Raw genomic sequence first — 115,343 nt, forward strand, 5'->3', positions numbered from 1 at the left:
TTTTCTGACAAATATTTCTCAAATAAACTTCGAGTAATTTCTACCATCAATCAATGAAAATAATTTCGATCAATCAACCAGTAAAAATCCACACAAGTTGTTCTTCATAATCTCTTAATGATCTTCTTACTGCTTCGTCAGCAGCAAGCTAGGTCGGCTATATTACTCTCTATCTCTAGAAAGTCAACTAATAATGAAAATTATTTTTAACCCTTCCTTCTAAAACCCAACTCAATCAATTCAACCAAGTTATTGTTTTATCAGAAGTTTTAATCTTCATCACCGCCGATGGATGTGCATTCTACAGCATTTCACATACGACGCAACCCCTTTTTTTAAAGTTTTTTAATTTTATTTATCAAGTGATCTTTTTTTAGTCATTTTAAGTAAGTTTTTTACATTTTTTATCCAAATTTGATTTAATACATGTCAAGGAGCAACTGTTAGAATAAAATAAATGATGAAACTAGTTGTTGCCCCATAAACAATTTTGCTTTTATTGATTTCGTTAAGGACTTATATGCATCGTTTAAAATTTTTATGGCTAAGCATGCTAACCATAGGTTTGACCTCTCATGTATTTGCTGAACAAGATGTAGAGACTACGTCTACCAATACTCTTGATCAAAATACTGAAGTCAGTCAAGTAGCTGCAATAAATGCTGAAGTTGAAGCTACAGGTGCTGAAAGTAAACACCCTCGTCTTGATGCTTTAAAAGAATTAAAAAATATTAAAGTTGAAAATTTGAAGGTAAATGCTAATGCTGCTCAAGCAGATGATGTAAAAGATCCTCTACAACCTTTGAATCGTGAAATTTTTGCATTTAATGATATGTTAGATCGTAATGTTGCTCGTCCTTTAGCTGTACAGTATGTAGCAAAAGTACCTGAAGATGTTCGAGGTTCTTATAGTTCATTTCGTAAAAATTTAAGTGAACCTTGGAATGCTGTGAATCAACTTGCACAAGGTCGTTTTAGTCGTGCAGCTAAAACTTTAGGGCGCTTTACCATTAATACAGTAACTTCTTTAGGTTTAGCAGATCCAGCAAAACGTTTAGGTCTACCTAATGAAGATGAAAGCTTAGGAACAACTTTGGGTTATTATGGTGTTCCAAGTGGTCCTTATTTAATGTTGCCACTTTTTGGACCAAGCACTTTACGTAATTCTTTAGATTATGTTGCTGAAAGTTATGCAAACCCACTGACTTATACAGTAGATAATGCAGATCAGTCAGGTTATATCTGGGGAAATCGCTTCATGGGTGGTATTAATGCCCGTTCACGCTTGTTAGAGTTTGAAGATGCTTTACAAGGTGATAGATATGCTGCGATTCGTGATATTTATTTACAACGTCAAGGTTATAACATCGCTCAGAAAAAAGGTTTAGGTGCTGAAGCAATTTCATTTGTAGATGATGAAAGTACTGAAGAGCCTGATTCAACGCAATAATCGCAATATAATTGAAAATATTTTGTAAAACTTATTTTGTGTTGGCATTACTTTGTGGATGCCTACACTACTTGGCTATCTATTTTACATCGTCTAACATAGATTTAGCTTTATCATTTTAGTTTCAGGATCATTAATTAACTTTATGTATTTCATTCAGCCCACTCGCACAATACCGAATTTAGACCAAGTACTAAATAATCTTCCGAGTCTGCAAATGATCAACATTGAAGATATTAACCTGTATGATCCAACAATTATTGCAATTGCTGATGTACAAGATTATTTACAACATCAGTGGAATTTGCCTACTGTTGTGATAGCGTTTGAAAATGAAGGCACAGCATTATCACAAGCATGGGAGTTAGGTGCTTTAGCGGGCTGGATCTGGACACGCCTACCTGCACATCCTGAACATTCATTATTAAAAATAGATGCGCAATATAAACGTAATCAGGACAGTCGTGACTTACCTTCTGCTGCCGAATTACAAAAAAAATTACTTCCCAATCCTATTGAACTGCAAAATTATAAAGTTGAAACATTATTTAAACCTTCAGCTTATTTATCTGGCGATTGGTATGATTATTGGAAAATAAGCGATAAAGAAATTATTTTTTATTTAGCTGATGTTTCAGGACATGGTGTGACAAGCTCTTTACTCACTTCATGGATGGCAGCATTTCATGGTCGCTCAAAAACGCCAAGAGAATTAATTAAAAAATTGAATGGGATGTTGGTTCAGGAAAATATTGAAAAACATATTACCATGATTGCAGGCGTTCTAAATTTAGAAACACATGTGCTGAAGTGGTCAAGTGCTGGGCATTATCCTCCTCCTATTATTTTTGAGCCTAACCAAGCACCTCGCGTTTTAAATACCAGTAGTTTTCCTCTAGGTTTAACAGAAGACCTCGAAGTTGAAGAGTTTCAATTTATTCTCAATCGACATGCTCGGTTTATTATTTGTTCTGATGGTGCACTTGAACCTTATGATGGCGGATTAAACGAACAGTTCTCACAATTGGTCTATCATTTGCAAAATCAATCATTCCAAGCACCGAATCATGTTGCTGATGATATTGCTATTCTCAGTTTAAGAAGAATGAATTAATCTAATATTCATATACTTAGTTAAATATAGACTATTCTCTAACTCAAGAATACTTGAGTATAAAGTTGCGCTATGTGATAATTTTCCTATCCTTCTCTGCAAATGGCATTTATATGTCAACAGGTCATGTTGAATATGCAAGCTTGAATGGAACGCATATTTTCAAACTTATTGGTGAAGTACGCGCCCAGTCTTGCATAAGCTTAGACAAACTTTTGGCAAGGATCGAACAGCAAGAAAACGTCGTTGGCGCTATTGTTGATTTGACCCAAACCAGCTTTATAGACAGCACAGTTTTAGGTGTATTGGCGAAGTTGGGCTTAAAGCTCAAGCAAGTCCATCACATCCAAGCGGTCATGTTATCTACAAATCCTGATATCACCACTCTAGCCAATAGCATGGGCTTAGGGCAGGTTTTTGTCATCTTAAATTATTGTGGTGACCCAAATGTATGCACACAAGCTTTGTTAGATGACAATATCAATCACAATACAATGCTACATACTGTCTTAGATGCACATAAAACATTAATGAAACTCAATGAAAATAATCAAAATATGTTTGAGCCATTAGTGAAGCAACTTGAGAAACAAAAAGACGATATGCAATGTGTGCTAAATTCTGAGCCTCAACATAACATCTAAGTTTTAAAATAAGTCTAATTAAGGAAAAATCATGACTTTACTTTCTGTTGTTCAAATGAATTCTCAAAATGACATTGAAGCAAATTTCAGTGTGATTGAGTCATTGATCCAACAAAGTAAAGCCAATGGTGCTTCTTTAATTGTATTTCCTGAAAACTTTGTCTGTTTTGCTGCGGGTAAACAGCGTGAAACAGCCGAACGCTTTGAAGAATTTCAACAGCGTTTAGAGCATCTAGCTGCTCAGTATCAAATCTGGATCGTTGCAGGCACATTGCCTTGCCCTTTTCGCCCTGATGGTTCGACGATTTCAGATGGTCGGGTTCGTACAGTAAGCCTGTGTATCAGCCCTGAACGGACTGAAGCACGTTATGACAAAATTCATTTGTTTGATGTGCAAGTCGGTGATTCGGTGGGGGGCTATCAAGAGTCAAAATTCTTTGAACCTGGTACAGATGTAGTTGTGGCGAAAACCCCTTTTGGCAATATCGGCTTGATGGTCTGTTATGACTTGCGTTTTCCTGAACTTGCTTTAACCCTGAGATCGCAAGGTGCCAATATTTTGACTGCGCCTGCGGCTTTTACCTATACCACTGGCGAAATGCATTGGCAGTTGTTGCTTCAAGCACGTGCCATGGACAGTCAATGTCAGGTTTTAGGTGCAGCGCAACAAGGTTGGCATGGCGAAAAACGTCAGACTTGGGGGCATGCAGGTGCAAGCAATAGTCGTGGTCAGATTTTAGAGATCACCAATCAAGAAGGTGCACAGCTTTTGACTGTGCCTTTTGATTTAGCAGAACAAGAAGCCATTCGTGCGTCTATGCCTTTGATGCAACATCGTATTTTAGTGCAATACTGAACATCATTTTTGTATCGCATCTCACTTTCCAATCTCTGATAAATTTACAAAAATACTGCTTATTCTATCCTCACTTTCAGACAGGATAATGGTTCAAATAAAATACACAGGGATTTACCATGTCTTTAGAAAAAGTTGTTTATACCGCACATGCAAAAGCCACAGGCGGTCGTGATGGTCGTGCCACTTCCTCAGATAATATTTTAGATGTAAAACTTGCAGTACCTACAGAAATGGGCGGTGCAGGTGGTGGAACCAATCCTGAACAGCTTTTTGCTGCGGGTTATTCGGCATGTTTTTTAGGGGCGATGAAGTTTGTTGCCAACCGTGATCATTTAAAAATCACGCCTGATGCTTATATTGAGGGTGATGTTGGTATCGGTCCAATCCCAACAGGTTTTGGTATTCAGGTGACTTTAAATATTCATTTGGAAGGTTTGGAACAAGCAGAAGCACAAAAACTGGTGGATGCTGCGCATATTGTTTGCCCTTATTCAAATGCAACACGTAACAATATTGATGTGACGTTGAATGTGATTGTTTGATGGTTTAATCAGACATTAAAGTTGATAGATTTTAAAAAGCCAATTTTTGAAATTGGCTTTTTAATAAATATTTGAAATCTTTTTAAATACTTGATTTTAAATAAAAATATAAAACCATTTCGCATAACGACCATTATGTTAAATAAATATAAGTCTTAATATGACATAGCTGATTAAAGAGTATCCTCTAACTGCTTCATAATGATTGCCTCATATTCAGCTAGTTCAACCATTAGCTTTTTAAAATTCTGAGTAAGAACTCCTTTGATTTCGTCCGTATTACCAGTTTCGAGGAATTTTTCACATTCTTCTGTTGATAGAATTTCCTTAGTGAACGACTGGTGCCATTTCACTTTTAGCTTTTTATTCACAACTTTGAAAAATCTACCATTCTGTTTATATATATCATATAGACGTTGCCTTACATCAGAATCGCCATCACCAATCTTCAAGTCAAAATTCACGCCATTTTTTCTGATATTGAACTCAAAAAGATAGATCATGGATTCTTCTAGCTTTGAATCTTGCGGAAAAAGGTTAGCTGCTTTCAGTCTATCAAGCTCGTTATACAAGAAATTTGGTTGGAATCGCACATACGTTTTATTGCTGTTGAAAGGTCTAATACTTGGCTCATTTTCAACAAGCTCTTTTAATATATTGTTAATTTCAAAAAAATTATCTACGGCGCAGTATTTAAATACCAAATCAAAAGCTGGCTTGTACTTCGAATATAACTTTTTACTTAGGATTTCGATTTCATCATTCTGATTTAGCATAGATTTCAACGTCTTTAGATATTGCTCAAAAACAAACCGTGTCTGGTCTGCTAGGTGTACTTGATCGGGATTCAAAATTTGCGTGAGTAGCTTCACGATATGGTCATAAGTGATTTGAACGTAATTTTCCGTTCCAAAATCACTTAGGTTCTGGTCTTCTAGACTTAGGTAGATATACAACTTGTGCTTATAGTCAGCATATTCGTCTTCAACAATGCGTTTATATTTCTGAAGTTGCGTCCCTCCTTCTCCTGAATAGATCTTATTTTCAATGATCATGCAGAATTTGTTTTGCTTTGATAAGAAAACAAGGTCAATGTTCTTATATTCACGCTTAATTTCTAGATCATCAAAGTGGAGCTGCACAAAATCAAATACGGATAAGCCATTGCTACCGCCTAAGTTTTCATACTGGTTTTCCTTAAAATAGATCTTAAGGAACTCTTTAAATACATAGTCCCCTAAATTATGTGATTCATTAGGTGAAAACATCCAAGCAAGGAAGTTTGAATGTTGAAGCTCTTTATGAGATACCCTGAGTATGTCCATTAAGTTGACTTCTTTATTTGTTAAACTTTGGAGCTTAAAAAAATCATCGTCTAAAATTAGTTCTTTAAGTAAATTTTCAACGTTTTGCTGCATATCCACTTGCCATTCGATTGATTCAGGATAGTAAAATACTCAAATAAACCATAATGTTAAAGTGAGTTATTTTATTCGGTTCTGTGAGATTGATACATTAAGTTTTTCTAAAATTAACATAATACGCCTTATGCGAAATGCAATTTTTTATCTAATATAAATCATTGCTTTACCGTGTAATAAAAAGCCAAATTCAGCTGAGTTGGGCTTTTTATCCATTTTTCACGTTTCACGCCTAATCAATAATCATTGATCCACGACTTTGATTAACTCATGTGAACAATACAAATCCTTCTGATGAATAGAAATATCTACAATTTACAAGGATTAGAAAATTTTTGAATCAGTTTCTCATCCTCATTAGAACCATAAATCAAAATCAGACTCCCCTGATCATCAAAATAAGATTTCCGTTTAAAATCACGATACGGCGCTAGGCTGTAAAGATCAAAATTTTTAAAGATTTTTGAGTTGAGTTTCACAACATCAACACTTTTTTCTGACTTCAACTTCCGAGCAAGAATTTTAAACTTTTCAGTATCTGTGTAAATCAAACAATTGGTTTTAGGGTCAATTGCTACAAACTCATCTGTACCATCATCTTGTTTTTTGTTTTTTCCAATGAACTCTGTCACCTGACACGGATTACCACAGGACGTAGTGACCTTAAAATAGTCTCTGTTTACCTGCTCAATCCAAGGTTCTTTGACGTTCACACTTAACTGATTTTTGTGTCCATTTACTTCCCGAATCACATCGCAATGAAAGCCCGTATCATCATGACACGTTGAATAGACCTTAAACATTTCACTGTTAGCAGAAACATGTTGAATTGATAAAACATTCAAAATGAAAAGAATCAACGTCATTAAGTTATTTTTCATTGCGTTTTCTCATGATGATTTTAAGAACCATGCCCACCAAAACATGAACGTCCTTCTTGATATTTCGATGCTGTACGAAAACACTTTTTATAAGCACTTTCAGCAGTGCCTTTATAACTAACTAAACATTTTCGATAACACTGTTCACGTTCAGGCTCTTCAAACTTAGCTTTTGGCTGTGTGGGAGTACCATGACATCCTAAAAGGGCTAACGATAAAACACTTAAAATAAGGAGCTTTATCATCACTCCGCAGCTTCATTCGTTACACGTAAAACCTCTTCCATCGTAGTTTTACCTGCCAACACCTTACGCAAACCATCATCACGAATCGAACCTGCATCACGACGTGCATATTCCTCAAGCTCATACTCAGCCGCATTGCCATGAATCAAGCGACGCATCTGCTCATCAATCGGGACAATCTCATAAATCGCAGTACGACCTGTAAACCCAGTATGCGAACAATGATCACAGCCCTTTGGCACAGGCAGTTTTAAATCAACTGCATTAGAAACAGGCTTAAAAATGGCTTTCTCAAAATCATCCGCTTCACGCCATGTATGACATTGCGAACAGATTGTTCTCACTAAACGCTGCGCAATCACCCCAATCAAGGAACTCGATAATAAGAAAGGCTCAATCCCCATATCTTTTAAACGTGTCACTGCACCAATTGCTGTATTGGTATGCAACGTAGATAAAACCAAGTGACCTGTTAATGAGGCTTGCACGGCAATTTCTGCGGTTTCAAGATCACGAATCTCACCCACCATCACCACATCGGGGTCTTGACGAAGCATGGCTTTTAAAGCACGTGCAAAAGTCATATCCACTTTGGTATTGACCTGTGTCTGTCCGATCCCTTCAAGCTGATACTCAATCGGATCTTCGGCAGTCAAAATATTTTTAGAACCATCATTTAAGTCAGAAAGTGCAGCATACAGCGTGGTGGTTTTACCCGAACCCGTTGGACCTGTGACCAAAATAATGCCATGTGGGCGATGTACCAACGTTGTTAAGCGTTCATAATCACTTGGCATTAAACCCAAATGCGTCATGTTTAAACGCCCTGCTTGCTTATCCAGCAAACGCATCACCACACGTTCACCATGCGAGGAGGGTAAAGTTGAAACACGGACATCCACTTCACGTCCTGCCAAACGCAAAGAAATACGACCATCTTGCGGAATACGTTTTTCAGCAATATCCAGTTTTGCCATGACTTTGATACGAGAAACCAAAAGTGGTGCAAGTTCACGGCGTGGTTGGACAATTTCACGTAACTGACCATCAACCCGTAAACGTACAGAAAGTTTCTTTTCAAAAGCTTCAATATGAATATCAGATGCACCCACACGAATGGCTTCGGAGAGTAAGGCATTAATTAAACGAACAATCGGTGCATCATCTTCCTGATCCATTAAATCTTCTGTTTCAGGAACTTGATCTGCTAAACTAAGTAAGTCAGGGTGATCTTCCAAACCTGCTGCAACTTGTTGTGACTCACCTGTTTCACCTGCATAACTTGAACTGAGTAAATGATTAAATTCTGTTTCATTACACAGTTGATGATGTGCAGAACGACCAAGGTAACGGCGTGCCTCTTGAATGGCAATCTGTGTAGTATTTTCACGACGGACAATAAAAACTTGATCGCCTTCGTAACGTAATAGCACTCCATGCCGTTTCGCAAAACTATAAGGTATTTGTAATTGTTTAAGGACTTGCATTACAACTTATATTAATGATTAAAATTGTTTTGAGTGTACTCTAAGCGCATGACAGCGTGAAGACTGTTTTTTAAAGAAATGATCAGAGGAATGAAGCCTTTTGTCCATAAAAAATGAACATCTAGAACCCGAACTTCCTGATCTGAAATGGTGGGGAGAGCAAAATTTTGAGCTAAATCAATCCAAAGCATGGCAATTTGGCTCAACAATGATGCGTTTAACACGCGGTCTACAAGAATGGCGTTTGGAATATTATCGTCCTCAATTTCAATATGACTACGAGCAACAATGGAGTTGTATCCACGATGTTCATTTTGCTTTTCCACAGCCTGTGCATGTTGAACGCTATATGTTTAGAGAAACGCATAATCACTTTCAACTGATGCCACGCTTAGCAGATCGTTCCGTGGTGATTCGCCCTGTAGATCCAATTTATATTCCTGCGGGACAACGTGGAACATTGTATATTAGTACACCGCTTTGGGTGGCAGGTTTTGTACAAGCACAAAAAGAACCGTTGTTTGATATTCCTGTAATTTTACCTAAAGACACATGGTTTGGTCCTGATCATCGCAATGGTGAAATGTGTTATGCAACAGCTGTAGATGGACGAACAGAGCTTAATCTTTTACGACCTCGTGCTTTTCGTGCCGTAACCCCGATTGTTTTTCATAATATTAGTAGTCATCAATTACGTTTTGATCGTATGAATGTACCTGTTCCTGCACTACCTTTATTTTATAGTGAAAGTACAGGACGACTTTGGACATCACAAATTAAAGTCATTTATGAAGGCGATGACCGCCCTGCTCGTGTCAAAATTGAAAGTCGTACGCCACCTTTGGCAGGTGAAGTAAGTTATGTTCATCCACCACGTTCGCCAGGTGGTGCGCTATTTAATATGTTTGATTCATTCTTCTAAGAGGTCAGCATGGCAGAAACGAATATCCCTAAAGACATTGCTGATAATCTAAAAGGTATTTTCACCAATATTAATACTGACCGACTCAGTGAAATTGTGGTTGCAATTGTGCTGTGTTTTGTGGGTTTTTTATTAGCACGAATCATTTCAAATACCTTTATTCGAACCATTGGTACCAAGTTTAATGCGCATCAACGCTTGGTATGGCGACGAGGGATTTTTTATTTTATTTTCATGATTTTTGTGATGGCGAGTTTAAAAGAAGCGGGCTTTAAACTCAGTGTTTTTTTAGGCGCAGCAGGGATTTTGACCGTTGCTTTGGGTTTTGCCTCACAAACTTCAGCCTCAAATTTAATTAGTGGTTTATTCTTGATTGGTGAGGGTTCATTTGAAATTGGCGATACCATCCAGATTACATTAATTCGTGGGCATACCATTGAAGGTGAAGTGATTTCTATTGATTTACTTTCTGTCAAACTGCTGACTTGGGATAATGTTTATGTACGCTTACCCAATGAACAACTCATTCGTGCGCCTGTACATAATTTATCAAAGTTTCCGATACGACGAATTCTCATTACTTTAGCCATTAATTTTCATGAAGACATCAACAAAGTACGTGAAGTATTACTTGATCTTGCTGATGATTATCCTTTGATTTTAGCTGACCCTAAACCGCGTTTAAGCGTCACCTCTTTTGGTGAATCTTCAATTGAGTTGCATTATGCATTATGGTGTAAACAAAATAATTATATGCAAGTTAAAGATGAAATCCATGAACAAATTCGCAATCGTTTTGTTGAAAATCAGATTGAAATTCCTGTGCCTAAAATTGGTTTTGTAGATCGCCCATTTACCCAACATAGCGCATTAGTCAATGAAGATGATGTTGATGCCTATACAAATGCACAAGAATTAAAAATGCAAAAAAATCAAGATAAGTATTTATAAACACGCACAATTTTACTTAAAAAATGTAATCGGAAAAACCCTCTAAAATTTAGAGGGTTTTTATTTTTAATGATTTAATGCTTTTGTTTCAGGAATCGGTGCAATATAAGCAATGATAAGCATGACAAAACCTGCGCCCAAGAAAGAAATAACACGTGTTAATGTACCAATATGTGAGAGGTCAAGTAAGACTAATTTTAAAGTCACAAGCATTAAAATACTTCCGCCTAAAATCCATAAAGAGCGCATATTTTTCTTTGTTGCATAACTCATGGTAATAAAAGCCAAACCCACCCAAAGCAAAGTAAAACTCAATTGAATTGTCGAGTTTTGCCAAATCTCAAGCGTATTATATGGTGTAGACAAATAGACATGTAATGCCCGCAAAATCACATAACTACTCAACCAAAGTAAACTTAATACCGATAACACAGCAACAATTCCACGATCCATCCCCTGTTTAAGTTGTAAGCTCAACATCCAAATAAAACCAAATAAAATCGCAATACTGATCAAGTCAAAAGGATTTAACACAGGAAGTAGATAAAACTGAAAAGGTTGTTGTGAAAATAATTGTGAACATACAATCCAGATAAGGATCAAAGCTAAACTACTTCGTGTTTGCCAAAACATCGTCCAATTCAAATTTTCTTTTTGGCTAAAACACCATGCACAGAATGCTAAAGGTAGGATCACCACACTGATATAAGGCAGAGCAGGCAAAATACTCAAACTCATCAAGCTTAAGCTCAACAAAGTTCCCAAACTCACCCATTCTTTTTCAAGCTTTAAGCCTACAGAAGGACGCAGCCATAACCATGTCAACAGCGCACCACTAAAGAAAATGCCTGCTTGTTCAATCGTATTTAACCAAAGGATACTGCCGTTTTCACTACGATGAATGACGAAGAATAATGCAAAAATATAAAGTGGGATCACCCCAATCCATTTTGGAATCAGCCATGACCATGATGCTTTACGCCATAACATCACGCTATTTAAAATGACATATAAGCCACTCATCAATATTAAGGTGAAAATATACTGAGATGATCCTTCAAGATAATCCACCCATAAAAATAATTGCATAGCGGTTGCTGACAGCAACAACATACTCAAAAAAGTAATACTGCTATAGGTTAATTGTTGTTGAAACTTTTCATGTGCATTGGCAAGTAAAACTACAGCAAAATAGCTGATACTAAGCACCCAATACATCAAACTTGGAAAATGTGCAGATTCAAATAAATAATATAAGCTCGACAAGCCTGCAACCAGTAATAACGCACTTGCCAGATAACGACTCACTGTAGATTTTTGATATAAAGCAAATACAAAAATCAGTACACCTTCCACCGCCCACCCCATCACACTCCATTCATCTTGTAAAAGAAGTGGCGGAATTAATGTGATAAAAATCAACATTAAACTAAAATAACTTTGCGAAATAATTTTGACGGTTTGATTGCGCTTCGCCAATAGATACAGCACTGCAAATAACACCGCAAATGCTAGACTCAGACTGGCTTGCCATACTGTTTTTTCAAAATAAATCAAATATAAAAAAGTATAAGCAACCAATGGCGCACCAAAAATGAGGGCGATGTCTAAAGCAGGTTTTAACTGAAATTGTTGTACATCTTTTTGTGCGATCAGCTGACTAAAACGGAAACCTAACCAAATAAAAATGGCAGTATGTGCAAGCACCAAAAATGCCAAAGCATCATGTTGCTGCGTTTGCCCATGAATAAAGGCATAGCTTCCTGCAACAATGACAGTCATTAAAAATGCGATTTGATTGAGAATTTTCCACGGACGTAAAGTTGTTAAAATGGCAACACAGAAATTAATGACCTAATAATATGCAACAAATTCTACTGCTGTTGCCGCCCGCACAGGCAAAGTAAAAGGTGCTGCGGCGGCAATGACCATTGCCATTAAAGCCAATTCAATACTCTGCTGTTTTAAACTTAAAGTCAGCGTGAGTGCCATGACCACAGCAAAACAGATACTCGCAACATAAATATTCGGAATGACATGATTGTAATAAGCAAAAAATAGCGTTAAAAATAGTCCTGCTAAACCTAAGCCTTCGAGTGCTAAAGCAAAACTTCTATTTTTATTCTGTAGAAAAACACCAATCCCTGTAAGCACAAAGCTTAGTATTGCAACGATTGCCAATTTTAAAGATAAACTGACCTGCCAATGTTCCGTTGCAAAACGCAGTAATAAAATAATCCCAATGACCAATACAACAGTTGCGGCTTTTAAGACAGGATTGCCTTGAAAAATCCATTGTTTCATTTGCTGTATTAAACTCATGTCAGGATGAGTTTCAGATAACGGTTGGGTCGAATTTGAAATAACCGCAGTACTGTTTTCTGGTGTGATAGATTGTTGCTGCACATGGTTCAGTTTTTCTTGTAATTGCTGTACAGAGCGCTCTAAACGTCTTAGCCACCTTAGAAAAAAGAAAATCCAACAGGTTAAACCCAAGCCTATCAGCCAACCCCATTGCAGGCTCATACCCACAACCGCAAGCAATGACGAAATATAAAGCGGTACTTTTGAGGTAAACTGTAAAGTCAGATGTTGTTGCGCTGAAATATCAATCAAAGGCTTTTGCAAAGCATCGACATAATGCATCACGCTCATCACAAATGCCAAACCGCAGACATAGGTCAATACTTCAATCTTTAAAAACCATGCTGAAACCGCAACAATCGTTAAGACCATTAACCAAATAATACGAATCTCACTCTGCCCTTTGAGCATATTTCTCTGTCTCTATCCTGAGTATTTGGATGATACAACAGTCAAACGCTGAGTTCTGATGAATTCATCAGATATTCGGTAACTATCGTTCTACATCATGATGCTATGCTCCTTTCCAAAATCACGTACAATACTGCTATTAATTGAATTAGGAATTTTGCAATGCCACCATTTGTTTTGGTCGATGGGTCATACTTTTTATTTCGTGCCTTTCATGCACTACCACCATTAACCACCTCAACAGGTTTACAAACCAATGCAATTCGTGGTGCAATTTCTGCAATTCAAAAGTTAATGCGCCGTGTTCAACCTACGCATATGGCAGTGATTTTCGATACACCTGAACCTACTTTTCGTCATCAACTTTCACCGATTTATAAAGGTGATCGTCCAAGTATGCCTGACGAACTTGCTCAACAAATTCCTTATTTACATGCTTTAATTCGTGCACTAGGTATTCCACTTCACATGCTACCTGGTGCAGAAGCGGATGATATTATTGGTACTTTAGCCAAACGTGCTGAAGCTGCGGGTCATCAAGTCCTGATCTCAACAGGCGATAAAGACATGGCACAGTTGGTCACTGAAAAAGTGACGCTTGAAGATAGCTTTAAAGATAAACCCATGAATATTGAAGGGGTCATTGAAAAATTTGGTGTACGTCCAGATCAAATCATTGATTATTTAACCTTGATGGGCGATGCCTCAGACGGAATTAAAGGTGTCCCTGGTGTGGGTGCAAAAACAGCAGCCAAGCTTTTAAATGAATATGGCAATTTGCAAAACATTATTGCCAATGCTGACAATATTAAAGGTAAAGTTGGTTTAAATATTAAAGAAAACCAAGATGGTATTAAGCTTGATCACCAACTTGCAAGTATTATTATCGACCTTGATATGGGTTTGACCTATGATGACTTGAAACTGACCGACCCAAATGTTGAGGAATTACGCAACCTTTATACTGAGTTAGAATTCCGTAATCAATTACAATCTTTAGATCATCCAAATAATCCAAACAGTGCTGCGTATAAACAGACTTCAAAACAAATCGAAAAAACTGCACAAAATACTGAAAACAATAATGATCAAGCCATTTCAAGTAGTGTTGATGATCAACTCGGACAAGCAACTTACCACACTATTTTAACTCAAGCGGATTGGGAGCAGTTTTTCAAGCGCTTAAGCACAGAAAAACGTTTTGCCATTGATACTGAAACCACCAGTTTAGATTATCGTGTTGCAGAAATGGTTGGTTTTTCAGTCGCTTTTGATGCGAAAGATGCCTATTACATTCCACTTGCACATGATTATGAAGGTGCGCCTGAACAACTAAATCGTGATGTAATTCTTCAACACATTAAACCGATTTTAGAAGATGTAACTGTTGAAAAAATTGGACATCATTTAAAATATGATGCGCATATTTTTGAAAATCATGGTATCCATTTGCAAGGTTGGTATTTTGATACCATGTTGGCATCTTATGTCCTAAACTCAGTGGCGACTCGTCACGGTATGGATGATGTTGCACGTGTTTATTTAAGCCACTTGACCACAAGCTTCGAACAAATTGCAGGCAAAGGCGTAAAACAAAAAACCTTTAATCAAATTGAGCTTGAAACTGCGGCGCATTATGCTGCCGAAGATGCACATGTGACCTATCGTTTATACGAAGTACTCAATCGTAAGCTAAAAGAAATCCCTGAACTATCAGGTATTTTGCACAATATTGAAATGCCTGTTGCTCGCGTTCTGACATCAATGGAAGAAAATGGCATTGCGTTAAATCTGGCATTTTTAGACCAACTCAGTGTAGATTTTGCTGAAACCATTCAAAACCTTGAAAACCAAATTATTGAAATTGCAGGCGAATCTTTTAATGTCGGCTCACCAAAGCAAGTGGGTGAAGTCTTATTTGAAAAATTAGGCTTAAAAGGTGGTAAGAAAACAGCTACAGGTCAATACAGTACGTCTGAAGCAATTTTAGAAAAAATTGATCATCCTATTACCTCATTAATTATTGAATATCGTGGTTTAACCAAACTCAAAAGTACTTATACCGAAGGTTTATCTAAACAAGCCAATAATGAAACGCATCGTGTACACACCAGTTATCATCAAGCATTAACGGCTACAGGTCGCTTATCTTCGACCGATCCAAACTTACAAAATATTCCTGTTCGTGAAGAGATTGGACGTCAAATTCGTAAAGCATTTATTGCGCCTCAAGGTCGCGTATTACTTGCAGCCGATTATTCACAAATTGAACTGCGTTTAATGGCACATTTTTCCCAAGATGAAGCTTTAGTTCATGCTTTTAATCATGGGCAAGATGTACACCGTCGTACGGCATCAGAAGTTTTGGGTGTTGCGCTTGAAGATGTCACCAATGATCAACGTCGCCAAGCCAAAGCGGTTAACTTCGGTCTGCTCTATGGTATGTCTGAATTTGGTTTGATTCGTCAACTTGGCTTTACCCGTGAAGAATCACAAAACTATATCAAACAATATTTCCATCGCTATCCTGGCATTTATGAATATATGCAGCGAACTCGTCAAGTGGCTTCAGAACAAGGTTTTGTCGAAACCATTACAGGTCGTCGTCTTTACACACCTGATATTGATGCACGAAATATGATGGTGCGTAAAGCGGCTGAACGTGCAGCAATCAATGCGCCACTACAAGGTTCTGCCGCTGAAATCATTAAAATGGCAATGATTGAAGTTGATAAAATCTTACCGAAAGATCAAGCCAAACTTCTACTCCAAGTTCACGATGAATTGGTCTTTGAAGTCGATGAAGCGATTGCTGATGAATTAGCAAAACAGATTCAGGACGTCATGCAAAAAGTGTGTACCTTATCTGTGCCTTTGTTAGTTGAAGTCGGCAAAGGCAACAATTGGGATGAAGCGCATTAAACTTGAAATAAGTTCCCTCTCCTCTCAGGAGAGGGTTAGGGAGAGGTGAGCTGTAAAAATAAGAAGCTATGCCTAGTGAAGCCTCTTTTCCACTAGCCCCCAATGAAGTTCAATAGAACACCACATTTGAATACTTGAATAGTCATCATCCTCAATTCACTTCATAAATCTTCAGTAATAAAAAAGGACTCAATCGAGTCCTTTTTTATTTTTTATTTTTAATCAATAAATTACAAACCTGTTAATAAAACCTTTGCAACTTCATTCATTAAAATTTCAGCAATATACAACGCAAGGAATGCCAAAATCGGAGAAAGATCAATCATTCCCATATTTGGCATGATTTTACGAAATGGTGCTAATAATGGCTCAGCGAGTTCTTGGATCACTTCAATATAAGGTGAACGAGATTGGGTAAACATCACCACCCAACTTAAAATAATCGTTGCAAAAATTAAATAACGACAGAAGCGAATCAAATCCTGAATCATGGTGACAAAAGTCAAAATCAATAAATGTACTGGGCTATTTGGCATAGCACCTTGTAAATACATGATTCCAAAAATTTTCAATAAATACAGAACAATCAACAACGCTAAAGCTGCAGTATTGACTCGTCCTTTGGCAATTGTCGGGAAAATACGACTAAAAATATCAACAATTTTAGTCGCTTTTACTGTAGAAAGAACCACAGGATTATATGGACTCACCATTGCCAATTGCATTAAAAAACGAAAGAATACCAGCAAAATTGCGACGTTAATAATAATGCCAAAAATCTGCGCAGAATTTGCACCCATATTGGAATATTCCTAAATAAAATCAATAATTAAATCAATTATTTCGTACTATCACTTAATTCTTGTGCTAATTCTTGACTACGTTTTTGAGCAGCAGCAAGCGCAGTTTGAATATTTTGTGAAATTTGTGCACGATCAAAAACTTCTAATGCAGCCTGAGTTGTTCCATTCGGAGAAGTCACATTTTTGCGTAACTCCGAAGGACTATTTGCACTGGTAATTGCCATTTGTGCAGCACCCAAAGCTGTTTGTAATGTCAAAGCTGTTGCGACTTTTTCATCCAAGCCCATATTTTTGCCTGCACGAATCATACTTTCCATCATATAGAAAAAGTATGCAGGACCAGAACCAGAAACAGCAGTAACAGCATCAATTTGTGCTTCAGTATTGACCCAAATGGTTAAGCCTGTCGCTGCTAAAACTTGACTGGCTAATTCACGATCTGCACGAGCAACATTGTCATTCGCAAACAAACCATGTGCGCCTGTTTGTACCAATGCAGGTGTATTTGGCATCACACGAACAATACGATCTGTTCCTGTTAAAAGCGCAATCGTCTCAATTTCAGCACCAGCGACAATTGAAACCACCAACTTATTGTCAAATAAACCATGCAATGGCTTTAATAAAGCACCTAAGACTTGAGGTTTTACAGCAAGAACAACGACATCTGCTGTTTCAATTGCTGCAATATTATCATCAGTTACATGTACATCTTTCTCTTGTAATAACTCACGGATTTTTTCTACGGGGTCAGAAACTATAATCCGTGTTGCAGGCAGTCCACGGGTAATCAAGCCACCAATTAGGGCTTGAGCCATATTTCCACCACCAATGAAAGTAATATTACAATTTAAAGCTGCACTCATGAATTTCGCTCGACGTTTAACGCTTTCTCGCTAAGAAACTAAATTCGGTTGCCAACCATTGACTTCAACATAGTCAGATTGAGCCAACCAAAACCCATTCGGTGTAAAAACACCAAGCATAACATTATCTATGCTTAATATTTGAATTGTATGACGCATCCATGGAAAAATATGTGCATCTTGAATTGCTTTTTTTAATGCCCAAGTACCCACTCTGCCATAAAGATGGATTTTTTCTCCGCCTCTACGATGATTCAGTTCTAATTTTTTTCTGAGTAAAGAATAGGATAACCCGACTTTTTGTACTTGAATCTGAAAATCTCCAGAAGCTACAGAAATTTTTTGCTCTAAATCACATTCTAAATTTTGTGCAACAAAAGCTTGTTCTTTTTTACTCTCTAAATATATTTCGGCATCCAAACGATATAAAAACTGTCGAAAGCGTACATAATAATATTCATTCCAATGCAAAGCAGCTTGAGCATCTGATTTAGATAAAATGACTTCTTGTTGTAAACGTTGCACCATTTCAAAGCTAGGACGATATGTATCTTGACCTTTCATCCACGCCGATAAAAGCTGTCTTTGTCGCGCAAAGGTTAATCCATTTAATTTTGCTAAATCGAGTCGATTTTCATGCGTACATATAGCCAAATCTTGCTGCAAAATATCGCTTAAAATTTCTTGTGCATCCTGCATCAAATAGCTTGTACGCGCCAATGCTTGTTGCATTTTAGGATAGCGACTTTGCAAAATATTCCAAAGTTCATGTCTACACCATGCACGATCATAATGTGTATCCATATTCGTTGGGTCATCAACATAAGGTAAAGAGCTTTGCTCTACCCATTGGCAAATTTGCTCACGAGAAATATCTAATAATGGGCGCCAAAGTGTTAAATTTTCTCGCTCATCCATCACTTTCATTGCACTTAAACCAGACACGCCAGCGCCTGACAACAAACGCAACATGACTGTTTCTGCCTGATCTTGCTGATGATGAGCAAGTACTAAAATATCATTTGGATGAAGATGTTTTTGATAAGCTTGATAACGTGCAGCACGGGCTTGATTTTCTAAATTACCCTCAGCAACTTGTACATGTTCTACGATATAAGGAATATTTAACTGCTGACATTGTTCAGCAACAAAAATATCCCAATCATCATTTGCAGCTTGTAATTGATGATTAATATAAATTGCTCGAATTTGCTGAGGACACAACACCGCCATTAAATAAAGCAACAGCATGGAATCCATGCCGCCGCTACACCCAATAAGAAATTGAGTATTTTTTGGAAATTGAAGGAGTTGTGTTAAGAAACGAGTCCTAAATTGTCGCTGCCAAACTTCATTAAACGCTGGTAACGTGCTTCGCATCGCTCTTCTGCACTCATTGCTTGTAATTCATCAAGCGATTGTTTTAACACATCTTTAAGCTTTTCCATAACATCTAATGGTTGTAAATGTGCCCCTTCGCCTTCGTCAACAACATATTCGACTATACCCATTTTTTGTAGCTTATCAGCAGTTAAAGCTAAAGCATCACTCGCTTGTTCTGCTTTTTCTGCTGTTTTCCATAAAATAGAAGCACAACCTTCTGGAGAAATAACCGAATAAATACTATGAGAAAGCATAATCACACGATCAGCTACACCAATACCCAGTGCACCACCTGAACCACCTTCACCTAAAACAGTAGCAATAACAGGAACTTTCAAACTTGAAAGCTGGGCTAAACTACTTGCAATCGCTTCTGCTTGACCACGTTCTTCTGCACCGACCCCAGGATATGCACCCATCGTATCGATAAAAGTAAAAACAGGTAAATTAAAACGTTCAGCCATATCAAGTAAACGTTGTGATTTACGGTAGCCCTCAGGATTACTCATCCCAAAATTGTGCTGTAACTTTTCACGGGTACTACGACCACGATGTTGACCTACGATCATGACAGCTTGCCCGTTAAAACGCGCTAAGCCACCGACCATTGCACCATCATCACCATATAGACGATCACCATGCAAAGCATCAAATTCTGTAAAGATTTCGCCTACATAATCCAAAAATTGCGGACGCTCTGGATGACGTGCAATTTGAACCGTTTTCCAAGCTTTAGATTGAGCAGCTTTATTTTTCATAAGTCGAGTATTATCCCTAATTCGCCGATGACTCACACCGAGAAATTTGTGTTAATCGATAAACTGTTCCGACTGAATATTCAATTCAATGTCCCAATGCTTAAATTGCACTTGCTCATCATGCAAATCGGCAACGAGCAATGGCCATTGTTTGGCATCACCAGAAACGCAGAGTTGCCATTGTTGCTCATCTAGGACTGTTAATTCAATGGCAGGAAGCATCTCATCACTACGACTGTGATTCAGTAAAACTGCAAGACGAAGCAATAAACATAAGTAAATAAGTTTGTATCCACCTACTCTCATCACATCAATTTTACTGTCTGTACGCAATTTTCGACGATGATGAGCGACCAAATGTGACAAATGATTTTGATCGATTTGTGAAAAACCAGGAATATCTGAATGCTGTAACAAATAGGCACTATGCTTATGATAACCGCTATGACTAATTGCTAAACCAATTTCATGTAAATAAGCAGCTCGACGCAATAAATCACTATCATCATTATTTAAATTCAGTTTTGCAGCGACACTATCAAATAAATGCTGTGCAGTATCCACGACGCGTTGTGCTTGTTTTAAATCTGCATTATAACGACCAATCATCGCTTGTACGCTACGATCACGAATGTCTTCATGCTGAAAACGTCCGAGTAGGTCATACATTACACCTTCTCGTAATGCACCATCTGAATAGACTAATTTATCAATATTTAATATTTCAAAAATCGCATACAAAATAGCCAAACCTGCTGGTAATACCGCTCGGCGATCTTCTTTTAAGCCTTCAAACTCCATATCTGAAACATGTTTATATTTCAGCATTTTATCTTTTAATTTTTCTAAACCTTCGCGTGTCAGATTTTCCTGATCATCACTCCAGCCCATATTTACTGTAATTTGGCGACATGCTTTAATCGTTCCACTTGAGCCAACAACCGTATCCCAACCTTCTGCTTTATAAGTATTTGCAATAGAAGTCAGTTCTTTACGTGCAGCCACGACAGCTTTATCAAAATCTTTTGCACTAATTTGACCTTCTGGGAAATAAGCTTTGGTAAATGCAACACAACCCATTTGTAAAGATTCTGTATGGATGGGCTCAAACTCTTCACCAATAATAAGCTCTGTAGAACCACCACCAATATCAATGACTAGACGGCGTCCGCTATTTGCCATTGTGTGTGAAACACCTAGGTAAATTAAACGAGCCTCTTCACGACCTGCAATAATTTCAATCGGCTTAGGTAAAATTTCTGCCGCTTTTTGAATAAATTCTTGACCATTTTTTGCTTGACGCAAAGCATTGGTTGCGACAATACGCAAACGATTCGCCTGTACAGAGCTTAAACGCCCAACAAACCTTGCCAAACATGCCAAACCTCGTTGCTGTGCTGCCTCTGTTAAATTTTTATTTTCATCCAACCCTGCAGCAAGCTGAACTTTTTCTGACATTGATGCTACTTTTTTTACTTCACCATGATCAACACGGGCGATTGCCAAGTGAAAACTGTTCGACCCCATATCAATGGCAGCAAGTAATTCTTCATCAATTAAAAAATCAGACATTATTTATACAAACTCATTCAGAAGTGTGCCTAGATTAATTCACATACAAGCAATTTAAAAGCCATTTATGATGACAATTCACTGAGGCATTATTTTTTCTACATATGTGACAATTGTATGACAATTTAAAAACTCCGATTAGGCTTATCGTGAGCATCAATTAGACAAAATCACAATTAAGATCGAAAATTTAACCATTCCCCTACTTTGTTAAAGATGACTATGTAATACTTATAAATATAGGTTACATCTTTAAAATATTTCGGAGCATTATCCATGTCAGGCAATATCGTAAATACCACTGATGCCAACTTTGAGGCTGACGTTTTAAAATCTGAAACTCCTGTTCTTGTTGACTTCTGGGCAGGCTGGTGTGCGCCATGTAAAGCGATCGCACCTGTTTTAGAAGTACTTTCTGATGAATACGAAGGTAAAGTAAAAATCGTTAAAGTTGACGTAACTGCATGTGAAGCAACTGCGGTAAATTATAACATCCGTAATATTCCAGCATTATTGATGTTTAAAGATGGTGAAGTTGTAGCACAACAAATCGGTGCTGTGCCTAAATCTAAACTCACTGCCTTCATTGATGAAAATATCTAAACAGTATAGTTTATCGACAAAATACGCTATAAAAATATAGCGTATTTTTTCTCTTCTATTTGACAATTCTCACGTTCTCACTTATATTTCTACGACAAGAAACATTGGGGTTTTATTCCTGTTTCTTAAAACACAACACATAAGATCGCCGCTCGGCAAAAGAAATTGTTTTACACATTTCTCCTCGAAAGAACCAATTAGATTCTGAGTTTTGTTATTGTGCAAATACAATTACACTCACCTATTGTACCGCGGTCGACTTTTGCTTTCTTTTTTTTATCTCTGTGTACCACACATCCTTACATCAATCTGACCATCTATGAACTTAACTGAACTCAAGAAAAAACCGATTGGCGAACTCATTAAGATTGCTGAGTTTATGGGCCTTGAAGGAATGGCTCGTAACCGCAAACAAGACATTATTTTTGCCATCTTAAAACGCCATGCTATGAATGGCGAAGAAATTTTTGGTGATGGTGTTCTAGAAATTTTGTCTGATGGGTTTGGCTTCCTACGCTCGGCTGCTGGCTCTTATCTTGCAGGTCCTGACGATATTTATGTTAGCCCTTCTCAGATTCGTCGCTTTAACTTACGTACTGGTGATACCATCACAGGTACAATTCGCCCACCTAAAGAAGGTGAACGCTATTTTGCATTATTAAAAGTTAATCAAATTAACTACGACACACCAGAAAACTCACGTAACAAAATTCTTTTTGAAAACTTAACACCATTGTTCCCAACTGAACAACTTATAATGGAGTTAGGTAATGGTTCAACTGAAGATTTAACTGCTCGTGTTGTTGACCTCATTGCTCCAATTGGTAAAGGTCAACGTTCAATTATTGTGGCGCCACCTAAAGCAGGTAAAACCATGTTATTGCAAAACATCGCTCAGTCGATTGTTCGCAATAATCCTGAATGTTTCTTGATTGTACTTCTCATTGACGAACGTCCTGAGGAAGTAACTGAAATGGAACGAACTGTACGTGGTGAAGTCATTGCTTCTACTTTTGATGAATCACCAGCACGTCACGTACAAGTTGCTGAAATGGTCATTGAAAAAGCAAAACGTTTAGTTGAACACAAAAAAGATGTTGTCATCTTACTTGACTCAATTACACGTTTAGCACGTGCCTATAACACCGTAATTCCTTCATCAGGTAAAGTGTTAACAGGTGGTGTAGATGCACATGCTTTAGAACGCCCAAAACGTTTCTTTGGTGCTGCACGTAACATTGAAGAAGGTGGCTCACTCACGATTATTTCAACTGCCCTGATCGAAACAGGCAGTAAAATGGATGAAGTGATCTACGAAGAATTCAAAGGTACAGGTAACCAAGAAATTACACTTGATCGCCGTATTGCTGAAAAACGCGTCTTCCCTGCAATGAATATCAAGAAATCAGGTACTCGTCGTGAAGAACGTCTCATGAGTGAAGAAAATCTACGTAAAGTTTGGATTTTACGTAAATTGTTACATACTCAAGATGAGTTAGCTGCGATGGAATTCTTGCTAGATCGCATGAAAGAAACCAAAACCAATGATGACTTCTTTGACCAAATGAAACGTAAAGCAACGAATTAATTTTTAATTTTTCCTAAAAGGCTATCTATAACGATAGCCTTTTTATTTGGTTGACTTTGCTTACATAAATTTACAGATGTGCTTATGCAATGTTAAATTAGATTGCAAATCATTGAATATTAATATTTTTAACAAAAAATCCTTATGTTTTTTAGACAGTTACCTAGCAACAAACCAATATAAAACTCAATATTAATTGTAAATATCTGTTAAAAAAGTGTCATTTTTTAACCTTTTTTCGCTTTTTTTTAATTTAGAGCAGTAGCAATTCTAAATGCGCAGTGATAGCATATTCGCATACCAGTTAGACTGCTTTCTGCATTGTTTACCTACACAATGGTTAGGCACAATAAAAGCATACAACAGGCTAATCTGGGTTTTTTTGTCTCAATTATTTTTATGAGAGTGATGCCATGTTATTCAAAAAAATCGCTATTGCTGCTGCAGTTGCTACTACTTTAGCTTTTGTTGGTTGTGCTAAAAAAACTGAAGAAGCTGCTGCTGATGCAAACGCTGCTGCATCTCAAGCTGTAACTGCTGCTTCTGAAGCTACTGCTGCTGCTGACGCTGCTGCTGCTTCTGCTGCAACTGACGTTGCTGCTGCTTCTGCTGCAACTGATGCTGCTGCTAATGCTACTGCTGCTGCTTCATCTGCTACTGCTGCTGCTGCTGACGCTACTGCTGCTGCTTCTGCTGCAAAATAATAATCAACTTAGATTATTATCAGAAAAAAGAGAACCTTGGGTTCTCTTTTTTTACATCTTAAATTTATGTAAAATAAAAAATCCCTAAAATATAGATTTAGAAAAATATACTATTTAATCTATACAGATTAACTCAACTGACAATATGTCTTCAGCTATTAAGAGAAATACAAGTAAAAAAAGTGCATCCCAAATAATGAAGCCCGTTTAGAAAGCTAACATGTAAAACTGTGCACTTAGTTGAAAAAAATTCTGCTCTACGTTGGTTCATTCCTATTTTTGATTCTACAGCTCAGTTTCTTTTGAAAAATAACATGAAAAATTTTAAAGCATTAAAAAATAACTTTACTTATAACATTCTGCCTACAGTACACCCATTCATCATTTCATCTAACAACTATAAATTTATGCAATAAAAAGCCCTGTAAAAATACAGGGCTTTTGCCGAAAATAGAGAAAATTAATCCTCTTGTTCTGTGCCTACACGTTGTCTAAATTTTTGTCCTGCACGGAATGTTACAACACGACGTGCTGAAATTGGAATCTCTTCCCCAGTTTTAGGATTACGTCCAGGACGTTGACGTTTGTCACGTAATTCAAAATTACCAAATCCTGAAAGTTTGACTTGTTCGCCAGCAATTAATGCTTGGCTAATTTCATCAAAGAATAACTCAACCATTTGTTTTGCTTCACGACGATTTAAACTCGTAAGCTCACTTAAATGATCAGCCATTTCTGCTTTTGTTAATGCTGTCATGAGGCCCTCAATGTCGCTTCATAAGTGTCTTGCAACACTTGTATAATATTGTCCATACCAGATTTAATTTCAGCATCTTCTAGTGTACGTGTTGGATGTTGCCATAATAATGCAAAAGCTAAAGAACGTTTGCCATCTTCAACACCTTGACCAGTATACACATCGAATAACCAAGATGAGTCTAAAAGCTCTCCACCTGTTTTTTCGATAAGTTGCTGAATTTCACTAACATTAATCTTATCATTAATTAAAAGCGCAATATCACGTCTAACCGATGGAAATCGTGATAATTCTGTAAAATTAGATACATAAGTTTGCAAAACAGCCAATTGATCGAGTTCTGCCACCCAAGTTGTGCTCAAATCGAGTTCATTTTCCAATGAAGGATGTAAACGACCGAAATAACCGATTGATTTTCCATCGACTAAAATCTCAGCAGACTGACCAGGATGCAACCATTCACGCTCAGAACGTACATATTCAACCTGTACACGACTCGCAGCCAACAACTCTTCCACTTCACCTTTAAAGTCAAAGAAATCCATCGCCTGTGGTTTGGCATGCCATGATTCAACTTGTTTCGCACCTGTCGCAATCATCGCCAAGGTAGGAATCTGTTTAAGATCATCAATGCCTTGTGCATTTTGATAATCAAAACGTAAACCCAACTCAAAGAAACGTACACGACTTTGTTGACGATTGACATTGTATTGTACACATGGAATCAAACTCGACAACAAAGTTGAACGCATCACCGCAAGATCGCTTGAAATTGGGTTCGCCAATGCCAATGGATTCACGTGTGAATTGAGTTGTTTCTCAAGTTTTAAATCTGCGAAACTAAAGCTGATCGCTTCCTGATAACCCAAAGTCACCAAGGTTTGACGTAATTGCGGTAATTCAAATTGGTCTTGATGTTTCGCTAATTTCACATCAATCACAGGTAGACTGATTTGGATATTGTCATAGCCGTGGATACGCGCAACTTCTTCAATTAAGTCTTGGTAAATCGCCATATCATAACGATGTGATGGTGGCACAACAGTCCACTGTCCCTGAGCAACGACTGTCACTTCACAGCCTAAACGTTGTAGAGCATCGGTAATAAAGTCTGATTCAACTGCATAACCGAGCAATTGATCGACTTGTGCCTGATTCAACTCAATCGCATCGCGTTTTGGCAATAATTCAGCTTTTTCGGCAACAGTGATTGGACCAAATTCACCACCTGCAAGTTCTTGAATCAACTGTGATGCACGGTGCATGGCAATCATTGGCAATTCAAAGTCTACACCACGTTCATAACGTTGTGATGCATCGGTATGTAAACCGAAACTACGGGCACGACCTGCAATTGCAAGTGGTGCAAAGAATGCTGATTCCAGGAAGATTTCAGTAGTTTCATCCGTCACAGATGAAGATAAACCACCCATGATCCCTGCAATTGCCAATGCTTTGGCATCATCGGCAATGATCATTACATTTTCAGACAATTCAACTTCTTGCTCATTGAGTAATACTAACTTTTCTTGAGCAGTTGCCTGACGTACATGTACAGAACCTTGTACCTTACCACCATCAAAAGCATGTAAAGGCTGACCGAGTTCCATTAATACATAGTTGGTAATATCCACCAAAATACTATGCTGACGAATACCTGAACGAGCAAGTGCTTGTTCCATCCATGCAGGTGTAGGCGCTTTGGTATTGACGTTTTTGATCACACGACCTAAATAACGTGGGCAACCCTCAGTCGTCACTACAACTTGCTTTTGATCGGCAATGGTTGCTGCAACTTCTTTAATTTCAGGTGCAGTCACAGGCAATTGATTGATCACACCAACTTCACGTGCAATCCCACGGATACTGAAACAGTCACCACGGTTTGGCGTAATGCTGATATCAATGACATTGTCATCTAAATTTAAATATTCACGGATATTCACGCCAACAGGTGCATCAGCAGGAAGCTCTAAAAGACCATCAATTTTATCTTCCAGATCAATTTCCGAAGCACCACACAACATCCCTTGTGACTCAATACCACGCAGTTTGCCTTTCTTAATTTTGAAATCGCCTGGAAGTACTGCGCCAATTGTTGCAACAGGTGCTTTCATGCCCGCACGTACATTAGGCGCACCACATACGATTTGTAAAGGCTCACCTGGACCAATATTAACCGTGGTTACACGTAAACGGTCGGCATCAGGATGCTGCTCTACAGTTAAGACTTCGCCTACAACCACACCTGTAAATGCTTTTGCAGCAGGTGTTAAATCATCAATTTCAAGACCCAACATGGTCAGTTGGTCAGATAAAGTTTCGCTATCAATAGCAGGGTTTACCCACGTGCGTAGCCAATTTTCGCTAATTTTCATTTCAAAAAACCTATTATTTCTAAATTTCAAATCCCCCTCTAACTCCCCCTTTGAGAAAGGGGGAGAACCTCTCTGGCAATTGCTTCGAGAAGTCCCTCTCCTTTTTTAAAGGAGAGGTTAGGAGAGGATTAATAAAAAATTTGTTTAAGCAAATTGGCGTAAGAAACGCACATCATTCTGGTAGAACATACGCAAGTCATTGATGCCATAACGTAACATCGCAAAACGCTCTACACCTAAACCAAAGGCAAAGCCTTTATATTTCTCAGGGTCAATACCAGCAGCCTGTAATACATTTGGATGTACCATACCGCAGCCTAATACTTCCAGCCATTTACCACGTTCATCCATAATATCCACTTCCGCACTTGGCTCTGTGAATGGGAAATAAGACGGACGGAAACGTACTTTCAAATCTTTTTCAAAGAATTCGTTTAAAAGATTAACCAACAAACCTTTCAATTCAGCGAAACTGGTATTTTCAGCAACGTATAAACCTTCGATCTGATGGAACATAGGCGAATGCGTCTGGTCTGAGTCACAACGATAAACACGCCCAGGACATACGATACGAATCGGCGGTTGGCTAGTTTCCATGGTACGAATTTGCACACCTGAAGTATGCGTACGCAACAAATGATTAGCATCAAAATAGAAAGTATCGTGCATCGCACGTGCAGGATGGTGTCCCGGAATATTCAATGCTTCAAAGTTATGATAGTCATCTTCAACTTCTGGACCCGTTGCAACAGTAAAACCAGCTTTGGTGAAAAATTGGCAAATACGCTCTTGAACTTGGGTAACAGGGTGAATACTTCCTACTGTTTGTCCACGACCCGGTAAAGTAATATCAATCGTTTCACTTGCAAGCTTTTGTTCTAATGCAGCTTTTTGTAATTCCGCTTGACGTTCAGTCAAGGCAGCTGTAATGGCTTCACGTACAGCATGAATTTGCGCACCAAAGCTTTTACGCTCTTCAGGATCCATTTTACCAAGTGCCTTAGATTGTTCCGCGAGCTGGCTTTTTTTCCCTGTAAATTGCACTCGAACTTGATCGAGTGTAGCAAGGTCTTGAGCTGCTGCAATCGCAGCGAGCGCTTCAGTGGTCAGGGCTTCCAGTGACATAGTAACTCTCAAAGCAACAATTTAGAAAAATAATATAACTGGTTATTCTAACAGTTTTTATGCAGTTGAATGAAGTTCCTGCTAGACGAAAATTACGATTAGCATATGTTTCTCAACATTATTGTAATGCTTCATCACCGTAAATTTCAGTCAAAGGCTAGAACTCTAATTTATAATAAGTATAAAATGATCTTAATGTCACCGAGATTTATAAAAATGGCACTCGATCCAATCTGGAAACAACAACTCACTCTGGTTACTTATGGTAATGAATTTCTAAACCAAGAGCTCAGCTTTAATCGTTGGATCAATCATGTCGTATTTAGTCAGCATACTTTTGCATTTCGAGATTTACTCAATCAACATTTACTCGCGCAACATTTTCAAATTTGGTTAGAAGGCTTAAAAAAACAAGGGGTTTATCGACTCAGCTTGCACAGTTCAAACCTACTCAATGATGAACAAAATCCCAATGCCAATGTAGAACTTCTGTCTATTCCTCATTTTATTGTCAGTCATGATAAGCAAAAGAAAACAGCATGGATTTTTGGGAAAGAATTAGCAGAATGGTATAGTGCAGATAATGACTATGAAGCTCCGACTTCACAGCAAAGCCCTTTTCGCCATGAAACATTTTGGCGCTTTGAACTCAACTCAAAATATAACAAACGTCTTGAACAAGATCTTGCTCAGCCCAATTGGGATGATATTCAAATCTATACGGACAATGAGTTATTTGCGACCAAGTATGCGCAAGGCTTTCAAGAACCAAGCCATAAAGATCAGCCTTATTATGGTGGTATTCTTAGCAAAGACCCAAATCAATCAGACTTACAACTTTCGCTCATACCGACAGACTATCAAGCAGACTATGCGCATGAAACATTGCATCGTTTAGATGCTCTAGAAAAATTTATTGCTGCAAAAATTCAGCATCCTTATGATGAAAATCAACAAATTTTAAGTCCCGAAGAGCAAATGAATTTACGTCATTTCTCACAAAAGCTTGAAGATTTGACTGCAAAATTTATCACCAAAGTTGCAAATCATTATCAATCTTCGCGCCTGACCCCAAAAGTGGTAGAGTCTCCTTTTGACCACAGCAAAACCGATGCTCAACATGTCTTACATAAAAAATCGAATGCTGAACAAAAATCTGCTAAAACCAGTGTTTTTGCCTTGATCATCATTACCATTTTTATTTGTATTGCGGCTTATTATTTTGGTTTATAAAATTTAAGGCTTACTACAGAAAGCAGCATTACAGTTGCTTTCTAACTTCCATTAAGGCAAAACCTAAAAGATTCAACCCTTTCCACTGCAATGGCTTTTCTGCTTTTTCATCGTCCGCAGACAAACTAATTCCCCAGATTTTGTCTACAGGTGAAGCTTCAACCAATACACGCTCTCCTGTATTGAGTAAAAATTGTTTTAAATCTTCATTTTGAGAAAATTTAGCTAAATTTCCTTGTACGACAATATTAAAACGATGTTCTAGCCATACACTTTCTTGATAGCCTTTCACTAAACGTCCTAAAGCCTTAATCTCTTTAGGGTCAGCGGTTTGTAGTATCTTATTTAAAATTTCATCATCACCAAAGAGTTTAGCTTTTTGAGCCATCATATACTGTTCAGTATTTTTATATTGCACACCATCAACTTCAAATTTACTTGGAAACCACTGACTAAAACAACTCTTATCTACGACAGTTTTTTGCTTAGGTGTATGCCCCCAAAAACATAAATATTTATGGCGTTGTCCTTTACGGACTTGCTCTTGCAATGCTGTTAAATATTGAAAATCACTCATATCACATCCTATTTTCTATACGATTTTCTGAATTTCCCATTGATAAAAAATTTCAACAATATTTTTACCGTATTCAGGAATCGATTCCTCACCAATCGCAGTTCCACCCATTTTTTCATAAAAAAAGCGACTCGGGTTTTTATTCAAAACGCCTAAACGTAAAGTTGAATGTTGTTCAGGCTTTAAAGATAAATAAAATTGTTCAAACATCGCACGACCAATGCCTTGCCCATGGATTATTTTCAACAAATAAAATGCACGAATTTCAGCTATCATTTGCTCAGGATTCAAATAACCATCTAAAAAACCAGAAACCACACCATCTTTTTCATACACCGTAATTCGATGCTGCTGATCAACAATTAACTTTTGCCAAAGTTGCTTACAATCCTCTACACTTCGACCATCTAAAATTTCTTGTCTAATTATACCTGTATAAGTTTCATGCCAACTTTGTACATGAATTTTTGCCATCTGCTCAGCATCATCAAGTGTTGCAATACGAATCATTTTTGCCTCTTTTCTATTTTTCAAGCAAATATTTTCAACAAATTAAATACTTTCTAAAAACTGTTTGATCTGTTTTTTCGACGTTAAATGAATAAATTGGAGATGTGCATAATCTGGATTTTGCATTCGATCTTGATATTTTGTTCGATTTTTTTGATGAGTTTTGATCATCCACAAAATAATTGAATCTTGACTGAGCATGCGTGAAAAGCTTTCCGTATTATTCGAATTTTTCCAAAAAGGCTGCTTTGAAATCGCACGACTCAAAACACGTTTTACAGACTGAAATAAATTCACAGCAAATGGTAGATCTAGCCAAATCACTGTATCAATTTTCTTCCAAGTCATCTGTGTCGTTCGACTATAATTACCATCAATCACATAACCTTGTTTATCTGGATTCTGTTCAGCTTGTGCAATCGCGTTTTCAATTTTTCGAAAAAACTCAGGATTAGGTGTTTCTTGCCAGTCATCCACCCACAATAAATCATCTAATTCAATGTATTCTAAACTTAATTTTTTCGCCAATTTTCTGGCAAATGTTGACTTTCCCGAAGCGGAAGTCCCTACTACATTAATTCTATTCATCATTATTTACAGATCTTATTTTCATAAAAAAAGTAGCAAAAAAGCTACTTTTAATGTTCTATTTTCAAAAATTAGTTAATTGGTTTTAATGCTATTGTAACTTTCTGCTTATCTGCATGTTGATTAATATAATGATTAATTGAAGCAACTTCGCCTTCAACTTCTGCATCTGCCCCATAAACTATTTTTAAATACTCACCTTCTCGTGGTAAGACATCTAATTTTACTTCTATTGCACCTTGATCTAAACCTTGAATTGTAACAAGCATGGGAAGCTCCTGATTTTATTATCTTTCTAATGTATTTGACTTAATGATAAACAAATAGGATATTCATGTTTATATTCTGTATATTTTCAGCAATTCAAATCGCTTTCATCCTCATACCCAAGCTCATCTTCATCAATATTAACAAAGTCGGGTGAAGGCGTTTCTTTAAACTGCACCGCTTGGATCATTTTTTGATTCAATAATTGAGCTTTTGCCACTCGATGCATACCATCCATCACACGACCATCAGCACACAAAATAATGGGATAACTTAAATCTGCCTCTTGAATCAGTTGAATATGTTCAATAATTTGTTGTGTTGTTGGGTGTGTGTTTGGAAACCAATACGCTTCGTTGAGTTCTTGAATACGATTTAATTCAATATGTTGAACAGGAAAATTCTGACTCAGTCGAACCAAATGATGAACATCCCAAATCAGAGTATCTTCACCAACTTGACGGAAATGGTATTGTTTTCTCATTGTTTCTTACGCATGCTATTTAATAAAGATGAAAAACAGATCATAACAGGAAAAGAAGAATGTATTTAGAAAGAGCTTATCGCCAAGTTGCTTTCGTCAGTTATGGAAATAAATACCTCAGTGGTTCAATTGATTCAGAAATTTTAGATCGCCATCCCTTAATTTTCACGCACTTTCCAATATTACGCGATCTTGAATATGGCACCTTATTAGCAGGTTCCGCCTCACACACAATTAATCACTTTAAAATACAAGGACTTGATAAAATCAGTTTGCATTTTTCTTCTGAGCTATTGCCACCACTGCTTGATTCTAAAATCTTTTATTTTAATGTAAGTGAATATAGTTTTTGTATCGTTTGCCATTTCCCAAATCAAATTTTTAAAGTGTTAATTCATGTTGACGAGAAACCACTTTGGCAAGAATATGATGAAAATGAGTTTCCACTGCAATCAGACTATAACAATTATCATGAAAGTGTTGAAAATTATGTATTAATGGATATATCTCCTGAATTTACTGATAAAATTTTAGCTGATTTACACCCTATTTCATGGAAATCTTTTTATGATGATTATCAAAATAAAGTCTATAATTTTGAAATTTCCAAACGTTACGGAACCTTTCCTGTCCCACTAACAGAAAATAATTGTTATGAAGGTAATTTATACAAGAAAGAAGAACAGTTTCCATTATTACCATTTAGTTTAAAACGTAATTATGCCAGCAATTTAATCATCAATGCTGCCGCACTTACTCACGCTTTTAATGTTGAATCTCATAGTAAAAATGAATATGCAGCTTATTGGCATATGTCTGAAAATGAAAAAAAAGAGTTCTCAAAAGCAAATCAAACTCTAGATGAGTTATTTCCTATTTTGTTAAAGCATAGTGCTAACCATTATCAAGATTCTGCACTTCATACACAAAGACAACTACATACATCCTTTGCTACTCCATCAAAAATCATAGAAAATTCACTAGATGACTCAATTAATCATTCAAATATAAATGACACTGAGAATATACAATCTGATGAAAAAACGTCTGGTTTTAACTGGTTTGGACTGATCAAATTTTTATGGTTTATGCTGTGGTGTTACTGTGCTTTATGGGCATTGGCATATTTCACAGTACATTGGGGAAATATTTTTGTATTTGCAATCGCTTTTCTATATGCACTATATAAAATACTACCCAAATCAGATAAACAATCCGATAAATCTATTTAATTTTCAATAAGTCACAGAATGCGCTATTGGCTTAATTATAGAGTATTCTATTTTAAAACCACTCATTTAACTCTTACTTTCTGCTGCACACGTCCAAGTACCATTCGTTTTTTGCGTACATTGACAATCATTTTTTGCTTGTTTGCCTCTAATTTCTAAAATTTTTTTTGCGCTACTACACGCTTCTCCACGTGTATTTGCATCCCATGTCATAGTCTTTTTTGCAATAGCATCGTTTGATAAAAAAATCGTACAAAAGAGTAGCCCCCATACTTTCATTTTATTACTTCCTCTATAAATTTTTAGAATACATAAATGATTATAAAAATATTGATTTTGAATTTCTATTCCCTATTTAGGGATAACTTTTTCTTCAAAATCTATTTTAATCTTTTGATTTCATTATTTAAACATGAATGACCATTAATCTGAATCAAGTTTATAAATCATCATTTCTCTTTATTATAACAAAAAGCTAAAAATACTTTAATAAATCATAACAACAGAGAAACTTATGAAAGCAAGCTTTCCCCTTTCCTATCGTAAACCATTTTTCAATAAATACACTATTTTTGTGGTTTTCCTCTTATTTATCATTATTATCTTTGTTTTTCCATTTTCCTTATGGTTTGAAAAGCATGCTCAGCCATTCAGTTTCTCTATTTTGGTTGAATATTTTAAATACAATCTAAATCATTTTCCAATTTCAGATAAACAACTGGATAGCTTCTTCTTCTTTTCTTTGTATATTGGGGTTTATATACTTATTGATCTGATTCATCAAGCCACTCGACTTATAATCAGCACTGAGAAAATTTACTATTCATTTTTTAACATTCCTTTCAGAACAGCCATTGAACGTAAAAATATTGATTATTGTCAGTTTGGTCTTTTAAAAGTCACTCAAAATAAATTTACCTCTTTTCTACAACGTTCAATATTTAATACAAAAAAATTTCAGCCTGAAGAAAAATTGTATTTCTTTCCGCTTAAAACACTCCAACTTGATTTAGACATTTCTTCTTTACAAGAAGATAAAAAAAGTAAATTTATTCAATTACTCAAACAATATTATAACTTTCAAGAAGGGATTCAAGAAATTAGCTTATCCGCAAAAGAAGTAAATACCATCATGCGTGAACAAATCAATATTAATATAAGTCCACGGATTGCCTATTTACTGATCGCGAGTGTTCCTATTGGTGGACTTGGCATGTTTTTAGCAGCTCAAGCCCCTTTTTTATTTTTCACTGATTATCCTACTTTTCCAGTTTTTTGTAGTATTTTTCTCCTGATCTTTATTCCAAGTTTTTTATGGATCCGTAAAGAGATTGAACAGCTTGCCTTTCTAGGTGCAATGATTTCAAGTTTCTTTATAACGATTGCCTTATATGCATTTTTATTGCCTATTGTGCATAGTTATTACACCGCAAATTTTGGAACAGAAATAAACTATTCAGCAAAACTCATTGAAGTTTCAAGCAAGCAACAAGTGTGGCAACCGAGCAATGGTGATGATAAATTCTATATCAGTAAAAATTATCCTAAGTACAACTCTAATCTACAAGTTCAGCAAACTTATATGTTTCCAGCACGCTATCATTGGCATAATTACACACTGTCTGAAAATGTTTTTCTTGAAGCTCAAGCACAAAAAAAGACCGCAAAATAGCGGTCTTCTTTTAATCATCAATGATGATTATGCAGCTAATGCACCTTTAGCTTTTTCAGCTAAAGCAGCAAATGCAACTGAGTCATGCATAGCAATGTCAGCAAGTACGCGACGGTCGATGATCACTTGAGCTTTTTTCAAGCCATCGATCATACGGCTGTACGACAAACCATTTTGACGAGCACCAGCATTGATACGCGCAATCCATAAAGCACGGAATTGACGTTTCTTTTGACGACGGTCACGGTAAGCATATTGACCAGCTTTAATTACCGCTTGGAACGCTACACGATAAACACGTGAACGCGCACCATAGTAACCTTTAGCACGAGCAAGAATTTTTTTATGACGGCGATGAGCCTGTACACCACGTTTTACACGAGCCATTTATAATCTCCTTAGATGTATGGGCACATACGACGAACTGAATTCATGTCACTTACGTGAACCATGACACAACCGCGCAATTGACGAATACGTTTAGCAGATTTTTTGGTCAAAATGTGGCGTTTGAACGCTTGTTTACGCTTGAAACCGTTAGCAGTCGCTTTGAAACGCTTAGCTGCACCACGGCGAGTTTTTAACTTAGCCATAACAACCTCTTTAAACACCTGTTCGGTACGTTCGCACCATTGCGAGCACGACCTGCAGGTAAGGGAGGCAGTATTCTAAATCATCTGCGTACAAAACAAAAGCAATAACCTTTAAATTTTACATGAAAATATTTCTTTACTCATTTGAATGTATATTTTTGATATATATTTTAAAAAAAGCCAACATAAAATAAGTAAATAAAAATATATCGTCCTGTTTTTGCTAAAGTAACGATAAATAAAAAGCGCCAAAACTGTTCTTTTAATAATCCCGCAATTAAAGTAATCGGGTCACCAATAATCGGCATCCAACTTAAAAATAATGACCAAAATCCATATTTTTGATAAATTTTTTCCGCTTTAATCATATTTGATTCAGATACAGGAAACCATTTTTTATGTTTAAACTGCTCTATTTTTAATCCCAAGTACCAATTTATACATGAACCCAATATATTCCCTATAGATGCAATTATTATCAGTCCAAAAACTGAATATTTTTCTTGAGCTAGTAGTCCAATCAAGACTGCTTCAGACTGTAAAGGAAGTAAAGTTGCTGCACCAAAAGCCGATAAAAACAGTAAAAAATATGCCATATAACTAATTTAACAGGGTTTTAGTATGAATTTTTGCGTAAAAGAATGAAATAATAAAAGGAACTAAATAAGCTAGCCAAAAAGAATATGCTGAGTTTATTATTTTTTGCAAGAATGTAAACTTTAATTGCCATCCTAGAAATATATAATCATTTATTTGTACATGATAAAAATAATTTAATAACACCAAATAAATAGCAAGTATGCTCGTTAAAATAACAGTATTCTTTATATTCTGTTTTAATTTTTTCTGTAAAAATGCAAAAGTAATTGAAAATACTAAACCAACAATAGACATCAACGCAAAAACTAATATACCTACACGATCAACCGAATATTTATTTTGCAAATAAGCACAAATGATTGCAGTCAAAAACATACACAGACAACTTGCAAAAAAATGTTGTGCAATGGTTGCTTTCATACGATCGGCCTTAATCATGAGGGACTCTATTTTCGTTATAATTTAAGCTGTTTCTTGGTTTTAAAATATTGTAAGTTTGCCCAAATGACAGCCAAAATCATAACCGCCATACGTCCCCAATGATAACGCTGTGCGAGTGGGTCAATGATTGCCCGTACCACTACTCGGTCTTGTGACTGAATACTTGAAAAAACAGTTTGAATATGAATAATTTCAGCAATATATAAAGCTAAACATAGCGCAACACCTATAATCACACTCCAATAAATTTTTGGATTTTTTTCCAAAGCTAGAGTGAAATTTAAAAAAAATGCTTTCATTGTTGATATCCACAAATCCAAAACCACCGAAATCGGTGGTTTTGGATTTTAACATAACAATTTAGATTTTGATGGATAAAGCTCTTTGCACAGCAGGTCGAGCTGTCATGCGCTCCACATACTCTTTAACATATGGATAATCTTCAAGTTGGATTTGCTGCCATTCGTGACGTAACACCCAAGGCAAAATCGCCATATCAGCTATCGAATACTCTCCTGCTACAAATTTTTGCCCAATCAATTGTTTGTTTAAAACTGAATATAAACGTTTAGTTTCCGCCACAAAACGATCTATTGCATAAGGAACTTGTTCTTTTGCAAACTGACTAAAATGATGATTTTGCCCAAGCATAGGACCAAAGCCACCCATTTGCCACATTAACCATTGCTCTACATCTACTCGATCTTGTTCATTGCTTGGATAATACAGACCCGTTTTTCGACCTAAATATTGCAAAATTGCACCAGACTCAAACACTGAAATCGGCTCACCATTTGGACCATTTTGGTCAACAATTGCAGGAATTTTATTGTTGGGAGAAATCCTTAAAAAATCAGGCTGAAACTGATCATTTTCTAAAATATTGATCGGAAATATTTGATATTCCAAACCCATTTCTTCAAGAGCAATGGTAATTTTATGTCCATTGGGTGTGCCCCAATAATACAAATCAATCATTTTCAATCCTTTCCATTTTCACTTTTTTCAATGTTATATCGTGTTATTCAACTTTTATAGCATGCTTTTAGATAAAAATGCAGCTTTTACCCTTTATCAGCTTAGGAATTTTTATCCATAAAGATAACAAACTTTTAGATATCATTTTTCATTTCCCAAAAAAAAGCACTGCATGAGCAGTGCTTTTTAGGATCAGGAGAATATTACTTTTTCTTTTTCGGTCCAAGTAACATACCCATTTGACGACCTTCCATTTTTGGCGCTTGTTCAACAACACCAAACTCAGCAACATCTGCTTCAATTTTTTGTAATTGAGCAAGACCAAGTTGTTGGTGAGCCATTTCACGACCACGGAAACGTAGAGTAATTTTGACTTTGTTGCCTTCTTCAAGAAACTTCAGAATAGCACGCAACTTAACGTTGTAATCACCAACATCTGTACCTGGGCGCAACTTGATTTCTTTGACTTGAACTTGATGCTGTTTCTTTTTAGCATCTTTTTGCTTTTGCTTCAGATCAAATAAATGTTTGTTGAAATCCATGATTTTACAAACAGGCGGTTCTGCATTTGCCACAATCTCAACAAGGTCAAGATCTGCGTCTTCAGCAGCACGTAACGCTTCTGCAAGCGTCACGATGCCTTTTTGTTCTCCATCTGCAGCGACGAGACGGACTTCTTTTGCCTTAATCTCATCGTTTAATGCAGGACGATTGCTTTTAGCACCTTGTTGTTGGTTACGGTCAGGCTGTTTAATCTTTCTTACTCCACAATATACCGGCCACGTTCGGCTACGGCTACTTTCACTAGGTCAACAAATGCATCGATTGACATAGTACCTAAATTTTTTCCTGAACGAGTACGGACATTGACTGTACCTTCCTCAACTTCTCGGTCCCCAAGTACCAATAGGTAAGGAATTCGTTCTAGAGTACGCTCACGAATCTTAAAGCCGATTTTCTCATTTCTCAAGTCTGAAATCGCGCGAATGCCATTTTCTTTGAGTTTTGCAACTACATTTTCACATGCTGCTGCTTGAGAATCGGTAATATTCATGACACATGCTTGGACGGGTGCCAACCATGGTGGCATAAAGCCTGCGTAATGTTCAATAAGTATACCAATAAAACGTTCAAAACTGCCAAGAATTGCACGATGCAACATCACAGGATGGTCACGATCGTTGTCTTCTGTGACATAAGAAGCGTCTAAGCGTAATGGTAAGTTAAAGTCACACTGAATTGTACCGCACTGCCAGATACGACCTAAACAGTCTTTCAATGAAAATTCAATCTTCGGACCATAGAACGCACCTTCACCTGGCTGCTCTTCCCAGTCTAGACCCGCTTCATCTAAAGCATCTGCCAAAGATTTTTCTGCAACATCCCAAAGCTCATCTGCACCCACACGTTTTTCAGGGCGTGTAGACAGTTTCATTTGCACGTCTTCAAAGCCAAAGTCTTTATAAACATCTAAAGTCAGTTTAATAAAGTCTGCAACTTCTTTACCGATTTGTTCAGTAGTACAGAAAATGTGTGCATCATCTTGAGTAAAGCCACGTACACGCATGATGCCGTGCAGCGAACCTGATGGTTCGTTACGGTGACATGAACCAAACTCTGCCAAACGAATTGGCAAATCACGGTAAGATTTTAAACCTTGGTTAAAGACTTGCACGTGACATGGGCAGTTCATTGGTTTTACAGCATAGTTACGACTTTCTGAATGAGTCGTAAACATATTGTCTGCATAGTTCGCCGCATGACCTGATTTTTCCCACAATGTAAAATCTACAATTTGTGGTGTACGAATTTCTTCGTAGCCATTGTCCTGCTGAATTTTACGCATGTACTGTTCAAGGACTTGGTAAATCGTCCAGCCATTTGGATGCCAGAACACCATACCTGGTGCTTCTTCTTGCATATGGAACAAGTCTAAAGCTTTACCAATTTTACGATGGTCACGTTTTTCAGCTTCTTCAATACGCTTGATATATGCAGCTAATTCTTTTTTATCAGCCCAAGCTGTACCGTAAATACGTTGTAGCTGTTCATTCTTCGCATCACCACGCCAGTAAGCACCAGAGATTTTAGTGAGTTTGAATGATTTTAAGAATTTAGTATTTGGTACGTGTGGACCACGGCACATATCTAAATAATCTTGATGATAGTACAAGCCCATTTGAGTTTCTTCAGGCATGTCTGCAATCAAGCGTAATTTATATTCTTCACCACGCGCAGTAAATTCAGCAATCACTTCATCACGAGGCGTCATTTTTTTGATGACATCGTAGTCCTGATTGATGAGCTGTTTCATACGCTCTTCAATCGCTGCCATATCATCTAAAGTAAATGGACGTGGCATCCAGATGTCATAGTAGAAACCTTCTTCAATGACAGGTCCAATCACCATTTTTGCTTCTGGGAATAATTGTTTTACTGCATGACCCACCAAGTGCGCACATGAGTGACGAATGATTTCTACACCTTCTTGATTTTTAGGTGTAATAATTTCAAGCGTAGCATCTTCAGTAATTAAATCACTTGCATCAACTAAGCGACCATTCACTTTCCCTGCAACCGTATTTTTTGCAAGTCCAGGTCCAATACTCTGTGCAACTTCCATGACAGAAACAGCTTGGTCAAAACTTTTTTGATCGCCATTTGGCAATGTGATAATAGGCATATTTAAAAATCCTTAAGGAGTGATGCCCCGTACAATAGAGCATATCACCGCGAGATTATGATCGAGGAAGACCCTCAAGATAAAATCGGTGCAACATATTTAAAGTGTGAAAAATTTTACACCTTTCATGGTGATTAATAAACCTTTGTGAAGCATTTCATTCTGTTTTGACTCAATGAATTCAACATTTAAATTTTTTATCTATGATAAAAGTTACATAATATTTAAATTAAACTCAAACTGGCGCTATTTACCTTATTTTCAGTTGGATATAAAACAGCTTGAATATCTTAAAAATAGACTTCAGCGTTCACTTTACACCGATCTTCGTCATATTTTTTTATTGAAATAGAGATTAAGATTTGCTTATTTAACTTTCATTTTAATAAAAATCAGATATTTATAAAATATTTTTCAAAAATAAAAAAATTAAACTTTTCTCTACAATTCAAATTAGAATAAATACTCGACTAAAGCATAAATGCATTCAAGGCTTGATATGCATATCTTTTAAACATGGAAATTAAAACAAATACAGATGGAGCTAAACATGGTCAGTGCTTATGATGAATTACCGCGTACACCTGCCAACTTTGTAGCATTGTCACCGTTGCGTTATTTAGAGCGTGCTGCTTATATTTATCCACATCAGGATGCGATCGTACATGGTGCTCGTCATATCTCATGGCGTGAGACTTATACGCGTTGTCGTCAGTTTGCACATCAATTACAAAATTTAGGCATCAAAAAGAACGATACCGTTTCTGTATTGCTTCCAAATATTCCTGCGATGGTTGAAGCACATTTTGCAGTGCCTATGTCAGGTGCTGTACTCAACACCTTAAATACTCGTTTAGATGCAAAAACCATTGCTTTCATGCTTGAGCATGCCGAAACCAAAGTACTTTTGGTCGATCCTGAATTTGCTGCATTGGCGCAAGAAGCTATCACGCTGATTGATCAGGAAATCTATATCATTGATGTGGCAGATGTAGAGTACGAAAATAACGACTCTACTCCACGCATTGGTCAGATCGAATATGAAGACTGGCTCAAAGGCGGAGATGAAAACTTTGAATGGCATTTACCGCAAGATGAATGGGATGCCATCAGTCTAAATTATACTTCAGGTACGACAGGCAACCCGAAAGGTGTGGTCTATCATCATCGTGGTGCCTATATCAATGCAGCAAGTAATATCATTGCCTGTGGCATGACCCCACGTTGTAAATATTTATGGACATTACCATTGTTTCACTGCAATGGTTGGTGTTTTGCATGGACTGTGGCAGCCAATGGCGGTACCAATATCTGCTTACGTAAAATTGATCCTGAACTGATTTTTAAATTGATTAATCAATACAAAGTCGATTATTTCTGTGGTGCACCGATTGTATTGTCTATGCTGATCAATACACCAAAAGACCAACAAATCAAATTTGACCATCGTGTTGAAGTCATGGTGGCAGGTGCTGCACCGCCTGCGGCAATTATTGAAGGTATGCATCATATTGGTGTACAGGTCAATCATGTTTATGGTTTAACTGAAACCTATGGTCCATCTGCACTGTGTGCCTCACAAGCAGGTTGGAGTGAACTCTCCATCAGCGAGCAAGCACAGTTACATTCTCGTCAAGGTGTGCCTTATCCATTGCAAGATGGTATGCGTGTGCTTGACCCTGAAACCATGCAGCCCGTTCCTAATGATGGAACCACCATGGGCGAAATCATGTTCCGTGGCAACATTGTCATGAAAGGTTATCTGAAAAATACGCAAGCGACCGAAGAAGCCTTTAAAGGTGGGTGGTTCCATACAGGTGACCTTGCGGTTTGCCAACCTGATGGTTATGCCAAAATTATGGATCGCTCGAAAGACATTATCATTTCTGGGGGAGAAAATATCTCTTCTCTTGAAGTTGAGGAAGTACTGTATACCCATCCAGCCATCATGACGGCGGCTGTGGTGGCAAAACCTGATCCACGTTGGCAGGAAGTACCTTGTGCCTTTATTGAGTTAAAACAAGGTGCGACAACCACACCTGAAGAGGTGATCGAGTTCTGTAAACAACACTTGGCGCGTTTTAAAGTCCCTAAAGATGTGGTGATTGGTGAAATTCCAAAAACCTCAACAGGTAAATTACAGAAGTTTATCTTAAGAGATTGGGCAAAAGAACGCTCAGTCGGTGAGTTCAGTTAATCCCTAAAATCCCCCTCTCCTGTTTTAGGAGAGGACTTGGAAGAAGTGAAATAAACTCACAGACATGACTGATCAATTTATACAAAGATTTGCCTTATATTTGGCATATTATTTGGTAAAAGTTATTAAACTCAAATTCTCGCTCATTTTAAGCAATAAATTTATATGATCATAAAAATGTATAAAATCACCCACACAATAAAAAAACGACCCACAAAAGGTCGTTTTTACAATCAAATTCAAGTGAATAAAAATTACTTGGCTTTACCTTGCTCAGACAATAAAGCAACTTGCTGAACATAGTTTAAAAACTTCTGTTTAGACTCAGCCAACTCTTCTTCTGTCGCTTGCAATGAAATATCACGATGAATACGTAATACATGCTGACGCAAAGAATGACTTTCTGCTGCATTATAAGACTTACAAAACTCTTTAATCGCAGGATCTCGTTGTTCAATCATACGATCAACCCAACGATCTAATTGCGCTAGTTTTTTTATACCTTGCTTAGGTGTCAGATAAGACAAAATCACTGCCTCATCTTCATTGCGCAGTAATTTACCAATACGTTGAAACTGACGACGACGAGCCTCAAACGATGTAATCAACTGCACATCAAGCAATGCTTCAATCAAGCGCTCCTCAACAGGTAAAGCCTCAATTTGCTTTTTGGATAAGTCAGCAAGCTGCTCACCTAAAGCAGCCATACGTTGTACAGCTCTTTTCTGTTCTGATTTACTTGCACGTCCTTCTAAAGAATCAAAATCATCTTCAGTAAAACGTTGCGGACGACGTGCCACGATTATTCTGCCTCGTAAAATTTAGCTGCAAATAGTGCTTGAACTTCAGATAAAGCCTTTTCTTCATCTGCTCCGTCAATCACTAGACGCAAAGTGGTTCCTTTACCTGCTCCAAGCATAAGTAAAGAAAGGATGTTCTTGGCATCGACTAATTTATCACCCTTACCAATTTGAATCGAAGAACGAAACTTGGTGGTGACTTCAATGAGTTTTCCAGATGCCCGCGCATGTAACCCTAATTTATTAATTACGTCAACAGTTGTGTCAATCATGACCAGTGCTTCATTTCTCTATGTAATACTTGAATCGTCCATTTCGACTGTAGTGCTGCTTTCAATCGATCTACGATATAAACTGAGCGATGTTGCCCACCCGTACAGCCAATCGACACGGTAATATAATGTCGATGACCTTCAGAAAATGCTGGCAACCATTTGTTTAAAAAATGATAAATATCATTGTACATATCATTGGCTTGTGGACTGTCTTCTAAGAATTTTTTTACAGGTGCATCCAAACCCGAAAATTTACGTAACTCTAAATCCCAATGTGGATTGGGTAGATGACGCACATCAAAGACAAAATCGGCATCTAAAGGAATACCATATTTATAGCCAAATGATTGTAAAATCAAGATGAGTTTATCTGACTGTCCGAGTTTGGACAATAAGATATCTTTTAAATCGTGTACACTTTTATCAGAAGTGTCGATATGTACTGTTGCACGCAATTGAATAGGCAGTAATAAGCTTTTTTCTGCCTGTATACACTCATTTAAACTTTTAAAACGCGCTGATAATGGATGTGGTCGGCGAGAAGCACTAAAACGAGAAATGAGCTCTTGGTCACGAGTTGTCAAATAAATAACATCAACTTCACCTTGCTTTTGCAAGAGCTGAAAGACGTGATCAAAACCTTGTAAATCTGCCTGTGTACTTCGTACATCTACGCCGAGTGCAAGTTGTTCTAAATTATTTTCTTTATCTAATTTTTCAACAATTTCGGGTAGCAATACCAAGGGTAAGTTATCAATACAGTAATAGCCCAAATCTTCTAAAACCTGCAAAGCAGATGATTTTCCTGACCCAGATTGTCCTGTCACGATAAGTATACGCTTCATGGCATGGCGACCCTAATTTTTATTTTTAAGTAGAATGTTTGACCTGTAAATTATCAATCAAACGTGTTTTTCCAAGTTTGGCTGCGATGAACAATACAACATCTTGATCAAATTGACTAATCTTTTGCAAAGAAGGACTACGTGCCTCAACATAATCTACAACAAAACCAGCATCAGTCAGTTGACTACGAATGTCAGCCAAGACTGAATTCAAGTCCTGTCCATTTTGCAATTGTTTTTCAGCTGCCTGTAAAGTTGCGTAAATCGTTGGTGCAGTTTGACGTTCTTGTTCAGACAAATAACCATTACGTGAACTTAATGCTAAACCATCTGTTGCACGTGCAATCGGCACACCAATCACTTCAATCGCCATATTCAGATCACGGACTAGCTGTTTAATTACAGCCAATTGTTGATAATCTTTTTGACCAAAAAAAGCAAAATTGGGTTGTACAATATTAAATAATTTTGTGACAACAACCGCAACGCCATCAAAATGCCCAGCACGTTGTAAGCCACATAAATCGTTGGTAATTTCACCTACACTAATATTGGTCAAGCGTGGTTGATTGCCATACATTTGCTCAACAGAAGGTGCAAAAACAATATCACATCCAACTTCTGCTAATAAATGACTGTCATGCTCCAATGTACGAGGATAATTATCAAAATCCTCATTTGGTCCAAACTGAATTGGATTTACAAAAATACTGACCACAACGACATCACACAATTTACGTGCTGCACGAACAAGGTTTAAATGCCCTTCATGAAGATTTCCCATCGTCGGGACAAAACCAATGATTTTTCGTGCCGATCGAGCAGGATTTAATGATGCCGATAATCCTTGAATAGTGGTTTCAGTTTTCATGTTTATAGCTCGACTTGAAAAGTATGTTCAATTGCAGGAAATGATTGATCTTGCACTGCAATATGATACGCCTTAAATGCATCTACAATAGCAGTATCACCTGCCTGTTCTTTCATAAAGTTACGCACAAAACGTGCCACTTTACCAAAAGTAAGTCCTAACATATCTTGTACGACCAGAACTTGACCATCCGTTTCTTTCCCTGCGCCAATACCAATAACAGGTACATCTGGAAATAATTCTGTAATTTCTTGACCTAATTGTGCTGGTACACATTCAAGCAATAAAACTGCTGCACCTGCTGCGACAACAGCTTTACAGTCATGAATAAGCTGATCTGCTGCTTCACGAGTTTTTGCTTGTAATTTATAACCGCCAAAGACATGCACAGATTGTGGTGTTAAACCTAAATGCACACAAACAGGAATACCATTACGAGTCAATGTTTGCACAGTTTCAGCCAGCCATTCTCCACCTTCGAGTTTGACCATTTGCGCACCTGCTTGCATGACTGTTTTAGAATTTACTAAAGCGTCATTTAAGGTGGCATAACTCATAAATGGTAAATCACATAAAATAAATGAGTGCTGATTGCCACGGCGTACTGCGGCAGTATGATATGCCATATCAGCCACTGTAACAGGTAATGTTGAATCATGCCCTTGAATGGTCATTCCTAAGGAATCACCGATTAAGATACTGTCAATTTCAGCAACTTGCATTGCTTTTGCCATACTTGCATCGTAACAAGTTAAGCATGAGAATTTACGTCCTTGCGTTTTAAACTTTCGTAAATCACTTAGACTAATCATGACGATTTTCCTCTATCATTGAGAGTTTCTTAGCCTTCAACAGGCTCAATATCTGCCCAATGTGTATCAGCTAAAACTGTTAAAGTTGAATGTTGTACAAGTTCTAAGTTTTGTAAAGATTGACCATTAACTTCGAGTTTTGAGTCTAAGTCCAACAATGGAATCACTACAAAATCACGCTCTAAAATACCAATATGTGGCACATTGAGTCGCTCATTTATAATGTTTTTTTCAGCATAAAGCAAAAGATCTAAATCTAAAGTTCGCTCACCCCAACGACGCAAACGCACTCGACCAGACTCATTTTCAATACGTTGTAATTCATCTAATAAAGCCAATGGCGCTAAGTCTGTGACCAACTGCGCAACAGCATTATGATAATGAGGCTGATCTTGTGGTCCCATTGGCGGGCTATGATATAACTTTGAAACTTTTACAGCGCCTAATTGTCTAAGTTGATGCACAGCTTCTCGTAAAATCTGCTGTGAATCCCCTAAATTACTGCCTAAGCCGATATAAGTGATGACACTCATTGTGTTGGTCCAAAAACAACTTTGGCTAAGTCACGCTGCACACGTCTACGTTTTAAAATCGGATGATCAGGACTGATCTCTCCTGCTGTATGAGCAACGGTTTGTGGCACCGTTTTTTTCACTTCAGACTGTGTTTTACGTGAACGACGACTACGTGTTTCTGACTCTTTCACTAAAGGTTCAATTTGTGTAGAAACTTTAGCCTCTACACTTTCTTCAGTGGTTGTTTTACGACGGCTCTTCGCACGTTGACGATTATAGGTACTAATAGCACGCTCTTTTTCGTCTGTGGACATGTTTTGATAAGCATCCCACCATGCACCCATACCATTTGTTGAAGCATCACCAGACTTTTCTCTTAATAATAAAAAGTCAAAGCCTGCTCTAAAACGTGCATGCCCAGAAAGTGCTTCTATTTGCTGTGGTTTTGGGTTTAATAAACGATTTTGCATTTCCCAAACTTCACGAATAAACGTTTCTGCAAAACGTGGAATAATGGTTCGAGTCGCTTGACGTTTTAATACATCTAAACCTGCTTGTGCGCGTGCTTCAGCCGCAACCGTTCCTTTTGTATGGTAAAAACTACAACGTTGTAAATAATTTTCCCATAACAATACTGCGTAGAAAAATGCAGGATTGATGGTTTTACCGATTTGAATACGTTGATCTGTATTTGATGCAGCACGTTCAATAAATGGCGTGATTTCTGTTTTTAGATCAGCAAATAATTGTTGCCAAATTCCAAACTTAATCAACATTGGCATCACACGATGCAAATGCCCCATCGTAAATAACTTTTGTGATTCATCATATAAACGATGTGGTGAAACATCACGTAAAAGCTTCGTCATTTCAGGTGTAAAGATGTCTAAAATCGCAGCATCAATATTAAAATTCAGTTTTGCAGCAAAACGTAAAGTCCGTAACATACGTACAGGATCTTCTTCAAAACGTAATGCAGGATCACCTAATAAACGTAAAGTTTTTGTTTTGATATCATCAACTGCGTTACAAAAATCGAGCACAATACCTTTACGTGGTTGATAATACAAAGCATTAATAGAAAAGTCACGACGAGCAAAATCTTGCTCGATTGTTCCCCAATTATTATCACGTAAAATCATACCTGCAGATGAGGTAATGGCTTTTTTAGGAGGTGCTCGAAAAGTTGCAACCTCGATCAGTTCACGCCCCGAATAAACATGTGCTAATTCGAAACGACGACCAATAATTCGGCAACGACGACCAAAAACCTCTTTGATTTGAGAGGGTGTCGCATTGGTAACAGCATCGTAATCTTTAGGACTTTGTCCCAACATTAGGTCACGAACACCGCCACCCACGATATAAGCCTCATAGCCTGCTTTTGTTAAAGAATCAATAACATCTAAAATGGAAGAAGGTAATTGAGCGGTGGTTAACCCACACTTTGACGCGTGCAAAGTTTGCAAAAGACGCTGTCTCCTACGTCAGGACGTGAAAATTGTAATTATGCTAATGATATCTCTAACACAATCAAAGGGCAATTTGATTCTCTCGATCTTGTTTTAAATATTCAATCATCATGTACGGAATTTATCATTTTAACGATCTCAAAATCACCTAAAAACTCATCATTGCACGGTTTTTTTCCACCATTTTAGGACCAATTCCTTTCACATTTTGCAAATCATCTAAACTTTTAAACTTTCCATTTTGTTGACGATAATCCAAAATAGCTTGTGCTTTTTTCGCACCTATGCCATTCAACTGCTGCAATTGTTCCAAAGTTGCTGTATTAATATTGATTTTTGAACCCAACGACGTTGTGAGATTTTGGCTATTTCTGCTATTTGTCACATTCGGCTTTGCCAGATAATAATTTGCATCATTACCTTTCAAGCGTGTATCTTGCGCTTGTTGTTTTTCTTTCCATTTCACATAATTATCATCAAATTTTTCAGCATGACTCAGCATAGTTGAGAGCATACTGAAAAATAAAATCATCGAAAAACGTACTATTTTTTTTGAAAAATTAATCGATTGGTTTAGATTGTTGTTCATATAAAGCCTGTTGTTTTAAATATTGTTTGGCTTGCTCCCATAGTTGATCTAATTCTTCTAAATTCATCTGTTCTAATTTTTTATCTTGTTGTAATACTTGATCTTCTATAAAAGCAAAGCGCTTTTTAAATTTGTGAATCGTACTGAGTAGTGCCATTTCACTTGAAATGCCTAGTTTACGCCCAACATTGATCAATGAGAATAAGCAATCGCCAAATTCATCTACCATTTCATCGGATTTCCCAGCATTTACAGCAATTTCAAACTCAGCTAACTCTTCTTTTACTTTGCTATAGGCTTGTTCTGCATCTGGAAAATCAAAACCAATTTTTGCAACATTTTTTTGAATATTTTCAGCTTGAACTAGTGCTGGTGCATGTTTCACTTCATCTAAGCGCGATTGAGCCTTGCCTTGCTTTTCTTGCTGCTTAATCTTTTGCCAAAGTAGTGAAACATCATCAGGTGTTAATTGATCAAATTTATCTTTTTCAAAAACATGAGGATGACGACGAATCAGTTTTTGACAAATCGCCTCAACCACATCATTAAAATCAAAAGCACCTTGCTCACTATACATTTGTGACTGAAAAACAACTTGTAAAAGCAAGTCTCCTAATTCATCACGAATATCAGTCATATTGCCCATTCGTACGGCTGCCTCAACCTCATACGCTTCTTCAATCGCATAACGTGTTAAAGATTCTGGCGTTTGTTCACGATCCCAAGGACATTCCTGACGTAATTGCTGCATGATTGCTAATAACTTTTCCATAAAAATGTCCTGTATTTACAAAATATCGAAGAATGGTGCTAAAAACTTGTCACCGAAAAGTATTTTATGTTCAACTGGGACATGATTCATATATTTAAAATAAAAAGGATGTTGTGATGCGTCGAAGTATTTTTATTAGTGGAGCAGCACAAGGTATTGGTGCTGCAATCGCTCGAACTTTTTACCAGCAAGGCTATAAGGTAGGCATTTATGATATCAATGAAGCTTCAGCACAGCATCTTGCAGCACAACTCGGTAATCATGCCAAAGCAGGAAAGCTTGATGTCAGCGATTATGCGCAATGGCAAAATGCCCTAGAAGAATTTAGTGCTTGGGCAGGTCAGCTCAATGTTTTGGTCAATAATGCAGGAATTTTATACTCTGGTGCTTTTGAAAAAACGGATATTCAAGCACATCAACGCACAATTAATGTCAACGTTAATGGTGTTTTAAATGGCTGTCATGCTGCACTGCCTTTTTTAAAACAGGCATCTTTTGCACGCGTCATTAATGTTTCTTCTGCTTCTGCGATTTATGGGCAACCCGATCTTATCTCATATTCTGCCAGTAAATTTGCAGTGCGTGGTATCACAGAAGGCTTAGATGTAGAATGGCAAAAATATGGAATTCGTATTTTAGATGTGATGCCGCTCTTTGTACAAACAGCAATGGTGGCTGACATGGATGCAGCTTCAATTCAGAATATTGGTGTTGATTTAAAACCACAAGATATTGCTGAACAAGTCTTAAAACTCGTACAAAGTAAAGGAACGCTTTTTACCCAAACCCATCATCCTATCGGCTTAAAAACCAAAATCATGTATCAACTTTCAAGTATCAGTCCACAAATCATTAACCGTTTAGGCAATATATTTTTAAGTCGAAAATAAAAATTGATGCAATATCAGCAAATAAAAAACCTGCATTACGCAGGTTTTTTTTATCAGCAATGGATTAATTGCCTTGTACTAATCGTCTTGCACTAATAATGCCTGGTTGTTGTTCTAAACGTGCCAACAAACGAGAAAGTTGCGCCAAGCCCTTCACTTCAATCAATAATTTCATATTGGCAATACCATCTGATTCAGAAATGGTATTGACCTGACGAATATTGATCTGATCTGAAAAAATCACTTGAGTTAAGTCTTTCAGTAAACCACGTCGATCATAAGCCTCAACAACGATTTGCACACTTTGCCCACGTGTAGGCTGCATTTCCCAATCTGCCTCTACAGCACGATCAGGTTCATTCTTGATCATACGAAGGTAATCTAAGCATGCAACCTTATGAATACTTACACCACGGTTTAACGTGATATATCCAGCAATAGACTCACCATGTACAGGCTGACAGCATTGTGCGACATGGAGTTCAACATTATCCAAGCCATCAATTAAAATACCATGTGCCGATAAAGTATGACTTGCGCGTGGATTAAGTGTTGGTTTAAGAACAAGTTCTGGTTCATCTTGATCTAAATGCATATGACGATTAACTTGGTTAATCAATGCATGTAAACTAATATCACCACTCACCAATGAAACTAAAATGTCATCGCCAGATTTGACATTAAAGTGGTTACAATAATCACTTAAATCAATACTTTTTGGATGAATCGCTAAACGTGAAAGCTCCTTATTGAGAATTTCACGTCCAACTTCTAAATTTTTACTGCGGTCTTGTTGTCTAAACCAGTGACGCAGCTTGTCACGCGCACGTGCTGTCTTGATATAACCTAAAGAGTTGACCAACCAATCTCGGTTAGGCTCACGATCTTTTTTGGTTAAAATCTCAACTTGTTCACCTGTTTTCAAGGTATAAGTGAGTGGCACATAACGCTGATTCACACGTGCTGCATAACACTTATTACCCACCTCTGTATGCACATGATAAGCAAAGTCTAATACTGTTGAACCACGTGGTAACTCTTTAATATCACCATCACGACTGAAGACATAAATCTTTTCAAAACCTTCAAAGTCTTGAATATGTTCAAAATCTTCACTCTCATCTTCATTTGGATGCACATTGGTTTCATTACGTTCTTGATAATGCTCTAGCACAGAGCGCAATGAATGCAAACGATGATTAAATGAATAATCTGTGGTTTTAGAACCTTCTTTATAATTAAAATGAGAACAAACACCTAACTCAGCTTCTTCATGCATTTCTACAGTACGAATCTGAATTTCAAGCGATTTATTTTCAGCAATCACCGCTGTATGTAATGAGCGATAACCGTTTGCTTTAGGGTTGGTAATATAATCATCAAATTGATGTGGAATATGACGCCAAATCTGATGAACGATTCCCAAAGCGTGATAACACTCAGGAACCGATTTGACCAATACACGTACTGCACGAATATCATAAAGTTGATCGAAGCTCAGATTTTTACTCTTCATCTTGCGATAAATTGAATAAATATGCTTCACTCGACCTGAAATTTCAGCATAAATTTCATGCGCTGCCAATTCACCTTTGAGTTTATCCACTACAAATTGAATATAGTGTTCACGCTCAAGACGCTTTTCATTGAGTAATGATGCAATTTCTTTATAGCGTTCAGGTGCCAAATAACGAAAGGCTAAATCTTCTAGCTCCCATTTTAATTGAGCAATGCCTAAACGATGCGCTAAAGGTGAATAAATCGTTAAAATTTCTCGTGCAACACGTTCTTGACGCTCTCTTGGTGATTTTGCCAATTCACGCAATGCATAAGTACGTTCCGCCAATTTAATTAAAACAACACGCACATCTTCAGTCACAGAAATCAGCATTTTATAAATGCCTGACAAATGTTCACGTTGGTTATTATTAAAGTGGTCTTCTAAACGTTTATTTTTTTCAATCAGTTCAGAGAGTTTTCCCATTGCCAAAGTGCCTTTGACAAGGTTAAAAACATGCTCTCCAAACTTTGTTTGAATTTCTTCAAGCGTGGTAATACCTTCACGTACACTACGATATAAAACAGCAGCAGATAAGGTATCTTCATCAACATGTAAATGCGCCAAAATATCTGCCATACCAATTCCTGTTGCAAAGGTATTGGTACGGTTATTCACCATGGTCGCTAATTCTTTTTGTAAAACTAATTGAGCTACTTCTTGAAGCTGATGCAGCTCTGCACCGTCTAAAATTCCACGTACACGATCTAGCCAAGTCGCTAAAGCCTGTTGCGCTTCTACGGCATGTTCTACAGTCGCTTCCTCAGACAACTCATTTAGCTGTTCTGGAAGTTGTTCACGTACTGTGACCATACCTTTCTCCTGTGAATCTACAGTTCATTATAAATCGTTTATCTCAACATTTTTTTCAAATAAGGCAATGGATTCAACATGACCTGTATGTGTAAACATATCCATCACACCTGCCTTTTTCAGCTGATATCCATGTTGCACTAAAATTCCTGCATCCCTTGCCAGTGTTGCAGGGTCACAGGATACATAAACGATTTTTTTTGCACCAAACTTAGGTACATAATGCATAATTTGCTCCGCCCCTGCACGAGGTGGGTCTATTAATAATGCATCAAATCCTTGATTTGCCCAAGAATTTTGAGAAAAATCTTTTGTTAAATCTTGTGAGTAAAACGTAACATTAGTTATGCAATTTTTCAGTGCGTTTTCTGTACCGCGTTTAACCATTTCTGCACTGCCTTCAACGGCAATAACACAGCCTGTTTGCCCTACTTTTTTAGCGAGTGGTAAAGAAAAATTACCCAGACCGCAGAAAAGATCAAGCACACGCTCACCTTGTTGTAAATCTAGCAAATCACATGCCAATTTTACCATTTGTGGATTTACAGTAGGATTAACCTGTGTAAAGTCAGTCGGTTTAAATGCAAAATTAATTGCAAAATCATTCAAACTATAATGTAAATGCATCGCAGCTTGAGGATCATCTACACGATGTAAACTCTCATTTCCCGCAGGTTGAAAATACAGTTGCCACTGTTTCTCTAACGCAAATTGTTTTAATAGGTTGACATCTTTTGTCGATAAATCCGCTGTATGGCGAATTAACAACGCAATTTCTTGATCGCCTTTTGCTAATTCTATATGACCAATGTCTGCTTTGCCTGTTAGACTTTCGAGTAATACACGCAGTTCAGGTAAAGCCTTATCTAATTGTTGATCTAAAATTTTACACGTTTGGATATTAATCAATTGATTACTTTGCGACTCACGAAAGCCCATCAGCAGTTTTTTCGTTTTCGCAATATAGCGCACACCAATGCGTGCTTTATGACGATAATCAACTTTTAATGAACGAATAGGCGCTAACCACGCTAAAGGTGTTAAACCTGCAAAATGATTCAAATGTGATTTTAATACATCTTGTTTAAAACGAATTTGTTCATCGGGATGTAAATGCTGCAAGTTACAACCACCACATCGACCAAAATGCGGACAGATTGGAGCAATACGTTGCGGATGTGGCTCACCCAATAACTCAATACAATCCGCTTCTTCAAGTTTAGAAACTTGACGTGTGATTTGCACTTTAACGGTTTCATTGGGTAATGCAAAACGGATAAAAACACTTTTACCCTGTTTTTCTAGTGGATGGTTTGGATCATTTCCATAACGCGCTATCCCTCGCCCCTCATGTGAAAGCCTCTCAACATTAAAAATATACTGTGGTTGTTGAGATGGTCGAGGTTTAGCTCTATGTTTCAAAGGAATAACCTAATCTGTAGTGGAAGGAAAATCTGATGCGCTAAATGCAGTTTTTTGTGAAGTTTCACGCCAAATCTGCACAAACTCATTTTGTTGCGGTTGACCTTGTAAATAATGAATGGTTGCCTGAATCCATAACTGATGATCTGATAAAGAAATTTGTCCTTTTAACAGATTCCAACGCAAGAAAATCAACCATGTATTTAATACATCACCCTCACAATAACTGGTCAACTTGAGCCATTGTTTGGTTTTGACATATTCAGGAATAAAATAACCTTTGATACCACGCTTACCAGGAAAACCAAGTAAATGTGCAATATCATCTAATTTTTGAAAATGTCGACCATTAAACATTGCCATCACATCCATTAAGTCGACATGACGATGATGATAACGATTTTGGTAGTTATTATAACGTTTTTGCGTATCAATCTCACCTTGATCAAATAAACTCGGTGCCGATAAACCATGATACATTGCACGGAATAAAATCACAGGTAAATCAAACTGTGAACCATTCCAACTCACTAAAGTTGGATGACGTTTATCAAAAATAGATAAAAATTTCTTTAAAATTTCAGCTTCAGAAAAATGTTCTTGGCTAAATGAAAAGAGTTTCATTGTACCATTTTCATCAAGCCAAAAACCTGAGATACACACAATTTCATGTAAGGGTAAACGTTGAAAATCCATACCTGATTCTTGGCGACGGATTTTCATCAAAGCCTGTTCAAGATCTTCTTCAGGCAAATCCAACCCGTACAAATGTGCACCTGAACGATGGTCAGTCAACGTTTCTATATCAAAAACTAGTACGGGTAAACGCATAACTAAAACATTCTCATCATGACTTAAATTATTTTACACATTAACCCGAGTTTCAACAAAGAAACAATGCACCGCGATAAAATAACAGGTCAACTTGAGTCAAATATTGGTTTTAGTCTTCAACTGAAAATAAACCTGTAGATAAATAACGATCACCACGATCACACACAATACAGACAATCACAGCATTTGGATTTTCTTCAGCAATTTTCACTGATGCCCACACGGCTCCACCTGATGAAGTGCCTGCACTAATTCCTTCTTTACGTGCTAAAGCACGTGCTGTTTTTTCAGCTTCGATTTGTGGAATATCCATAATGCGATCGACACGCTTTGGATCAAAAATAGTCGGCAAATATTCCTGAGGCCAACGACGAATACCAGCAATATTTGAACCTTCAGATGGCTGTAAACCCACAATTTGAATCTCTGGGTTTTGCTCTTTCAAATATTTTGAAATCCCCATAATCGTGCCTGTTGTTCCCATAGAACTCACGAAATGGGTGATTTTACCTTCAGTTTGTTGCCAAATTTCTGGACCAGTTGTTAAGTAATGTGCTTCAACATTATCTGGATTACCAAACTGATTTAAAACCAGACCTTGCCCTTCTTGTTCCATTTGCAAAGCCAGATCACGTGCTTCTTCCATGCTTGCAGCTTCAATTAACTCTGCACCATAAGCACGCATTGCATCTTTACGCTCTTGACTTGAGGCAGCAGGCATAATCAAACGCATTTTGTAGCCACGCATTGCAGCAACCATTGCTAAAGCAATACCTGTATTTCCACTCGTCGCCTCAATCAAGGTATCACCTGGCTGAATTTGCCCACGTTTTTCAGCTTGCATAATCATGTTATATGCTGGACGGTCTTTCACTGAACCTGCTGGATTATTTCCTTCAAGTTTCGCCAACACCGTTGCTTGAGTATGATTTGCCAGACGTTGTAAACGCACCAATGGCGTCTTACCGACATAATGGTCTAATAAAAAATCGTCTGCTAAGAAATCAACTTGTGTATTACTCATGGTATGTACCTAGATCGAGGTGCGCGTATTGTATGAAAAAATAAAACACCCTGCACTGCTTTCCACTGAATTCTGATGAGAATGATCAAACTCAGCACATAAAACTTGGGTGTACTTCAATGTCTTAAAAGTATTTTTTCAAATAAAATGAATAATATAAAATAATTTCAAAGCAACTTAGAATTAGAAATGATAAGTTTATCTCTAAAACAGCATAAACAATATTTAAGCAAGATGTTTTTTCATGATCTTTATCATAATTTCATGTAGGACGATTAAAGCATGTTAATATTCTCATTACGGGGAAGGTCTTGGCTTGATGCATGTCGAATTTCAATAAAAAATTATTTAAACGTCTCAAACTTAATCACGCATATGGACAGTTAATTGCGTTGATTTTTGTACCTATTATGGTCTTAGCCTGCGTCGGCGCACTTTTGGTCATGAAAGAAACGTCTAATGCTGCTAAAACCAATCAACGTTATGCCGCTATTGCAATTTTAAGTCGCTATCAAGCAACCGCAGAACAACTCGTTCGTCTAGTACAAGCAAATCCCAAATATAGACCACAAGCTGAAAATATTCTCCAACATATTTTTAATGAAAAATATCTTATTCGTGCAGCGATTGTTTTACCTAATCAGCAAACTTTACTCAATGTCGGTTATCAAAATAGAAAAGCATGGCCCAAACTTCCGCAACAAGGAAGCTTTGTAGGACCATTATCCAACCAACACAATAATATTTATGCGATTCGCCTTCAAACTGAAGATGCTCATGCACCCATTTGGTTAAGCATTGAACTGGATAATCAACCTTTAGAAATAGCGCATTATCGTGTGATGATCGTGCTCATTACCACAGCATTATTTACGTTACTTTTATTGTTGCTCTGTCTAAATTTCTATTCTCGTCGTTGGATCGCACCAATGTACGAAATTCGCATGCAATTACAACGTTTAAATGCCGATACGCTTGACCAACATATGGTGATTAACAGTACAGGTGAGTTACGTTTATTACAGCGAGATATTGCGAATGTTGTGAAACGCTTACATTTTAGTTTTCTAGAGCTAAAAGAACATACTGAACAAACCGAAGATGATTTAAGACGTACTTTAGACACCTTAGAAGTACAAAACATTACTTACAAACAAGCACGTGACCAAGCGATTTCATCAAACCAAGCCAAGTCAGTATTTTTAGCCAATATCAGCCATGAATTACGTACACCCCTAAACAGTATTGATGGTTTTATTCATCTGTTATTAAGACAAGATAATCTTAGTAATGATCAAAACTTGTACTTACAAACGATTCGAAAATCTTCTGCTCATTTATTGGCGCTGATTAACGATGTACTCGACTTTTCTAAAATTGATGCTGGAAAATTAGAACTCGAAACTGCACCTTTTGACCTTGAAGAAGCAATTTTCGATGTCATGGACATGTTGTCGCCGTTGGCTGCACAAAAACAAATAGAAATGGCATTTTACTATGATGATACCGTTCCTAAGCATGTCAATGGTGATGTTTTACGCTTTAAGCAAATTTTGACCAATCTTATTTCCAATGCCATTAAATTTACCCCTGATGGTGAAATCATTGTTCGTGTTCGTATGGAACATGATGATATTGGACAATGCTTATTGCATTTTAGTGTGCAAGACAGCGGTATTGGTCTCAGTGGCACAGATCGTAAGAAATTATTTGAATCATTCTCTCAAGGCGATGCATCCGTAACCCGTCAATTTGGCGGAACAGGTTTAGGTTTAGCAATTTCAAAACAATTGGTTCACTTAATGCAAGGTCAAATTGGCTTTGAAGATAACCAAGAACGTGCACCTACAGAAAAAGGCTCAACATTCTGGTTTACCGCAATGTTCCAAGTGGATGAAAATGAAGAAATTATTCATCCAGTGTTTAAAGATATGCATGTATTGTCATTCTTAGCACATCCTGCAACAGCAAATGTTTTACGTCATTATTTAGAAGACTATCAAGTCGTTCATACTGAAGCACAGTCAATTTTAGATTTATTTAGCCGTTTAAATGGTTTATCTAAACTGCCTGAAAACACTTGGCTGATTGTAGATCATAGCGGCGATACTGAAGCTTTATTACGCGAAATTCGTGGGCGTTATCAAGGTAATTTAGCTGTTTATGGCTATCAAATGACCTTAGAGCCAAATATGTTACATGAATATCGTGCACGTCCACTTTATCAACCTTTAAGTCGTTCAGGAGTGATTCAACTTTTAAGCAATCAACCTATATTTAGTCCTGAAGAGCACAAAGATTTTAAAGAGCGTAATTTACATATTTTAGCAGTGGATGATCATTTACCGAACTTGATTGTACTTGAAGCATTACTCGCTGAACTCAATGTTAAAACAACCAAAGTACAAAGTGGACAAGAAGCCCTAAGCACCATTCAGCAACGTATTGAACAAGGTTTAAAACCATATGACTTGGTTTTCATGGACATTCAAATGCCTGTTATGTCTGGAATTGATACAACACGTGCGATTCGCTCATTAGAATCTACGCTTGATGGTATGCGTATGCCAATCATTGCACTTACAGCACATGCTTTAGCAGATGAAAAGCAAAAACTTCTAAAAGTCGGCATGGACGACTATGTAACCAAACCAATTCAAGTCGAACAATTAATTCAAATTTTAACTGAATGGACATCTGATCAATTTGCTCAACCACAGCAAACCAACGAAAATAATGTTTACGTTGAAGCGCTTGATCCTGACATTTTAGATTGGAAACAAAGCTTAGCCTTAGCCGCAAATAAAGAAGATTTGGCACAAGATTTACTTAAAATGCTGGTCGATAGCTTTCCAACGGAACTCGATGAAATCTCTCAGTTGATTGAATTAGAGGATTTTCCACAGCTTGAGCATGTGCTTCATCGTTTATATGGCGCAACTCGCTATGTCGGCACACCAAAATTACAACGTATTACAGGCGAGTTTGAACAGTTTATTTCAACACTCAGAAAAGAACGTCGTAAAGCAGATGAAACATTCATTCAAGATACCTTACAACGACTAGATCATTTGCAATTGGTCATACACGAAGTAGAAGCTGCCGCACAGCAAATTTTAAATCATTCAAATTAATTTTTTCTGTGACTGCACTGTCACGATGTAAAAGCTCACTCCATGCTATGCTGCGTTACAAGGCAATAAGAGTAAAAAACGATGTCATTATTACGAATTGAAAAAAAAGATGGAATCGCAACGGTTTACCTAAACCGTCCAGATAAACGTAACGCAATGAGCTTTGCTTTACTGCGCGAGTTAGTGAGCACTGCTCAAAAAATCAAAAAAGATCGCAGCATTCGTTGTGTCATTTTAACTGGTGAAGCGCAAGTCTTTAGTGCAGGCATTGACCTTGCCGATTTAAACAATCCTAAAAATACAGCTTATGCTGCTTGGGAACTTATCAAACCTGGACAAAGTTTATTTCAAAAAGCTTTTTTGATTTGGCAAGAATTACCCGTTCCTGTTATTGCTGCACTTGAAGGTTTTTGCTTTGGTGCAGGTATGCAATTGGCATTAGCTGCGGATATTCGTATCAGCCATCCTGATACCAAAATGTCCATCATGGAAAGTCGTTGGGGCTTAGTACCAGATATGGGTTTATCGCGTTCAATTAAAGGGGTTATTGGTATAGATTTAGCCAAAGAACTGACCTTAACTGCGCGTATTTTTGATGGTCATTATGCTAAAGAAATTGGCTTAGTCACACATGTTGACGCTGCACCATTAGAAAAAGCACAACAAATTGCAAAAGAAATGCTACAACGTTCACCTGATGCTTTAATGGCAGCTAAACGCGTATTAGATGCGATGGAACATGCACCTAAAAAAGCATTACGTTTAGAAAAAATTTGGCAATTAAAGCTACTTTTAGGTAAAAATAGTCAATTGGCACGTAAAAAGGATAAAAATCCAGAAGTACAATTTTTACCACGCCAATTTAAATAATTTACAAGGAACCGTTTTGAGATTGGTACTATGAGTTTTGATCAACAGCACAAAATTGCTTTTTTAGGTATGGGCTTAATGGGTAGTCGTATGGCAACTCGTCTAGTTCAAGCAGGCTTTCATGTTGCAGTATGGAATCGTACTGCAAGTGCATGTGAACCCTTGATTGACATTGGCGCACATGCTCTACAGCTTGAGAATATTGCACAATACCCAATCATTCTTAGCTGTCTTGCTGATGATCAAGCTGTAGAAGCGGTCTTTAATCAAATTAAACCTCATCTCCAAGCCAAACAAGTGATTGTCGATTTTTCTAGTCTCTCTGTAGATCAAACGATTCATCTTGCAAATCAAGCAAATCAGCATCATGTTATTTGGATTGATTCCCCAGTTTCGGGTGGGACGGCTGGTGCTGAAAATGGTACTTTAGTTATTTTTGCAGGCGGTAATGCACAAATCATTCAAAGCCTTACACTTATTTATAATGTACTTTCACAACGTGTCACTCGTATGGGAGAAACAGGTACGGGACAAGCCACTAAAATTTGTAATCAATTGATCGTTGCCGCGAATAGCACCCTAATTGCTGAGGCAGTCGCACTTGCAGAACAGGCAGGTGTTGATACAACTTTATTAGCACCTGCTCTTGCAGGTGGTTTTGCTGACTCTAAACCTTTTCAAATTTTAACACCACGTATGGCAACACATCATTTCGAGCCTGTGCAGTGGAAAGTGCAAACTTTATCTAAAGACTTAAATAATGCTGTGAGTTTAGCTAAAAAGTTTAATTTAGAAATTCCTGTTGCTAAAAAAGCCTTGTCGCAATTGCAAGCACACCAAAAGAATGGTTATGCTGATGCAGATTTAGCAACTGTGATTAAGCATGTTGAAATTCAAAAATAAAATTGACGTTATCGTTCAGCCTATACGTAATTTGCATGGAGCAAAATGATGAGCAAACTCGCAGTAAATCTTTCTATGATTTTTACTGAAGTTCCCCTAATAGAACGTTTTGCCTTAGCACATCAACATGGTTTTAAACATGTCGAAATTCAGTTTCCTTATGAACTCAGTATTCAAGATATTCAAACACAATTAGAGCGTCATCAACTTACGCTTTGCCTCATTAATGTACCTGCAGGTGATTTAATGCAAGGTGGCAATGGTCTAGCGGGCATACCTGGAAAAGAACTCGAGTTTCATCACGCATTATTAAAAGCGATTGAATATGCAACGTCATTGCAAGTCAGTAGTATCAATATCCTAGCAGGAAAACAACCTCTAGATGCAGACCTGCTCCCATGCTTAAACACACTCTCTAGCAATTTAAAACTGGCTTGTCATCTTTGCACTGAGCATAATATTCAACCTGTATTTGAAATGATTAACGGCACAGATATGCCACGCTTTTTAGTGCAAAATATTGCTCAAGCTCAAGAGATGCTTGAAGCTGTCCAACATCCTGCATTAAAAATGCAATATGATTGTTATCATATGGCAATGATGGGCGAAAATATTTTAGCTGCACTACAAGAAAATCTGGAGTGGATTGGACATATTCAATTTGCGGACTGTCCTGGGCGACATGAGCCAGATACAGCACAAATTAACTATGCAGAAATTTTCCAATGGTTAGCACAAAGTCCATATACAGGTTATATCGCAGCTGAATACAAACCACAAGTTGACTCTAATCAATCATTTGCATGGAAAAACAAATACTTTACTGATCACTCACAAATATAAACGCTTAAAAAATATCCACAATATTTATAGGTATAAATTTGAATTTTTTTAGTAAAGGCGGTATATTAGACGATGAGTTATTGTCTGGAAAATATACCTTATATGAATTTAGAACCATCACCCAGCGCTTCTAATTCTCTCGAACTTGCAATGAATTCTCACAAACAAGATGTGCAAACTTGTTTAAAAGTTGTACACGAAGCTCTACTCGATGTAAAAGCCAAAGATATTCTTGAACTTGATGTTAGCAAAATCAGTAATGTCGCAGATGCGATTGTGATTGCAAGCGGTACATCAACACGTCATGTTAAAGCACTTGCTGACAACGTTGCAGAAGAAGCACGTAAAGCAGGTTTTCGCCCGATTGGTGTTGAAGGCGAACGTGATGCTGAATGGATCCTAATCGACTTAGATTTGATCGTTGTTCATGTCATGCTACCTACTGCACGTAAATTTTACGATCTTGAAAGTTTATGGCGTACAACACCTGAACATGTTGCCTAAGCATAAAAAACGGAAAAGCGACCCTCATGGTCGCTTTTTTATTCTTATTTTTTTTATTCGGTATTCATTAAATTTGGATGCAAAGCAATTCGCTTAAAAATAACGTACATCAAACCAAAACCTAAGAAAAAAGTAAATAAAATCCCAAAAATCTGATATTTCCAACTCACTTCTACAATAGAGTTGTCAAATTGATTCATGATCACAGCTAAGGTTCCCCATACACCACACAAGCCATGAATCACGATCACATCAGCAACACTTCTAATTCGAATCCAACGCTTGAGTAATTTAGGCAATAAACACGTCATTAAAGCTGCAACAAAGCCAATAATAAAAGCAATACTCATACTCACTAAGCCACAACTTGCGGTAATCGCTACTAAACCACCAAAAAGCGCTTTAATCAGAGTGGCACGTTTAAACTTTTGAGGTTTTAAAATTAAATAGCCCAAGGTAGCAACACATACTCCAAAAACAACAGAAATAATATTAATTAATACAGTAATAATATCTATGGTCATTCCTGTAATAAATGCGACGTTTAAACACGACCAAGCCAACCACAAAACAAAACCTGCCAGTGAAAAAATCAACATTTTTTGATCTTGAAATATATAATGTGTTTCCTTTGGATAATCTTGATGATATTGATTAAAAACCACATAACCCGCTAAAACGGTCCATGCAGCAAATGAGTGAATGACTGTTGCTCCTGCATAATCAATAAAACCCAAATCTTTTAACCAATGCCAATTAAAAATAATATCCCCCCAAGCTGAAACACTTAATATTGGAAAAATGACACCTGAAACAAGTAAGCCCACAATCCAATATACTTTAGACGACATATTTATTGGAATAATTCGACCTACGATTGTGGTGATAGTGGATGACATTAAAATATAGAAAATAAAAATTTGCCATTGCCACCAGTACATTTGAATATGATTGCTTTGATTTTCTGTTTGCCATATGCCAAAAAACACCAATAGAAAACAAAAAATAATATATAAAGTATTACCTAAAATAGCAGATAAATAACTGATCCCTAGATTATAAATCGCTCTTGAATTTTTGACATAGCCTCCTTCGATCACAGCAAAACCTGCTTGCATTAATAATACAAACAATGTTCCTAAAACAATCAGTGTAATATCAGAAAATGTATTGATTGCATTAAATTGTGCAGGTGAGACCGTTGTTAAGCTATATGTTTGTGATGAGCTAAATAATAGTACCAAATAGAGATATAATTGCTTCATCTGTTATTTTAACCCTATCCATACTCTCTAAATTACCATTCTAATTTTAGAATGCCCCTTAAGCCTTAATTTAAACTTGCTTGGTTAAAACAATTATTCCCCATATTTTTTAAATTACATTTTCATTTTTTATTTAAGTGGAATTTTTCATATTTTACCAAATGGTCATTCTCATATAAATAGTTTACATAAAATTTATCTTTTTAAGATCTTGATCACACTTCTTTTATATCAAAAAAATTATTGCCGCGATATCTAGTTTTCTTTGATGAAGACTAAAAATAATATCAATAAAAAACCACCCGAAGGTGGTTTTAGATCTTCCCAAATCCCACTTTAGAAAAGAGGGATTTTGAAGTATAAATTAGTGACCGCCGCCATTAATCGCTTTCGTCATATCTTCAACAACTTTCTTCGCATCACCAAAGATCATCATAGTTTTTTCGTTATAGAACAAGTCATTATCTAGACCAGCATAACCAGTCGCCATAGAACGCTTGATCACCATGATGGTACGTGCTTTATGTGCTTCAAGAATCGGCATACCATAAATCGGTGATGTTGGATCATCTTTTGCAGCAGGGTTAACAACGTCATTTGCACCAATCACAAGTACAACATCTGTTGCAGGGAAATCTGAGTTAATCTCATCCATTTCCAAGATGTCTTCATAAGCAACATCTGCTTCTGCAAGAAGGACGTTCATGTGACCAGGCATACGACCAGCAACAGGGTGAATTGCAAAACGAACAGTTACACCTTGTTCTTTAAGTAATTCACATAATTCTTTTACTGCATTTTGAGCACGACCTTGCGCCATACCATAACCAGGTACAATCACAACGCTGTCTGCATTTGACATCAAGAAGCCAGCATCATCTGCAGAACCTGAACGGTAGTTACGTTGAACTTGCTCACCTTTGTCAGCAGAAGCAACTGCAGCACCACCCATTGCACCACCAAACAATACGTTGATGATTGAACGGTTCATCGCTTTACACATGATGTAAGACAGAATTGCACCTGAAGAACCAACGAGCGAACCAGCAACGATCAACATGTTGTTTTCAAGTGTAAAACCAATACCTGCAGCAGCCCAACCTGAGAATGAGTTAAGAAGTGAAACCACCACTGGCATATCACCGCCACCTACTGGTGCAATCCAAACCCAACCAAATACCAGTGCAAGTGCAGTCATTGCCCAGAATGCTTGCATATTGCCTGTCGTGAAGAAGTAAACACCACACGCCAACATTGCAAGGAAAATGACCGCTTGAACAGGTTTAACCCATCCACCAGAAATCGTTTTTGCCCATTTCTTCGCAGCCAATTTACCATAAGCAAATACTGAAGCTGTGAATGTAATCGCACCAACGAAACAACCGACAAATAATTCAAATAAGTGAACTTTGCTCATATGCGCATGTTGAACACCCGCAGCAGTTAAAGCAGATTCATTTTCAGCAAATAACACTGTAAGTTGGTTGTTATGTAGGATCGCAGCAATTGCAATCAATACCGCAGCCAAACCGACCAATGAGTGCATTAAAGCCACTGTTTCAGGCATTTGTGTCATTGGAACTGTACGTGCACGAGCAATACCAACAACCGCACCAAGCACCATTGCACCACCAATCATCCAAATCACAGGATGGTCAGCAACAAAGAAGGTTGTGATGACAGCGATTGCCATTGCAACCATACCGTAACGGTTACCTTGAATCGCAGTTTTAGGACCTGAAAGACCACGTAAAGTTAAGATAAAAAGGACAGCACCAATCAGGTAAAACCAATCTGCATATTCTTTAATGAATTCCATGGATTAGCCCTCTTTTTTCTTTTGTTTTGGCTTAAACATTTCAAGCATACGCGCAGTCACTGCGAAACCACCAAAAATATTAATACTTGCCAAGAACACAGCAACTGCACCAAGCACACTTACAACATTGATATCTTGAAATTGTACGTTGGCATCAACAACACCAGGAATACCTACGGTTTGAATCATTGCACCCACAATAATAATAGATGACAATGCATTGGTTACCGCCATTAACGGTGTATGCAATGCAGGCGTTACACCCCAAACCACGTAGTAACCAACAAAAATGGCTAAGACGAAAATAGTAATAGTTTCAACCATGATGACTCTCCTTAACCACGTTTGAGCAGTACTTGACCGCCATGTGTTACTAGAAGTGCTTTTTGAATTTCGTCTTCTTGATTCAATTTAAAGTTTTTATCTTGATCAAATAAAGTTTCTACGAAATTAAACACGTTACGTGCATACAATGCTGAAGCTTCTGTCGAAACAGTTGCAGGAATATTTGGGATACCCAAAATAGTCACGCCATTATCTGTTACAACATTTTCACCACATTTCGAGCCTTCAACATTACCACCTGTTTCAACCGCCATATCAAGGATGATTGAACCTGGTTTCATTTTGGCAACAGTTTCAGCTTTAATTAAACGTGGTGCATCGCGACCTGGTAATAAAGCAGTTGTAATCACGATATCAGCATTTGAAACAGCTTTATCTACGATGATGGCTTGGTCTTTGATATATTGCTCACCTGGCATCCATCCATAACCATTTTTAGCAGCATCGGCAGCTTTTTGCTTTTCTTCATCTGACATTGGCACGTCTAACCACTTACCACCAAGTGATTCGACTTGATCACGAGCTGTTGGGCGTAAGTCAGTTGCTTCTACCACAGCACCTAAACGTTTCGCCGTTGCAATGGCTTGTAAACCTGCGACACCAACACCCATAATGACAATACGTGCAGGCTTTACTGTACCCGCCGCAGTCATTAGCATTGGGAACATACGTTGATATTCCGCAGCAGCTAAAAGTACCGACTTATAACCCGCTAAGTTTGCTTGAGATGACAGTACATCCATATTTTGCGCACGAGATAATGTTCGTGGTAAAAGCTCTAACGCAAATGCAGATACTTGTTGTGAAGCAAACTGGTCAAGGTCAGGGTTACGATACGGATCAAACATTGCAATAATGGTTGTATTAGGTGCAAGTTTTTGAATTTCATTGCCTTGTGGAGCACGAACCTTCAAAACAAGCTGACTACCTGCATAGGCATCATCCGTAATTTTTGCACCGACCTGTTCGTAAGCACTATCAATATAAGCAGCTTTTTTACCTGCTCCACGTTCAATGACTACGTTATGACCAGCACTGATCAACTTTTTTACTGTTTCTGGTGTAGCAGCTACACGACTTTCACCGAGAACAGTTTCGGTTGGGATTCCGATCTGCATGAGCGTCCCTCAAGCTAATTTTTTCTTCAAGTAAACATCGTGGTTACGATGTTTCCCCCTAGATGCATTTTGTTCTGAATTTTTGGATTCTAATTGAACTTTTTTAAAATACTACCCAATATTTATTTAATAAATACCCATATTTTGAACTCATGATTCACATTTATCATTTTATGACATACCCAACATTTATTTAAGTTAATACCATTTTGGATTTTTTGCTTATTTTTTTATCAAAAGTGAAATTTTTAAATGAAATTTCCCATTTTTATTTTGAGCATTTTTCCTATTGCAACAAAATCATCAAACCTCAATTGGCTCTAACTACATTTAGCGTTATAAAATTGAACTTAATAAGTTTTAGATATTTATTTAGAAAACAAGCTTTTTATAAACCATTTTTTATAAATTAGCTTTTTTGACAATTTTACCGTGATTGATGGGTGATTTTATTGACTTATTTTTACTCAAAAACTGTCAATTATGTAAACAACTTATCATTACTTTTTTTAATTTAATTAATAAATAAAAGTACTTGTGTGAAATCATTTTATTTTTAGATTGGGGCAATAATTTAAACAACAAAAAAAAATTATTTTTTTTATTTGCCATTTTGCCAGATGATGACTAATCGGCGTTCCTGAAACACTTTGGCATAACATGCACATTTTTAGTGCATTATTATTTACATCCAAATTTGTGCTTTTTTAAATCGTTATTTGTACTTTGCAGCATCTTGAAAAAATATTGTGTACATACATCAATTTCCTATTCCTTATTTTGATGGGATTAATTCTTTTTTTGCATTTCATCTCTAAATTGAGACTCTTTATACTAAAGTGATGGCATCTTTGATGCATTCTTTTGGATCATAATCATCATATGAAAATCTCATTATCGAGTGTGCAATTAGGATCTTTATTTGCTTTAGGTGCTGCATTTTTATTTAGTACCAAAGCAATTTTCATTAAACAAGCTTATGCCCTCTCTCCTCTAGTGGATGGAACGGTATTAATGGCTTTACGCATGGCAAGTGCATTACCTTTTTTCTTACTGATTTGCTGGCTAAATCGGCATCATAGTCGTGATTTATCTGCCAAAGACTGGGGCTTATTAGTTTTCGCGGGTTTACTGGGTTATTACTTTTCAAGCTGGTTAGATTTTTCAGGATTAATGTATATTAGTGCGTCATTAGAACGTATTATTTTATTTTTATATCCAACATTAACAGTGCTTGCTTCTTGTGCGATTTATAAGAAAAAGTTAAATTTTAAAAGTATTTTTGCCATTGCACTAAGTTATGGCGGTACTGTGATTGTGATGCTCCAAGAACAAAGCACGGTTGCACATGAAGGTAATTTTTGGCTCGGTGTAAGTTTAGTTTTTGCGAGTGCTGTAAGCTTTGCAGCCTACTTATTATTAACACCGCGTTTAATTGTACGTTTTGGTTCTTGGAATTATACAGGGCTCGCTTTAAGTGTTGCGTGTATTGGGACTTTGACTCATTTTCTGGTTGTCACACCACAACCCTTTGTATTATTAGCACAACTGCCTAGTCAAATTGTTTGGTATGGCATCGCGCTTGGGCTTTTGGTCACCGTTTTACCGACTATTTTAATCGCACAGAGTATTTCTCGTTTAGGCGCAGCACAGTCTGCAATGATTGGTTCAATTGGTCCTATTTTAACTATTATTCTTGCTGTTGCATTATTAGGCGAACATATGAATGGGATTCAATGGTTAGGTTGCATCTTGAATATCATTGGTGTCATGATGATTACCCTGTCTAAGAAGAAACTCGCACAATAATCTGGGTAAATTATGCATTTTCAAATTGTTGCGCCAAGTGCGTGTGTAGAAGCTGATAAAATTGAGCTTGCACAAAATCAATTAGAGCGTTTAGGGCATCAAGTGAGTTTAGCTGAGCATGTTTTTGCACAGCATCGTTATCTTGCTGGCACTGTGGAACAACGTATTCAAGATTTAAAAACAGCATGTACAGATCCAAACATTGATGCGATTTGGTGTGCACGTGGTGGAACAGGCGCAGCGATGCTTTTGCCATATTTAGGAAGTTGGATCATGAATAAACCGATTATTGGTTATTCAGATAGTACTGTTTTATTAAATTATATTGCTATACATGACGGAGCAGCAATTCATGCACCTGTATTTCAGGAAATTGCCTGTAAAAATTTGCACAATACACTTTTATCTACAGATGCACTAAAAACCATTGCCTTATTACATCACGATACGGTTAATCATTATCCTTTAATTGCACTCAATTCATTTGCTCAGCATTTTGAAATAGAAAACTTAAAAGTTTTAGGTGGAAATCTCACCGTACTCAGTACTTTACAAGGCACACCTGACAGCTTAAAGCTCAACCAAGCCTCTATTTTGATGCTTGAAGATGTTGGCGAACCTTATTATCGAATTGAACGCTCTTTTGTACAACTTTTACAAAGTATAGATATTTCATTATTAAAAGCAGTTGTTTTAGGTGACTTTTATCATTGCCCACAAAAAAATGTCCCGCATAGCCTCATAGAAATTTTTAATGAGCATTTAGAAGCACTACAAATCCCGCTCTATCAGTGTGATTGGTTTGGGCATGGTGAGCATAATCGCCCGTTTTGGCTGGGTAAAAAAGGCATGATTCACCATTCACAATTGATCATCTGAGCGTTCATGTTCAGAACTTTCTTTTTCCAATAAAGTCATTAATACATGTGCAAAGTGTGCCCCAGCAGATTGTTTTGCGAGTTGATCATCGGGATTACGGAGGGGACACTGTTGTAAAGATAAGCAACCGCAACCAATGCATTTATCTAATTGATTGCGTAATTGTAAAAGTGAGATAATTTTTTCATCAAGCTGCTGCTGCCAAGTGCTCGACATTTTTGCCCAATCTTTTTTGCTAGCAATTTGTTGTTTAGGTAAAACTGAAAATGCCTCATGCACTTGCTGTAAGCTGATACCCACTTGTTGCGCGACCTTAATAATAGCAATACGGCGTAACATAGCTCTTAGATAACGCCGCTGATTACCTTGTGTGCGTGTACTCCAAATCAGTTGTTTTTCTTCATAAAATCTTATTGTTGCAACACTAACACCACTTCTTTCTGCCAACTCACCAATACTTAGCCATGTATTTAAATCTTGTTTTTCCATTTTTTGCTTGACCTCAAGTTAACTTGAGCTTTGATACTAGCAAAACTTTAAAATGAACCAAAGACTTATAATCATGCACTCAAAATCCTCACTTTCTCGTATTCAAGCCTTTACTTTAATTAATCCAAATACACTTTATAACCCACGCGCATTTGCGTATAGTCACATCGCTGAAGTGAAGCATTTTTTGCGTATTCTTCATATTTCAGGACAAGGTGGTGAAAACCAACAAGGACAATTGTCTCGAGACTTTGCTGAACAAACCCATCAAGCATTTCTCAACTTACAACATGCTTTAGAACACGTTGATGCTCATTTTTTGGATATCGCGATGTTACGTATTTTAGTGGTTGATCATAGCCCTAAAAAGCATCAGTTTTTAATTCAGGAAATGCAGCTTTTGTGGAAAGATCATCCTTTTCCAGCTTGCACATTAATTCCTGTTCCGTGTCTTGCACTACCTAGCATGCTGATAGAAATTGAAGCAACTGCTTATTGTCTATGAACCCGTTATGTGGAGTTCTTTATGAATCCTGAACTCGATATTAGCCAAAATAAATCTTTATTATGGCTAATGGCGATGGCCTGCGGTTTATGCGCAGGGGCAAATTATTATTGCCAACCTCTTGTACATTCAATTCAACAATATTTTGATGTACCTCAGTCTCAAGTCGCACTGACTGTGACCTTTGCACAAGTATCTTATGCTTTAGGGCTTTTATTGATTGTTCCTGTGGGCGATATTGTCAATAAAACGAAATTTATTCCCTTACTGATGTTCTTTGCTGCCATTGGCTTAATGCTCTGTGCCTTTGCTGTCAATCTACCGATGTTATGGATCGGTACAATTATTACTGGGTTATTTTCTGTTGCAGCACAGGTTTTAATTCCATTAGCAACCATGGCAGTTAAACCTGAAAAAACAGGCGAAATCGTTGGTTTTCTAATGAGTGGTTTATTGGTTGGTTTATTACTATCAACAAGTTTAGCAGGCTTATTATCCAATCTATTTAACTGGAAAGTGATCTATGCTGTCAGCTCAATCTTAATGCTGATATTAGCATTTTTACTGAAAAGCCGTTTACCCACAGTACCCACCTTTAAAATGAGTTATGGCAAAATTTTCCAGTCTATGGCAAAACTTTTGCTTGAAGAGAAACGGTTAGTCTATCGTGCTTTAATTGGTGGTTGTGCTTTTGCGGCAATGAGTATTTTATTTTCAACGATTGCAATGCTCTTAACCTCTAAGCCTTTTGAATTACCTGATGTGATGGTTGGTGTTTCAACTTTAATTGGTGTCTTCGGTGCTTTAGGTACAGCCAAAATAGGAAAAATCGCAGATCGTGGTTATACCAATGCGCTCACCTTAATTGGCGTGATTATTTTAGCCATCAGTTGGGGATTTTTATATCTAGGTGGCACGTCTCTCATCAGTTATATTTTAGGTTATGGGATTGTCAGTTTAGGTCTAGCTATTGTGCATACAAGCAACCAAAACATCATTTTCCGCTTACGCCCCGATGCAAAATCTCGTATTAACTCCATTTATATGACTGCTTATTTTACTGGAGGCGCGTGTGGTTCAGCTTTAGGTGTATATGCATGGCATCATGGTGGTTGGATGCTGACATGTATGGTCGGTTTTGGTTTGGTTTTAGCTGCTGCCTTTTTTGCTCTCTTAGATCGTTTATATTTAAATAAACAACAAGTGAGTATTTAATTGTCATGAAAAAAAGAATCTCTTTAAATAGGGATTCTTTTTTAAGATACTTGCACCACTGGATAAAAAGGCTTTCCTAAATCTAAAATTTTTTCATTTTCCAATAAAATATGCATAAATATAGGCAATAACGCTGTCAAAATATTTGAAGAATCTTGTAATTGGCTACGGTTTATTGAACTTTTATAAGTAGAACTACCATGCATAATTTGATTTCTTAAAGTATATAAACGATTAAAAATAATATAGAGCACTTCAACACTATCTTTTTGTTGCAAAGCACGATGAACTTTAATTTTGTCTTGTTCAAAACTCATTTTCCAATCTTGTTGGCTTATTTTTTGATTTTGAAAGTCCCAAAATGGCTGAAAAGTATAATGATTATCTAACAAAATCCGAATTGCATGACTGTACTTTGTCCAAATCAAATGATAAATTTTATGTTCAGTATCTGCTTGACATATATCAGATAAAAACTTTCTAAACTGTTGTCGGTCTTTCAATTCATGTAGATCTTTCGCATAAATTGCATTAAATGAAATCCACAAGCTGATAAATTTTAAATCTAAAGCATCATCCAATAATACAGCTTGCTTAAGCCAACTCAAACCACGATGTATTCTTAAATTAAATGAGTCAGAAAACTGAGCTTTCTTACTTTTATAGGTCTCTTCTAATACCAACATTTCTCAGCCCTCATCATTGTATTTATATAAAATTACCATACTCAACTTTAAAAGATGGCTCAAGCATAAAGACTAAAAATCCATTAAAAATGACTTTATTTTCAATATTTTCCTGTTCGATCAACTTAAAAATCCTCTTTTCATTTGCTTTGATTTTTATTTCAATCTCGCGGCTTAGTATCAAATGTATCGCTTTTGAGTTTTATGTTAATATTGCACAGGGTTGGTTATTGCTTGGTTTAACGCGATGACGATACCTTCTTATTTCTGCCTTTGCTTTTATCTTCCTCAAGTTTCTTTAAGCATCAGATTGCAATCTATAGATGTAAATAGGCTCCACAAACACTGATTAAGAGTATGATTTTTAATGACTATTGACAAAACCATTGAAACCAGCAATTCACCACGAATCAGTGTTGCGCCGATGATGGATTGGACAACAAAAGATTATCGTTTCTTTGCTCGCTTGTTTAATCCAAATGTCATTCTTTATACAGAAATGGTCACGACTGGTGCAATTATCTATGGTGGCGCAAACCGTCATTTAGACTATAACAACGAAGAGCATCCTATTGTTTTGCAACTTGGTGGTTCTAACCCTAAAGAACTTGCAACTTGTACCAAAATGGCACAAGACTGGGGTTATGATGAAGTCAATTTAAATGTAGGCTGCCCAAGTGATCGGGTTCAAAACAATAAAATTGGTGCTTGCTTAATGGCTGAACCAGACCTTGTTGCTGAATGTATTACAGAAATGCGTAATGCCGTTGATATTCCTGTCACAGTTAAACATCGTATTGGGATTGATGACATGCAATCTTATGAAGAGATGTTGCATTTTGTTGATACAGTTGCCAAAACAGGCTGTAATAATTTTATTGTACATGCTCGAATTGCTTTGCTAAAAGGATTATCGCCAAAAGAAAATCGTGATGTTCCACCACTACGTTATGAAGATGTTTATCGTTTAAAACAAGAACGCCCTCATCTTCTGATTGAAATTAATGGTGGCATCAAAAGCTTTGCAGAAACACAAGAACATTTAAAATATGTTGATGGTGTGATGATTGGTCGTGAAGCTTATCATAATCCCTATTTATTGGCTGAATTGGGTCAATTGTGGAATTTAAGCCTTCCTGACCGCTTTGAGATTATGGATCAAATGCTGCCATATGTTGCAAAACGTATGCAAGAAGGCGCACCTCTTTCGATCATTACGCGTCATATTTTAGGTTTATTTCAAAATCTTCCGGGTGCACGAAAATGGCGTCAAGCTTTAAGTGGTGGTAATGCAAAAACGTTCGCTGACCTTGAAAATGCAATGGTCAATATCAAAGAAGCAATGAAGCGAACTGAAGATTATTTATTAGAAAAACAAGTTTAAAATCAGAAGCTCCCAATCGGGAGCTTTTTTCATTGATCTTATTTTTTTTCTAAAAAGTGATAAGCCAAAGATGCTCTACGCCAATTCGTCAACACACAGCCTAAATTTAAAATAATCAAAGCAATCAACATTACATAATCATGCTGCCAAAAGTACTGCTCAAATGCAGTGGCAATACATGCAAAAGTCAGCAATGCCATACGATGTTGTTTAGCCATAGGTCCTGTAAAATTTGCAGGTGCGCCAATCGACACTGCTAAAGTACGAATATAGGCTGTGAGCACTGCTAAAAGTGCGCCACACCAACCTAAAATATCACCGTAAGTGACACTCACGATAGAATAGCCCGCAGCAATAATAATCAAAGGATCTGATATTCGGTCAGGAATATCATTAAATAACTCACCAGAAGCAGTCGACTTTCCACCTTCAATTGCGACCAAACCATCAAATAAATTACATAATAATCGACCTTGAATCAGCAAGGCTGCCAACACATATAATACGACCTTCTGCCCTCCACCATATTGCGGCACGATCAGCAAACAGATCGCTGCAAATAGAGCAAAAACAATACTCAGTAAAGAAATATGATTTGGTGTAATTGATTTTTGACTCAACCAACGTGCAAATTGATTGACCAAACCCACACCACGAACTTTTAAGGGACGACGATTTTCAGGTGTACTTTGTTCATCAGTCATATAAGTATTCTCACCATCAATTTATTAAAAATTAAAGTTGTTTATAGAGTTTAAAATTCGTAAAAAAGGCAAAAAGTAATGCCACAGTTAAAGCAGGTGTAACTGTTTTTAAAATTGCAGGCGTCTGAATCAGATGATGTACTGTCAGCAAAAGACTTCCTGTCAAAAAAATTGTACAAATAGGAGGAAGTATCAGTTTAAACCACTTATTTTGATAAAAATTAAACTGCTTTTCCACTAAATGAGTAATAAATAATGTAATGACAAAACTACAAATACCTTGTGCTAAGCCTGAAATAATTCCTGATCTTAAATCACTTTGATTCATATTGACATAAAATGACCATGATCCCCACAATAAAAAAGCAAAAAATGCTGATAAAAAATTATAACGCTGCGTATTTTTAATTTTATTATTCATTAAAATCATCAGTCAATTGATTAAAAAATTACCTTAACTCTATTAGATTGCTCCTATGGATTCAATATGACTTATTAAGGTTTTTTGCTGTCTTTTATAGATGAAACATCATCATTATTTCTTTTACTTATTTTAGCAGTGGCTCTATACCTAGTGTATGAGAGCCATTTTTACTCATGATTTTTTTTGTTATTCTACTATGTCTGCCGCAGCTACAGCTTCAGAAGCTGCGGACTGTGGATCTTCTTCTGAATAATATTCAGCATCATCAGCCACAGCATCTGTATCGGCTTCGGGTTTAGAGTAAGAAAGATGATCTTCTGCCTCAAGTTGAATGCTTTGTAATTTTGCATCTAACTCTTTTTGATATTTTTCTAACTCAATATTACGAACAAAATTGAAGTTTTCGGCTGGAATTTCCCAAATATAACGCTCCCCATCCATCAAAATATTCACTGCTATACGATGCGTTTGCCCTTCATATTCAACCTCAGCCAAACCTTTATATTGGTTACCTTCTTGTTTAACAACAGTTAAATTTAAAACCTTAAAATGATAATCTTTAAACTGTGCTCGAGTATCAAATTCATTTTGGATTTGGGTTTTGACATCTTGAGCAATCTGATCGGTAGAAACAAAATAATTGCACCCTACTGCAAAAACAATAAACAAAGCTAAAAAAAATTGACGCATTTCCCCTCCAAATACGAAGCTTTTCAACTCGCAGTATGTCACGATTTAAATAGAAAATAGAATGCATAAAACCTGACGCTCGAGTAAATTCTCAGGCTTTATTTTCCTATTCGATATAAAATTTATTTATTCTTTGCTGCTAATTTATCTAGTCTTTTTAAGACTTCAGCCACAGCAACCATCGCAAAACTAGATGTGACCACCACAGCCGAACCATAGCCACCACAGCGTAAACCTGCACTCGCACAGACATCTGCGCTAGAAAATGGATTATCAATCGAATAAACACAAGTAATACCAAACTTATCTTTTGGTTTTTTACAAATGCCCATGCCACGTAATTGTGTACGTAATTTTGCTAACATCGGATCTTGTTCAGTTTTCGATAAATCAGCGACTCGAATTTTCAATGGATCTAGTTTTCCACCTGCGCCACCCGACACAATCAATGGAATTTTATTGAAACGACAATGTAACATCAATGCCAGTTTAGCTTTGACATCGTCAATACAATCTAAAATAAGATCGGGTTTCTCAAGCAAAATTTCTTTCATATTTTCAGGAGTTAAATAGTCATCCACTAAATTTATTTTAATATGCGGATTAATTTGACGACAACGCTCTGCCATCACTTCAATTTTTTCATGCCCCAAAGTCGAAGTCATCGCAGGAAGTTGACGATTAATATTTGAAGCAGCAATCGAATCCATATCAACAAGTGTCAACTCACCAATACCTGTACGTGCTAAAGCCTCTACTGCCCAAGAACCTACTCCGCCAATTCCGATCACCATCACATGACTTTTTTCATAATGTTGAAATTCTTCATCACCATAAATTTTGGCAACGCCTGCAAAACGGCGGTCATATTCATCATTTTGAAGTACATCTGTCATGGCTAAAATCTAAAATTTATAAAATCCTGTCCATTTTAACAAACTCAGCTTTAAGAAAGCTAATCCCATGCTTTAGGAAGCAAAATTGCATCCTGACGATTGTCTTTTAACACATAGTTTTTATGCTCACGAATCGGTTTTGTTCCCGTATCAGAAGCTGGAGAAAAATCGGCTTGATAATCATATTTTATTTGCCATGTATAAGGTTTTATATAGGCAATTTGAGTATCCAAACTATATTCATCATGGCATTTACCCTGACTTTCCTTATATTGCTGTTCAGAAAAACAAGCACGAATCATACGATACATTGATAATGGAATATTCTGAAAAACTTGTTGATATTGCCCATTATTTTTTAGCTGTAAGAAGTCAACGACTTCTTCTTGTAATCCACCACCTGAATAACCTTCTGACCATGTTTGAACAATTCCTAGAGCATAATCCTGTTCATTAATAGGAAATAACTTAGGAAAAATATACAGATATTGATCTTCATTTTTGAGTGTGGAATCAGAAACTGCCCAACGTGCAGTTTGACTTTTTGGCTGATAATTTGAAAAATCCCAACGTTTTTCGATGTGTAATTTGTTATTTGCAAAGCCAAGTTGATAAAATTTTAAATGATCAATTAAATAATAGCGTTGCTGTGCGGTTTTATATAGGCTCCAAACAGGTTTATCACGACATTGTTGTGGCAGACGGTAACATAACTGTTCCATCTGCTGTGTACTGATATTTTGCTTTTTGAGCACAATGTCTTGTGGTTTGGCAAAGCCCATATTTGGAGTCAACAATAGACCTAAAATGAAATGATGTAGTTTGCTCATTTACATACCTTTTATTATTTTTGGACTGAAGTTAAATAAAAAAGCCCTACATTCAGCAGGGCTTAGAAAACTGACTTTTTTATGAAGCAATCAAATTGCGCAACACATAATGCAAAATACCCCCTGCTTTAAAGTATTCAACTTCATTTAAAGTATCAATACGACATAACACTTTAAATTGTTCAATTGAACCATCTACACGCTTTAATTCAACATCTAAACTTTGATGAGGTTGCAATCCATCCGATAAAGCTGTGATCGACAATTGTTCATGTCCTGTCAAATTTAAACTCTGCCGTGTTTGCCCATTAATAAACTGTAAAGGTAATACCCCCATTCCAACCAAATTCGAACGATGGATACGCTCAAAGCTTTCCGCAATGACAGCTTTGATCCCAAGTAAATTTGTGCCTTTAGCAGCCCAATCCCGTGATGAGCCTGTACCATATTCTTTACCTGCAATAATAATCAAAGGCGTATTTGTCGCTTGGTATTTCATTGCAGCATCATAGATTGCAAGTTTTTCTCCTGTTGGAATATAAAGTGTATTGCCTCCCTCTTCTCCACCGAGCATCTCGTTTTTGATACGAATATTGGCAAATGTTCCACGCATCATGACTTCATGATTACCACGTCGTGAACCATAAGAGTTAAAGTCTCGCGGTTCAACACCTTGCTCTTGTAAATAACGTCCTGCTGGGCTGTCTTTTTTGATATTTCCCGCAGGTGAAATATGGTCTGTTGTAACTGAGTCACCAAGTACAGCTAAAATATTTGCCGCAACAATATTTTCAATTGATTTTGCAGGCTGATCAATTCCTTCAAAAAATGGTGGATGACGGATATATGTCGATTTTTCATCCCACTCATACGTTTGGCTATCTGGAATTTGAATCGCTTGCCATTTTTCATCACCATCAAATACTTGGGCATATTCTTTATGGTACATCTCAGTATTGAGTTGTTTTAAAACATCATCAATTTCTGCTTGGCTCGGCCAGATATCTTTTAAATAGATATGTTGACCTTGTGGGTCTATACCTAAAGGCTCTTGAGTAATATCTTTGCGAATTGTGCCCATTAAACCAAATGCAATCACCAAAGGTGGCGATGCTAACCAATTGGTTTTTACTAATGGATGTACACGTCCTTCAAAGTTTCGGTTACCCGAAAGTACCGAAGCTACATTTAAGTCATAACATTGGATTGCATCTTCAATTGGTTTAGGCAGAGGACCAGAATTACCAATACATGTTGTACATCCATAGCCGACTAAGTTATAACCCAACTGATCTAAATAGGGTGTTAATCCCGCCGCAGCTAAATAGTCTGTTACGACTTTTGAGCCAGGCGCAAGTGAACTTTTCACCCAAGGTTTTCGCTGTAAACCTTTTTCAACTGCTTTTTTTGCCAAAAGTCCCGCAGCCAACATCACACTTGGATTTGAAGTATTGGTACATGAAGTGATGGCAGATATGACGACATCACCATCGACCAATGGATAACGTTTACCATCAATCACACAATGCGGTTCATCATTTTGTAAAGCAGACTGTTTCGCATCAACCGCACCGCCTGCTCCGCCCTCATTCATCAGACGTTCTCTGTCTTCTTTAGCTGGCTTTAAATCAAGTGCAATCAAGGCATCAAATACTTGCGGAATATCAGCCAAAACCACCCGATCTTGTGGGCGCTTTGGTCCTGCAACACTAGCTTGTACCGTTCCCATGTCCAAACTGAGTACATCAGTGAAAATAGGTTCATCACCTGTATTGCGCCACAATCCTTGTTCTTTACAATAAGCCTCGACGAGTGCTATTCGGTCATCTTTACGTCCTGTGAGTTTTAAATAATCTAATGTAATTTCATCAACAGGAAAAAAACCACACGTTGCACCATATTCAGGTGCCATATTGGCAATAGTTGCACGGTCAGCCAAAGCTAAATCGGCAAGACCATCTCCATAGAACTCAACAAATTTTCCAACAACACCTTTTTTACGTAACATTTGCGTAATGGTTAAAACCAAATCTGTTGCCGTAATTCCTTCGCGTAATTTTCCTGTTAATTTAAAACCAATAACTTCAGGAATCAGCATCGAAATGGGTTGCCCTAACATGGCTGCTTCAGCTTCAATTCCCCCTACTCCCCAGCCAAGTACGCCCAAACCATTGATCATGGTGGTATGTGAATCTGTTCCTACTAAGGTATCTGGAAAAGCAAAACTCACGCCTTCACTTTCCCCTAACCAGACCGTTTGTGCTAAATATTCTAAATTGACCTGATGACAAATTCCTGTTCCTGGCGGTACAACACTAAAGTTATCAAAAGCAGACTGCCCCCAACGTAGAAATTGATAACGCTCACCATTACGCTGCATCTCAATTTCCACATTTTCTTCAAAGGCTTGTGCTGTTGCAAAATGATCAACCATCACAGAATGGTCAATCACCAAGTCTACAGGAGATAAAGGATTAATTTTTTCAGGGTCAGCACCTGCTTTAGCCACAGCTGCTCGCATCGCTGCCAAATCAACAACAGCAGGTACACCTGTAAAATCTTGCATCAAAACTCGTGCTGGTCGATATTGAATTTCTTGATCAGATTTTTGGGTTTTCTGCCAATTGACCAGCGCTAAAATATGTTCAGTTTTAACTGTAATATCATCTTCAAATCTAAGTAGATTTTCCAATAAAACTTTAAGTGATTTTGGGAGCTGTGAAAAATCATCTAGCTGCTTTTGTGCCTCTTGCAGACTAAAAATCTGGTATTGTGCTGAACCGATATTTAAACTTTTCAATGCTTGGAAACTGTTTTTTTGACTATATTTGACCATAGGTCACTCCTTCGGCTAAACATATTTTTATTGCAAGGCAAGAAGTTATTATTCTAATGTAAGCCAATTCGGGCAAAGACGTGTTATTGATTGGTTAATTTTCTACCAATTTAAAATTTCTAAGCTGACAAATGTAAAGCTTGTAAGGAGTTTTCCCAAACGATTGGAGCAATCTGCTCAGGTGTACGGTTCAATGTTGCCGCCAAACCTTGCAGTACAAAAGTTAAGTTTGCAGGTGTATTACGTGTGCGATGTTGCTGCGAACTTTGGCAGCATAATGGCGTCATATCAGGACAGTCAGTTTCTAATACTAAATGTTCAACGCCTACAGCTTGCACAACTGCATGTAATTTTTTGGCATTAGGGTTGGTAATTTGCCCCGTAATTCCGAGTTTAAAACCCATTTTTATGAAGGCTTTGGCTTCTTCTATTCCACCGCTAAAAGCATGAGCAATCCCACCTTGTTTAAAGTGATGGTGTTTTAAAATCTGTAATACATCAGCATGAGACTTACGAATATGTAAAAGAATCGGTTTGTTAAATTGTTGTGCAAGTTCAATTTGTGCTACAAAAAAATCTTTTTGTTTTTGTAATAACTCAGGTTGTTTGTGTTGTTTTAAAAAAGTATCTAAACCTATTTCACCAATCGCAATACATTGCTCATTTTTTAATATCTGTTCTAAATCTAATAAATCAGAATCTTGATGTTGTTCAATATAAAATGGGTGTAAGCCTGGTGCTAAATAGCTTTGTGGTGCATGGATCAGCCGATTTAAATAATGATGCGTATCAATTAAATTGGCAAAACGTTCTTGTACAAATCCAATTAAAATAAGACTCTCCACTCCCACAGCCTTTGCCTGATACGCAAGATGTTCTCGATCTATATCAAAATCTTCCACATCAAAATGTGTATGCGTATCGAACAAAGCCAATGGAGTCATTAGTTTTTCGCTACAGGTAAAGCTGCTGATGCAGGTTGATCCACCAGTAATTCAGCAGGTAAATATTCTTTCTTTAAGACCGTTTTGAGTTGCTCATATGGAATTTCTAAACGTGGTAATCCTACGACATAAGGACCAATTTCATATTCAGCATATTGTAAAATTAAGCCTTGTTTACCTAAATAGAAGTTATTTGATAGCTTAAATTTCCAAACTTGCTCATATTCTTCTAGGCTATTGGCGAGTTTATTTGTACTCACCCATGTTTTAAAAGTTTCATACGCCAATTTTTCGAGTTGTGCTTTCTGCCCTGACTCAATTAAATCATCTAAATTTACTTGTTTTTGATGTTTCAAATCAAAATTAAAATAAGTTTGGGCTGACGCACCATGTGCACCACCTAAGTAACTACTGGTATTAAGCACAACTGTTGCTAAAGGCTCTTTGGAGTTTAAGATTTTAGGGCTTACAGAAACACTGATTTTACTACTTGCACCTAGACTTTCTAACTCCTGTTGCAACGCAGTAAAGGTTTTAACATAAGGTTTTAGTTGCTCTGCCATAGATTGCACAGGTGTTTTTGCTGCATTGGCTGCAATGACGCTGCTTGAGGCTTGTTGTTCTTGCTGTTCCTGCTGCTGCTCGGTTTTTTCTTTTTCAGCTTGTACAGTTTTACTTTGATGCGCAATATCCAAAATTTGTTCTAAATTTTTTAAAATCGCTTGGTCAATAATACTATCGACGACAAATTGATTGGTATGTAAGCGCTCCACTGAAAACTCAGGGCAACTATTTCCATTACATTCAGGTAGTTCAACAGCAATTTTTTCTGTTTCACCTTGTAAAGTTAATGTTGTATCTCCAACTTCTGAGCTACTTTTTTGCTCAATCTTCTGTTCTTGCTCTTTTTTTTCAACTTTAGGCTGACAAGCAGATAATGCAAAAGTAACCATCAGTATGGACAAAGCAAGGGTGTGTTTCTGATTTAACATCTCATAAAACCTTCAACAAAATTGAATAAAGAAGCATGCTATTAGCTTATGCTTCCTCAGTACGCTGCTCAATCTTTATTTGTATCAATCCTTAGAACATTTGTTGAAAAATATCCGATTTTAAAACCTCTTGCGTTTGCTGCTTTGAAAAATAGATATCAAGCTGCTTCGCATCTTTTTCAATTTCGCCAGAACGATAATGCAAACCGATCCCCTCACCATCAAAAAACCAATCTGACTGTCCCCAATAAAGTTTTTTAGGCACGACTTTTTGCACTTCATGGTCTTGATCTTTTAACCATATTTGGTATTTTTCTTGTACCCAACTGTTCAGTTTATTTTGCTGATTTGGCTGAATAACATCTAAAATACTTAAACTTTTCTGAGTTTTACGATCAGCTACAAAAAAATATTGACGTTCTTTAACCGCAATTTCTGCCTGTTGAGTATTGACTGAAATTTGCAATAAAACATACTGATTTCGTTGCGATGCCATTCGTGTGCTTAAATGTAATTCATAGGCTTTATTTTTAGAAAATTCATCTTGCCATGCATCTGACTTTTTGACATAAGCATTAACCGCTTGTTGCAAAGTCATATTCTGTTTTAAACCAATCTGATCTTGGATGACATTTGCTTGATGCTGAGCAATCCACTGATTAAGCCATTGATCTTGAGTTTTAATGGTTTTTATTTCAATTTCAATACAATTTTTCTTTTCACAAAAAGGCAACGCATAGTCGGCTTTTGCCTCCTGAATATTTAAATAGGGTAAAACTTCTGCTTTTTCTACAGGCTTTTCTGGTAAAGTTTTTCCTTCAGCTTTTTTTTGTTCTTGTTCATGTTTATTATTTGAATCACATGCTGACAAAAATACACTGAGGCAAAGCATCAGCATAAATTTTTTTTGAATGTGCATTGCATCCCTCATGGTTGTCCTTCATTCAAATATATTTTGATCTAAAAAAAACAGCTTCACAAGGAAGCTGCTTTGATTAAATTTAGTTTTATTTCACAATCGAAAAATTAATGTTCACGTGTCGCACGGAATTCGATGTCAGGATAACGCTCTTGCATCAACTGTAAATTAACACGGCTTGGTGCTAAATACGTTAAATGACCGCCACCATCTACTGACAATTGATCATGTGCTTTTTTCTTGAATTCATTAAATTTCTTATCATCGCTACAAGACACCCAACGTACTGTATTGATACTCACAGGCTCATAAATACAGTCAACTTTGTACTCTTCTTTTAAGCGATATGCGACAACTTCAAACTGAAGCACACCAACAGCCCCAACAATCAAATCATTACTGTTTTGTGGCATAAAGACCTGAGTTGCGCCTTCTTCTGAAAGCTCCTTCAAACCTTTTTGTAATTGCTTAGATTTTAATGGGTCTTTTAAACGTACACGACGGAACATTTCGGGTGCAAAATGTGGAATACCCGTAAATTGTAATTTTTCACCTGAAGTAAAAGTATCACCAATCTGGATCGTTCCATGATTATGCAAACCAATAATATCGCCCGGCCATGCTTCTTCTAAATGCTGACGATCGCCTGCTAAGAAAGTTAAAGCATCACTGATTCGAATGTCCTTATCAATACGAACATGTTTCATTTTCAAGCCTTTTTCATATTTGCCTGAACAAATACGCATAAACGCAATACGGTCACGATGTTTTGGATCCATATTTGCTTGAATTTTAAAAACAAATCCTGAAAAACCTTCTTCCGTCGATTCAACCATACGTGCTTCAGTTGGATGCGCTTTTGGTGGTGGTGCATAATTACTAAATGCATCTAACACATGGTCAACACCAAAATTACCTAATGCTGTACCAAATAATACAGGTGTTTGACGACCAGCAAGAAATTCTTCACGATCCAAAGGCTCATTTGCCATTTGCACCAACTCTAAAGACTCTTCAAAAGCAGCCCATGCCAATTCACCTACTTTTTCACGTAAGTCAGCATGATTATAACCATCACGTATTTCTATTTCGGTAATCGTTGAGCCAAAACCTGCTTTATAAACGTAAAATTTTTCTTCAATTAAATTAAATACACCTGCAAAATCACGTCCTGTACCTAACGGCCATGTCAGCGGTACACATTTAATTTTGAGGACATTTTCAATTTCATCAAGAAGTTCTAATGGCTCACGAATCTCGCGGTCCATTTTATTTACAAATGAAATAATCGGTGTGTCACGCATACGACACACTTCCATCAGTTTGATGGTACGATCCTCGACACCTTTTGCCCCATCAATCACCATCAACGCTGAGTCAACCGCAGTTAAAGTACGATACGTATCTTCAGAGAAGTCTTCATGCCCCGGGGTGTCGAGCAGGTTAATCATTTTGTCTTTAAATGGAAATTGCATGACAGAAGTCGTGATCGAAATCCCACGCTCTTTTTCCATTTCCATCCAGTCAGATGTCGCACCACGATCTGACTTACGGCTTTTTACCATACCTGCGACTTGAATGGCTTGCCCCCACAACAACAGTTTTTCTGTCATGGTGGTTTTACCAGCATCGGGGTGGGAAATGATGGCAAAGGTTCGACGCGCCGCAACTTCTTTTGCTAATTGATCTTTAAACATACATTAAATCTTAAATTGATACACACAATTGCACTCAGCGTAAAAATGACTGAGTTTGTGTGAAAGAAAATGAATTGAAAATTGGCGTAATTGTATATGAATACCAATCTGTCTGCTAATAAATTAGACGTCTTTCCTTGATCTCTGCTTATTTCTGTTATTTTAATAAACTTAGCTCAGCCCATATCAAGCTTTCAATAAGGCTCGAAAAAAACCAATAAATATAATAAAAAACCGTTATGAAACAAAATGATGTTGTTCTAAATTTTCAATAGGCAATGGCATACCTAATAAATAGCCTTGTAGTTGTTGGCAACCTAATCGTTTTAAAATTTGTGCTTGTTGTTCTGTTTCTACACCTTCAGCAGTGACAATTAAGCCCAGTCGTACTGCTAAATGGATAATACTTTCTAAAATAATTTCATCTTTTGAACCATCAGATAAATTACGAATAAATTCCCGATCAATTTTCAACTCATCTACAGGTAAATTCTTTAGATATAAAAAGCTTGAATGTCCTGTACCGAAGTCATCAATTGCCAATAAAATTCCTAAAGCTCTTAGATGTTCAAATGTTTGAATACTGCTTTCAATATGATGCATGGCTGTAGATTCTGTAATTTCTACAATCAATTCTTTGGCTTGAATTTGATACTTTTGCATTAAATTATCTAAAGTTGTAATTAAATGCTTATGTTCAAACTGCATAGCTGACAAATTCACTGCAATTGGACAAAATGGCATTCCGCGTTGATGCCATGATTGCAACTGAATACATGCCTGTTCTAATGCCCAATATCCCATACGAATAATTAGACCCGTTTGTTCAGCCGCTTCAATGAATTTATTCGGTGCTAATAAACCTAAAGTCGGATGTTGCCAACGGATTAAAGCTTCTACACCACAAACATGATAATCTGCGGTAAATTTAGGCTGATAATATAAAATAAATTGTTGTTCATCGACCGCTGCATATAAATCGTTGATCAATTTTGACTGATGGCGATGTTTAAAATAATGATCTGTATTTTGATTATAAATACAAAAAGTATTACGTCCCTGCTCTTTTGCTAACATTTTTGCAGTATCTGCATGGATCAACAAATCTTGTAAAGATTGCCCATGATCAGGATATAACACAATACCCAAACTGGCTGAAATATTGATTTGCTTGTCATCAATTAAAAAGCGTTGTTGAATCTTTTCTAAAATTTTTTCTGCAAGCGCTTCAAGTTTAACTTCTTTAATTTGTGGGACAATGACTAAAAACTCATCGCCGCCTAAACGCAATAAAGTTTGACTATCATCTAAAACTGTTTGTAACCGTGTGGTCAATGCCACTAACAAATCATCACCAACCTGATGACCAAAATTATCATTTACCGCTTTAAAAAAATCTAAATCTAAATAGATCAAAGCAAATTTTTGATGACTTAACTTATAACGTTGAAAAAGTTTTTCAATATGATCTTCTAAAAATAGACGATTGGGTAATTTAGTCAAATTATCTTGAAATGTCAGATTTTCCAACTGTCGATTGGCGTTTAAAAGCTGCAAACTACGTTCTTCTAAGCGCCAATCTAAAATGGCAACGGCTAAAATTGAAGCAAAAATTAAAAAGCTAATAAATATAATCACAAATAAAGGAATACCTGAGCCTGTATGAAGATTATGAGCAAAACCTGATGAGCTTTCATCAAGATCATGTAAAGTAGCCGCACTTAAACCAATAATATGCGTACTCACAATATTTAAGGCAATAATTGTAGAAATTGTTGTTTTATAAATTCTTTGATATTTAACTGTATGTTTATAGGTTAATGCTAACCAAAAAGAAAAACAACATCCCACAATTGGCGTCATGACAGATAAAAACACAAGAATCAAATCATAATGAATTTCATGATGAGGAATAATCAGCCCAAACATTCCCACATAATGCATGCCTGCAACCCCACACCCCATCACAATTGCCCCTAAAATCAGGCGAATGAAAGACGGTGTTGGTCGAGATGTTAACCAAATTGCAAAAAGACTTGATGCCGTAGCAATAAAATAAGAAAGTGCTAAAAATGCAAAATTAAAAGAATACTGAACAGGCAAGCTATAAGCAAAAATGACAACCAAATGCATAGACCAAATGCATAGACCAAATAGCATCCCGCTTAATATAAAAAGCATCAGCTGTTGATAACTATGTTTCAGTTTCAATACGATATGTTCTAGTGAAAAAGCAATATAACAAATCGCGGTGATAGCACAAGCTCCCCCTACGATTAAACTGCCATCATACCCAAAATAATTCATAAAAAATTATCTTCCATTCATGAACCTATTATTGTTATAAAAACTCTATAATGATTACAACGCAAAACAGTGTGAAGGTTCACCTTTTAAAGAATGTAAAATATATGGTTAAAATAGCATTATCTTATTGAAGGTCAAGTTATTCTTAACTTTTTAGACAAGAAAAAAGCATATCGCAATATGCTTTTAATATTTGATTAACATAGTGTTTAGACAAATTTACTTCTGCAAGCTTGCCAAGTCAATTAACACATTTGCCGCCTCAGTCACAAAAGTTTCTTCTTCAGGTAAAGCAGGTCTCTTATTCGCTTTCATTTTTGCACGTGACTCAGCAAGTGCATCTAAAGAAGCCTGATAACTTTCCCAATTTGGATATGCTTTTAAGCCTGTTTCAGCACGTCGTTTATTTTCCGCAGCCAATGTTTTTAACTCAAGAGTGTTAAGTTCTGCTTTACGTTTCTCAATATCTAAAACAACTTGTTTTTGATCTTTCGTTTGTTGAGCAATCGCTTTTCTTTCCGTTAAATACTGAAATTGTGGGTCTAAAGACACACGTGTTTGCGATTTTTCAGTTAATTGTGGCAAATATGGTTTAATCGAGCCTTCACGTTTAAATGGTGCTGTTGGAATCGTATCCCATTTCAAAGCATTTTTTGCTTTACGCTCACCAAATTCTTCATCATAAATATCAACCAGTTTAATATCTGGAATAACGCCTTTATTTTGCGTACTTCCACCTGTGATACGATAAAATTTACGTTGTGTCAGTGTTGCTTGACCATATGCCAAACTATCTAGTTGCACTTGTGCTGTGCCTTTACCCGTCGTTGTACTTCCTAAAACGACACCACGGTCATAATCTTGGATTGCTGCTGAATAAATTTCACTTGCCGAAGCTGAAGCAAGATTGACCAACACAGCCAATGGTCCTGCATAGGTTTGCGCACCACCATCGGTATCATCAAAGACGCTAACATTCCCATTGCCATCACGAATTTGTACCACAGGTCCTTCTTTTACGACCTGTCCGATCATTTTCGCGACTTCTTCTAAAGAACCACCAGGATTATTACGTAAATCAATAATAATCCCTTCTACTTTATCATTGGCTAATGACTGCAAAGCTTTGTTGGTATCTTCAGCAACAGAGCGATATTCATTACCAGCACGGCGAGCACGATAGTTCAGATAAAAAGATGGAATTTCGATCACACCAAATTTATGTTTAGCTCCATCACGGGTAACTTCTACAGTACGTGAGCGTACACCTGCATCTTCTTCCTGAATCACATCACGTGTCAAAGTCACAGTACGTGCCTGATTCATAGATGCGCCTGCACCTAGGAGCTTAATCGTAACATTTGTACCACGCTTACCACGAATCAAACCAACGATTTCAGAACTTGGCCAACCAATGACATCAATCATTTTTTCGCCATCTTGTGCAACCCCAACAATACGGTCACCAGATTTGACTTGCCCTGATTTACTTGCTGGACCACCTTCTACAATGGTTTCAATTTTGGTGTAATCCTCATTACCACGCTCAGGACGAATAGACACCCCGATCCCTTCTAGCTGTAAGGTGGTTTGACGATTGAGTTCCATCGCATCTAGAGGTGGGAAATAATTACTATGCGGATCATAAGTCAACGTCATTGAGTTTAAGATTTTTTCTAAAACATCATCACTTTTGATCCGCCCAATACGCTCTAGCTGACGCGTATAACGCTTGGTCAAGGTTTGAACAGGCGTTAAATCTTCAGATGCAGTTAGATCTTGCCCATTTGCTAATGAAGGATCATCTTTTAAGGCTTTCTGTTTCGCTTGCTCTTCTTGTTTCGTAATCGTCAAATTAATGAGCTGAGAAACTAACATTTTATTCCAATATTGCTCTTGTTCAGCTTTACTGTTAAAAAATGGTGCTTTTTCACGATCCGTTTCAATATAAACATCTGGCTGATTTAAGTTTTGCGTCTTTTTCAGCTCAGCCAACATATAAGTATAAAATTCTTTTAAACGTGTACGATATTGTGCATGAATTGCATAAGCACCCGTCAAATCACCTGCTTTTAATGAAGCACCAAGCGTTGCACCGTACTGTTTTTTATATTGCTCAATTTCATTGGCTAAAAATAACGAATGGTCTGCGTCCAAACTGTCAATATACATATCTAAAATACGTGCTGATGTATTTGCATCTAAACGCATATTTAAATAATGCTGACGGTCAACCAAAGTCGCCAATTGACGAGTGACCAAAGCCTGATCTTGTGAAGGTTGAATGGAAGCTGAAACAGAAGCTGGTTCAGTTGCTGCAATAGCTTCTGTTATAGCATGGTTAAAAAATAAACCACCTGTTGCGATAGCAACTGCACATGCGATTGTTTGAAGTTTCATAAATTGTTTGTACTTCCTTGGATTTACCAATTTCAGCGCTGTTTTTTTGAAATGAATTCATGAGATTCAAAATCTTAAACAACTTTATCTGTTTATGTCGTGTAGTTTTATCATAATCTGTACTGACAAAATGTAGCAAATCATTGCAAAATTCGGTTATTGTTTCTTTTTTTAAATAAATACAATTTCGGATTTCCTATGATCGGCGCATTGATGCTTGACGTTGCAGGCACAGAACTTACTCAAGAAGATATTGAACTATTACGCGCTCCGCAAGTCGGTGGCATGATTTTATTTTCCAGAAATATCCAATCTCCTGCCCAAGTACGTCAACTCACTGACCATATGCGTCAAATTCGACCAGATATTCTCATCGCAGTTGATCAAGAAGGTGGACGTGTACAACGCTTAAAACAAGGCTTTACACTATTGCCAGCGATGGGTCATTTTGGTGAGCTTTACTTAAATGCACCTGAAAAAGCGCTTGACCTTGCAGAAAAATGTGGTTGGCTTATGGCAACTGAAGTTCTTGCTGTGGGTATTGATTTTAGCTTTGCACCTGTTTTAGATATAAATGCCATTAGCGATGTTATTGGTGATCGAGCTTTTGCACGAAATGTACAAGACATTGTCCCACTTGCAAGTGCTTTTATGAAAGGTATACAACGCGCAGGCATGGCAACAACAGGTAAACATTTCCCTGGACATGGTTCTGTTAAGGCGGACTCACATGTCGCAGCAGCAATTGATTCACGTTCTTATGAAGAAATTTACCAAAATGACATGCAAAGTTTTATTCAGTTACAACCACAACTTGATGCACTGATGCCTGCACATGTCATTTATGAACATATTGATCCAAATCCAGCAGGTTTTTCACCGTATTGGATACAAAAAGTTTTACGACAAGAACTCAAGTTTGATGGTGTACTTTTTTCAGATGACTTAAGTATGCAAGCAGCTTGTGTCGCAGGTGGTGCAGATGCACGTATTCAAGCAGCCTTAAATGCAGGCTGTGATATGGGCTTAGTGTGTAATAATCGTGAGTCTGCCTGTGTGGCTTTGGCTGGAATTGAAGATTTACCATTACCGAACCAAGAACGCTTAGAACGTATGCGTGGCAAAATTCCAAATATTCAAATCGGTGAACAATTAGATTTAGGTGAAGAATGGCAAACTGTCAGAAAAGTCATTGAAGAATTTAAAAATTCACTTTAAAACTAGAGGGGCATTTTGTATGTCCCTTTTTTGATTTGAAATAGTCAAAATAACAACAATAAAGTTAAGGATAACCATGAATCAACAACTTTCTAAACATCGCCATATTTCATTTACAGCGCATTATACAGGGTATATTTGGTATCAAATGGGGATTTCTCACCCATTACTTGCAACATCAAAAGGAAAGTCACTCGCTTTTATCGCCAACCCTATCGAAACATGGGCAGAAAAGTATGTTGGGGGTAGCATGCGTACCACCTTAAAAGAACGTCACACTATGCTTGATGACACACTAAAACAATTAATTCATCAGTATCCTGATCTACAAGTTTTAGAAATTGCTGCTGGGCTTTCACCACGCGGTTGGTGGTTTAGAAAACACTTTCCACATATTGATTATCGTGAACTCGATTTGCCTGATATGGCAAAGACAAAGCAAACAGCTTTACAACAAATTGATCCATCTAGCCCTCAAGTTTTATCCGTTGACTTATTTACTGAAGACTTTAAAAATGCATTTGCTGTCTTTGATCCACAGCGCCCTTTAGTAATTATTAGTGAGGGGCTAATTAATTATTTTGAAAAAGATTTGCTACAGCAACTCCTAAAATCTATTGTGCATTATGGGCAAAATTTTAAAGCCTTACACTACTTGACCGATATTTATCCTGAACCTGTAAAAAATAAACTCGCAAGTGTGATTTGGAACAGCAGTAAATTACTAAAAGTGATTTCGCGCAGTGCTTTTAGTTTCCACTTTCAAAAACCTCAAGAAATCCAAGATTTTTTTAAAATAGCAGGTTTTACACAGGTCGAAGTGCTGCAACCACATGTTTATTTTCAACCACAACAATCTGCACAAATGAACTCAGAAGAACATTTAGGTGATTTAGTATGGATGATTCACGCTAAAACATAAAACTGTTTCCACTCAAAAAACCAGTCATTAAGACTGGTTTTTAAAAAAATTATTCAATTTCTTGTATAGGTGTTTGTAAGTTTAGCTTTTCTGCTGCAATAAATTTCAATAAACGATCAGCATTTTCAAAACTACCATGCTTGAATAAAGCGCGAATATTATTTTCATTTCTTTCAAAAATTAAACACTCAATCGCAAAATCACCTTGCTCATCATTTAAAATTAAAGCTAAATCACGCGTATTTTGTTCAGCAAATGCAGCATCTTCTGCACTCAGCATCATAGATAAGCCAAAATAATTCAAATCATTCACCACAACAGCAGCTTCATGCTGTAAATGACGATGAATGAGCTTACGAGCAGGTTGCCCAATTTGGATGCGGTCTTCCCCACGGCGCTCCATATTTTGCATATCTTCACGGGTTAAGTTAATAATGCCGTCTAAACCATGAATCGATTCACCTTTTAAGTAGGTGGTAAATAAAGTCATGGTTTCTTTACGTCGTTGTAACTGAGGCACATGATCTGCATTAGCAATCATTGCAAACTGCATATCAGGACATTGCAACGCAAAATTCGCATTTTCATGAGGAAGTGTGAAACTATCATATTGCCCACATGCAACCAAGCTATTACATTTGGGTACAGGAACATTAGAAAGTCTTAACAGACGATAGCAATTGATTTCGTAACGCTCTTGTTCAGTCGCAGAAAACTCAGCCATTTGTTTAAAAAACAAACGTTTAGCTGTAGGTGACATGCGTGTTTTATCAAGCTTGGCATGATTGACTAAATATAAAATTACAGCTTGCCCAAACTCATCCATACGTTGCTCTTTCATGAGCATTAAGGATTCTTCAAGCAACATACGCCAACTTTTACGGGTCTTTTGCATTACTCCCATTAAAATCATTTTTTCAACTAGCTCAGGACGTTGCTCAACAAAAAAAGAAGCAATGACTGAACCAAGGGAAATACCGACAACATTGACCTTTGAAATACCAACAATATCAAACCACTGTCCCAACATAAGAGATAAGTCAGGAAGCTCTAAAGTACCTGCGGATAAACCTGTATCGACATTTGTAATTTGTTGATTTGCTCCCATAGATGGGAGATCGATTAAAATGACTGGACCGCTTTCAAAAAACTGCTCAACACAATATTTATATGAGTTAAAATTTTGAAAAGCTCCTCCGATAATTACAATAGGCGTATTATGTACTGTCCGAGGATCAGCAATTGCCATATATTCAATTTTCCAGCCGTCAATCCAAGTTGTACGTGCAGGTTGCTTGAAACTATTTTTATTGTAAATATCAAAAAAACCAAAACCCTTAAAGTTTTGATTTGATTCTGAGTCCATTTGGATAATGGAATTCATATCCTTCCTCCATCCTTGCTTTATTCTTTTAGTCTGCAAGATTTTTATTGCTCGCGTTGTTTTATCAAATCGTGATACCGACTTACTTTTGTATCATTTCAATGTCCTTATGGTTTCATTCTATACAAATATGTGAATTCTATGCAATTGCTCAAATGACCGCTTATCTTTTTTAAATGCTAAAAACATTGCAAAATATTTAAAAACGTTCATTTTACTTGCATTTTATTTTTTTATTTTCTCATCAGTCTTCCTTGCATTTGTATTGACTGCTACTATCAAAGAGAAATTTCTAGGTGGTCAATTAAAACGCTATGCAAGATTCTATTGAACAGTATATGCAAACTGTAGGGAAACAAGCCCGCCAAGCCTCACGCTTTTTGGCAGGTGCTTCTACACTTCAAAAAAATAATGCGTTATCTGCTATTTATACAGCTTTACAAAATAGCCAACCGCAAATTTTAGCTGCAAATAAAGTGGATATGGACAAAGGTCATGCCAACAATTTGGACAGCGCACTGCTTGATCGCCTAGAACTCAACCCCAAACGCTTTGTCGCAATGCTTGATGGCTTAAAAGATGTCATTGGTTTAATTGATCCGATTGGTGAAATTACAGATTTAGCTTATCGCCCAACAGGCATTCAAATTGGGAAAATGCGTGTGCCTTTAGGTGTGGTTGGCATGATTTATGAATCACGTCCAAACGTTACACTTGAAGCAGCTTCTTTAGCATTAAAATCAGGCAACGCGATTATTTTACGTGGTGGCTCAGAGGCTATTCATTCCAACCAAGCAATCGCTGAAGCGATTCAACATGGTTTAAAAGCAGCAGGTTTACCTGAAACTTGTGTACAAGTCATTAATACAACAGACCGTGCCGCAGTGGGGCAACTGATTACATTAGCAGAATATGTCGATGTGATCGTTCCTCGTGGCGGCAAAGGTTTAGTTGAACTCATTACCAACGAAGCAACCATTCCTGTGATTAAACATCTAGATGGAAATTGCCATGTTTTTGTTGAAGCACAAGCAGACTTACATAAAGCTCTTCCAATTGCTTTAAATGCAAAAACACATCGTTATGGTGTTTGTAATGCCATGGAAACTTTATTGGTTGATGAAAAAATTGCTGAAGAGTTTTTACCGTTGATTGCAGAACTGTATGCTGAAAAGCAAGTTGAACTCCGTGGTGATACGGAAACTCGCCGTATTTTAGGTGCTTCAGTAAAGACTGCAACTGAAGAAGACTGGTATGAAGAATATCTTGGTCCAATTTTAGCTGTTAAAGTTGTATCTGGTTTAGATGAAGCGATTGAGCATATTAATAAATATGGTTCACATCATACAGATTCAATCATCACTGAAAACTTCAGTTTGGCACGTCAGTTCTTAACACGTGTCGACTCAAGCTCTGTGATGGTAAATGCCTCTACTCGCTTTGCTGATGGTTTTGAATATGGTTTAGGTGCTGAAATTGGTATTTCAACCGATAAAATTCATGCACGTGGTCCAGTGGGTTTAGAAGGCTTAACTTCTCAAAAATGGATTGTTTTAGGCGATGGTCAAATTCGTCAATAAGTCAGTACATTGAAGTAAAACCGTTCAGTTTTTAAAATTGGACGGTTTTTTATTTTTATGGCATTAAAAAATTACATTGCAACATAAAATTTTTCCTACAATAAAAATATAAACATAAAAAAGGAAAAAATTATGTTTTACGCCTTAATCATCATTACATTTTTCTTGGCATTACTGGTTTCGTTTATGGTCATGCGCATTTTTTCAGGCTCTATTAATGCCATTTTAGCGCGTATTATCAATGATCCGATCCATACAGCTTGGGCAAAATACACCAAGTTTGCAGGTATGGTGGTGGGTACGTCTTCAGGTATTCGTATTTATGATATGGAAAAATATATTAGCCCAATCACCTATACCAACGAGAAAGCACCAGTCATTTTAAAACTCACCCAAGAACGTTGGTTTTTAGAGGTTTATCGAACCATTATTGAGACATTGCAAGGTTTAGCATGGATGATGCTTGTGTTTTTTATGGTGGCTTTAATTGCTTATGTAATTGTACGTTGGTCTGAAATTAAATATAAAAACTCATGAGGCATCACACGAGACATACAAAATTTTTAACATAAAACTCAGCTAAAATGTATAAAAATCATGCTATGTTTAAAATAGATCATACTTTTGTACTGTACTATTTTATTTATAAATGAAATCTATCAACTGATAAATTCTAATTATAATTCTTAAAGTGGTCGATAGTGCTTAAGTCTAATCACCTAAAGTCTATCTAGGACAGAAAAACAACACATGGTACAACATCACTACTGATCTAAATTGCACCAATAAAAAGCGTAATCAGATCAATCAGGACGACCATATCAAATTACAATTTCGGGTAATAAAACGTGTCTACATCAGTATTAGTAATTAACTGCGGATCTTCATCAATTAAATATGCTTTGGTTTCAGAGCGTCGTGAAGATCGAATCTTTGGTTTAGCAGAAAACTTAGGTTCTGCTGATGCACGTATTAAAGGTATTACCACTGGTGGTGCCGAACTTGAGCTTTCCATTCCTCATGCAGATCATGAGAAAGCCCTTGAAACCATTCTTGAGCGTTTAGCACATCATAATCCACAAGCGATTGGTCATCGTGTTGTACATGGCGGTACATTGACCAAAGCAGAATTATTAACACCTGAAATTATTGAACGTATTCGTACTGCAACACCACTTGCACCGTTACATAATCCTGCGCATTTAGTTGGTATTGAAGCAACGATGCGTTTATTCCCACATTTACCACAAGTTGCAGTTTTTGATACTGCGTTCCATCAAACGATGCCTTCACATGCTTATCGTTACGCATTACCAAAATTTTTATATACAGAACATAATGTCCGTCGCTATGGCTTCCACGGTACAAGTCATGCATACGTTTCTGAACGTGGTTCAGAACTTGCAGGTAGCTTTAAAAAAGGTGGATGGCTTACAGCGCATTTAGGTAATGGTAGCTCGACTTGTGCGATCTGGAATGGTCAATCCGTCGATACTTCAATGGGCTTAACACCACTTGAAGGTGTGGTAATGGGTACACGTAGTGGTGATGTAGACCCAAGTATTCATAGTTTCTTAGCTTCAAACTTGGGTTGGGACATTTATAAAATCGACAAAATGCTCAATAGCCAATCTGGTTTACTAGGTTTGTCTGACCTTTCAAATGATATGCGTACGCTCATTGAAGCATCTGAACAAGGCAATGAAGATGCAGCACTTGCGATTGAAGTTTTTTGCTACCGTTTAGCAAAATCATTGGCAGCTTTAAGCTGTGGTCTACCACGTATTGATGGCTTATTCTTCACAGGCGGTATTGGTGAAAACTCAGCTTATATTCGTGAAAAAACAGTCGCTTATTTACCACATTTTGGCTTTAACTTGAGTCAAGAACAAAATAATAGTTTAAAACGTGGTACTGAAGGTCGTATTGATGCTGGTACAGGTCCACAAATCTGGGTTGTACCAACAGACGAAGAAGGTCGTATTGCAAAAGAAACTGAGCATGTTGTACTAGAACAGGTGAATACTTCTGCAAAAAAGTCTGATATTGAAACTGTGATGGCTTAATTAGCCATCACCAGCTTTCATTTTAAAATTTATTTTGATTTATCTTTTTAAGAATAGCGTATGAAAACAATTTTATTGGTTCCTACAGGTGAAGGCGTAGGTCTTACCTCTGCATGTCTCGGACTTATTTATGCTCTGGATTGTCAGGGGGTAAAAGCTGGATTTTTAAAACCATTTTCACAAGATGAAAAAGCCGAGTCTGATCGTACAACTGCACTCTATCGTCATGTTTCTAAAACTGAAACGGTTGAACCAATTCCATATGCAAAATTAAATCATTTACTCAACACTGGTGAAACTGACGAACTACTTGAAGAAGCTGTTCGTTTACATCGTGAAGTTGCTCGTACACATGACATTATTATTGTTGAAGGTTTAGTTCCGAGTGCACGTGACGCTTTTGCCAGTGAAATTAATGCTTCACTTGCTCAAGCACTCGACGCAAAAGTTATTTTTGTCAGCAATGCCAATATTGCCAAGCCTGAACAGACTGCAGAAAAAGTTGAAGCTCAATTACGCTATTTTGGTGGTGCGGCATCAGCACGTAATGTTGGTGTATTGTTTATGCGTACACGTGGTTTATCTGAAGATTCAGCACAAATTCCTGTGACATTTGCTCCAGATTTGCGTTTAGTTGAAGAAACAGAAAAATTTACACAAGCCATTCAACGTACACATGCGCATATTGGCACTGAACATTTACCTGTGATTGGTTTAGTTCCATTCAGCGATACTTTAAGTGTACCGCGTGTTTCAGACCTTGCTACACATATCCAAGCAAGTTGGATTAATGAAGGTAAATCAACTGTACGTCGTGTTTTACACAGCAGTTTAATTGCTTCTAATATTGAACATGAATTACAAAAATTTATTGCTGGTGAATTAATCATCTCCGCTTCAGATCGTATTGATGTCTTACTTGCAGCAAGTCTTGCAACCAGTAATGGTATTCCACTGGCAGGTTTGGTTTTAGCAGAACATCATCAACCTAATCCTGCTGCATTGGCATTCTGTCAGACAGCAATTAAAAATGGTTTACCTATTTTACATACACCATTAAGTACATTTGAAACAACTCAATTGCTTTCAAATCTAAGCAATGAAATTCCAGTCGATGATACTGAGCGCGCTGAACAAGTCACACGTTTTGTTTCGAGCCATATTAATATGGACTGGCTAGTCTTGTTATTAAATGGTGATTATCAACCTCGTCTATCCCCTTCTGCTTTCCGCCATGAATTGGTACAAAAATCAATTGCTGCGAAAAAGCGTATTGTACTGCCTGAAGGTGATGAACATCGTACCATTCAAGCTGCTGCAATTTGTCAAGCTCGTGGAATTGCACACTGTATATTATTGGCAAAACCTGAAGCTGTCGTTGAAGTCGCACGTGCACGCAATATTGAATTGCCTCATGATTTAGAAATTATTGATCCAGATTTGATTCGTGAACAGTATGTCGAAAAAATGGTGGAATTGCGTAAAGGTAAACTCAATGATTTACAAGCACGTGATCAGCTACAAGATACTGTTGTACTTGGCACAATGATGCTTGCACTGGGTCAAGTTGATGGCTTAGTGTCTGGCGCGGTGCATACCACAGCAAATACCGTACGCCCTGCTTTCCAATTGATTAAAACTGCGCCTGACTATTCATTGGTATCTTCAGTATTCTTCATGTTATTACCTGATGAAGTCTATGTTTATGGTGATTGTGCAATCAACCCAGACCCAGATGCAGAACAATTGGCTGAAATTGCCATCCAGTCTGCGGACTCTGCAAAAGCCTTTGGTATTGATCCACGTATTGCCATGATTTCATATTCTACAGGTACATCAGGAATGGGGGCAGATGTAGAAAAAGTAGCAAAAGCCACTGAAATTGCAAAACAGCGTCGCCCTGACTTACTCATTGATGGTCCATTACAGTACGATGCGGCTTCTGTTGAAAGCGTAGGACGCTCTAAAGCGCCTGACTCTAAAGTTGCAGGTCGTGCCAATGTGTTTATTTTCCCTGATTTAAATACAGGAAATACCACATATAAAGCGGTTCAGCGTTCTGCCAATGTGGTCAGTGTTGGTCCAATGTTGCAAGGTTTGAATAAGCCTGTAAATGACCTGTCACGCGGTGCTTTGGTCGATGATATTGTCTTTACGATTGCTTTAACTGCGATTCAAGCAGAACAACAAGCTGCTCAATAATCTAAATTCATGCAAGATTGTTAAGGTTTGATACTCAAACCACCCAATTTACGGATTGGGTGGTCTTTTTTTTATTACAGTTTTGATCAATTATCATTCTGCTGTGTCATGGGTTTAAATAAGTTGGAAACTGATAAAGCTACGAATTTTTCAGCCCTACATAGATATTGGGGTAATGACGAAGTTAATCAGCATCCAGATTTATTTTTTGATCATAAAATTTTAAACAATTAATTTTTAAATCATAAATATTTTTTGATAGGTTTTTATACTTACTTAACTTTTAAAATAAAACTCAAGCATAAAAAAAGAAGATAAAGCTTATGCCTGATCTTCTTTCTGTCCATACATCCAAGTTGCAGCAATATAAATACTAAAACCTACAACCATCAGGATACTTGAAATCGTCATATTTCATTTCTCTGTTTTAATATTCTTATTATGTGAAATATTTATGACAAATTTATGACAAACACTGTCATATTCTAAAATATTAAAAAAAGTAAAATACAAACAATCGTTTAGAAAATCTAAAAATATTTTTAAAGCTAATATTTTTATAACATAGAGTAAAATTTTATTCTGCTACAAAACTTTGCTGATTTGACTCAATATCTCTTAACCCTGCAAATTCAACATTAAACTTTAGCCAAAATTCAAGCAAGTCATCCACAAAAGCTGCTTTATCACGTATAATTTAGCCCGCTAGCTATCAGCCCGCTCAAGAGATTTTCGATATGACAACTATTATCAAGCAAGATGACTTGATCACATCGGTCAAGGATGCGCTTCAGTTCATTTCTTACTATCATCCACAAGACTTCATCCAAGCGATGAGCCGTGCTTATGACCGTGAAGAGAACAAAGCTGCCAAGGATGCAATTGCACAAATCTTAATCAACTCACGTATGTGTGCAGAAGGTCATCGTCCAATCTGTCAAGATACTGGTATTGTTAACGTATTTGTTGACGTGGGCTTAGACGTTAAATTTGATTTAACCATGAGCTTAGATGACGCAATCAATGAAGGTGTACGTCAAGGCTATCTTGAAAATAGCAACGTTCTTCGTGCATCTGTACTTGCTGACCCTGCTTTTGGTCGTAAAAATACCAAAGACAACACACCTGCTGTGATTCACTACAAACTCGTTCCGGGTAACAAAGTAGACATCATTGTTGCTGCAAAAGGTGGTGGTTCGGAAAATAAATCTAAACTTGCAATGTTAAACCCTTCTGATTCAATCGTTGATTGGGTACTTAAAACTGTTCCTACGATGGGTGCAGGTTGGTGTCCACCGGGTATGCTCGGTATCGGGATTGGTGGTACTGCTGAAAAAGCCATGATGCTTGCAAAAGAATCGCTCATGGAAGAAATCAACATGGACGAATTACTTCGTCGTGGACCACAAAACAAAATCGAAGAACTTCGTATTGAAATCTTTGAAAAAGTAAATGCGCTTGGTATTGGTGCACAAGGTCTTGGTGGTTTAACCACAGTTCTTGATATTAAAATTAAAGATTATCCTTGCCACGCTGCGGGTAAACCAGTCGGTATGATTCCAAACTGTGCTGCAACGCGTCATGCGCACTTCCAATTAGATGGTTCAGGTATTGCACATATTCAAGCACCTAAACTTTCTGACTATCCTGAAGTGACTTGGGATTCTTCATCTTCTAAACGTGTTGATCTAGACAACATTACTCAAGAAGAAATGAATTCTTGGCAACCGGGCGACACGCTATTACTTAACGGTACAATCTATACAGGTCGTGATGCTGCGCACAAACGCATGTGCGAAATGCTCGACAAAGGCGAAGAGCTTCCTGTAGACCTTAAAGGTAAATTTATTTACTACGTGGGTCCAGTTGATCCTGTGGGTGATGAAGTGGTTGGTCCTGCAGGTCCTACGACTGCAACACGTATGGATAAATTCACTCGCCAAGTGTTAGAAGCAACTGGCTTGTTTGGTATGATTGGTAAAGCAGACCGTGGTCCTACTGCAATTGAAGCAATCAAAGACAACAAAGCGACTTATTTAATGGCAGTCGGTGGTGCAGCATATCTTGTTTCTAAAGCTGTACGCCAAGCTGAAGTGGTTGCATTTGCTGACTTAGGTATGGAAGCAATCTACAAATTTGTGGTTGAAGATATGCCTGTATCTGTTGCAGTTGATGTAAATGGTACATCAATCCATGCAACAGCACCTAAAATCTGGCAAGCAAAAATTGGAAAAATTCCAGTGGTTGATGCAGCAGCGAACTAAGTCTTTATTCAACGCTAAATAGATTTATTGCTTGAATGTTGATGAAAAAGCACTCTATGATTAGGGTGCTTTTTTATTTATGAGAATCTAATGACAATAAAACCCTACCTGTATTCTTTATTTATATTGAGTTTTAGTTTTCATACCTTTGCAGCCTCTGCGACACCACAACAAATTGATCAACTCATTAAAATTGAACATTGGGATCAATTTAAACCTGCTTTGCTCAAACAAAGTATGCCGAATATGAAAAGTGCAACTGAAGAATTGATGTTTGATCAATTACAATACAAACAAGCGCTTTCAGCTGAACAACAAGCTTTAATCATACAAATATCAGACATCATGATTAACGACATGATCGAACAAGTTGATGAAAAAGTTTTTCTGACTAACATTCGCGTGGCTTATCAAACACTCAGTCAAGAACAAGCTCAAGCCTTACTCAACGTTTACCAACAACCCAATATGCAAAATGCAGGGCAAAATGTTCCCATTATGATCGCAAAAATTGTTGACACCTCAAGTAATGATTTTAATAAAATTATCAACTTAGAAGATATTCAAAACATTATTCGTGAGAACCAAAAATGATCAAGACAATAATGTTTAGCCTCAGCCTTTGCCTACTGCACACAGGTTTATATGCAGCACCAGCAAGCACAGAAAGTACAGAACAACTGCTTAATGTCATTAACATCAATCAAGCGATCAAAGACCTCTCAACACGTGAAACGTTTCAACAACTGACACAGCAGATCATTGAGTATCACTCCCTTCCTCAAACGAAAGAAAATCAAACGCGTATTTACCATGCAATTCAAAATTATTATTTAAGTGATGCGTATAAACATGAGTTTAGACAAAGCTTATTTAATATTTACAACCAAAATATGACTGAAGAAGAAACACAGCAATGGATTAAATTTTATAAAACAGCAATAGGACAATCTATTTTAAATAATAAAAACTTTGAACAGAAAATTATTGAAACTGTTGAACAAATTTTCCCTGAAAATGCTGAACCTTCAGCTCAAGCACAAGCTAAACTTACACAAGCCATGGAGAAATTTTTCTCTCAATAGATTTTCTATTCGTCATATTTTAAGGACAGTCAGATGAAAAAATTTAAAACTTTATTACTCAGCGGTTTAATACTGATTACACCTTACACTTTTGCCACTCCTGCGAGCGACCAGCAAGTACAAAAGCTGATAGAAGTGATGAAAATCAATCAACTTTTACAACAAACCATACAACAAATTCGTCCACAACTTGATCAGCAAGCGTATACCATTGTACAAAATATCGTACAGCATGAAAAACTGAATCCACAAGAGCAAATCGTTGCCAATGAATTAGCAGATCAATTACATGAGCAAAACAAGAAAAGTATTTCTTGGGATAAAATGCAGCCGATTTATCAAAAAATTTACAAAGATATTTACACTGCTGAAGAAGTACAAGCACAAATTGATTTTTACTCAAGCCAAGTCGGACAATCTATCTTAGCTAAAAGTCCAGTTGTTGCCCAAGAATCAATGAAAATCGTCAATACTCAGCTTATGTCGACCATTCAAGCGGCTGAAAAAGACTTTGCTCAAGTGAATAAAAAACTAGACGCACTCAAAAAAGCTGCAGAAAACAAATAATACTGTTTATTTCTATAAAAAAGAGGCAATTGCCTCTTTTTTTAAATGGGTGATGCCAGTCACTAACTCACCATGTTAAAGGATTCCAAATCTTAAATGGCGTACTCAAATGCACATCATCACTGGCTTGATAATCTCCACTATCAATTTTTTCCTGAGGTTTAATCAGCTTTCCATCTGCGGTCATTTCGCCAACAAAGTTTAAACCAGGCGATTTTAATTGTGTCATGGCAATTTCTTTTAAGGCTTGACGCGTCGGCATTTGCATCAATGGACCCACTTTCAACAATTCACCACCACCGTTTGGACCACCACGGAATTTTTCTTCTTCATATTTCACAAAATATTGCTGACCTGCTTGCACATGAAAATAAGCAACTTTAGGTTTTTGAAAATGCACCACTGCCAAAGGTCGACTTAAACTAAATTTATAATCACCTTCAGCCAACTCAATCCAATAATAATGATTACTGATGAGACTAGGCACGCGCTTGCCATTTAAATAGAAACTCTGCGCAATAATTTCTTGGCGATTCCATTTACTATCAGGACGATAAAAATAAATCACAGCGGCATTAGGATTTTGTGGTTTTACCAGTTTAAAATACTGCCCAGGCTCTTGATTGACCCATGAACCTACAGAAAACTTACCAAGTTTATATTGATCTAGTTTTTCATAGACAAAAGAATTTTCTTTTTCAAAATTCACAGCATCTAAAGTAGATACGGCTTGACCTACAGTCGGTTGTTGTACAGTTTGATGACTTTGACAGGCAACTAACCCACAACTGGTTAAAATAATTAGACCAAAGTAACGCATGATTATCCCTCACCACGTATTTTTTATTTTCATTTTTGAATGAAGATGATTTTCTCAATATCAGCTTAACATTTCATTGGCGATTTAAAAATAAAAAACGTGTAAAAAGTCCAGCTTCTTACACGTTTCAGATGAGTTGCAGATCACAACTCAATCATTTTAAGCAGATTTACTATCAATTACTTTTAAATCAACTTTTTCTTCAACAGCTTGTTCTTGCTTCGGTTGACGTTCTACTTGATAAACAGGCTCTGCTTGATGATTAATCACATCAGCATTAATGATGACTGTGCCAATATCTTCACGACTTGGTAAATCATACATGGTTTCAAGTAAAACATTTTCCAAAATAGAACGTAGACCACGTGCGCCTGTATTACGTTCAAGCGCTTTTTTTGCCACAGCACGTAATGCTGAGTCTTCAAAAATTAGATCTACATCTTCCATTTCAAACAAATACTGATACTGGCGTGTTAATGCATTTTTTGGTTCAGTCAAAATTTGCATTAATGCTTCTTCATCTAGCTCTTCAAGCGTCGCAATAACAGGCAAACGACCAATAAACTCTGGAATTAAACCAAATTTTACTAAGTCTGTTGCTTCAACTTGACGGAATAAGTCAGATAATTTTTTAGTATCATCTTTATTTTTCACATCAGCGGTAAATCCAATACCACCTTTTTCTTGACGTTGTTGTACCACTTTCTCAAGCCCAGAAAATGCACCACCACAAATAAATAAAATATTTGAAGTGTCAATTTGAATGAACTCTTGTTGTGGATGCTTACGTCCGCCCTGAGGTGGAATAGATGCAACTGTGCCTTCAATCATTTTCAGAAGTGCTTGTTGTACGCCTTCACCTGATACATCACGGGTAATGGATGGATTTTCAGATTTACGCGTAATCTTATCAATCTCATCAATATAGATAATGCCTTTTTGGGCTTTTTCTACATCATAATCCGCTTTTTGTAATAGCTTTTGTACAATGTTTTCAACATCTTCACCCACATAACCTGCTTCGGTTAAAGTGGTTGCATCAGCCATCGCAAAAGGTACATCAAGTAAACGCGCAAGCGTTTGCGCCAATAATGTTTTACCAGAACCTGTGGGTCCAATCAGTAAAATATTACTTTTTGCTAACTCAATCGTATCTTTGGTTTTTTGCGTAGATTGCGTTACTTTCAAGCGTTTATAGTGGTTATACACAGCCACAGATAAAGTTTTCTTTGCAGTGTCTTGACCAATCACATACTGGTCAAGTGCTGCACGAATTTCATGAGGTTTAGGCAATGGACGTGTTGCCCAATCCCCAGTTTCAACTTGTTGACTGGTTTGAACTAAATCTAAGCAGACATCCACACATTCATTACAAATGTACGCGTCCTCACCAGCGATCAGTTTTCCAACTTCAGACTGTGTTTTTCCACAAAATGAACAATGTTTTTGTCCTTGAGGATTATCGGACATTTTCACTCCAAATCTTAAATCTGTACATTAAAGCTTAGTTTTGAGGGCGTTTTGATAACACTTGATCGACTAAACCATATTCTTTCGCTTGTTGTGCAGTCATAAAATTATCACGGTCTGTGTCTTTTGCCACACGCTCATAATCTTGACCGCTATGTTCTGCCATTAAACGATTTAAACGTTCTTTAATAAATAAAATTTCACGCGCATGGATTTCAATATCTGATGCCTGACCACGGAAACCACCCAATGGTTGATGAATCATAACTCGTGCATTTTCAAGGCAATAACGTTTACCTTTAGCACCCGCATTCAATAAGAATGCGCCCATAGATGCTGCTTGACCCATACAATAAGTCACGACATCGGGTTTAATAAACTGCATAGTATCGTAAATCGCCATACCCGCAGTTACTGAACCACCCGGTGAGTTAATATATAAGTGAATATCTTTATCTGGATTTTCAGCTTCTAAAAATAACATTTGCGCGACAATCAGGTTCGCCATGTTATCTTCAACTTCACCTGTTAGAAAAATAACACGCTCACGTAAAAGTCGTGAAAAAATATCAAAAGAACGTTCACCACGAGATGACTGTTCTACAACCATAGGGACTAAAGCATTTTCAATAGATGGAACATACATATGTTATTTATTCCTGAATTTTTTGTTACTCAGCTCATATTTGACAATATGAGGGATAATGATTGAAATTGCAAAATATTCCCAATTAAATATCAAATTTTTTTTGAATAAGCATTGTGAATTTGGGACAATTACAAATTTGATACAGCATAAAAAAAGGCGCCCGAAAGCGCCTTTTAGTGAAAAACAACTTAGCCTTGTTGACGCGCTTGTTGTTCTTTCAATAAATCTTGATAGCTTACTTCAGTATCAGATACTTTAGCAGCAGCTAAAATATAATCTACTACTTGATCTTCTAAAACAACAGCTTCAATTTGAGCACGTTGTTTTTCATCATTTTTGAAGTATTCAATCACTTCAGTTGGGTCTTCGTAAGAAGTCGCCATATCTTCGATGTATGCTTCAACACGAGCAGCATCTACTTCAAGTTGAGCATCAGCTAATACTTTGCTCACTAACACGCCTAATTTTACTGATTTTTCAGCTTGTTCTTTGAACAGGTCATCAGGAAGCATGCTGCTGTCAAATGCTTGCGCACCTTGAGCACCGAACTGTTGAGTGAACTGTTGAATCATTTGTTGACGTTGACGGTCAATTTCTTGAGCAACCATTGCTGAAGGAAGTTCAACTTCATTTGCAGCAACTAATGCATCAAATGTAGCAGATTTAACTTGGTTACGAAGACCATTTTTCACTTCACGTTCCATGTTTTTGCGAACGTCAGCTTTTAATTTTTCAACGCCTTCTTCTTCAGTAATGTTGAAGATTTTTAAGAATTCAGCATCAATTTCAGGAAGTTTTGGTTTTTCAACCAATTTCACAGTGATTTTGAATTGAGCAGCTTTACCCGCAAGGTTTTCAGCTTGGTAATCTTCAGGGAAAGTAACGTCAATGACTTTCTCTTCGCCTTTCTTCATACCGATGATGCCATCTTCGAAGCCAGGAATCATACGACCAGAACCTAAAACAAGTTTAAAGTCTTGCGCAGCGCCGCCTTCAAATTTTTCACCATCAACAGTACCTTCAAAGTCGAAAGTTACTTGCATGTCTTTTTTCGCCATACCTTTGGTTTCAGCCCAAGTTTGACGTTGTTTTTGCAAGTTTTCGAGCATAGTGTCGACATCTTTGTCATTCACTGAAGTCGATTTACGTTCAACTTCTAATGCATCAAGTGCATTTACTGAAACTTCTGGATAAACTTCTACAGTTGCTTCAAAAACCAAAGCATCATCTTTGTTTTCAACTTTATCAATGTTTGGCATACCAACAGCATTGATTTTCTCTTGTTGAATTGCTTCAAATACTGAGTCACGGATGATGTCATTTACCACTTCTTGGTAAATACTTGCACCGTATTCACGACGAACAACGTTTACAGGCACTTTGCCTGGACGGAAGCCGTTAATCTTCACAGTTTTGGCAGCGCGTTTTAAACGAGCTTCGAATTGCTCATTTACACGGCTCGTCGGTACAGATACATTTAAACGACGGGCAACGCCCGAAACCGCTTCAGAAGTTACTTGCATGGCTTCCTCTATATAATAGTAGTTACAATTTAAAAAAGTGCCACATTATATGACAACTTTATAGATATACAAAATTTCGGCTATTTTAACCATCAAAATAAAAATTTCTCCATCTTTCTTTTTCTCATTTTTGATTTTTTTCATTTTATATTAAAAAAATTGATCTTTATTGCAAATAATAATATTTCTCACTATTATTCAACCTCAATATTTTTGATGTTTTTCATATATTTATTTTTCTCGTCCAACACTGGAATTCTTTTATGAGTAAATTCAACCTTCACCCTCTAACGCTTGCACTTTGTACGTTTAGCGCCTCTGTGACTTATGCGCAAACAACGACGACTTCAGAAGAAGATACGATTCAACAGCTCGATACAGTTGTATTTACAGCTTCGGGTTTCGAACAAAAATTAAAAAATGCACCTGCAAGTATTAGTGTGGTGTCAAAAGAAGACATTGAGAAAAAAAATGCAACGTCTATCGCTGACTTATTGGTTGATGTTCCTGGACTAGATTTACGTGATGGTGTCGGTAAGACATCTGGTTTAAATATTAAAATGCGTGGTTTAGACGCACCTTATACGCTCATTTTGATTGATGGTAGACGCCAATCAACCTCTAGCGATGTCACACCTAATGGTTTTGGCGAAACATCAAGCGGTTATTTGCCTCCTCTGTCTTCAATTGAACGTATTGAAGTGATTCGTGGACCAATGGCAACACGTTATGGTTCAGAAGCAATGGGCGGTGTGATTAACATTATTACAAAAAAAATTAGCAATGAATGGCGTGGCAATATTACTGTTGGCGGTAATATTATGGAACATAAAGGCGAAGCGGATTCTTGGAAATCAAGCTTTGTGGTAAATGGTCCTATTATTCAAGACCGTTTAGGTTTACAACTTCGTGGTAGTTATTTAGATCGTCAAAAATCAGAGCGTATTCCTGGTACAGCAGGACGAGATCCGCGTCCAAGTGAAAGCGACAACTTCGATTTTGGCACAAAATTAAATCTCAAACTCAATGAACAAAATAGTCTTTGGTTCGATGCGTTTCATTCTTCTCAAAACTATCAAAATGACGATAACCGTTTAGGTACTCAAGATACTGCGAAAAAAGCCAATGGTTATCAAGATGAATTAGAGTTTAATCGTACTCAATTTTCTGTGGGTCATGATGGCGATTATGCACTTGGAACATGGAAATCATACGCTAGCCACACCACAACTGAAACGATTGGACGTACAATTCCAAATAATACTTTTCCAAATAATATCGCTTCTGGTGCTGATCGTACTTTAGAAAATACCGATTTGGTTATAGATACTCATTTTATTGCTCCTATTGCCAACCATAAAGTTACCGTTGGTGCTGAATATAAAGAAGCCACTGTTGCCGATGATATTGCTGGCGTTGGTTCTGAGTTTAAAAAGGACTCTTGGTCTTTATACGCTGAAAATGAATGGAAGATGTTAGATAATCTTCGTATGACTTTAGGCGGTCGTTTTGAAGAACATAGTGGTTTTGGTGGGCACTTTAGTCCACGTGCATATTTAGTTTGGAATGCAACAAATGTGATCACCTTAAAAGGTGGAGTAAGTACAGGTTATAAAGCCCCTTCTGCAAAAGACTTACATAATGGAATCATTAGTGTCAGCGGACAAGGCACCAGTTTTGGTATTGGTTCGCCTAACTTAAAGCCTGAAGAGTCAACGAACTATGAACTTGGTTTTTACTTTAACCAAGGTGATTTAGACTTTTCAACAACAATCTTCCATACCAAAATCAAAGATCGTTTTACCACTGGACCTGAAATTTTAAACTGTAATTATACAGTCAATGGTCAGCAGCCTAATTTAAATAATCCAAGTTGTATCAGCTTTGGTACACATATCACTGACCAAAAATCATTTTCACAAAAAACCAATGCAGATGAAGCAAAGTCTGAAGGTGTAGAAGTGAGTTTAAAATATAACATTCTGCCTGAATGGGATATAAAAACTGCCTATACCTATATGGAAACAGAAATTACTAAAGGCAAAGACAAAGGAAATGCTTTAAGCAATGTGCCTAAAAATGCTTTTAATACAACATCAACATGGCATATCAATGATCAATTTGACCTTTGGTTACAACACGAATATAAGTCAAGCCGTACACGTTATGACACGGAACAAACTGCAGGAACTGATGCCGCAATTATTTATGAATTAACAAATAATAAATTAAAGGGTTATAACCTCTTTAACTTAGGTGCAAGTTATAGCGTAAATGATCAATTACGATTTAATGGTGCAATTAACAATTTGTTAGATAAAGACTTTGCTGGGAACCAAAGCTATATAAATTCTAAAGGTGAATTAGCCACTGCTTACGATTATATGTCCATTGGTTCAGGTATGGATGGAACCTACTTACCTGGACGAAACTTCTGGTTATCTGTCTCTTACGACTTTTAATCAGTAAAAACAATAAAAAACCCTCTCACGAGAGGGTTTTTAAATTTACAATATAAATCAAAAACTTAATAAAAAATTACACTTTTCTTCATTTTTTTTACTTATTGATATAATTTCACCTATTGTTAAAACCAATTACAAAAAATAGTGATAAAGAATAAGAATTATTATTATTCGCATACAAATTTGCATTACTCTCTAGTGAGTCGCCATGTCATTTATCAAATCACGCAAAAAAGTTGTGGTCTCAGCTCTTGCTTCTTCTCTTTCTGTCATAGCAACAACTGCCATTGCCCAAGAAGAAGTGCAACAACTACCTACTATTCATGCTCAAGCTCATGCAACAAAACAACAAAGCTTAAAAGTCGATGAATCTGCTAACTCCAAATTTGTAGCACCACTTTTAGACACACCAAAATCAGTTTCTGTTATTTCAAAAAAATTGATCGAAGATACACAAGTAACAACACTTGCAGATGCACTGCGCACAGTACCAGGGATTACTTTAGGTGCAGGTGAAGGCGGCAACCCAAATGGTGACCGCCCTATTATTCGTGGTTATAACTCTGAAAGTTCAATGTATGTCGATGGTGTGCGTAATGCCACTTCACAAAACCGTGATATGTTTGCTGTTGAACAAGTTGAAATCACGAAAGGCTCTTCATCTTCTCTAGGTGGTGCAGGTTCTGTTGGTGGTAGTGTAAACATGATTTCTAAAGTCGCTAAAAAAGGCGATTCTTTAGAAGGTTCTGTAGCTGGCGGTACAGACAATTACCAACGTATTACCCTTGATGGTAATAAAGACTTTGGTAATGGTATTGCTGCTCGTGTTGCTGTGATGGGACACCATAATGAAAAAGCAGGTCAAGCTGATGGTGCTGAATACAAACGTGTCGGGATTGCACCAAGTATTACTTTTGGTTTAGATACTCCAACACGTACTACAGCTAGCTACTATTATTTAAAATCTGATGATACGCCTGATTCTGGTGTGCCATATCAGTATGATAAAGATAAAAAAGCCACTGTAGGTAAACCTGTCAATGTAAAACAAGGCATTTACTATGGTTTACTTGATCGTGATTTCCAAAAGCAAGAAAATCATATTGCAACATTAAAAGTTGAACATGATTTAACAGATAATTTAACGCTTTCAAATACTGCCATTTATAGTAAATCTAAAAATGATTATTTATGGACACAGCCTGATGACTCAAAAGGTAATGTTCTAAATGATAAAGTATGGCGTCGTATCAACTCACGTATTACAGATACAGATATCTTCACAGATCAACTTTCTTTAACAGGTAAATTCAACACAGGTTCAATTAAACATCGTTTTAATTTGGGTGCTGAATATTCTGACCAAGAATCTGATAAAGGAAGTTATTCAACCACTTATCCAGGTTATAAAGATTCAACTACGGGTGGTTTTAACAGCAACTGTGCAAATAATGACGCATGGTGTACTTCGCTCACCAATCCAAACCCTCATGACCCATGGTTAGGAACGGCGACAGCGAATCGTAATACCACTACGACCACAACAAAAAATACATCTGTTTATTTCTTAGACAATATTGAGTTTACTCCACAATGGTTGCTTGATTTAGGTGTACGTTGGGATAAATTTGATACTGAACAAGTAACAAATGCGACAGGTGAAAAAATCGAAAATGATAAAGATTTCTTCACTTATCAAGCGGGTTTAACCTTTAAACCTGTTGAAAATAGTTCAATTTATGCGAGCTACGCAACATCTGCTAATCCTGTAGGTGTCGATGCTGGTGATGGTTCTGAAAGCATTGGTAAAGCTTATATGGACTTAAAACCAGAAGAAGCTCGTACCATTGAATTGGGTACAAAATGGGATTTATTTAACGATAAACTCAATTTAACCGCAGCAGTTTTCCGTACAGAAAAGCAAAATACACGTATTCAACTTGATGCAGGCACATATACCAACGGTGGTGAAAGCAAAGTTGATGGTGTTGAGTTAACTGCAAATGGTAAAATCACAGATAAATGGGATATCACTGCGGGTTATTCTTATTTAGACAGTGAAATGACAAATCCTGGTCCATCTTGTAACCGTCAAGGTGTTTGTACTGCTGATAATCCAGCTAAAGGCAAACAACTTCCAAACGTTCCAAAAAATAGTGCAACACTTTGGACAACATACAAAGTATTACCTCAGTTCACTGTAGGTGCAGGTGCATTCTATGCTGATCAAGTATTTGGCGATGCAGCAAATACTAAATGGGTTGCAAGTTATGTTCGTTACGATGCCATGGCACGTTATAACGTAAACAAAAATGTTGATTTACAACTCAATGTAAACAACCTTTCAGACAAACGTTACTTCACTAAAGCTTATGCTTCTCACTATGCAACAGAAGCAGATGGTCGTAATGCAGTACTTTCTGTGAACTTTAAATACTAAGTTCAACGAATAACGTTTTTTAAATAGCCTCTTTATGAGGCTATTTTTTTTTGATTTTAAAGTTCTTGTTATATATTTACGAATATCAAAACTCCCTCCTATTATTAAAATTATTTTATTTTTAACGTAATTTCAAATATTTACCGATCGTTTAAATAGATATGTTTAACCAAAATGAGCATTTTTTCCTGAGCTTTTTTTGTGAAATTCTACTTAATGGCTATTGTTATCAATAATCATTATTAATATTATTCGCGGTAAATAGTTACATGCTTTAACAATAGCTACACTTTTACTGCACATTTCCTCTTTTAGGCATCTATGCAGATCAAAACTGGACTTCGACTTTTGTAGGAATTTTCAAATGGCGCGTATTCAAAGCCGTAAACACAAAACAACAACACCTCTTGTTGCTTTAGCTGCATCATTGCCTTTTTTAGCTCAAGCTGAAACTTTTGATGAAAGTTCGGTCATACAGTTACCCAAAATTGAAGCAACTGCTCAAGCCAATAAAAGTTCAGAAAACTATAAAGCCAATGAAGTAAGCTCGCCTAAATACACACAACCTATCATTGATACACCACAAACAATCTCAGTCATTAAAAAAGAGTTATTACAAGAACAAGGTGCGAGTTCTTTGGTTGAAGCGCTCAGAAATACGCCTGGTATTACCTTACAAATGGGTGAAAATGGCAATACAAGTGCTGGTGATACCTTCCAAATGCGCGGTTTTTCTACACAAACCTCAACATATATTGATGGTATTCGTGACCTAGGCGCTATTAGCCGCGATATTTTTAACCTTGATCAAATTGAAGTTGTAAAAGGTCCTTCAGGTGCAGAAGCTGGTCGTGGTGCGGCTTCGGGTTATATCAACTTAGTTTCAAAACTACCAACGCTAAAAAATGATCGTCAAGTAAGTGCAAGTTTTAACACTGCTGAACATGGTCGTTTAGCGGCTGACCTCAATCAAGCCATCAATGACAACACCGCTGTACGTCTTAATGTGATGGGGCAACAAGGTGGAATCGAAGGTCGTGATTATATTGAAAACAATAGTTATGCCATTGCTCCATCGATTGCTTTTGGTTTAGACACAGACACACGTTTTTATTTATATTCACAACATGTACAGCAACGTAATATTCCTGATGGTGGTATTCCAACAATTGGCATGCAAGGTTTTTATTACAACAATACAGATGAAAAACTTCCAAGTGCATTTAGAGATGCATTAAATAAAGCCGTGAATGCTGCCTCTCCTGTAGATCGTGAAAATTTTTATGGTCATGTCGATGATCATGAAGATGTTAATGCCAACATGATTACTGCAAAAATAGAGAGTGATTTAGCAGATAATTTAAAACTGACCAATATTTCACGTTTTGGCAAAACTGAAATGAAGCGTGTTTTAACAGGTATCAATAGTTTAGTGATCACCGATTTAACCAAAGCAGAAGATCCAAATAGTTGGTTAATCACACGTTCTCGTCAAGGTGTTGATCAGGAAAATAAAATTTTAGCAAATACCACAACCTTAAATTTTAACACTCAAACAGGCATTATTGAGCACAATTTCGTTGCAGGCTTAGAACTCTTACAAGAGCAACAAAATGCTAAGACAATGTCAGCGCAAATTCCGGGACAAGCCAACCCTGTAATTACTGCCAACATGTACAATCCTGACCGCAATCAAGTCTTAGACAATCCACTTTACAATGGTGGATATAGTCACGGTGAAACCAATACCGCTGCTGCTTATTTATTTGACACACTTAAATTTTTAGAAGGTCGTCTACAGTTAAATGGCGGTGTTCGCATTGACTATTATGATACCGACTTTGACTCGCTTACTGTTTCAACTGATGCTAAAACTTTAGCCGTCACCAAAAAACCAACATTATTAGGTGCACATGACACTTTAATCAGTTGGAAACTCGGTGGGTTATTTAAGCCAACTGAAAAAAGCAGTATCTATGCGTCTTATGCTAAATCATTAACGCCACCAGGTAGTGCAAACTTTACTTTGTCTGATGAAGGGATCAATAGCTCTGCTGCAAAACCACAAGAAACTCATCATTATGAAGTTGGTACAAAATGGGATTTACTCAATGATAAATTAGCAGTCAGTGCTGCTGCCTACTACACAGAAAATGAAAATCAATTTACTCAAGATGCAGTCACACTTGAGTCCATTCAAGAAGGTAAAACCACAGTAAAAGGTATTGAATTAAGTGCTGTAGGCAAAATCACTGATGCATGGAACATTTCTGCGGGTGTTGCCCACATGAAAACAGAACAAGAAAATCAACTCAGTGTTAATGCAACAACAGGTGCGATTACAAAAACCAATTTGGTACGTTGGTCACCTGAATGGACTGCATCACTTTGGACAACTTATGACTATGCAGGCTTTAAAGTTGGTCTAGGTGCTCGTTATGTAGATGAACAAAAGCGTGTCATTACTGACAGTACTGTACCTGCTACAATGCCAAGTATTCCTGACTATATTGTCTTTGATGCGCTGGCTGGTTATACCTTTAATAAACACGCTTCTGTAAACTTAAATATTTATAATCTTGCTGATAAAGAATATATCAGTACCTTAAATAATGGCGGTAGTCGTATGGTTTTAGGTCAACCTCGCTCTGCAACTTTAAGTTTAAACTATAAGTTTTAATTCCTCTTTCTTTTGAGCAACAAATGTCGTGTATGCTAGTCATGCACGACTTTTTATTTTTTAAAGGATGTCTTAGAACCCATGTTGTTGCATATTCCTCAAGTTTTGAATGCTGCCCAAGTCGCAGAAATCCGCCAGTATTTAGACAGTACAGAACACTGGAAAAATGGTCGTCATAGCGCAGGTGCGCAAGCCCAAAAAATAAAAAATAATCTACAACTTGATGTGAATACTGAGCAATACCGAGATATTTCAAATGCCATTTTACAGGCATTAAAACAACAATTATTAATTCAATCCGCAG

The 115,343-nt window shown here is 37.0% G+C and carries 101 protein-coding genes and 3 pseudogenes (1 of these 104 running past the window's edge); 40 read left to right on the forward strand and 64 right to left on the reverse strand.

What is annotated here, in order from left to right:
• Positions 1–520: 520 nt before the first annotated feature.
• From HX124_RS06020 to HX124_RS06040, 5 genes are all read left to right on the forward strand, one after another.
• A complete protein-coding gene (locus HX124_RS06020) occupies positions 521–1,450 on the forward strand; it encodes an MlaA family lipoprotein (RefSeq protein WP_286382580.1) in 930 nt (309 codons plus the stop codon).
• A 145-nt stretch (positions 1,451–1,595) separates the two neighbouring features.
• Positions 1,596–2,564, forward strand: coding sequence for an RsbU family protein phosphatase GigA (gene gigA / locus HX124_RS06025; RefSeq protein ID WP_286382582.1), 969 nt, complete (start codon positions 1,596–1,598; stop codon positions 2,562–2,564).
• A 113-nt stretch (positions 2,565–2,677) separates the two neighbouring features.
• Complete coding sequence (gigB, locus tag HX124_RS06030; RefSeq protein ID WP_107006666.1) at positions 2,678–3,208, forward strand: anti-anti-sigma factor GigB; 531 nt, start codon at positions 2,678–2,680, stop codon at positions 3,206–3,208.
• Between the two features lie 31 nt (positions 3,209–3,239).
• Complete coding sequence (locus HX124_RS06035) at positions 3,240–4,064, forward strand: carbon-nitrogen hydrolase family protein (RefSeq protein ID WP_286382584.1); 825 nt, start codon at positions 3,240–3,242, stop codon at positions 4,062–4,064.
• A gap of 119 nt (positions 4,065–4,183) precedes the next feature.
• Positions 4,184–4,609, forward strand: a complete 426-nt coding sequence (locus HX124_RS06040; RefSeq protein WP_286382586.1) for an organic hydroperoxide resistance protein — start codon at positions 4,184–4,186, stop codon at positions 4,607–4,609.
• A gap of 173 nt (positions 4,610–4,782) precedes the next feature.
• Here the strand turns inward: HX124_RS06040 and HX124_RS06045 are convergent, their stop codons facing one another.
• The 4 genes from HX124_RS06045 to gspE form a co-directional block, all read right to left on the reverse strand.
• Positions 4,783–6,027: a PDDEXK-like family protein gene (locus tag HX124_RS06045; protein ID WP_286382589.1), complete on the reverse strand. Its 1,245-nt coding sequence runs from the start codon at positions 6,025–6,027 to the stop codon at positions 4,783–4,785.
• A gap of 311 nt (positions 6,028–6,338) precedes the next feature.
• Entirely contained in the window at positions 6,339–6,911 is a 573-nt protein-coding gene (locus HX124_RS06050; protein ID WP_286382591.1) for a hypothetical protein, read from the reverse strand.
• A 20-nt stretch (positions 6,912–6,931) separates the two neighbouring features.
• Positions 6,932–7,156: a hypothetical protein gene (locus HX124_RS06055; protein WP_286375854.1), complete on the reverse strand. Its 225-nt coding sequence runs from the start codon at positions 7,154–7,156 to the stop codon at positions 6,932–6,934.
• Positions 7,156–8,643: a type II secretion system ATPase GspE gene (gene gspE / locus HX124_RS06060; RefSeq protein WP_286375855.1), complete on the reverse strand. Its 1,488-nt coding sequence runs from the start codon at positions 8,641–8,643 to the stop codon at positions 7,156–7,158. The genes HX124_RS06055 and gspE overlap by 1 nt, the downstream gene beginning before the upstream one ends.
• A gap of 100 nt (positions 8,644–8,743) precedes the next feature.
• On the opposite strand from gspE, the gene HX124_RS06065 reads away from it, so the two are divergent.
• Positions 8,744–9,565: a DUF432 domain-containing protein gene (locus HX124_RS06065; RefSeq protein ID WP_107006671.1), complete on the forward strand. Its 822-nt coding sequence runs from the start codon at positions 8,744–8,746 to the stop codon at positions 9,563–9,565.
• 9 nt (positions 9,566–9,574) lie between these two features.
• Positions 9,575–10,516, forward strand: coding sequence for a mechanosensitive ion channel family protein (locus HX124_RS06070; RefSeq protein WP_286382593.1), 942 nt, complete (start codon positions 9,575–9,577; stop codon positions 10,514–10,516).
• A 66-nt stretch (positions 10,517–10,582) separates the two neighbouring features.
• On the opposite strand, the pseudogene HX124_RS06075 reads toward HX124_RS06070, so the two are convergent.
• A pseudogene (locus HX124_RS06075) lies at positions 10,583–13,291 on the reverse strand (DUF2339 domain-containing protein).
• A gap of 162 nt (positions 13,292–13,453) precedes the next feature.
• On the opposite strand from HX124_RS06075, the gene polA reads away from it, so the two are divergent.
• On the forward strand, positions 13,454–16,213 hold the full coding sequence (polA, locus tag HX124_RS06080; RefSeq protein ID WP_286382595.1) for a DNA polymerase I: 2,760 nt from the start codon (positions 13,454–13,456) through the stop codon (positions 16,211–16,213).
• 230 nt (positions 16,214–16,443) lie between these two features.
• On the opposite strand, the gene HX124_RS06085 is transcribed toward polA, so the two are convergent.
• Genes HX124_RS06085 through ppx form a run of 5 tightly spaced genes read right to left on the reverse strand, consistent with a single transcriptional unit; the run spans position 16,444 to position 21,595 of the window.
• A complete protein-coding gene (locus HX124_RS06085) occupies positions 16,444–17,013 on the reverse strand; it encodes a YggT family protein (RefSeq protein ID WP_107006675.1) in 570 nt (189 codons plus the stop codon).
• Between the two features lie 38 nt (positions 17,014–17,051).
• Entirely contained in the window at positions 17,052–17,882 is an 831-nt protein-coding gene (gene proC, locus HX124_RS06090) for a pyrroline-5-carboxylate reductase (protein WP_286382597.1), read from the reverse strand.
• A 30-nt stretch (positions 17,883–17,912) separates the two neighbouring features.
• Positions 17,913–19,262 (reverse strand): tRNA lysidine(34) synthetase TilS, encoded by a 1,350-nt coding sequence (gene tilS, locus HX124_RS06095; protein WP_286382599.1) that lies wholly within the window; start codon positions 19,260–19,262, stop codon positions 17,913–17,915.
• On the reverse strand, positions 19,199–20,023 hold the full coding sequence (locus HX124_RS06100; RefSeq protein WP_107006678.1) for an acetyl-CoA carboxylase carboxyltransferase subunit alpha: 825 nt from the start codon (positions 20,021–20,023) through the stop codon (positions 19,199–19,201). Before HX124_RS06100 ends, tilS begins: the two co-directional genes overlap by 64 nt.
• 51 nt (positions 20,024–20,074) lie before the next feature.
• Positions 20,075–21,595 (reverse strand): exopolyphosphatase, encoded by a 1,521-nt coding sequence (gene ppx / locus HX124_RS06105; protein ID WP_286375861.1) that lies wholly within the window; start codon positions 21,593–21,595, stop codon positions 20,075–20,077.
• Positions 21,596–21,871: 276 nt separating this feature from the next.
• On the opposite strand from ppx, the gene trxA reads away from it, so the two are divergent.
• The 3 genes from trxA to HX124_RS06120 all read left to right on the forward strand — a co-directional run bounded on the left by trxA (position 21,872) and on the right by HX124_RS06120 (position 24,490).
• Entirely contained in the window at positions 21,872–22,198 is a 327-nt protein-coding gene (trxA, locus tag HX124_RS06110; protein ID WP_107006680.1) for a thioredoxin, read from the forward strand.
• 319 nt (positions 22,199–22,517) lie between these two features.
• A complete protein-coding gene (gene rho, locus HX124_RS06115; protein WP_286375862.1) occupies positions 22,518–23,786 on the forward strand; it encodes a transcription termination factor Rho in 1,269 nt (422 codons plus the stop codon).
• Positions 23,787–24,199: 413 nt separating this feature from the next.
• Entirely contained in the window at positions 24,200–24,490 is a 291-nt protein-coding gene (locus tag HX124_RS06120) for a hypothetical protein (RefSeq protein ID WP_286382601.1), read from the forward strand.
• A 460-nt stretch (positions 24,491–24,950) separates the two neighbouring features.
• Here HX124_RS06120 and HX124_RS06125 read toward each other — a convergent pair whose 3' ends face one another.
• From HX124_RS06125 to pheS, 3 genes are all read right to left on the reverse strand, one after another.
• The gene (locus HX124_RS06125) at positions 24,951–25,247 is read right to left on the reverse strand and encodes an integration host factor subunit alpha (protein ID WP_004723042.1); all 297 of its coding nucleotides are present in this window, start codon (positions 25,245–25,247) and stop codon (positions 24,951–24,953) included.
• Positions 25,244–27,625: a phenylalanine--tRNA ligase subunit beta gene (gene pheT, locus HX124_RS06130; RefSeq protein ID WP_286382603.1), complete on the reverse strand. Its 2,382-nt coding sequence runs from the start codon at positions 27,623–27,625 to the stop codon at positions 25,244–25,246. The genes HX124_RS06125 and pheT overlap by 4 nt, the downstream gene beginning before the upstream one ends.
• Before the next feature lie 144 nt (positions 27,626–27,769).
• Positions 27,770–28,750: a phenylalanine--tRNA ligase subunit alpha gene (gene pheS / locus HX124_RS06135; RefSeq protein WP_286375865.1), complete on the reverse strand. Its 981-nt coding sequence runs from the start codon at positions 28,748–28,750 to the stop codon at positions 27,770–27,772.
• Positions 28,751–28,966: 216 nt separating this feature from the next.
• Between pheS and HX124_RS06140 the strand changes: the two genes are divergently transcribed.
• Positions 28,967–29,983, forward strand: a complete 1,017-nt coding sequence (locus tag HX124_RS06140) for a hypothetical protein (protein WP_286382605.1) — start codon at positions 28,967–28,969, stop codon at positions 29,981–29,983.
• Between the two features lie 28 nt (positions 29,984–30,011).
• Here the strand turns inward: HX124_RS06140 and ybiA are convergent, their stop codons facing one another.
• The 5 genes from ybiA to HX124_RS06165 all read right to left on the reverse strand — a co-directional run bounded on the left by ybiA (position 30,012) and on the right by HX124_RS06165 (position 32,409).
• Positions 30,012–30,560 carry a riboflavin biosynthesis intermediates N-glycosidase gene (ybiA, locus tag HX124_RS06145; protein WP_286382607.1) on the reverse strand — a complete coding sequence of 183 codons (549 nt, stop codon included), beginning with the start codon at positions 30,558–30,560 and terminating at the stop codon, positions 30,012–30,014.
• A gap of 15 nt (positions 30,561–30,575) precedes the next feature.
• On the reverse strand, positions 30,576–31,070 hold the full coding sequence (locus tag HX124_RS06150; protein WP_286382609.1) for a GNAT family N-acetyltransferase: 495 nt from the start codon (positions 31,068–31,070) through the stop codon (positions 30,576–30,578).
• A 42-nt stretch (positions 31,071–31,112) separates the two neighbouring features.
• Positions 31,113–31,658, reverse strand: coding sequence for an AAA family ATPase (locus tag HX124_RS06155; protein WP_286382833.1), 546 nt, complete (start codon positions 31,656–31,658; stop codon positions 31,113–31,115).
• Between the two features lie 71 nt (positions 31,659–31,729).
• The gene (locus tag HX124_RS06160; RefSeq protein WP_286382611.1) at positions 31,730–31,927 is read right to left on the reverse strand and encodes a hypothetical protein; all 198 of its coding nucleotides are present in this window, start codon (positions 31,925–31,927) and stop codon (positions 31,730–31,732) included.
• Positions 31,928–32,013: 86 nt separating this feature from the next.
• Complete coding sequence (locus tag HX124_RS06165; RefSeq protein WP_286382613.1) at positions 32,014–32,409, reverse strand: hypothetical protein; 396 nt, start codon at positions 32,407–32,409, stop codon at positions 32,014–32,016.
• 59 nt (positions 32,410–32,468) lie between these two features.
• On the opposite strand from HX124_RS06165, the gene HX124_RS06170 reads away from it, so the two are divergent.
• Entirely contained in the window at positions 32,469–33,641 is a 1,173-nt protein-coding gene (locus tag HX124_RS06170) for a hypothetical protein (protein WP_286382615.1), read from the forward strand.
• Positions 33,642–33,707: 66 nt separating this feature from the next.
• Here the strand turns inward: HX124_RS06170 and HX124_RS06175 are convergent, their stop codons facing one another.
• Positions 33,708–33,920: a hypothetical protein gene (locus HX124_RS06175; protein WP_107006690.1), complete on the reverse strand. Its 213-nt coding sequence runs from the start codon at positions 33,918–33,920 to the stop codon at positions 33,708–33,710.
• 235 nt (positions 33,921–34,155) lie between these two features.
• On the opposite strand from HX124_RS06175, the gene HX124_RS06180 reads away from it, so the two are divergent.
• Positions 34,156–35,313, forward strand: coding sequence for a hypothetical protein (locus HX124_RS06180; RefSeq protein ID WP_286382620.1), 1,158 nt, complete (start codon positions 34,156–34,158; stop codon positions 35,311–35,313).
• Between the two features lie 27 nt (positions 35,314–35,340).
• Here HX124_RS06180 and rplT read toward each other — a convergent pair whose 3' ends face one another.
• The 8 genes from rplT to thrS all read right to left on the reverse strand — a co-directional run bounded on the left by rplT (position 35,341) and on the right by thrS (position 40,608).
• Positions 35,341–35,700, reverse strand: coding sequence for a 50S ribosomal protein L20 (gene rplT, locus HX124_RS06185; RefSeq protein ID WP_004723060.1), 360 nt, complete (start codon positions 35,698–35,700; stop codon positions 35,341–35,343).
• An 11-nt stretch (positions 35,701–35,711) separates the two neighbouring features.
• A complete protein-coding gene (gene rpmI, locus HX124_RS06190; protein WP_002054552.1) occupies positions 35,712–35,906 on the reverse strand; it encodes a 50S ribosomal protein L35 in 195 nt (64 codons plus the stop codon).
• 170 nt (positions 35,907–36,076) lie between these two features.
• Positions 36,077–36,502 carry a YqaA family protein gene (locus HX124_RS06195; protein WP_286382622.1) on the reverse strand — a complete coding sequence of 142 codons (426 nt, stop codon included), beginning with the start codon at positions 36,500–36,502 and terminating at the stop codon, positions 36,077–36,079.
• A gap of 4 nt (positions 36,503–36,506) precedes the next feature.
• A complete protein-coding gene (locus HX124_RS06200) occupies positions 36,507–36,944 on the reverse strand; it encodes a hypothetical protein (RefSeq protein ID WP_286382624.1) in 438 nt (145 codons plus the stop codon).
• A 17-nt stretch (positions 36,945–36,961) separates the two neighbouring features.
• The gene (locus HX124_RS06205; RefSeq protein ID WP_286382626.1) at positions 36,962–37,246 is read right to left on the reverse strand and encodes a hypothetical protein; all 285 of its coding nucleotides are present in this window, start codon (positions 37,244–37,246) and stop codon (positions 36,962–36,964) included.
• Positions 37,247–37,307: 61 nt separating this feature from the next.
• Entirely contained in the window at positions 37,308–37,925 is a 618-nt protein-coding gene (locus HX124_RS06210; protein ID WP_286382628.1) for a glutathione S-transferase N-terminal domain-containing protein, read from the reverse strand.
• Positions 37,926–38,128: 203 nt separating this feature from the next.
• Positions 38,129–38,680 carry a translation initiation factor IF-3 gene (gene infC, locus HX124_RS06215; RefSeq protein ID WP_107006697.1) on the reverse strand — a complete coding sequence of 184 codons (552 nt, stop codon included), beginning with the start codon at positions 38,678–38,680 and terminating at the stop codon, positions 38,129–38,131.
• Positions 38,681–38,685: 5 nt separating this feature from the next.
• On the reverse strand, positions 38,686–40,608 hold the full coding sequence (thrS, locus tag HX124_RS06220; RefSeq protein ID WP_107006698.1) for a threonine--tRNA ligase: 1,923 nt from the start codon (positions 40,606–40,608) through the stop codon (positions 38,686–38,688).
• A 550-nt stretch (positions 40,609–41,158) separates the two neighbouring features.
• Between thrS and HX124_RS06225 the strand changes: the two genes are divergently transcribed.
• Entirely contained in the window at positions 41,159–42,805 is a 1,647-nt protein-coding gene (locus tag HX124_RS06225) for an acyl-CoA synthetase (protein ID WP_286382630.1), read from the forward strand.
• Positions 42,806–43,059: 254 nt separating this feature from the next.
• Here HX124_RS06225 and yjgA read toward each other — a convergent pair whose 3' ends face one another.
• The 9 genes from yjgA to mazG all read right to left on the reverse strand — a co-directional run bounded on the left by yjgA (position 43,060) and on the right by mazG (position 49,756).
• Positions 43,060–43,605, reverse strand: a complete 546-nt coding sequence (gene yjgA / locus HX124_RS06230) for a ribosome biogenesis factor YjgA (RefSeq protein WP_107006700.1) — start codon at positions 43,603–43,605, stop codon at positions 43,060–43,062.
• Positions 43,606–43,607: 2 nt separating this feature from the next.
• Entirely contained in the window at positions 43,608–43,877 is a 270-nt protein-coding gene (locus tag HX124_RS06235; RefSeq protein ID WP_065994388.1) for an HPr family phosphocarrier protein, read from the reverse strand.
• On the reverse strand, positions 43,874–44,725 hold the full coding sequence (gene rapZ / locus HX124_RS06240) for an RNase adapter RapZ (protein WP_107006701.1): 852 nt from the start codon (positions 44,723–44,725) through the stop codon (positions 43,874–43,876). The genes HX124_RS06235 and rapZ overlap by 4 nt, the downstream gene beginning before the upstream one ends.
• 25 nt (positions 44,726–44,750) lie before the next feature.
• Positions 44,751–45,596 carry a pantoate--beta-alanine ligase gene (gene panC / locus HX124_RS06245; RefSeq protein WP_107006702.1) on the reverse strand — a complete coding sequence of 282 codons (846 nt, stop codon included), beginning with the start codon at positions 45,594–45,596 and terminating at the stop codon, positions 44,751–44,753.
• A gap of 2 nt (positions 45,597–45,598) precedes the next feature.
• Positions 45,599–46,408, reverse strand: coding sequence for a 3-methyl-2-oxobutanoate hydroxymethyltransferase (gene panB, locus HX124_RS06250; RefSeq protein WP_286382631.1), 810 nt, complete (start codon positions 46,406–46,408; stop codon positions 45,599–45,601).
• Positions 46,409–46,437: 29 nt separating this feature from the next.
• Complete coding sequence (gene folK, locus HX124_RS06255; protein WP_107006704.1) at positions 46,438–46,941, reverse strand: 2-amino-4-hydroxy-6-hydroxymethyldihydropteridine diphosphokinase; 504 nt, start codon at positions 46,939–46,941, stop codon at positions 46,438–46,440.
• Entirely contained in the window at positions 46,938–48,392 is a 1,455-nt protein-coding gene (gene pcnB, locus HX124_RS06260; RefSeq protein ID WP_286382633.1) for a polynucleotide adenylyltransferase PcnB, read from the reverse strand. Before pcnB ends, folK begins: the two co-directional genes overlap by 4 nt.
• 151 nt (positions 48,393–48,543) lie before the next feature.
• Complete coding sequence (locus HX124_RS06265) at positions 48,544–48,927, reverse strand: ComEA family DNA-binding protein (protein WP_502872703.1); 384 nt, start codon at positions 48,925–48,927, stop codon at positions 48,544–48,546.
• A gap of 28 nt (positions 48,928–48,955) precedes the next feature.
• A complete protein-coding gene (gene mazG / locus HX124_RS06270) occupies positions 48,956–49,756 on the reverse strand; it encodes a nucleoside triphosphate pyrophosphohydrolase (protein ID WP_286382634.1) in 801 nt (266 codons plus the stop codon).
• Positions 49,757–49,872: 116 nt separating this feature from the next.
• On the opposite strand from mazG, the gene HX124_RS06275 reads away from it, so the two are divergent.
• On the forward strand, positions 49,873–50,646 hold the full coding sequence (locus HX124_RS06275; protein ID WP_286382636.1) for an SDR family oxidoreductase: 774 nt from the start codon (positions 49,873–49,875) through the stop codon (positions 50,644–50,646).
• A 64-nt stretch (positions 50,647–50,710) separates the two neighbouring features.
• Here the strand turns inward: HX124_RS06275 and HX124_RS06280 are convergent, their stop codons facing one another.
• From HX124_RS06280 to cysM, 4 genes are all read right to left on the reverse strand, one after another.
• Positions 50,711–53,017, reverse strand: coding sequence for a RelA/SpoT family protein (locus tag HX124_RS06280; RefSeq protein ID WP_107006709.1), 2,307 nt, complete (start codon positions 53,015–53,017; stop codon positions 50,711–50,713).
• Between the two features lie 27 nt (positions 53,018–53,044).
• A complete protein-coding gene (gene rlmD, locus HX124_RS06285) occupies positions 53,045–54,439 on the reverse strand; it encodes a 23S rRNA (uracil(1939)-C(5))-methyltransferase RlmD (RefSeq protein WP_286382637.1) in 1,395 nt (464 codons plus the stop codon).
• A 9-nt stretch (positions 54,440–54,448) separates the two neighbouring features.
• Positions 54,449–55,270: a 3'-5' exonuclease gene (locus HX124_RS06290; RefSeq protein WP_107006711.1), complete on the reverse strand. Its 822-nt coding sequence runs from the start codon at positions 55,268–55,270 to the stop codon at positions 54,449–54,451.
• A gap of 112 nt (positions 55,271–55,382) precedes the next feature.
• Positions 55,383–56,297 (reverse strand): cysteine synthase CysM, encoded by a 915-nt coding sequence (gene cysM, locus HX124_RS06295; RefSeq protein ID WP_107006712.1) that lies wholly within the window; start codon positions 56,295–56,297, stop codon positions 55,383–55,385.
• Between the two features lie 323 nt (positions 56,298–56,620).
• Between cysM and HX124_RS06300 the strand changes: the two genes are divergently transcribed.
• From HX124_RS06300 to rsfS, 5 genes are all read left to right on the forward strand, one after another.
• Positions 56,621–59,431 carry a GacS-like sensor histidine kinase gene (locus HX124_RS06300; RefSeq protein WP_286382640.1) on the forward strand — a complete coding sequence of 937 codons (2,811 nt, stop codon included), beginning with the start codon at positions 56,621–56,623 and terminating at the stop codon, positions 59,429–59,431.
• Between the two features lie 81 nt (positions 59,432–59,512).
• Positions 59,513–60,301 carry a crotonase/enoyl-CoA hydratase family protein gene (locus tag HX124_RS06305; protein ID WP_286382642.1) on the forward strand — a complete coding sequence of 263 codons (789 nt, stop codon included), beginning with the start codon at positions 59,513–59,515 and terminating at the stop codon, positions 60,299–60,301.
• 30 nt (positions 60,302–60,331) lie between these two features.
• Positions 60,332–61,204 carry an NAD(P)-dependent oxidoreductase gene (locus HX124_RS06310; protein ID WP_286382643.1) on the forward strand — a complete coding sequence of 291 codons (873 nt, stop codon included), beginning with the start codon at positions 60,332–60,334 and terminating at the stop codon, positions 61,202–61,204.
• A 48-nt stretch (positions 61,205–61,252) separates the two neighbouring features.
• On the forward strand, positions 61,253–62,047 hold the full coding sequence (locus HX124_RS06315; protein ID WP_286382644.1) for a hydroxypyruvate isomerase family protein: 795 nt from the start codon (positions 61,253–61,255) through the stop codon (positions 62,045–62,047).
• Positions 62,048–62,149: 102 nt separating this feature from the next.
• Positions 62,150–62,551 carry a ribosome silencing factor gene (gene rsfS / locus HX124_RS06320; RefSeq protein ID WP_107006717.1) on the forward strand — a complete coding sequence of 134 codons (402 nt, stop codon included), beginning with the start codon at positions 62,150–62,152 and terminating at the stop codon, positions 62,549–62,551.
• Positions 62,552–62,604: 53 nt separating this feature from the next.
• Here the strand turns inward: rsfS and HX124_RS06325 are convergent, their stop codons facing one another.
• The 4 genes from HX124_RS06325 to HX124_RS06340 form a co-directional block, all read right to left on the reverse strand.
• Positions 62,605–63,816 carry an ammonium transporter gene (locus HX124_RS06325; RefSeq protein WP_286382645.1) on the reverse strand — a complete coding sequence of 404 codons (1,212 nt, stop codon included), beginning with the start codon at positions 63,814–63,816 and terminating at the stop codon, positions 62,605–62,607.
• A gap of 364 nt (positions 63,817–64,180) precedes the next feature.
• Positions 64,181–65,635 (reverse strand): NAD(P)(+) transhydrogenase (Re/Si-specific) subunit beta, encoded by a 1,455-nt coding sequence (locus HX124_RS06330; RefSeq protein WP_107006719.1) that lies wholly within the window; start codon positions 65,633–65,635, stop codon positions 64,181–64,183.
• 3 nt (positions 65,636–65,638) lie between these two features.
• The gene (locus HX124_RS06335; protein WP_068973100.1) at positions 65,639–65,959 is read right to left on the reverse strand and encodes a proton-translocating transhydrogenase family protein; all 321 of its coding nucleotides are present in this window, start codon (positions 65,957–65,959) and stop codon (positions 65,639–65,641) included.
• A gap of 11 nt (positions 65,960–65,970) precedes the next feature.
• Positions 65,971–67,098 (reverse strand): Re/Si-specific NAD(P)(+) transhydrogenase subunit alpha, encoded by a 1,128-nt coding sequence (locus tag HX124_RS06340; RefSeq protein ID WP_286382646.1) that lies wholly within the window; start codon positions 67,096–67,098, stop codon positions 65,971–65,973.
• 882 nt (positions 67,099–67,980) lie between these two features.
• On the opposite strand from HX124_RS06340, the gene HX124_RS06345 reads away from it, so the two are divergent.
• Complete coding sequence (locus tag HX124_RS06345; RefSeq protein ID WP_286382648.1) at positions 67,981–68,907, forward strand: DMT family transporter; 927 nt, start codon at positions 67,981–67,983, stop codon at positions 68,905–68,907.
• Between the two features lie 12 nt (positions 68,908–68,919).
• Positions 68,920–69,786 (forward strand): LD-carboxypeptidase, encoded by an 867-nt coding sequence (locus HX124_RS06350; RefSeq protein ID WP_286382649.1) that lies wholly within the window; start codon positions 68,920–68,922, stop codon positions 69,784–69,786.
• On the opposite strand, the gene soxR is transcribed toward HX124_RS06350, so the two are convergent.
• Positions 69,769–70,275 carry a redox-sensitive transcriptional activator SoxR gene (soxR, locus tag HX124_RS06355; protein WP_286375894.1) on the reverse strand — a complete coding sequence of 169 codons (507 nt, stop codon included), beginning with the start codon at positions 70,273–70,275 and terminating at the stop codon, positions 69,769–69,771. The genes HX124_RS06350 and soxR overlap by 18 nt on opposite strands.
• A gap of 73 nt (positions 70,276–70,348) precedes the next feature.
• On the opposite strand from soxR, the gene HX124_RS06360 reads away from it, so the two are divergent.
• Together HX124_RS06360 and HX124_RS06365 are read left to right on the forward strand one after the other, a co-directional pair.
• The gene (locus HX124_RS06360; RefSeq protein WP_286382651.1) at positions 70,349–70,780 is read left to right on the forward strand and encodes a RidA family protein; all 432 of its coding nucleotides are present in this window, start codon (positions 70,349–70,351) and stop codon (positions 70,778–70,780) included.
• 21 nt (positions 70,781–70,801) lie between these two features.
• Entirely contained in the window at positions 70,802–71,995 is a 1,194-nt protein-coding gene (locus HX124_RS06365; RefSeq protein ID WP_286382653.1) for an MFS transporter, read from the forward strand.
• 41 nt (positions 71,996–72,036) lie between these two features.
• Here the strand turns inward: HX124_RS06365 and HX124_RS06370 are convergent, their stop codons facing one another.
• Entirely contained in the window at positions 72,037–72,681 is a 645-nt protein-coding gene (locus tag HX124_RS06370; protein ID WP_286382655.1) for a HEPN domain-containing protein, read from the reverse strand.
• Positions 72,682–73,048: 367 nt separating this feature from the next.
• On the opposite strand from HX124_RS06370, the gene dusA reads away from it, so the two are divergent.
• Complete coding sequence (dusA, locus tag HX124_RS06375) at positions 73,049–74,065, forward strand: tRNA dihydrouridine(20/20a) synthase DusA (protein WP_502872814.1); 1,017 nt, start codon at positions 73,049–73,051, stop codon at positions 74,063–74,065.
• Positions 74,066–74,103: 38 nt separating this feature from the next.
• On the opposite strand, the gene HX124_RS06380 is transcribed toward dusA, so the two are convergent.
• The 12 genes from HX124_RS06380 to HX124_RS06435 all read right to left on the reverse strand — a co-directional run bounded on the left by HX124_RS06380 (position 74,104) and on the right by HX124_RS06435 (position 89,704).
• Positions 74,104–74,769: a CDP-alcohol phosphatidyltransferase family protein gene (locus tag HX124_RS06380; RefSeq protein ID WP_286375897.1), complete on the reverse strand. Its 666-nt coding sequence runs from the start codon at positions 74,767–74,769 to the stop codon at positions 74,104–74,106.
• 31 nt (positions 74,770–74,800) lie between these two features.
• The gene (locus HX124_RS06385) at positions 74,801–75,190 is read right to left on the reverse strand and encodes a hypothetical protein (protein ID WP_286382656.1); all 390 of its coding nucleotides are present in this window, start codon (positions 75,188–75,190) and stop codon (positions 74,801–74,803) included.
• Between the two features lie 189 nt (positions 75,191–75,379).
• Positions 75,380–75,883: a hypothetical protein gene (locus tag HX124_RS06390; protein WP_286382658.1), complete on the reverse strand. Its 504-nt coding sequence runs from the start codon at positions 75,881–75,883 to the stop codon at positions 75,380–75,382.
• Positions 75,884–76,005: 122 nt separating this feature from the next.
• Positions 76,006–76,779, reverse strand: a complete 774-nt coding sequence (locus tag HX124_RS06395; RefSeq protein WP_286382659.1) for a tRNA threonylcarbamoyladenosine dehydratase — start codon at positions 76,777–76,779, stop codon at positions 76,006–76,008.
• Between the two features lie 59 nt (positions 76,780–76,838).
• Complete coding sequence (locus HX124_RS06400) at positions 76,839–77,609, reverse strand: hypothetical protein (RefSeq protein WP_286382660.1); 771 nt, start codon at positions 77,607–77,609, stop codon at positions 76,839–76,841.
• Positions 77,610–77,688: 79 nt separating this feature from the next.
• Positions 77,689–80,445 carry an aconitate hydratase AcnA gene (gene acnA, locus HX124_RS06405; RefSeq protein WP_286382662.1) on the reverse strand — a complete coding sequence of 919 codons (2,757 nt, stop codon included), beginning with the start codon at positions 80,443–80,445 and terminating at the stop codon, positions 77,689–77,691.
• A 119-nt stretch (positions 80,446–80,564) separates the two neighbouring features.
• Positions 80,565–81,389: a TatD family hydrolase gene (locus HX124_RS06410; protein ID WP_286382664.1), complete on the reverse strand. Its 825-nt coding sequence runs from the start codon at positions 81,387–81,389 to the stop codon at positions 80,565–80,567.
• Positions 81,389–82,381: an RsiV family protein gene (locus HX124_RS06415; RefSeq protein WP_286382666.1), complete on the reverse strand. Its 993-nt coding sequence runs from the start codon at positions 82,379–82,381 to the stop codon at positions 81,389–81,391. Before HX124_RS06415 ends, HX124_RS06410 begins: the two co-directional genes overlap by 1 nt.
• Positions 82,382–82,472: 91 nt before the next feature.
• Positions 82,473–83,300 carry a hypothetical protein gene (locus HX124_RS06420; RefSeq protein ID WP_286382668.1) on the reverse strand — a complete coding sequence of 276 codons (828 nt, stop codon included), beginning with the start codon at positions 83,298–83,300 and terminating at the stop codon, positions 82,473–82,475.
• Between the two features lie 107 nt (positions 83,301–83,407).
• Entirely contained in the window at positions 83,408–84,997 is a 1,590-nt protein-coding gene (locus HX124_RS06425; RefSeq protein WP_286382670.1) for a peptide chain release factor 3, read from the reverse strand.
• A gap of 237 nt (positions 84,998–85,234) precedes the next feature.
• Positions 85,235–87,304, reverse strand: a complete 2,070-nt coding sequence (locus tag HX124_RS06430) for a bifunctional diguanylate cyclase/phosphodiesterase (RefSeq protein WP_286382672.1) — start codon at positions 87,302–87,304, stop codon at positions 85,235–85,237.
• A 219-nt stretch (positions 87,305–87,523) separates the two neighbouring features.
• Positions 87,524–89,704, reverse strand: coding sequence for a carboxy terminal-processing peptidase (locus HX124_RS06435; protein ID WP_286382674.1), 2,181 nt, complete (start codon positions 89,702–89,704; stop codon positions 87,524–87,526).
• A 198-nt stretch (positions 89,705–89,902) separates the two neighbouring features.
• Between HX124_RS06435 and nagZ the strand changes: the two genes are divergently transcribed.
• Both nagZ and HX124_RS06445 read left to right on the forward strand, forming a co-directional pair.
• Complete coding sequence (gene nagZ / locus HX124_RS06440) at positions 89,903–90,922, forward strand: beta-N-acetylhexosaminidase (RefSeq protein WP_286382676.1); 1,020 nt, start codon at positions 89,903–89,905, stop codon at positions 90,920–90,922.
• A 76-nt stretch (positions 90,923–90,998) separates the two neighbouring features.
• Positions 90,999–91,844 (forward strand): class I SAM-dependent methyltransferase, encoded by an 846-nt coding sequence (locus HX124_RS06445; RefSeq protein WP_286382678.1) that lies wholly within the window; start codon positions 90,999–91,001, stop codon positions 91,842–91,844.
• Positions 91,845–91,893: 49 nt separating this feature from the next.
• Here the strand turns inward: HX124_RS06445 and HX124_RS18190 are convergent.
• Together HX124_RS18190 and HX124_RS06450 are read right to left on the reverse strand one after the other, a co-directional pair.
• Positions 91,894–92,085: pseudogene (locus HX124_RS18190) on the reverse strand (alpha/beta fold hydrolase); the annotation flags it as partial.
• 98 nt (positions 92,086–92,183) lie between these two features.
• Positions 92,184–93,228, reverse strand: a pseudogene (locus tag HX124_RS06450) (alpha/beta fold hydrolase); the annotation flags it as partial.
• Positions 93,229–93,542: 314 nt separating this feature from the next.
• Here HX124_RS06450 and HX124_RS06455 point away from each other — a divergent pair.
• The 8 genes from HX124_RS06455 (at position 93,543) to HX124_RS06490 (ending at position 102,992) form a co-directional block, all read left to right on the forward strand.
• A complete protein-coding gene (locus HX124_RS06455) occupies positions 93,543–94,808 on the forward strand; it encodes a glutamate-5-semialdehyde dehydrogenase (RefSeq protein ID WP_286375909.1) in 1,266 nt (421 codons plus the stop codon).
• Positions 94,809–94,940: 132 nt separating this feature from the next.
• Positions 94,941–95,345, forward strand: a complete 405-nt coding sequence (locus HX124_RS06460) for a hypothetical protein (RefSeq protein WP_286382682.1) — start codon at positions 94,941–94,943, stop codon at positions 95,343–95,345.
• A gap of 311 nt (positions 95,346–95,656) precedes the next feature.
• A complete protein-coding gene (locus HX124_RS06465) occupies positions 95,657–96,874 on the forward strand; it encodes an acetate/propionate family kinase (protein WP_286382684.1) in 1,218 nt (405 codons plus the stop codon).
• A 60-nt stretch (positions 96,875–96,934) separates the two neighbouring features.
• On the forward strand, positions 96,935–99,076 hold the full coding sequence (pta, locus tag HX124_RS06470) for a phosphate acetyltransferase (protein WP_286382686.1): 2,142 nt from the start codon (positions 96,935–96,937) through the stop codon (positions 99,074–99,076).
• 737 nt (positions 99,077–99,813) lie between these two features.
• Positions 99,814–101,340 carry a fumarate hydratase gene (locus HX124_RS06475; RefSeq protein ID WP_286382688.1) on the forward strand — a complete coding sequence of 509 codons (1,527 nt, stop codon included), beginning with the start codon at positions 99,814–99,816 and terminating at the stop codon, positions 101,338–101,340.
• A 90-nt stretch (positions 101,341–101,430) separates the two neighbouring features.
• Entirely contained in the window at positions 101,431–101,934 is a 504-nt protein-coding gene (locus HX124_RS06480) for a hypothetical protein (RefSeq protein ID WP_286382690.1), read from the forward strand.
• On the forward strand, positions 101,931–102,425 hold the full coding sequence (locus HX124_RS06485; protein ID WP_286382691.1) for a DUF2059 domain-containing protein: 495 nt from the start codon (positions 101,931–101,933) through the stop codon (positions 102,423–102,425). The genes HX124_RS06480 and HX124_RS06485 overlap by 4 nt, the downstream gene beginning before the upstream one ends.
• Positions 102,426–102,458: 33 nt before the next feature.
• Positions 102,459–102,992: a DUF2059 domain-containing protein gene (locus HX124_RS06490; protein ID WP_286382693.1), complete on the forward strand. Its 534-nt coding sequence runs from the start codon at positions 102,459–102,461 to the stop codon at positions 102,990–102,992.
• A gap of 67 nt (positions 102,993–103,059) precedes the next feature.
• On the opposite strand, the gene HX124_RS06495 is transcribed toward HX124_RS06490, so the two are convergent.
• The 4 genes from HX124_RS06495 to tig form a co-directional block, all read right to left on the reverse strand.
• Complete coding sequence (locus HX124_RS06495) at positions 103,060–103,812, reverse strand: DUF2846 domain-containing protein (protein ID WP_286382694.1); 753 nt, start codon at positions 103,810–103,812, stop codon at positions 103,060–103,062.
• 159 nt (positions 103,813–103,971) lie between these two features.
• Positions 103,972–105,282, reverse strand: coding sequence for an ATP-dependent protease ATP-binding subunit ClpX (gene clpX / locus HX124_RS06500; RefSeq protein WP_286375916.1), 1,311 nt, complete (start codon positions 105,280–105,282; stop codon positions 103,972–103,974).
• A gap of 34 nt (positions 105,283–105,316) precedes the next feature.
• Complete coding sequence (clpP, locus tag HX124_RS06505; RefSeq protein WP_107006752.1) at positions 105,317–105,928, reverse strand: ATP-dependent Clp endopeptidase proteolytic subunit ClpP; 612 nt, start codon at positions 105,926–105,928, stop codon at positions 105,317–105,319.
• Positions 105,929–106,119: 191 nt separating this feature from the next.
• Positions 106,120–107,454: a trigger factor gene (tig, locus tag HX124_RS06510; RefSeq protein ID WP_107006753.1), complete on the reverse strand. Its 1,335-nt coding sequence runs from the start codon at positions 107,452–107,454 to the stop codon at positions 106,120–106,122.
• 263 nt (positions 107,455–107,717) lie between these two features.
• Here tig and HX124_RS06515 point away from each other — a divergent pair, with 263 nt between their 5' ends.
• From HX124_RS06515 to HX124_RS06530, 4 genes are all read left to right on the forward strand, one after another.
• Positions 107,718–109,916, forward strand: coding sequence for a TonB-dependent receptor domain-containing protein (locus HX124_RS06515; protein WP_286382696.1), 2,199 nt, complete (start codon positions 107,718–107,720; stop codon positions 109,914–109,916).
• A 211-nt stretch (positions 109,917–110,127) separates the two neighbouring features.
• Entirely contained in the window at positions 110,128–112,359 is a 2,232-nt protein-coding gene (locus HX124_RS06520) for a TonB-dependent receptor (protein WP_286382697.1), read from the forward strand.
• Positions 112,360–112,723: 364 nt separating this feature from the next.
• On the forward strand, positions 112,724–115,039 hold the full coding sequence (locus HX124_RS06525) for a catecholate siderophore receptor Fiu (RefSeq protein ID WP_286382699.1): 2,316 nt from the start codon (positions 112,724–112,726) through the stop codon (positions 115,037–115,039).
• 81 nt (positions 115,040–115,120) lie between these two features.
• Positions 115,121–115,343: the 5' portion of a Fe2+-dependent dioxygenase gene (locus HX124_RS06530; RefSeq protein WP_286382701.1), read on the forward strand. Its footprint extends 461 nt past the window's final position; the window shows 223 of its 684 coding nt (coding positions 1–223); the start codon lies at positions 115,121–115,123; its stop codon lies off the right edge, out of view.

This window comes from Acinetobacter sp. 226-1, assembly GCF_030329325.1.
GTDB lineage: Bacteria > Pseudomonadota > Gammaproteobacteria > Pseudomonadales > Moraxellaceae > Acinetobacter > Acinetobacter sichuanensis.

Bases quoted from the DNA above. Each gene is read 5' to 3' on its own strand.
- HX124_RS06020 (WP_286382580.1), top strand. From the start codon at position 521: ATGCATCGTTTAAAATTTTTATGGCTAAGCATGCTAACCATAGGTTTG.
- gigA (WP_286382582.1), top strand. From the start codon at position 1,596: ATGTATTTCATTCAGCCCACTCGCACAATACCGAATTTAGACCAAGTA.
- gigB (WP_107006666.1), top strand. From the start codon at position 2,678: ATGTCAACAGGTCATGTTGAATATGCAAGCTTGAATGGAACGCATATT.
- HX124_RS06035 (WP_286382584.1), top strand. From the start codon at position 3,240: ATGACTTTACTTTCTGTTGTTCAAATGAATTCTCAAAATGACATTGAA.
- HX124_RS06040 (WP_286382586.1), top strand. From the start codon at position 4,184: ATGTCTTTAGAAAAAGTTGTTTATACCGCACATGCAAAAGCCACAGGC.
- HX124_RS06045 (WP_286382589.1), bottom strand. From the start codon at position 6,027: ATGCAGCAAAACGTTGAAAATTTACTTAAAGAACTAATTTTAGACGAT.
- HX124_RS06050 (WP_286382591.1), bottom strand. From the start codon at position 6,911: ATGAAAAATAACTTAATGACGTTGATTCTTTTCATTTTGAATGTTTTA.
- HX124_RS06055 (WP_286375854.1), bottom strand. From the start codon at position 7,156: ATGATAAAGCTCCTTATTTTAAGTGTTTTATCGTTAGCCCTTTTAGGA.
- gspE (WP_286375855.1), bottom strand. From the start codon at position 8,643: ATGCAAGTCCTTAAACAATTACAAATACCTTATAGTTTTGCGAAACGG.
- HX124_RS06070 (WP_286382593.1), top strand. From the start codon at position 9,575: ATGGCAGAAACGAATATCCCTAAAGACATTGCTGATAATCTAAAAGGT.
- polA (WP_286382595.1), top strand. From the start codon at position 13,454: ATGCCACCATTTGTTTTGGTCGATGGGTCATACTTTTTATTTCGTGCC.
- HX124_RS06085 (WP_107006675.1), bottom strand. From the start codon at position 17,013: ATGGGTGCAAATTCTGCGCAGATTTTTGGCATTATTATTAACGTCGCA.
- proC (WP_286382597.1), bottom strand. From the start codon at position 17,882: ATGAGTGCAGCTTTAAATTGTAATATTACTTTCATTGGTGGTGGAAAT.
- tilS (WP_286382599.1), bottom strand. From the start codon at position 19,262: ATGCGAAGCACGTTACCAGCGTTTAATGAAGTTTGGCAGCGACAATTT.
- HX124_RS06100 (WP_107006678.1), bottom strand. From the start codon at position 20,023: ATGAAAAATAAAGCTGCTCAATCTAAAGCTTGGAAAACGGTTCAAATT.
- ppx (WP_286375861.1), bottom strand. From the start codon at position 21,595: ATGTCTGATTTTTTAATTGATGAAGAATTACTTGCTGCCATTGATATG.
- trxA (WP_107006680.1), top strand. From the start codon at position 21,872: ATGTCAGGCAATATCGTAAATACCACTGATGCCAACTTTGAGGCTGAC.
- rho (WP_286375862.1), top strand. From the start codon at position 22,518: ATGAACTTAACTGAACTCAAGAAAAAACCGATTGGCGAACTCATTAAG.
- HX124_RS06120 (WP_286382601.1), top strand. From the start codon at position 24,200: ATGTTATTCAAAAAAATCGCTATTGCTGCTGCAGTTGCTACTACTTTA.
- HX124_RS06125 (WP_004723042.1), bottom strand. From the start codon at position 25,247: ATGACAGCATTAACAAAAGCAGAAATGGCTGATCATTTAAGTGAGCTT.
- pheT (WP_286382603.1), bottom strand. From the start codon at position 27,625: ATGAAAATTAGCGAAAATTGGCTACGCACGTGGGTAAACCCTGCTATT.
- pheS (WP_286375865.1), bottom strand. From the start codon at position 28,750: ATGTCACTGGAAGCCCTGACCACTGAAGCGCTCGCTGCGATTGCAGCA.
- HX124_RS06140 (WP_286382605.1), top strand. From the start codon at position 28,967: ATGGCACTCGATCCAATCTGGAAACAACAACTCACTCTGGTTACTTAT.
- ybiA (WP_286382607.1), bottom strand. From the start codon at position 30,560: ATGAGTGATTTTCAATATTTAACAGCATTGCAAGAGCAAGTCCGTAAA.
- HX124_RS06150 (WP_286382609.1), bottom strand. From the start codon at position 31,070: ATGATTCGTATTGCAACACTTGATGATGCTGAGCAGATGGCAAAAATT.
- HX124_RS06155 (WP_286382833.1), bottom strand. From the start codon at position 31,658: ATGAATAGAATTAATGTAGTAGGGACTTCCGCTTCGGGAAAGTCAACA.
- HX124_RS06160 (WP_286382611.1), bottom strand. From the start codon at position 31,927: ATGCTTGTTACAATTCAAGGTTTAGATCAAGGTGCAATAGAAGTAAAA.
- HX124_RS06165 (WP_286382613.1), bottom strand. From the start codon at position 32,409: ATGAGAAAACAATACCATTTCCGTCAAGTTGGTGAAGATACTCTGATT.
- HX124_RS06170 (WP_286382615.1), top strand. From the start codon at position 32,469: ATGTATTTAGAAAGAGCTTATCGCCAAGTTGCTTTCGTCAGTTATGGA.
- HX124_RS06175 (WP_107006690.1), bottom strand. From the start codon at position 33,920: ATGAAAGTATGGGGGCTACTCTTTTGTACGATTTTTTTATCAAACGAT.
- HX124_RS06180 (WP_286382620.1), top strand. From the start codon at position 34,156: ATGAAAGCAAGCTTTCCCCTTTCCTATCGTAAACCATTTTTCAATAAA.
- rplT (WP_004723060.1), bottom strand. From the start codon at position 35,700: ATGGCTCGTGTAAAACGTGGTGTACAGGCTCATCGCCGTCATAAAAAA.
- rpmI (WP_002054552.1), bottom strand. From the start codon at position 35,906: ATGGCTAAGTTAAAAACTCGCCGTGGTGCAGCTAAGCGTTTCAAAGCG.
- HX124_RS06195 (WP_286382622.1), bottom strand. From the start codon at position 36,502: ATGGCATATTTTTTACTGTTTTTATCGGCTTTTGGTGCAGCAACTTTA.
- HX124_RS06200 (WP_286382624.1), bottom strand. From the start codon at position 36,944: ATGATTAAGGCCGATCGTATGAAAGCAACCATTGCACAACATTTTTTT.
- HX124_RS06205 (WP_286382626.1), bottom strand. From the start codon at position 37,246: ATGAAAGCATTTTTTTTAAATTTCACTCTAGCTTTGGAAAAAAATCCA.
- HX124_RS06210 (WP_286382628.1), bottom strand. From the start codon at position 37,925: ATGATTGATTTGTATTATTGGGGCACACCCAATGGACATAAAATTACC.
- thrS (WP_107006698.1), bottom strand. From the start codon at position 40,608: ATGCCTATTATCACATTGCCAAATGGCGATCAAAAAAGTTTTGACCAA.
- HX124_RS06225 (WP_286382630.1), top strand. From the start codon at position 41,159: ATGGTCAGTGCTTATGATGAATTACCGCGTACACCTGCCAACTTTGTA.
- HX124_RS06235 (WP_065994388.1), bottom strand. From the start codon at position 43,877: ATGATTGACACAACTGTTGACGTAATTAATAAATTAGGGTTACATGCG.
- rapZ (WP_107006701.1), bottom strand. From the start codon at position 44,725: ATGAAGCGTATACTTATCGTGACAGGACAATCTGGGTCAGGAAAATCA.
- panC (WP_107006702.1), bottom strand. From the start codon at position 45,596: ATGAAAACTGAAACCACTATTCAAGGATTATCGGCATCATTAAATCCT.
- panB (WP_286382631.1), bottom strand. From the start codon at position 46,408: ATGATTAGTCTAAGTGATTTACGAAAGTTTAAAACGCAAGGACGTAAA.
- folK (WP_107006704.1), bottom strand. From the start codon at position 46,941: ATGAGTGTCATCACTTATATCGGCTTAGGCAGTAATTTAGGGGATTCA.
- HX124_RS06265 (WP_502872703.1), bottom strand. From the start codon at position 48,927: ATGATTTTATTTTTCAGTATGCTCTCAACTATGCTGAGTCATGCTGAA.
- mazG (WP_286382634.1), bottom strand. From the start codon at position 49,756: ATGGAAAAGTTATTAGCAATCATGCAGCAATTACGTCAGGAATGTCCT.
- HX124_RS06275 (WP_286382636.1), top strand. From the start codon at position 49,873: ATGCGTCGAAGTATTTTTATTAGTGGAGCAGCACAAGGTATTGGTGCT.
- HX124_RS06280 (WP_107006709.1), bottom strand. From the start codon at position 53,017: ATGGTCACAGTACGTGAACAACTTCCAGAACAGCTAAATGAGTTGTCT.
- HX124_RS06290 (WP_107006711.1), bottom strand. From the start codon at position 55,270: ATGCGTTTACCCGTACTAGTTTTTGATATAGAAACGTTGACTGACCAT.
- cysM (WP_107006712.1), bottom strand. From the start codon at position 56,297: ATGAGTAATACACAAGTTGATTTCTTAGCAGACGATTTTTTATTAGAC.
- HX124_RS06300 (WP_286382640.1), top strand. From the start codon at position 56,621: ATGTCGAATTTCAATAAAAAATTATTTAAACGTCTCAAACTTAATCAC.
- HX124_RS06305 (WP_286382642.1), top strand. From the start codon at position 59,513: ATGTCATTATTACGAATTGAAAAAAAAGATGGAATCGCAACGGTTTAC.
- HX124_RS06310 (WP_286382643.1), top strand. From the start codon at position 60,332: ATGAGTTTTGATCAACAGCACAAAATTGCTTTTTTAGGTATGGGCTTA.
- HX124_RS06315 (WP_286382644.1), top strand. From the start codon at position 61,253: ATGAGCAAACTCGCAGTAAATCTTTCTATGATTTTTACTGAAGTTCCC.
- rsfS (WP_107006717.1), top strand. From the start codon at position 62,150: ATGAATTTAGAACCATCACCCAGCGCTTCTAATTCTCTCGAACTTGCA.
- HX124_RS06325 (WP_286382645.1), bottom strand. From the start codon at position 63,816: ATGAAGCAATTATATCTCTATTTGGTACTATTATTTAGCTCATCACAA.
- HX124_RS06330 (WP_107006719.1), bottom strand. From the start codon at position 65,635: ATGGAATTCATTAAAGAATATGCAGATTGGTTTTACCTGATTGGTGCT.
- HX124_RS06335 (WP_068973100.1), bottom strand. From the start codon at position 65,959: ATGGTTGAAACTATTACTATTTTCGTCTTAGCCATTTTTGTTGGTTAC.
- HX124_RS06340 (WP_286382646.1), bottom strand. From the start codon at position 67,098: ATGCAGATCGGAATCCCAACCGAAACTGTTCTCGGTGAAAGTCGTGTA.
- HX124_RS06345 (WP_286382648.1), top strand. From the start codon at position 67,981: ATGAAAATCTCATTATCGAGTGTGCAATTAGGATCTTTATTTGCTTTA.
- HX124_RS06350 (WP_286382649.1), top strand. From the start codon at position 68,920: ATGCATTTTCAAATTGTTGCGCCAAGTGCGTGTGTAGAAGCTGATAAA.
- soxR (WP_286375894.1), bottom strand. From the start codon at position 70,275: ATGGAAAAACAAGATTTAAATACATGGCTAAGTATTGGTGAGTTGGCA.
- HX124_RS06360 (WP_286382651.1), top strand. From the start codon at position 70,349: ATGCACTCAAAATCCTCACTTTCTCGTATTCAAGCCTTTACTTTAATT.
- HX124_RS06365 (WP_286382653.1), top strand. From the start codon at position 70,802: ATGAATCCTGAACTCGATATTAGCCAAAATAAATCTTTATTATGGCTA.
- HX124_RS06370 (WP_286382655.1), bottom strand. From the start codon at position 72,681: ATGTTGGTATTAGAAGAGACCTATAAAAGTAAGAAAGCTCAGTTTTCT.
- dusA (WP_502872814.1), top strand. From the start codon at position 73,049: ATGACTATTGACAAAACCATTGAAACCAGCAATTCACCACGAATCAGT.
- HX124_RS06380 (WP_286375897.1), bottom strand. From the start codon at position 74,769: ATGACTGATGAACAAAGTACACCTGAAAATCGTCGTCCCTTAAAAGTT.
- HX124_RS06385 (WP_286382656.1), bottom strand. From the start codon at position 75,190: ATGAATAATAAAATTAAAAATACGCAGCGTTATAATTTTTTATCAGCA.
- HX124_RS06390 (WP_286382658.1), bottom strand. From the start codon at position 75,883: ATGCGTCAATTTTTTTTAGCTTTGTTTATTGTTTTTGCAGTAGGGTGC.
- HX124_RS06395 (WP_286382659.1), bottom strand. From the start codon at position 76,779: ATGACAGATGTACTTCAAAATGATGAATATGACCGCCGTTTTGCAGGC.
- HX124_RS06400 (WP_286382660.1), bottom strand. From the start codon at position 77,609: ATGAGCAAACTACATCATTTCATTTTAGGTCTATTGTTGACTCCAAAT.
- acnA (WP_286382662.1), bottom strand. From the start codon at position 80,445: ATGGTCAAATATAGTCAAAAAAACAGTTTCCAAGCATTGAAAAGTTTA.
- HX124_RS06410 (WP_286382664.1), bottom strand. From the start codon at position 81,389: ATGACTCCATTGGCTTTGTTCGATACGCATACACATTTTGATGTGGAA.
- HX124_RS06415 (WP_286382666.1), bottom strand. From the start codon at position 82,381: ATGTTAAATCAGAAACACACCCTTGCTTTGTCCATACTGATGGTTACT.
- HX124_RS06420 (WP_286382668.1), bottom strand. From the start codon at position 83,300: ATGCACATTCAAAAAAAATTTATGCTGATGCTTTGCCTCAGTGTATTT.
- HX124_RS06425 (WP_286382670.1), bottom strand. From the start codon at position 84,997: ATGTTTAAAGATCAATTAGCAAAAGAAGTTGCGGCGCGTCGAACCTTT.
- HX124_RS06430 (WP_286382672.1), bottom strand. From the start codon at position 87,304: ATGAATTATTTTGGGTATGATGGCAGTTTAATCGTAGGGGGAGCTTGT.
- HX124_RS06435 (WP_286382674.1), bottom strand. From the start codon at position 89,704: ATGAAACTTCAAACAATCGCATGTGCAGTTGCTATCGCAACAGGTGGT.
- nagZ (WP_286382676.1), top strand. From the start codon at position 89,903: ATGATCGGCGCATTGATGCTTGACGTTGCAGGCACAGAACTTACTCAA.
- HX124_RS06445 (WP_286382678.1), top strand. From the start codon at position 90,999: ATGAATCAACAACTTTCTAAACATCGCCATATTTCATTTACAGCGCAT.
- HX124_RS06455 (WP_286375909.1), top strand. From the start codon at position 93,543: ATGCAAGATTCTATTGAACAGTATATGCAAACTGTAGGGAAACAAGCC.
- HX124_RS06460 (WP_286382682.1), top strand. From the start codon at position 94,941: ATGTTTTACGCCTTAATCATCATTACATTTTTCTTGGCATTACTGGTT.
- pta (WP_286382686.1), top strand. From the start codon at position 96,935: ATGAAAACAATTTTATTGGTTCCTACAGGTGAAGGCGTAGGTCTTACC.
- HX124_RS06475 (WP_286382688.1), top strand. From the start codon at position 99,814: ATGACAACTATTATCAAGCAAGATGACTTGATCACATCGGTCAAGGAT.
- HX124_RS06480 (WP_286382690.1), top strand. From the start codon at position 101,431: ATGACAATAAAACCCTACCTGTATTCTTTATTTATATTGAGTTTTAGT.
- HX124_RS06485 (WP_286382691.1), top strand. From the start codon at position 101,931: ATGATCAAGACAATAATGTTTAGCCTCAGCCTTTGCCTACTGCACACA.
- HX124_RS06490 (WP_286382693.1), top strand. From the start codon at position 102,459: ATGAAAAAATTTAAAACTTTATTACTCAGCGGTTTAATACTGATTACA.
- HX124_RS06495 (WP_286382694.1), bottom strand. From the start codon at position 103,812: ATGCGTTACTTTGGTCTAATTATTTTAACCAGTTGTGGGTTAGTTGCC.
- clpX (WP_286375916.1), bottom strand. From the start codon at position 105,282: ATGTCCGATAATCCTCAAGGACAAAAACATTGTTCATTTTGTGGAAAA.
- clpP (WP_107006752.1), bottom strand. From the start codon at position 105,928: ATGTATGTTCCATCTATTGAAAATGCTTTAGTCCCTATGGTTGTAGAA.
- tig (WP_107006753.1), bottom strand. From the start codon at position 107,454: ATGCAAGTAACTTCTGAAGCGGTTTCGGGCGTTGCCCGTCGTTTAAAT.
- HX124_RS06515 (WP_286382696.1), top strand. From the start codon at position 107,718: ATGAGTAAATTCAACCTTCACCCTCTAACGCTTGCACTTTGTACGTTT.
- HX124_RS06520 (WP_286382697.1), top strand. From the start codon at position 110,128: ATGTCATTTATCAAATCACGCAAAAAAGTTGTGGTCTCAGCTCTTGCT.
- HX124_RS06525 (WP_286382699.1), top strand. From the start codon at position 112,724: ATGGCGCGTATTCAAAGCCGTAAACACAAAACAACAACACCTCTTGTT.